General features: G+C 47.7%; 88 protein-coding genes, 1 tRNA gene and 3 pseudogenes. 38 read left to right on the forward strand and 54 right to left on the reverse strand.

The window, feature by feature from the left end; genetic code table 11:
* Nucleotides 1–168 (reverse strand): annotated as a pseudogene (locus tag JI741_RS09150) (transposase); the annotation flags it as partial.
* A 100-nt stretch (nucleotides 169–268) separates the two neighbouring features.
* On the opposite strand from JI741_RS09150, the gene JI741_RS09155 reads away from it, so the two are divergent.
* A complete protein-coding gene (locus tag JI741_RS09155; protein ID WP_202008770.1) occupies nucleotides 269–601 on the forward strand; it encodes a helix-turn-helix domain-containing protein in 333 nt (110 codons plus the stop codon).
* A gap of 63 nt (nucleotides 602–664) precedes the next feature.
* Nucleotides 665–883: a hypothetical protein gene (locus tag JI741_RS09160; protein ID WP_202008771.1), complete on the forward strand. Its 219-nt coding sequence runs from the start codon at nucleotides 665–667 to the stop codon at nucleotides 881–883.
* On the opposite strand, the gene JI741_RS09165 is transcribed toward JI741_RS09160, so the two are convergent.
* The 4 genes from JI741_RS09165 to JI741_RS09180 form a co-directional block, all read right to left on the reverse strand.
* Nucleotides 875–1,279, reverse strand: coding sequence for a hypothetical protein (locus tag JI741_RS09165; protein WP_202008772.1), 405 nt, complete (start codon nucleotides 1,277–1,279; stop codon nucleotides 875–877). The genes JI741_RS09160 and JI741_RS09165 overlap by 9 nt on opposite strands.
* A gap of 8 nt (nucleotides 1,280–1,287) precedes the next feature.
* Entirely contained in the window at nucleotides 1,288–8,253 is a 6,966-nt protein-coding gene (locus JI741_RS09170; RefSeq protein ID WP_202008773.1) for an RHS repeat-associated core domain-containing protein, read from the reverse strand.
* A 130-nt stretch (nucleotides 8,254–8,383) separates the two neighbouring features.
* Nucleotides 8,384–9,565, reverse strand: coding sequence for a DUF6443 domain-containing protein (locus JI741_RS09175; protein ID WP_202008774.1), 1,182 nt, complete (start codon nucleotides 9,563–9,565; stop codon nucleotides 8,384–8,386).
* A gap of 82 nt (nucleotides 9,566–9,647) precedes the next feature.
* Nucleotides 9,648–13,319 (reverse strand): hypothetical protein, encoded by a 3,672-nt coding sequence (locus JI741_RS09180; RefSeq protein WP_202008775.1) that lies wholly within the window; start codon nucleotides 13,317–13,319, stop codon nucleotides 9,648–9,650.
* Nucleotides 13,320–14,171: 852 nt separating this feature from the next.
* Here JI741_RS09180 and JI741_RS09185 point away from each other — a divergent pair.
* On the forward strand, nucleotides 14,172–16,892 hold the full coding sequence (locus tag JI741_RS09185) for a tetratricopeptide repeat protein (RefSeq protein WP_202008776.1): 2,721 nt from the start codon (nucleotides 14,172–14,174) through the stop codon (nucleotides 16,890–16,892).
* A gap of 236 nt (nucleotides 16,893–17,128) precedes the next feature.
* On the forward strand, nucleotides 17,129–17,881 hold the full coding sequence (locus tag JI741_RS09190) for a hypothetical protein (protein WP_202008777.1): 753 nt from the start codon (nucleotides 17,129–17,131) through the stop codon (nucleotides 17,879–17,881).
* A gap of 109 nt (nucleotides 17,882–17,990) precedes the next feature.
* Here the strand turns inward: JI741_RS09190 and JI741_RS09195 are convergent, their stop codons facing one another.
* Complete coding sequence (locus JI741_RS09195) at nucleotides 17,991–18,500, reverse strand: contact-dependent growth inhibition system immunity protein (protein WP_202008778.1); 510 nt, start codon at nucleotides 18,498–18,500, stop codon at nucleotides 17,991–17,993.
* A gap of 474 nt (nucleotides 18,501–18,974) precedes the next feature.
* Between JI741_RS09195 and JI741_RS09200 the strand changes: the two genes are divergently transcribed.
* Together JI741_RS09200 and JI741_RS09205 are read left to right on the forward strand one after the other, a co-directional pair.
* Nucleotides 18,975–19,157: a hypothetical protein gene (locus JI741_RS09200; RefSeq protein ID WP_202008779.1), complete on the forward strand. Its 183-nt coding sequence runs from the start codon at nucleotides 18,975–18,977 to the stop codon at nucleotides 19,155–19,157.
* A complete protein-coding gene (locus tag JI741_RS09205; RefSeq protein WP_202008780.1) occupies nucleotides 19,154–19,669 on the forward strand; it encodes a nucleotidyltransferase in 516 nt (171 codons plus the stop codon). Before JI741_RS09200 ends, JI741_RS09205 begins: the two co-directional genes overlap by 4 nt.
* 289 nt (nucleotides 19,670–19,958) lie before the next feature.
* On the opposite strand, the gene JI741_RS09210 is transcribed toward JI741_RS09205, so the two are convergent.
* From JI741_RS09210 to JI741_RS09230, 5 genes are all read right to left on the reverse strand, one after another.
* A complete protein-coding gene (locus JI741_RS09210; RefSeq protein WP_202008781.1) occupies nucleotides 19,959–20,237 on the reverse strand; it encodes a hypothetical protein in 279 nt (92 codons plus the stop codon).
* Between the two features lie 630 nt (nucleotides 20,238–20,867).
* Nucleotides 20,868–22,691, reverse strand: a complete 1,824-nt coding sequence (locus JI741_RS09215; RefSeq protein ID WP_202008782.1) for a hypothetical protein — start codon at nucleotides 22,689–22,691, stop codon at nucleotides 20,868–20,870.
* A gap of 88 nt (nucleotides 22,692–22,779) precedes the next feature.
* Complete coding sequence (locus JI741_RS09220; protein ID WP_202008783.1) at nucleotides 22,780–23,574, reverse strand: hypothetical protein; 795 nt, start codon at nucleotides 23,572–23,574, stop codon at nucleotides 22,780–22,782.
* A gap of 1,373 nt (nucleotides 23,575–24,947) precedes the next feature.
* Entirely contained in the window at nucleotides 24,948–25,346 is a 399-nt protein-coding gene (locus JI741_RS09225; protein ID WP_202008784.1) for a response regulator, read from the reverse strand.
* On the reverse strand, nucleotides 25,343–27,364 hold the full coding sequence (locus JI741_RS09230) for a PAS domain S-box protein (protein WP_202008785.1): 2,022 nt from the start codon (nucleotides 27,362–27,364) through the stop codon (nucleotides 25,343–25,345). Before JI741_RS09230 ends, JI741_RS09225 begins: the two co-directional genes overlap by 4 nt.
* Before the next feature lie 185 nt (nucleotides 27,365–27,549).
* Here JI741_RS09230 and JI741_RS09235 point away from each other — a divergent pair, with 185 nt between their 5' ends.
* Nucleotides 27,550–28,248, forward strand: a complete 699-nt coding sequence (locus JI741_RS09235; RefSeq protein ID WP_202008786.1) for a PAS domain S-box protein — start codon at nucleotides 27,550–27,552, stop codon at nucleotides 28,246–28,248.
* 829 nt (nucleotides 28,249–29,077) lie between these two features.
* Here the strand turns inward: JI741_RS09235 and JI741_RS09240 are convergent.
* Nucleotides 29,078–29,560 (reverse strand): hypothetical protein, encoded by a 483-nt coding sequence (locus tag JI741_RS09240; protein WP_202008787.1) that lies wholly within the window; start codon nucleotides 29,558–29,560, stop codon nucleotides 29,078–29,080.
* A gap of 258 nt (nucleotides 29,561–29,818) precedes the next feature.
* Here JI741_RS09240 and JI741_RS09245 point away from each other — a divergent pair, with 258 nt between their 5' ends.
* Both JI741_RS09245 and JI741_RS09250 read left to right on the forward strand, forming a co-directional pair.
* Entirely contained in the window at nucleotides 29,819–31,264 is a 1,446-nt protein-coding gene (locus JI741_RS09245; protein ID WP_202008788.1) for a TlpA family protein disulfide reductase, read from the forward strand.
* A gap of 122 nt (nucleotides 31,265–31,386) precedes the next feature.
* Nucleotides 31,387–32,418 (forward strand): annotated as a pseudogene (locus tag JI741_RS09250) (IS481 family transposase).
* 435 nt (nucleotides 32,419–32,853) lie between these two features.
* Here JI741_RS09250 and JI741_RS09255 read toward each other — a convergent pair.
* From JI741_RS09255 to JI741_RS09270, 4 genes and pseudogenes are all read right to left on the reverse strand, one after another.
* A complete protein-coding gene (locus tag JI741_RS09255) occupies nucleotides 32,854–33,249 on the reverse strand; it encodes a hypothetical protein (protein WP_202008789.1) in 396 nt (131 codons plus the stop codon).
* 32 nt (nucleotides 33,250–33,281) lie between these two features.
* Nucleotides 33,282–34,439, reverse strand: a complete 1,158-nt coding sequence (locus tag JI741_RS09260; RefSeq protein WP_236676018.1) for an RHS repeat domain-containing protein — start codon at nucleotides 34,437–34,439, stop codon at nucleotides 33,282–33,284.
* A gap of 402 nt (nucleotides 34,440–34,841) precedes the next feature.
* A pseudogene (locus tag JI741_RS09265) lies at nucleotides 34,842–35,266 on the reverse strand (Ig-like domain-containing protein); the annotation flags it as partial.
* Nucleotides 35,267–35,418: 152 nt separating this feature from the next.
* The gene (locus JI741_RS09270; RefSeq protein ID WP_202008792.1) at nucleotides 35,419–35,910 is read right to left on the reverse strand and encodes a hypothetical protein; all 492 of its coding nucleotides are present in this window, start codon (nucleotides 35,908–35,910) and stop codon (nucleotides 35,419–35,421) included.
* A 503-nt stretch (nucleotides 35,911–36,413) separates the two neighbouring features.
* Here JI741_RS09270 and JI741_RS09275 point away from each other — a divergent pair.
* Nucleotides 36,414–37,253 (forward strand): alpha/beta fold hydrolase, encoded by an 840-nt coding sequence (locus tag JI741_RS09275; protein WP_202008793.1) that lies wholly within the window; start codon nucleotides 36,414–36,416, stop codon nucleotides 37,251–37,253.
* Between the two features lie 18 nt (nucleotides 37,254–37,271).
* Here the strand turns inward: JI741_RS09275 and JI741_RS09280 are convergent, their stop codons facing one another.
* A complete protein-coding gene (locus tag JI741_RS09280) occupies nucleotides 37,272–37,823 on the reverse strand; it encodes a hypothetical protein (protein ID WP_202008794.1) in 552 nt (183 codons plus the stop codon).
* A 208-nt stretch (nucleotides 37,824–38,031) separates the two neighbouring features.
* Here JI741_RS09280 and JI741_RS09285 point away from each other — a divergent pair, with 208 nt between their 5' ends.
* A complete protein-coding gene (locus tag JI741_RS09285; protein WP_202008795.1) occupies nucleotides 38,032–39,168 on the forward strand; it encodes a flavin-containing monooxygenase in 1,137 nt (378 codons plus the stop codon).
* Nucleotides 39,169–39,187: 19 nt separating this feature from the next.
* Here the strand turns inward: JI741_RS09285 and JI741_RS09290 are convergent, their stop codons facing one another.
* Together JI741_RS09290 and JI741_RS09295 are read right to left on the reverse strand one after the other, a co-directional pair.
* Nucleotides 39,188–41,692: an ABC transporter permease gene (locus JI741_RS09290; protein WP_202008796.1), complete on the reverse strand. Its 2,505-nt coding sequence runs from the start codon at nucleotides 41,690–41,692 to the stop codon at nucleotides 39,188–39,190.
* A 157-nt stretch (nucleotides 41,693–41,849) separates the two neighbouring features.
* Entirely contained in the window at nucleotides 41,850–42,074 is a 225-nt protein-coding gene (locus JI741_RS09295) for a DUF6576 domain-containing protein (protein WP_202008797.1), read from the reverse strand.
* A gap of 394 nt (nucleotides 42,075–42,468) precedes the next feature.
* Between JI741_RS09295 and JI741_RS09300 the strand changes: the two genes are divergently transcribed.
* The 4 genes from JI741_RS09300 (at nucleotide 42,469) to JI741_RS09315 (ending at nucleotide 46,771) form a co-directional block, all read left to right on the forward strand.
* A complete protein-coding gene (locus JI741_RS09300) occupies nucleotides 42,469–43,491 on the forward strand; it encodes a DUF4097 family beta strand repeat-containing protein (protein WP_202008798.1) in 1,023 nt (340 codons plus the stop codon).
* 121 nt (nucleotides 43,492–43,612) lie between these two features.
* The gene (locus JI741_RS09305) at nucleotides 43,613–44,431 is read left to right on the forward strand and encodes an alpha/beta fold hydrolase (RefSeq protein WP_202008799.1); all 819 of its coding nucleotides are present in this window, start codon (nucleotides 43,613–43,615) and stop codon (nucleotides 44,429–44,431) included.
* 173 nt (nucleotides 44,432–44,604) lie between these two features.
* A complete protein-coding gene (locus JI741_RS09310; RefSeq protein ID WP_202008800.1) occupies nucleotides 44,605–45,861 on the forward strand; it encodes a hypothetical protein in 1,257 nt (418 codons plus the stop codon).
* A gap of 223 nt (nucleotides 45,862–46,084) precedes the next feature.
* Complete coding sequence (locus JI741_RS09315; protein ID WP_202008801.1) at nucleotides 46,085–46,771, forward strand: PH domain-containing protein; 687 nt, start codon at nucleotides 46,085–46,087, stop codon at nucleotides 46,769–46,771.
* Between the two features lie 38 nt (nucleotides 46,772–46,809).
* On the opposite strand, the gene JI741_RS09320 is transcribed toward JI741_RS09315, so the two are convergent.
* The 4 genes from JI741_RS09320 to JI741_RS09335 form a co-directional block, all read right to left on the reverse strand.
* The gene (locus JI741_RS09320) at nucleotides 46,810–49,389 is read right to left on the reverse strand and encodes a polynucleotide kinase-phosphatase (RefSeq protein WP_202008802.1); all 2,580 of its coding nucleotides are present in this window, start codon (nucleotides 49,387–49,389) and stop codon (nucleotides 46,810–46,812) included.
* A 1-nt stretch (nucleotide 49,390) separates the two neighbouring features.
* Complete coding sequence (locus JI741_RS09325; protein WP_202008803.1) at nucleotides 49,391–50,779, reverse strand: 3' terminal RNA ribose 2'-O-methyltransferase Hen1; 1,389 nt, start codon at nucleotides 50,777–50,779, stop codon at nucleotides 49,391–49,393.
* Nucleotides 50,780–50,858: 79 nt separating this feature from the next.
* Nucleotides 50,859–51,428 carry a hypothetical protein gene (locus JI741_RS09330; RefSeq protein ID WP_202008804.1) on the reverse strand — a complete coding sequence of 190 codons (570 nt, stop codon included), beginning with the start codon at nucleotides 51,426–51,428 and terminating at the stop codon, nucleotides 50,859–50,861.
* A 192-nt stretch (nucleotides 51,429–51,620) separates the two neighbouring features.
* Nucleotides 51,621–51,965, reverse strand: a complete 345-nt coding sequence (locus JI741_RS09335; RefSeq protein ID WP_202008805.1) for a hypothetical protein — start codon at nucleotides 51,963–51,965, stop codon at nucleotides 51,621–51,623.
* Between the two features lie 75 nt (nucleotides 51,966–52,040).
* Here JI741_RS09335 and JI741_RS09340 point away from each other — a divergent pair, with 75 nt between their 5' ends.
* The gene (locus JI741_RS09340; protein WP_202008806.1) at nucleotides 52,041–52,262 is read left to right on the forward strand and encodes a helix-turn-helix domain-containing protein; all 222 of its coding nucleotides are present in this window, start codon (nucleotides 52,041–52,043) and stop codon (nucleotides 52,260–52,262) included.
* A 25-nt stretch (nucleotides 52,263–52,287) separates the two neighbouring features.
* Here the strand turns inward: JI741_RS09340 and JI741_RS09345 are convergent, their stop codons facing one another.
* The 8 genes from JI741_RS09345 to JI741_RS09380 all read right to left on the reverse strand — a co-directional run bounded on the left by JI741_RS09345 (nucleotide 52,288) and on the right by JI741_RS09380 (nucleotide 60,274).
* On the reverse strand, nucleotides 52,288–53,880 hold the full coding sequence (locus JI741_RS09345; protein ID WP_202008807.1) for a PepSY-associated TM helix domain-containing protein: 1,593 nt from the start codon (nucleotides 53,878–53,880) through the stop codon (nucleotides 52,288–52,290).
* A gap of 16 nt (nucleotides 53,881–53,896) precedes the next feature.
* Nucleotides 53,897–54,211, reverse strand: a complete 315-nt coding sequence (locus JI741_RS09350) for a hypothetical protein (RefSeq protein ID WP_202008808.1) — start codon at nucleotides 54,209–54,211, stop codon at nucleotides 53,897–53,899.
* Entirely contained in the window at nucleotides 54,211–54,486 is a 276-nt protein-coding gene (locus JI741_RS09355) for a DUF3325 family protein (RefSeq protein WP_202008809.1), read from the reverse strand. Before JI741_RS09355 ends, JI741_RS09350 begins: the two co-directional genes overlap by 1 nt.
* Nucleotides 54,487–54,497: 11 nt before the next feature.
* Complete coding sequence (locus JI741_RS09360; protein ID WP_236675982.1) at nucleotides 54,498–56,909, reverse strand: TonB-dependent receptor; 2,412 nt, start codon at nucleotides 56,907–56,909, stop codon at nucleotides 54,498–54,500.
* Nucleotides 56,910–57,057: 148 nt separating this feature from the next.
* Nucleotides 57,058–57,642 (reverse strand): hypothetical protein, encoded by a 585-nt coding sequence (locus JI741_RS09365; protein WP_202008810.1) that lies wholly within the window; start codon nucleotides 57,640–57,642, stop codon nucleotides 57,058–57,060.
* Nucleotides 57,643–57,647: 5 nt separating this feature from the next.
* Nucleotides 57,648–58,457, reverse strand: a complete 810-nt coding sequence (locus JI741_RS09370) for a M28 family metallopeptidase (protein ID WP_202008811.1) — start codon at nucleotides 58,455–58,457, stop codon at nucleotides 57,648–57,650.
* Between the two features lie 273 nt (nucleotides 58,458–58,730).
* Nucleotides 58,731–58,955, reverse strand: coding sequence for a hypothetical protein (locus JI741_RS09375; RefSeq protein ID WP_202008812.1), 225 nt, complete (start codon nucleotides 58,953–58,955; stop codon nucleotides 58,731–58,733).
* Between the two features lie 122 nt (nucleotides 58,956–59,077).
* Nucleotides 59,078–60,274: an SGBP N-terminal domain-containing protein gene (locus JI741_RS09380; RefSeq protein ID WP_202008813.1), complete on the reverse strand. Its 1,197-nt coding sequence runs from the start codon at nucleotides 60,272–60,274 to the stop codon at nucleotides 59,078–59,080.
* A gap of 695 nt (nucleotides 60,275–60,969) precedes the next feature.
* On the opposite strand from JI741_RS09380, the gene JI741_RS09385 reads away from it, so the two are divergent.
* From JI741_RS09385 to JI741_RS09400, 4 genes are read left to right on the forward strand one after another with little or no spacing between them, the layout of a single operon-like run.
* A complete protein-coding gene (locus JI741_RS09385; RefSeq protein WP_202008814.1) occupies nucleotides 60,970–65,373 on the forward strand; it encodes an HYR domain-containing protein in 4,404 nt (1,467 codons plus the stop codon).
* A gap of 1 nt (nucleotide 65,374) precedes the next feature.
* Complete coding sequence (locus tag JI741_RS09390; protein ID WP_202008815.1) at nucleotides 65,375–66,310, forward strand: PorP/SprF family type IX secretion system membrane protein; 936 nt, start codon at nucleotides 65,375–65,377, stop codon at nucleotides 66,308–66,310.
* Nucleotides 66,307–67,911, forward strand: a complete 1,605-nt coding sequence (locus JI741_RS09395) for a tetratricopeptide repeat protein (protein ID WP_202008816.1) — start codon at nucleotides 66,307–66,309, stop codon at nucleotides 67,909–67,911. Before JI741_RS09390 ends, JI741_RS09395 begins: the two co-directional genes overlap by 4 nt.
* A 20-nt stretch (nucleotides 67,912–67,931) precedes the next feature.
* Entirely contained in the window at nucleotides 67,932–70,055 is a 2,124-nt protein-coding gene (locus JI741_RS09400) for a sensor histidine kinase (protein ID WP_202008817.1), read from the forward strand.
* A gap of 3 nt (nucleotides 70,056–70,058) precedes the next feature.
* Here JI741_RS09400 and JI741_RS09405 read toward each other — a convergent pair whose 3' ends face one another.
* Nucleotides 70,059–70,706 (reverse strand): response regulator transcription factor, encoded by a 648-nt coding sequence (locus tag JI741_RS09405; protein WP_202008818.1) that lies wholly within the window; start codon nucleotides 70,704–70,706, stop codon nucleotides 70,059–70,061.
* Entirely contained in the window at nucleotides 70,693–72,699 is a 2,007-nt protein-coding gene (locus tag JI741_RS09410; RefSeq protein ID WP_202008819.1) for a tetratricopeptide repeat-containing sensor histidine kinase, read from the reverse strand. Before JI741_RS09410 ends, JI741_RS09405 begins: the two co-directional genes overlap by 14 nt.
* A gap of 196 nt (nucleotides 72,700–72,895) precedes the next feature.
* On the opposite strand from JI741_RS09410, the gene JI741_RS09415 reads away from it, so the two are divergent.
* Entirely contained in the window at nucleotides 72,896–73,378 is a 483-nt protein-coding gene (locus tag JI741_RS09415) for a hypothetical protein (RefSeq protein ID WP_202008820.1), read from the forward strand.
* Nucleotides 73,379–73,461: 83 nt separating this feature from the next.
* On the opposite strand, the gene JI741_RS09420 is transcribed toward JI741_RS09415, so the two are convergent.
* The 5 genes from JI741_RS09420 to JI741_RS09440 all read right to left on the reverse strand — a co-directional run bounded on the left by JI741_RS09420 (nucleotide 73,462) and on the right by JI741_RS09440 (nucleotide 75,670).
* Nucleotides 73,462–73,962 (reverse strand): DinB family protein, encoded by a 501-nt coding sequence (locus tag JI741_RS09420; RefSeq protein WP_202008821.1) that lies wholly within the window; start codon nucleotides 73,960–73,962, stop codon nucleotides 73,462–73,464.
* Nucleotides 73,963–74,075: 113 nt separating this feature from the next.
* Nucleotides 74,076–74,276, reverse strand: coding sequence for a hypothetical protein (locus JI741_RS09425; protein ID WP_202008822.1), 201 nt, complete (start codon nucleotides 74,274–74,276; stop codon nucleotides 74,076–74,078).
* Nucleotides 74,273–74,746 carry a hypothetical protein gene (locus JI741_RS09430; RefSeq protein WP_202008823.1) on the reverse strand — a complete coding sequence of 158 codons (474 nt, stop codon included), beginning with the start codon at nucleotides 74,744–74,746 and terminating at the stop codon, nucleotides 74,273–74,275. Before JI741_RS09430 ends, JI741_RS09425 begins: the two co-directional genes overlap by 4 nt.
* Nucleotides 74,747–74,807: 61 nt before the next feature.
* Nucleotides 74,808–75,095 (reverse strand): winged helix-turn-helix domain-containing protein, encoded by a 288-nt coding sequence (locus tag JI741_RS09435; protein ID WP_202008824.1) that lies wholly within the window; start codon nucleotides 75,093–75,095, stop codon nucleotides 74,808–74,810.
* On the reverse strand, nucleotides 75,092–75,670 hold the full coding sequence (locus JI741_RS09440; RefSeq protein ID WP_202008825.1) for a hypothetical protein: 579 nt from the start codon (nucleotides 75,668–75,670) through the stop codon (nucleotides 75,092–75,094). The genes JI741_RS09435 and JI741_RS09440 overlap by 4 nt, the downstream gene beginning before the upstream one ends.
* Before the next feature lie 255 nt (nucleotides 75,671–75,925).
* On the opposite strand from JI741_RS09440, the gene JI741_RS09445 reads away from it, so the two are divergent.
* Entirely contained in the window at nucleotides 75,926–76,396 is a 471-nt protein-coding gene (locus JI741_RS09445) for a hypothetical protein (RefSeq protein WP_202008826.1), read from the forward strand.
* A gap of 154 nt (nucleotides 76,397–76,550) precedes the next feature.
* Here the strand turns inward: JI741_RS09445 and JI741_RS09450 are convergent, their stop codons facing one another.
* Entirely contained in the window at nucleotides 76,551–79,151 is a 2,601-nt protein-coding gene (locus JI741_RS09450) for an ABC transporter permease (RefSeq protein WP_202008827.1), read from the reverse strand.
* A gap of 59 nt (nucleotides 79,152–79,210) precedes the next feature.
* Complete coding sequence (locus JI741_RS09455) at nucleotides 79,211–79,552, reverse strand: PadR family transcriptional regulator (protein ID WP_202008828.1); 342 nt, start codon at nucleotides 79,550–79,552, stop codon at nucleotides 79,211–79,213.
* Between the two features lie 157 nt (nucleotides 79,553–79,709).
* Between JI741_RS09455 and JI741_RS09460 the strand changes: the two genes are divergently transcribed.
* The gene (locus tag JI741_RS09460; RefSeq protein ID WP_202008829.1) at nucleotides 79,710–80,138 is read left to right on the forward strand and encodes a hypothetical protein; all 429 of its coding nucleotides are present in this window, start codon (nucleotides 79,710–79,712) and stop codon (nucleotides 80,136–80,138) included.
* A gap of 34 nt (nucleotides 80,139–80,172) precedes the next feature.
* Here JI741_RS09460 and JI741_RS09465 read toward each other — a convergent pair whose 3' ends face one another.
* From JI741_RS09465 to JI741_RS09475, 3 genes are all read right to left on the reverse strand, one after another.
* Nucleotides 80,173–81,528 carry a DUF4236 domain-containing protein gene (locus JI741_RS09465; protein WP_202008830.1) on the reverse strand — a complete coding sequence of 452 codons (1,356 nt, stop codon included), beginning with the start codon at nucleotides 81,526–81,528 and terminating at the stop codon, nucleotides 80,173–80,175.
* Between the two features lie 32 nt (nucleotides 81,529–81,560).
* Nucleotides 81,561–81,932 carry a DUF6232 family protein gene (locus tag JI741_RS09470; RefSeq protein WP_202008831.1) on the reverse strand — a complete coding sequence of 124 codons (372 nt, stop codon included), beginning with the start codon at nucleotides 81,930–81,932 and terminating at the stop codon, nucleotides 81,561–81,563.
* A 135-nt stretch (nucleotides 81,933–82,067) separates the two neighbouring features.
* Nucleotides 82,068–82,853: a hypothetical protein gene (locus JI741_RS09475; protein WP_202008832.1), complete on the reverse strand. Its 786-nt coding sequence runs from the start codon at nucleotides 82,851–82,853 to the stop codon at nucleotides 82,068–82,070.
* 151 nt (nucleotides 82,854–83,004) lie between these two features.
* On the opposite strand from JI741_RS09475, the gene JI741_RS09480 reads away from it, so the two are divergent.
* The 7 genes from JI741_RS09480 (at nucleotide 83,005) to JI741_RS09510 (ending at nucleotide 89,311) form a co-directional block, all read left to right on the forward strand.
* Nucleotides 83,005–83,331: a hypothetical protein gene (locus tag JI741_RS09480; RefSeq protein WP_202008833.1), complete on the forward strand. Its 327-nt coding sequence runs from the start codon at nucleotides 83,005–83,007 to the stop codon at nucleotides 83,329–83,331.
* 74 nt (nucleotides 83,332–83,405) lie between these two features.
* A complete protein-coding gene (locus JI741_RS09485) occupies nucleotides 83,406–85,289 on the forward strand; it encodes a tetratricopeptide repeat-containing sensor histidine kinase (protein ID WP_202008834.1) in 1,884 nt (627 codons plus the stop codon).
* Nucleotides 85,290–85,295: 6 nt separating this feature from the next.
* Nucleotides 85,296–86,018, forward strand: a complete 723-nt coding sequence (locus JI741_RS09490; protein WP_202008835.1) for a LytR/AlgR family response regulator transcription factor — start codon at nucleotides 85,296–85,298, stop codon at nucleotides 86,016–86,018.
* Nucleotides 86,019–86,106: 88 nt separating this feature from the next.
* Nucleotides 86,107–87,216, forward strand: coding sequence for a toll/interleukin-1 receptor domain-containing protein (locus JI741_RS09495; RefSeq protein WP_202008836.1), 1,110 nt, complete (start codon nucleotides 86,107–86,109; stop codon nucleotides 87,214–87,216).
* 93 nt (nucleotides 87,217–87,309) lie between these two features.
* Nucleotides 87,310–87,723: a hypothetical protein gene (locus JI741_RS09500; RefSeq protein WP_202008837.1), complete on the forward strand. Its 414-nt coding sequence runs from the start codon at nucleotides 87,310–87,312 to the stop codon at nucleotides 87,721–87,723.
* 430 nt (nucleotides 87,724–88,153) lie between these two features.
* Nucleotides 88,154–88,381 carry a hypothetical protein gene (locus JI741_RS09505; RefSeq protein WP_202008838.1) on the forward strand — a complete coding sequence of 76 codons (228 nt, stop codon included), beginning with the start codon at nucleotides 88,154–88,156 and terminating at the stop codon, nucleotides 88,379–88,381.
* 378 nt (nucleotides 88,382–88,759) lie between these two features.
* The gene (locus JI741_RS09510; protein ID WP_202008839.1) at nucleotides 88,760–89,311 is read left to right on the forward strand and encodes an alpha/beta hydrolase; all 552 of its coding nucleotides are present in this window, start codon (nucleotides 88,760–88,762) and stop codon (nucleotides 89,309–89,311) included.
* A 17-nt stretch (nucleotides 89,312–89,328) separates the two neighbouring features.
* Here the strand turns inward: JI741_RS09510 and JI741_RS09515 are convergent, their stop codons facing one another.
* A complete protein-coding gene (locus JI741_RS09515; protein ID WP_202008840.1) occupies nucleotides 89,329–89,784 on the reverse strand; it encodes a hypothetical protein in 456 nt (151 codons plus the stop codon).
* 46 nt (nucleotides 89,785–89,830) lie between these two features.
* The gene (locus JI741_RS09520; RefSeq protein WP_202008841.1) at nucleotides 89,831–90,325 is read right to left on the reverse strand and encodes an SMI1/KNR4 family protein; all 495 of its coding nucleotides are present in this window, start codon (nucleotides 90,323–90,325) and stop codon (nucleotides 89,831–89,833) included.
* Between the two features lie 195 nt (nucleotides 90,326–90,520).
* Between JI741_RS09520 and JI741_RS09525 the strand changes: the two genes are divergently transcribed.
* Nucleotides 90,521–91,273, forward strand: coding sequence for a DUF2185 domain-containing protein (locus tag JI741_RS09525; RefSeq protein WP_202008842.1), 753 nt, complete (start codon nucleotides 90,521–90,523; stop codon nucleotides 91,271–91,273).
* Nucleotides 91,274–91,441: 168 nt separating this feature from the next.
* A complete protein-coding gene (locus JI741_RS09530; RefSeq protein ID WP_202008843.1) occupies nucleotides 91,442–91,774 on the forward strand; it encodes a DinB family protein in 333 nt (110 codons plus the stop codon).
* Here the strand turns inward: JI741_RS09530 and JI741_RS09535 are convergent.
* Both JI741_RS09535 and JI741_RS09540 read right to left on the reverse strand, forming a co-directional pair.
* The gene (locus JI741_RS09535; RefSeq protein WP_202008844.1) at nucleotides 91,715–92,479 is read right to left on the reverse strand and encodes a tRNA(His) guanylyltransferase Thg1 family protein; all 765 of its coding nucleotides are present in this window, start codon (nucleotides 92,477–92,479) and stop codon (nucleotides 91,715–91,717) included. The two genes, JI741_RS09530 and JI741_RS09535, sit on opposite strands and share 60 nt — an antisense overlap.
* Entirely contained in the window at nucleotides 92,469–92,915 is a 447-nt protein-coding gene (locus JI741_RS09540; protein ID WP_202008845.1) for an AAA family ATPase, read from the reverse strand. Before JI741_RS09540 ends, JI741_RS09535 begins: the two co-directional genes overlap by 11 nt.
* A 445-nt stretch (nucleotides 92,916–93,360) precedes the next feature.
* On the opposite strand from JI741_RS09540, the gene JI741_RS09545 reads away from it, so the two are divergent.
* Nucleotides 93,361–93,434, forward strand: a tRNA-Cys gene (locus tag JI741_RS09545).
* A 47-nt stretch (nucleotides 93,435–93,481) separates the two neighbouring features.
* Here JI741_RS09545 and JI741_RS09550 read toward each other — a convergent pair.
* Nucleotides 93,482–94,282 (reverse strand): hypothetical protein, encoded by an 801-nt coding sequence (locus JI741_RS09550; RefSeq protein WP_202008846.1) that lies wholly within the window; start codon nucleotides 94,280–94,282, stop codon nucleotides 93,482–93,484.
* Between the two features lie 553 nt (nucleotides 94,283–94,835).
* Here JI741_RS09550 and JI741_RS09555 point away from each other — a divergent pair.
* On the forward strand, nucleotides 94,836–96,359 hold the full coding sequence (locus JI741_RS09555; protein WP_202008847.1) for a TROVE domain-containing protein: 1,524 nt from the start codon (nucleotides 94,836–94,838) through the stop codon (nucleotides 96,357–96,359).
* A 682-nt stretch (nucleotides 96,360–97,041) separates the two neighbouring features.
* On the opposite strand, the gene JI741_RS32480 is transcribed toward JI741_RS09555, so the two are convergent.
* A complete protein-coding gene (locus tag JI741_RS32480) occupies nucleotides 97,042–97,890 on the reverse strand; it encodes a hypothetical protein (RefSeq protein WP_236675983.1) in 849 nt (282 codons plus the stop codon).
* Nucleotides 97,891–98,014: 124 nt separating this feature from the next.
* Here JI741_RS32480 and JI741_RS09565 point away from each other — a divergent pair, with 124 nt between their 5' ends.
* The 3 genes from JI741_RS09565 to JI741_RS09575 all read left to right on the forward strand — a co-directional run bounded on the left by JI741_RS09565 (nucleotide 98,015) and on the right by JI741_RS09575 (nucleotide 104,290).
* On the forward strand, nucleotides 98,015–98,734 hold the full coding sequence (locus tag JI741_RS09565; RefSeq protein ID WP_202008848.1) for a hypothetical protein: 720 nt from the start codon (nucleotides 98,015–98,017) through the stop codon (nucleotides 98,732–98,734).
* Nucleotides 98,735–98,790: 56 nt separating this feature from the next.
* Nucleotides 98,791–101,715 (forward strand): DEAD/DEAH box helicase, encoded by a 2,925-nt coding sequence (locus JI741_RS09570; RefSeq protein WP_202008849.1) that lies wholly within the window; start codon nucleotides 98,791–98,793, stop codon nucleotides 101,713–101,715.
* Between the two features lie 154 nt (nucleotides 101,716–101,869).
* Entirely contained in the window at nucleotides 101,870–104,290 is a 2,421-nt protein-coding gene (locus JI741_RS09575; protein ID WP_202008850.1) for an ABC transporter permease, read from the forward strand.
* Nucleotides 104,291–104,370: 80 nt separating this feature from the next.
* Here JI741_RS09575 and JI741_RS09580 read toward each other — a convergent pair whose 3' ends face one another.
* The 4 genes from JI741_RS09580 to JI741_RS09595 form a co-directional block, all read right to left on the reverse strand.
* Nucleotides 104,371–107,067: an ABC transporter permease gene (locus JI741_RS09580; protein ID WP_369411744.1), complete on the reverse strand. Its 2,697-nt coding sequence runs from the start codon at nucleotides 107,065–107,067 to the stop codon at nucleotides 104,371–104,373.
* Nucleotides 107,022–107,360 carry a PadR family transcriptional regulator gene (locus JI741_RS09585; protein WP_202008852.1) on the reverse strand — a complete coding sequence of 113 codons (339 nt, stop codon included), beginning with the start codon at nucleotides 107,358–107,360 and terminating at the stop codon, nucleotides 107,022–107,024. Before JI741_RS09585 ends, JI741_RS09580 begins: the two co-directional genes overlap by 46 nt.
* Nucleotides 107,361–107,481: 121 nt before the next feature.
* Nucleotides 107,482–107,640 (reverse strand): hypothetical protein, encoded by a 159-nt coding sequence (locus JI741_RS09590; protein ID WP_202009967.1) that lies wholly within the window; start codon nucleotides 107,638–107,640, stop codon nucleotides 107,482–107,484.
* Between the two features lie 185 nt (nucleotides 107,641–107,825).
* On the reverse strand, nucleotides 107,826–111,110 hold the full coding sequence (locus tag JI741_RS09595; RefSeq protein ID WP_369411745.1) for a two-component regulator propeller domain-containing protein: 3,285 nt from the start codon (nucleotides 111,108–111,110) through the stop codon (nucleotides 107,826–107,828).
* A gap of 445 nt (nucleotides 111,111–111,555) precedes the next feature.
* Here JI741_RS09595 and JI741_RS09600 point away from each other — a divergent pair, with 445 nt between their 5' ends.
* Nucleotides 111,556–112,080, forward strand: coding sequence for a hypothetical protein (locus JI741_RS09600; protein ID WP_202008854.1), 525 nt, complete (start codon nucleotides 111,556–111,558; stop codon nucleotides 112,078–112,080).
* 57 nt (nucleotides 112,081–112,137) lie between these two features.
* Here JI741_RS09600 and JI741_RS09605 read toward each other — a convergent pair whose 3' ends face one another.
* Nucleotides 112,138–112,389: a GIY-YIG nuclease family protein gene (locus JI741_RS09605; RefSeq protein ID WP_202008855.1), complete on the reverse strand. Its 252-nt coding sequence runs from the start codon at nucleotides 112,387–112,389 to the stop codon at nucleotides 112,138–112,140.
* Nucleotides 112,390–113,302: the final 913 nt, after the last annotated feature.

A 113,302-nucleotide genomic window follows, 5' to 3' on the forward strand; every position in this document is an offset into this window, starting at 1 on the left:
TGATGCGTTTGAGTTGGCTCGCCTCAAGTCCGCCATACTTCGCTTTCCAATTGTAAAGTGTTGCAGTACTGATGCCGTGCTCACGGCAAAGATCCGCGGCGGAGGTTCCTCCATCATACTGTTGAGAATTGACACAATCTGTGTCTCTGTGAATCGACTTTTTTTCATGTTCCCTAAAGTTAAAAATTCCTACTTTTGAATTCTTCGCTTTTTAGGGAAGCTTACGAGTGTACAAAACAGCGTTTTTACCCCTTAAAATTGAAGGATTATGACTTTTGGAGAGAAGTTAGCGTATAGCAGAAAACAGAAAAAGGCTTCCCAGCAGGAGCTTGGCAAGCTCTCCGGCATTTCCGGGGATATTATTGGCAAGTATGAACGCGACGAGATGAAGCCCTCTATTGAGACTGCCAAGAAGCTGGCGGATGCCCTGGCAGTTTCGCTCGACTACCTGGTGGGTGATGCTGAACTTAAAGTGCTCGATAAGAAAACGCTGCAGCGCATTGAGGAGATCGAGAAGCTGCCCGAAGAAGAACGCAAGGTGATTTACAAGGTCATTGATTCGCTCTTGCGCGATACCAAGGCTAACCAGGCTTATTCTTAGAAAAAACTAATCCCTAAATAGAGATCAAACAAGCTATCTCGATGAAGACTCGACACATATCACATGGATGATTATTCAAATCAAATAAATGAACCTTCCGAGGAAGTAAAAAAGGAAGCCCTAAAATATCCCAATGGATATATTTATATTCTAGAAAAAGAGTACCAGGGCAAAGATGACGTTCCTGCAGATAAAATATTAGGGGCTTGGAAGGTAAACGAAACAGGAGTAATTGTCGGCCCTTTCATTCTTAATCCTAACTATAAACACAAACTATCTTAGACTGTCTAGCCAGGCATTGTAGTAATTTCTTTGCTGTTGTACAGTGCCAATTTTATCAAGATCAGCGGGCTCAAATATATCAACCAAATTTTCTTCTAAAGCCTGCTTACCAATAATCAACACGTAGGCATTAGTCCCTTTGCCCATTAGTCTTGACATTCGAGATGGATAAACATCGTACCTTGCCCCATTGCAAAGAATCTTCGTATTATCCTTTTCAAAAATTTCTCTTATTTGAAGTAAGCAAGCAAAATAGTCTTCTCCTACAACAACTCCGCTAAGTTCTGATTGATTGATTGACCACGAAACACTAACTGTTGCACCATCCATTTTCCCAAGCGCAAACATTATGCTTGTTATTGACCCATCTGCCCTTCTTATCTGTATCGTTTTCAAAACAGAATCTATCGTTTAAAGAGATTATTAGGAATGTACGGACCTGTGAATGTGAGGTTGGGGCCTATTTTTCGTGCACCTGCAATTTTTGAAGCTGGGATAGCCAAAGGCACAGCTACCTCTAACTCATTAGGGAAAGGAGCCTTGGCCCCCAAAGCGGCGTTTACATCAACAGACCCCACTGGCGTTCCTATAGTATATACATATCCTCCCTCTCCTGCAAATCGTCTTGCTGTCCTTGGTGATTTTGATGTTGGGATATAACCACTATTTATTGGATTTCCCATTGCATGCTCTAGTAAATCCATATTGGTACCTCTCGCTGTAAATCCGCCTTCAGCAAAAATTTGAGATGGCGGTCGAGTATCGCCTCTAAACACATATGAAATCGGTTTTATTGCTGAGGCTCCTTCCGCAACGTCGTCGACCTTGCTCGCAATCGCGGTTTCGCTAGATTCACCAGCCTCCATAACCATCTGCTCAGCCTCCATTGGAGCGGTTGCCATTTGCGCCATGAACATAAGACCCGTCTCCAGATTCTCCTGGTCACTCGCATCTTTATTACCAGTAAGGTTATTAATATTAGATCCTACTCCTGAAAAAAACGAATACAATCCCTGTACAAATTTATCCAAAAGGGTAGGCTCTTTATTTTGATCGGGATTGGTTTGGTCTTTCGGCCCCATTCCATCGGGATCAATAAATCGTACAGGATTGTCAAAGGCGTAATTATATGGACTAAACCGCCTCATCTTATCTGCTAACGGATCAACAACACCCCAACGACCAATGTCACTCATGTACATCCTGGCGCCGTAGTCATTCCAATTAAGGCCAAGGGCATCTTGCAACTCCTTGCCGTTATATTGATAGCGATTAGGTACTGAGTATTCTCTACGATGTGAGTTGTAAGTAAGCCCAAAGGGATAATAATCATCCTGCTGCACTACGGGGCTTTTGATCTGCTCCACCCTAAAATCATCAAAGAACACCTCAACCTCTTCCCCATCGAAGCTGTCGTTGCTCAAATATACAAAAACATAGCCAGGCTGCTTGATCTCAAATGAAGCCTCGATCTTCTGGTGGCTAACGTTTGTGCCATCCTCTTTTCCCGCATCTGCCACCATCTGAATGGCTCCCCCGTCCAGGAAATGGTCTTCGCGGTCAAAAATAATCCAGTTCAAATAACCTCGAGGTGCCTCGGTCGATTCGTCTCCTTTTTGAACGAGACCGTCATACGGAAACACATAGATACCAAGGCTCCCTTGGGCTCCACCATCAATCACAGGGCTACCTGCGCCACCCTGGGCGATGGCGCTCATCAAATTGGTCAGGGCCGACTGCCAGTTGGAATGACTGGGGTCCACATACTTTGCATACACCTCGGCATGAATCACGTCGCCGGGCATCACGCTGAGCGAGCGGGCCAAACCGGTTCGTTCGTTGGCAAAACCACTGAGGCGGGTTGAATATTTTGTTGTGCTGTTGGGTGTGTGGTTGAACAACTCGCTGTTCACCTTCACCGCTTCGTCCACAAAAAGGAATTTTGACTTTTCTTCAGCTTCTTTTGCCGGTTCCAGGGTTGCTGTTCCTGCGTCCGTTTCTGGTTTGGTGGTGAACGTCAACCTCACGTTGCCCAAATGATCCTTCAAATGATATTGATATTCATTTGTCTCCTCTTTTGTCTTTGCGGGTATGATGCGCCCTTCGCCGTGGTTCACAAATTTCAACGTATCGTTCTCCAGGAACAATGGACCAATATAGTCGCTCCGCTTCGTCATCGCGTTCTGGGCATCAAACACCTGCTGGGTTAGTTTGCGGCCGGTGGCATCGTAGATGTACTTCACATACTCGCCATTGGTTTTGTTCACGCGGGCTGGTAAGTTGAGGTGGTTATAGACTATGCTCTGAACGTCTTTGTTCAGGTCACTCACCATGTTGCCGTTGGGGTCGTAGCTGTAGTCTAACGCGGTGTTGGCGCCGTCCTTAAATCCTTCGGTATTCACCGAAGCATCGCTTACCGACATCAGTTTGTTAGACCGCAGCAAGTCTGCGCCATAGTTATAGGTGAGATTGTCAATTTGTCCATTCTTGCCGGTGCGCTCCAGGCCACGAATGTTCCCGTTCAAATCATAGCTGGTAATGGCCTCTTTAAATGAGGGAACTGCTGCCCACGTCAGGTTTTGTTCAAGATGTTCGGCACTGTTGAGGCGGTTCATCGCGTCGTAGCTATAGCGGTAGGCTCTTTGGGTGGGGTTGTTCAATCCGCCCAGACCCAGGTTATTGCTCCAGCGCGTGGCCGAGATGTTTCCGTTGTAGGCAACATCGTCTATGCTGGTGACGCTTGCCATGGGTTTCTCGTAGCCCAACTCCATTCCGAAAAGGTCTTTCACGTTGTCCTTGTCATCGGCCGAAAGATCGCTTTTGTTGATGCGTGTGAGCCAGCCACGAATGTTGTAGCGGTAGTCTACCGACTGTTTGAATTGGCGGGATGTGTTTGGTGGACCTGCAATAGGGTCGGCAGGATCGGTGTTGTGGAGTTTCTTGGTGATGAGTTGGCCCAACTCATTGTAGTCGTTGGCCACCAACAATATTTCATTTGCATCGCCGCTGGTCTTTTGCCAGGTTTTGGTCAGGCGGCCGGCGTGATCGTAGTCGAGGCGATTAAAGATATCAATCTTCTGTTCTGTGAGCGGCACCGGGAATGAAACGCTCAGTTCACCGATGGTCGATGATTTTGTGTTGAGCACGGCCTGGGCACGATAGCTCTTCGTTGGCAATGTAGCTGAGCGCACGCTAAACCCTCCTGTTTTCGAGTATGTCAACACCAGATGACCGTTCTCCAGGGTGGTTTCAATCCTGAAGACATCATTGACGGCGTAGGTTCCCGACGCAACAGTTTGGCTTCCTTCCACCACATCGAATGTTCCGCCTACTTTTAGATAGAATCCAAAATCCAATTGATTAGGCACTGAAATGGGTGAAGATGATGCCAAACCTGCCGCGCGTGCGGTGGTGGTTTCCAGTGCTTTGAATTGCATCCAGCCTGTGCCCGACAGCACATTCAACGTTCCTGCAGCACCACTCCAGACGTTGCTTGTGGCTGTCTTTGTGATTGTTCCGTTGACCAGAGAAACCGTGGCAGAGTATCCCCACTGTAATGTATTTGCCAATGACTTGTCTGCACCGAATGACGCACGTGCAGTATGGATCGATCCAGACGTCAATGACATGTCGACGATGAGTGGCGTTACAGACGTGCTTGGGAAGAGATGACGTACTTCTCCGTTGACCTTTACGTACACCCGTGTCGCTATCCGCTCTACACGAATCACATCCCCCTTTTTTATGTCTCCCAAAAATCCGGTTTGAGTTCCACTCGCGTAGGCATAGAGTTTTGACAGGGAAGTAGTGTAGGCTGCAAACAGAATCTTGGTATATCCTGCATCTGCATCAACGTCGGTCAGTCCCATCATCACAACCGACGTGCCGTCGTAGACGCTTTCCACCCATCCGTTTTGCGAAGCTGCCAACACCTGGCTCGACGACGCGCCAGCACCCCATGATTGCGTGCCGTTGTAGGTCACTTTGTTGGTTTCGTTATCCAACATGCAGTTGGCCAGGCGGGCCCAGACCACATCATAGCTTTGATGAGCCGTGGTTTGTGTTTTCGTGACTTTCCCGACAAAATCATACTGCGAGGTCGTTCGGGATACTTTTCCTTCATGATCTTCTGCCACAGTCTGAATGACGCGATATTTGTCGTCGTAGTAGCTCACCGAACGCATCCACGATGTGGCATCGTTCAGACTCCTCACGCTGGTGCCGGTTATTTGCCCTTTAACGTTGGCAGATTCTTGAGGACTATAAGCGGACAAGTGATTGGATACAAGATCAAAACGAGGATCGGCATACAAGGTCTTGAACTGATAGTCATCGTAGTAGGTCACGATGAGTGGTGTGACCAATCCAACGGTAGTAACGTCGGCAACATCTGGAAAGGTTCTGTTGGTGTAGCCAAAGTTTGTGGCCGAGCCATCGTAGGTTTCATAGTACTTATCGTAGCTATCTATTTTTGAATTTACAAAGGCCTGCATACTGACAGCGTCGACCACGGTATTGTTTTGACATTTGTAGAGGCCCGTCATCACGGGGCGGTTCAGTATGTCGTATTTCGTGAAGCTCCACTCGTTTGTTGGGCGTTGATTGGCGTCTTGGGTCAACACCAGCCTGTCGCGGTTGTCGTATATCATATAGGTCCACTCCGCTCCCGGTGCCTTTTTGGCAATCATGCGCTTCCGGGCGTCGTAGCGATACTCGAAGGCCCAGTTGTTGCGTATGGTTTGGTCGACTGTTACAATACTTTGTTCGAAGTCGCCTGCCACCGAAGGAACTGCACCGCTCGCCGAATACATCGAAACATCGGCATATAGATCTTTGGCAAGCGTTGTGGTCGTAGACCACTTTTGCAATCCATTTATGTAGTAGTTCATTTTCGTGACACCACCTGCCGTTTCACGGCGTATCTCAAACACATCGCCAGGTTGCACATAGCCGACATATTGCTTTACACTTTTCTCAAATATGGAGATAGCTCCCGTGGGGTAGACAATGTAGAATCCGAATTCCGTGTCGGCACCAGAAACGGCGGTGTTGGTGCTGGCTAATCCTAAAACATAGGAGGCAAACACCGTGGGTGCTACAAACTGTATCGCGCCATTTTTGCCTGCAGCAATTTTGTTGCGCGAAAAAGCACCTGCGTTAGAAGCGTTGGTGGTGCCGGTCTTTTTGATGTCATAATTTTTGTCGCGCACCATGTTAGACAGCGATCCCCATTGTGCCGGGTAGCCTATGGTGTAGGTATGGGTGGCGGTGCGGCCCGAAGCATCTGTAACCGTTGCCACTACCGAAGTGCCTGCCTGCTTTCCGCTCAACACCACTCCTGTTTCGCCCGTAGACCAGCTCACAGCATAGGGAGCCTTGCCACCGGATATGGACATGGTGATGCCCGCATTTTTTCCATTGGCATCGGGTGCTTTGAAAACCGGCGTCATGACCAACGGAGAATCGAATGAGCTATAGATAACCGGGGTCGCGCCCTGATAGATTGAAGCCTCTATGATTTGCTGCTGACTGGCGTTTATGGCTACCGAACGGACGGATACTCCATTGCGGTAGAAATTCAGATAGCCCCCTTCGCGCGCGATGCGATAAACATCACCCACTCGGAGTAGGGCCACGACACCTTGTGGCAGATCTTTTTGATACGCTATGACGCTGCCGCTACCGTTGCATACAAGCCCATTTTCAATACTGCTGCTGGAGCCGTCGATGTCCTGCACAGAAAGGCCGATATCATAATAATCACCAGCGGGTCTACCGATTTCAAATTCAATCCAACCATCCGCGCCAGGCATGAGCATATTCAGACTGCTTGCTCCATACCATGTATTTACAGCGGCATATCTAACCAACGAATTGTCTTCCAGTATGTCCAGTCTACTGCTAACTTGTGTCCAATCAACTTTATAGCCAAGACCGATTTGGGTTGATGCACTTCGCCCCTCCGCATCGGTCACCGTCACGGCATACGTGCCTACAGGTTTGTTTTCTATTTTATTCGTTGTGCCCCCTGCTCCCCAATTGTAAGAATATGGTGGTGTTCCACCGACAGGAGAAAGAAGTATGCTGCCACCGTGCGTCGCGTCTTCTACAGGTGCGATTTTTTTCCGGATCTGAATTTGAGAATCAAATGTCGGAATCACCGTGGGAACAACAGCGCCATCGTGATAGACCGAGACGTCGATCATAAAATCCGCGCCAAATGCTGTATAGGCAACCGTTCGCAACAACATGCCGTTGTGATAGTATTTAATTGACGGTCCCGACTTTTCGATGCGAAAAACATCACCCACCGCAGCACGACCAAAATTACCCGTTCCCGAAACGTTAGCACCTGATTCTAAGATCGTGATGTCCCCGTTCGCGACGTAAATACTATATTCAATGCTTGTGTATGAAGCATCCAGGTTCCTTCTCGACAATCCGATCTCATAGGCCATAGAACTGGTCCAGGCAAACTCGATTGAACCGTCCGTATCGGCCCGAAGCACATTAGTCGAAGCAGCGCCAGCATCCCAGGCATTGTTGCCCGTCTTTGTTAAACGATTAGTTGCATCCACCGCTACACCACCTACCAAATCTGTCCACGATGATTTATAGCCCAGCGTTACGGTCTTTGCGCCTGTCCGACCTGACGCATCCGATACCGTAACCGTGTAGGTACCCGCCACTTTGTTAGTAATGCCGGACGTGGCTTCTCCACTGCTCCACAAATAGGTATAGGGAGGAGTTCCCTGACTAACAGACACCGCAATGCTACCCCCTGTGCCACCATAGCCTACGGGTGTTACCGTATGCGCAATATTCAGCGAAGCATCGAAGCTCGCCTGAACGATAGGCGTCGTTCCGCTATACAGGGAAGCATCTACCATAAAGTTGCTATTATACGTATTGGGCAACGTGAGGTTCCGCAGTTCGGTTGCTCCGCGAAAATACTGAAGCACATTGTTCGTACGAACGATTTTAAAGACATCGTTCACTGCCGCCGTCACCCCTGTGGAAATTGGCGTTCCTGATTCGTAGATAGTAACAACACCACTGCTAACCGCGATTGCATAGTCGATAGTTGTGAAATTGACATCCTTATCCGTTTTCGACAATCCAAACATATAGGCACCCGTGACGCTAGTGATTGTAAATTGAATCGAACCGTCTACGCCAGCTTTCAAAAGGTTAGTCGATGCTGCACCACTGGTCCAACCGTTGGCTCCTACTTTTGTGAGCGACTGGTTGGCGCTCACAGTTATTCCAACAACGTTTGTCCATTGAATCGGGTAGAGCGACTGGGCTTTCAGAAAACCAGAAAGTCCTATGTGTAAAATTGTCAGTAATAGAAATATTCTTTTTTGCATCGACATCAAGTATTAACGGTGTGTTGAATTTCAAAATTGGCCTCAGCTATCAGAGATGGAATCAACATATCTTTGCCATCAAATTAAATTTCATAACAATGAGAAGGGAGTAAGACAAGAAAATATCATGCTAAAGTCCGTTGCGTTCCTTGATTTCTTTAATTGCCTCTGGAGGTAACACGATAATTAGTTTATCAAAGTCATCGTAGATATAGTAGGTTTCTGCGAATAGGATATTATTGGTGCTGACCTCAACACCGTATTGAACTCGCTTAAGCACAGTCTTCCCATCGTTGTCAACGTATTCGACTACTTGATTCCCTTGTTCATCCACTGTTCCATTGGCATACAATTTATTTGATGGATAGTAGTCACCAGTCGTAAGAACGTTAGTATCGGTATTATAAAAAAACTCAAGCACATCATTCTCACCATTCATTTCGTAAAGCTTATGGATCGAGTGATTATGAGTTGGATCAATATTGGGGTACCAGGTTTCGCCAGGTTGTCCTATCCTTTCAGGTCTATTTAATGGACTTGATTCAAAAACGGTTTCAGCATAAGGTCTAGCATCATCGGCCACGTCATCCGTTGCATTGTTATAAAAATTCGCCGAGGTACCAGTATAATTTCCATTTGCATCAATGAGATTAGGTTTATACCAACCCGGTCTTCCTTGCTCCGCCACGGTCACAGGCAAATATTTACGGTACTCTCGGCCATAGCCATCATACACCACAGGCTGAACAACATCATTATATTCTGGAGAGGCCTTCGTTGACACCGTTTGCATAGGCCGCCCCAACCCATCAAAATATTGTATAATTTGGCTCACTGACTCAACGGTTAGAGCACTAACATCGTCAGAATTTGTTACTCCAGGCTTTAAGATTGTATTGGAAATAACATAGCTATAATTATTATATGAGAACGGGGCAGAGACGGCAGTACCCGCTACACCCGCTGCCGTAACGGTCACGGTATATAAACCCGTCTCCACAATAGATACAGTTCTATCAGTGCCAATAACCACATCTCCTTTTTTCCACACATAGGTTGAATATTCGCCCGTTTCCAAAGTAACAGAACCAAAAACACCAGTATTTGTCTTCGTAGTAATCACTGGTGTCGTCGGTACATTTGTAGTGCTAGCTCCCGGACCAGAAAAAAAAGACTCCGACAAAGTCAGCAACAAGAAGTTAACATTCGCACTACAGACCGGTCTGTTCGCAACTATGTTCCGTCCTTGAGCATAGCTAATAATGAAGAGTAAGGAGGTAATTCCAACTCGTAAACAAAATTTATTTTTCATTGTTATATATTTCACCTTTTTCAGCAATCAGTGAAAAGTTTAAGGTCATTATTTCATAACGCTTCTACGCTTTGACGGCTCATCATTTCGATTGCCAATACTTATACTCAAATTCTTTAATGATATTTCGTTTTTCGTCCCGCATCAATTTAAGCCTCATCAGTGAGTCATATTCATAATATGTGACTTTGTTATTCGCATCACTTTGACTTGTCAATCCTATTAACGGATCATACGTATAGGTTGTCATTTGCGCACTCTTAGGAAAAAACCGAATATCGTCATACTGACCGGAACCCAGGTTTATAGAATAACTCCCATTTGTCACAACTACATTTTGCTCTGTCAGAATCCAATCAATTCCTGATTTCATCCAATAGCTGAGAATATAATCACCATTGCTCAGGGAGACTAAATTCTTTGAGTAACTACCTGTAAAGCTGTGGTGGCCAGTCTTAGAATTATCAATTGAGCCGTTTCCATTGCCCTCTTCAAAATTCTCAAGAAAAACATCTCCCACCGACGAATTCGCGATTTCTGCAATAAGGAACTGCTGATCATAGCCCCATTTATATGCAGTGGAATAATTCTGTTCAAGTGACTGCTGCAGCAACCTTCCTTTTTCGTCATAGTTAGTAAACCGGACTCGTGTTGTATACCGAGGGTCCTTTAGAAACTGACCATTTACTATAGTAGAAAAACTAAAGGAATTCATCGGAGACTGAGATTCAATAGCCATCACCTGATTTAACGTTGGGAGGACTTGATTAAAAGTATTTAATAGACCGCCAACATATTTTCGGGTATTTGGCGTCCGTACTGGTATTATTTCTTTGTAAGATTCAACTGGAATTACAATGTGTCTATTTTGTAGGTTTAAAATTCCCATTGCGATACCATCAAGATTTGATTGATCTTGCAATCCAGTGTAATCCTGGGGAAATTTATAATATAGATTATTAGTATCGCCATTGGATGCCGTGACCGACTTAGCTATCATTTGAAAATGGCCGTTGACGACATCATAGGTGTATTTTTCCGAAAAGGTCAACGATTCATTTCCAAGATTATCGTACTGGTAGTGATCTTTCCGATCCAGAGTATTTCGATTTACCGGAATAGCAAAATGATGCGCATTTATCTTAAAATATCGCTCAGAATTATACCCACCTCCAATGGGTGCCGCCAACCCCTGATCAAAAAGCATTTGCCAAACTTTGGTTGAATTGTTCGCTGTGTAAATATATTGATCACGTGAAATGGGGGCCATAACATTGTTGGTCCACTTAAAATATCTCTCCTCCAGTAAATCACCTCTTCCTCTTGTAATTGCTGGAATTGGCGTGATGATAGGATTCACAACATCCAATCCTATTTGATTTGAATAATAAAGCATCGTATTCACATTAATACTGCCTGAATTATTATAATAATATTCAGTCATCCCATTCGGAATATTGTCAGCATCCAGATCTGAAATTTGCACTCTGCCATATCCAAAATAGGGCGCATCTCTTCCGTCTGAAAACTCATAGATAGACTGCCCATACCGGTAACGAAAAGGGTTGTCATAGTAAACCGGAGTTCCACCACTAACAATTGAATAATAATCATGTCCCACCGGCGACACGTAGATCGGTATATCATCGGCAGTTCCATCTAAGTATGTATATTTTCGGTTAGTCGACTTGAGTGTTATAGGGTCAAGCGTACTAATATTGCCAACTCTCAAGCCACCAAGGTAGCGTGTAACCATTTCAAGTGATGAAGTGCTCGACGCCTTTGGCACATAAACTGTCCGACGTATTTCGCAACTGTTGAAAAAATCTACCGTAGTTGGATCAAAAGAGATGTTATAAGAGCTTCCGCCTTGAATGACGATTGACGAATCTTGAACGGCCGTTCCACTTAGTGTGTTTATTCTCTTTAAGAAGTTACCGTCTTTTTTTATAACGATATCTAAAAAGTATGTACCTAAAGGGTATAGATTATTGTCACGATATACCAGACAATAAATCTTCAATTTCTTTCCGTTCCACGCGGTTGCGGCCGTGAAATTTCCATTTGCATCAACGAAACCCGAGCTATTGACTACTGACGAAGCGTCATCCTTAAAAAGACTACTTGTTTCATCGCTATAGTGAATAACGGTTTCTTGCCGCGTATATTGATTATTCGCATAAGAGAAACCAACCTTTACACCAGTGGGGTATTGGATTGAAGTCAAAATATTTGCTTGCGAAAATGCCGGATTCGCATTTCTATTGGCACCGGGCAAAAATTCGGTTGCCTGCGATGGTAACGTGATCGTAGCTGGAGGAACCAATTGCTGATTCTGTGCCCCATTGAAAAAGCCCCAATGATCAACCGCAAGAGAAAGTTTCCCCGGTAAATTAAGTTGTTCATTGTAGGTGAAGATATATTTACTATCGACTTCATTCGACACCAAATTTATCTCACTTGTTCCTTTTAGTTTTAGTCTTTTATTATGATTGTCTGACGTGTAATTAGTTAAGCTATTGACCACGAAATTGATTTCAGGGATGCCAGAGTAATAACCTTGATTTGCTATAAAATAGTCATTATTATCAAGGTTCGTTTTCTTCACAAGTCTATTTTCCTTGTCCCTCACCTCTACAGAAAATAAACGTCTTCCCCCTTGCAGATCAGCACGTTGATCATCATACAAAAACTTAACATAACCCGAAGAGAATTGAATATTATCTATATTAAGCTGATGATACATTGTAAAGTGAGGAGTAACCAACTCAAAGTTTTGCTGGATATTAGGCGAAGAATTTCCAACGCGATACGTTTCGGAAATGCTAGGTAACGGATGAACAAAAGATTGAGTAGAGTATAGATAATTGAAATTAATTTCTCCATATGTAGCAGACCTTATCTTGGTCAGATGCCACGTGCTTAATGAGGATGCCGTCCCTGTGGTTAATGCAGGATCGACGCTATTGCTATATGAAAACTGCCGTTGAGTAAAGTAGTAAATTGTTCCTGACTCATCGGTAACCTTCCAATCAGGATAAGTTCCATTTGGGATAAGTTCTATTTTTAAAGCCCCATCGCCTAAGACAGTAGGCTTAAAATTATTGTCAAAAATAAATTTACAACTTCTATTGCCGAAGTTTAAAACATAGAGATCTGACGCAAAGTCCGGTGCAGTGCCTTCATTACCAACCTCAAAGTAATTGAAGTATTCCTTTGCAGTATTTGCATGTGGCAAATTTAGCCCAGAGAACAAGATGCCTGAGTAGTTACTGGATGTAAATTGATGAGAATCACTTCCCCAGGCATAATACCATTGATCAATACTGGTTATCGGCTGTCGGGAAGTTGAAAGAATCGTAGTCGGAGCGTCCGGCATGTCGACATAAGTATCCGCAAAACCACCTTGAAAATCTGGCCGGCCTCGTGTTATTGCTGTGATCGAACCGCCAGCGCTAAGAGCCCACCCTAGGCCCACTTCACTGGCATCCTCCTTCACCTTGATTCCTCCGGCGTGATACTGAATCGAGATGGGAAATGCTACAGTTCCCTCATTGATAGTATAGATAGGGACCGAAATATTGGGAATACCTGTAAAATTGCTCACCGGTACCTGGCCAAACTTGGTAAGGGCGCTAACATCAGGTGGTGGCGGATTTACAATATTTAGCGATGGGCCCGTCTGGCATTTGGCATCCAACTGACATGCAAGTAATAACGCTAGTGCAAAAAGCCAGCTTAGTTTATTAATCATAGAAAATTCATCAAATAACAATAGACACAAAATGCTCCTCCGTATTTCTATTGCAATAGAAACGATACGGCTTACTCAACATATTAAAATCCAGAAAAGTGTGATAATAGAATATCAATCAGAACTTCACAAATAGCCGCAGCACTAAACTAACACACAATTTTTTACTTGCTCCAATGGATGTAAACTTAAACGTTTTATTTTATATGCAAAACCTACTTTTAAAAAATTTCTTTCGCTGCTTTGGATTCCATCCATTGACGATACTTACTCAATGTATTGGAAAATCCGAAGTGGCTGACCATCTTTTTCCGTTTTGCCCTGACCATCAATTTTTAGATAACGTGACCATCCAATTCCCCCACCATTTGACCAGAAACGAGTCTAGCAATCAAGGGCTTCGAAAGCTAGAGGATATTCAAGCCTTCAGCTAACTTTAGCTGGTCAAGCCGTCCTAAAACAGAGTGGTCAATGGGTGGGGATCTCCACCAGGGCTCCCCTCATCTTTGTATCTAATTTGCGGCCTAACGAATAGCCTTTCCTGATAATTGAAGTCCCATTTTCCTACATGAATTTTGACTTTGCGTGAAGGTGGAGAATCGGTGCACTGAAATTTCCAAGCAGCCCAATGAATTGAAAATCAAAGAATAAAAAATTTGGAACGACTCCCTCTTGGCACTGTTGACTAAATATCCATCAACCATACCGGATGGAAATAGTCTGACCCTTTCGTAGTTCCATAAGTTAATAATTCTCTACCTTCTAATCTCCTCTTGAGAAGCATCAGGATCGAATTGGCTATCTTTAGTTTATCCTCATACTATTTGCTAAATCATTTAAATGACGATTTCTATGGCCGCAAAGGGAAACGAATTTGAACTTCAGGTTTTGCAGTACCTGCGCAGTCTGTTTGGCGAGTTAGAATTTCCAATTATCGAAGCACGCAGGCAGAAAGCCGGCACGCAAAATGGTTTCGATATTAGGATTGGATTTTTAGATCAAAATGGGCGAGAGCGCAAATTCTATTTTGAATGCAAGGAATATAAAACGAGTATTAGCTGGAATGAAATATCCGTAAAACTTCAAGAACTATATGCCTCCAATCATCAAGCAGACGGATATATCGCGTTATCCCCGTACGTCGATTTTTCCAACATCCAAATAAATATTATTGATTCCCTTCAGCGTACACTAAAATGCCCGATTAAATACTGGACGCCAGAAAATAATGTAAAGGAATACTTTTCTCTGAGCGACGACCTTTATTTCAAGCTGTATGGCGAACGTGTTTCTTTGAGTGATATTGACAGAACCCATATCAGGCACAAACTGAGAGCATATGTGTTAAATATTCTAAGAGAAAGAGATGAATTGGTGACTAATTCATCGACTAACAAAATACCCCGGGAACTCACACTCAAAATCCCCAGGATTCACGAGGATGACATCATAGGTAGGACTAGGGAATTGCAGGAGATACATACTCTGTTATTTAGAAATAGACGCACGGTATTAATTAACGGCCTTGGTGGAATAGGAAAAACTACCATAGCACAGGGGTACGTGAGTAAATACTATAACGAGTATGAGCATATCGCTTGGGTCTCACAACTTACGGGGGATATTGTCGATGATTTAATAAATACAGAAGGCCTCTTGAAAAATCTATCGATATTAAAATCGGGCAAAGATATCATGCCACTTTTTTACGAGCTCATGGGTAAACTAAAATCGATCCCTGAAAAGCCAAATTTGTTAATTCTGGACAGCGTGGATGAGACGCTGACGGACTTTAAGGATATTTTGCCTGGGCAGCCTACCTGGCATGTACTTCTTACTTCGAGAGAAACTGTGCCTGGCTTTTTTTCAAGGGAACTTGGCTTTTTAGAACCTAAAGAGGCTGTCGCTTTGTTTCAAAAACATTGCCAGTTGATCAGGGATGAAGCGGAAATTTTGAGCATTCTAGGCGTCGTTGATTACCACACGCTTACAATAGAAATTCTTTCGAAGACGGCCCAATTTCAAAGGACCGATGTTTACGCTTTGAAAAATGCGATAGAGGCTGACCTTCAGGCCAACGTATATATTGATCATAAGGGAGGTAGAATAGATCGCGTTCAATCGTATCTCATCTCTATTTTTAACCTGAGCAAATTAAGTGAAGATGAGTTATGGGTGATGAAGCAATTTGCATGTTTACCTACAAATTTTCATGCTTATAATTTAGTCCATAAACTAATCAGCCCAGGATTTGACCGAAGAACGATGCTGTCGGAAGCACTAAATCGGTTGGCGCAATTGGGATGGATTCTGCACAATAAGGAGGGTGACGCTTATAAAATGCACGTGGTGATAAAAGGCGTTGTCATTAAGAAGTTGTCAATACTATTGCATGACGTTGCTGGGCTGATGACTGTCATTTCTTATAACTTGGAAATACAAGGTTACGAGGATCCTACCGAAAAATTTGTTTGGATCCCTTTCGGTCAATCCATTCTTCGTCCATTTGAGAATGATACCTCCGCAGTAGTTGCGCTGTTACAAAACCGGCTTGCTCTCATTCTGAATGTTCGAGGAAAATTTCCCGAGGCGAAGGAAATATTGGAGAAGGCACGGCATTCAGATGAACAGCGTCACGATCTTGGTGCCGCTGCATTCACATACTCAAATCTTGGATTGGTTTACCAATCGTTGGGGGACTACCGGAATGCGCGAAGGCTTCTGAAGCAAGCTGTAGACGAAAGCGTTAGGCTCTTTGGGGCCGACGATCCGATAACGCTTTCCAGGAGCCAGAATTTAGCAGGTGTCCTTATTGAATCCGGAGATCTTATGCAGGGGCGATCGTTGTTGGAAAATGTTATAAAGTCGAACGAGAAGCGCCTTGGCATCGACCATCCTGACACAACCAATGCATATGCTAGTCTGGGCGCAGTGCTTTATAGTATTGGAGAATACTCCAATGCACAAGCGATGCTAGAGCGAGCTATTCGGCTATTGGAAGATAATTTTGGTCCGGACCATTCAAATTTAGCTCAGGCTTGGTCGCATCTTGCATTGGTGCTTCTGGCTCTCGATAAAAATGCAGAGGCCGTATCTCTTTTTGAAAAAGTCAGCAATGCAGTTGAGAAGAAATTTGGATCTGACCACCCGAAAAATATTACAAGTTGGAGTAATCTTGCTGTTGCTTTAACACAAATCGGCAACTATTCACGCGCACGATTCCTTGTAGAGAATGCCCTAAAATTGGCGCAACAAGTGCTCGGTCCCAATCATCCGGACATCTCTGCAATTTATTTAAGTATTGCTAATGTAATGAAGGCCCAAGGGGACTTTGCGGGAGCACGACCGCTTCTTGAAAAGGCTGTTGAGCTGGATGAATTGAATTTTGGGTTGAATCATTTGAATACTGCGATAAATTATGCCAACCTGGCGATAGTACTCAAAAGGCTTGGAGAATTTGTTACTGCTCGCGAGTTCTCTACAAAAAGCCTTGCAATTATGGAAGCTACGTTGCCGGAAGGCCATCCGTACATTGATAAGGTTCGGAGGACCAACGAATCTCTACACTCCTAGCCGTTCATTTTCCCAGTCGGCACACGAGCACCCATTACGGGCCGGTGATTCTCAACAAAGTGTTGAGTCGAGAATTGGGCCCACCTATATGGCAATCACAACTACCCCTACCGAATTGGCTCCCGTACTATTTCAATATAAGAAAATCGCGTTCCGTTCTACATCTTGTTAACCGAAACAATTCACCCAATGGGTTTTGGAACTATTTTAATACATTTTTCATTGCTGTAACAATTATGCAACTGAAAAACCTGATCACCGATGCCAACCGGGAACTTTATAAACGAGTGACCGAGAATCTTCCTATTCAATTTAAGAAATCAAATAACAATTCTTGGGGATCGAACAAAGAAGAAAAAAGAATCATCATCAGTCACTGTGAAACAAATCATCCTGAGGCTTCTTTTACCCATGAACTGCTTCACATTGACACTCAAATGCAAGGCTACCGTCGACTTAGGTCTGGCCTTTCCCTAAACAGCGCAGTATTGGAACAGTTACCCTTTCTCTGTGAAATGATCGACAACGAATTCCAGCATCACAAGATGTATTCGAAGTTTCTTCAATTAGGATATCCTCCCCACGAATTCTATAACGACGCGGACGCCCAGGCTGATCAATATGTCTCAAATGGAATAGAAGCCAAAGGGCAATCCCTGACTTCCATTACGAGTATCTACTTTACGCTAATTGCACCAGGTGGGTCCATTCCGAGTGAAAGAATAGCTACGTTGAAGAATGAATTCAGGAAGTATGATCAAGGGGCGTTCCGCGAACGCTTCGACGATATTGATAAGATCATCCATGCATGGACGGTTGATTCAACGTATCATGCCGAGCGACATATTATTGATGTGCTCAATGTACTTGGATGCGGAGACACATGGGTTAGTTATTTTCACAATGCAGAGAACTTCCCTCAAGACGGATTTTTTACAACGCGAACATTTACCATTGATGATATCAACAAAGCCTATGCGTCCAAGTGACCAATAATTTCAGCTATTATAAACGTGATGAAAAGGTTAGAAGCTCTTGATAATTCTATTTGAATACTCGCTTTAAGAACCTACAATACAGCATATGTTTTATCCTTTGTTATGCACAGTTGCATACGCACTTACTCCAACCCAATTTTAGCATGTCTCCAAGTTCCACATCCGATACATTACTGTCCACCGATATAGGTTCTTCCTTTGTACCCATAAACCCTCTATTCTTTCCTGTTGGTCCCCCATTAATTGTCGGAGCAAGTCTAATTTTGCCATCTTTTTCACTAATCATCAGATGAAGGGCATTTCTATAATGTTCCTTTCTGTTTTTGAATCCTGCTTTCTTCAAGTAGTCGGTATACTTGCCGTCAATATCTTTTGTCATTTTCAGGTCGTCTCTGCTCTGTCCAAGGTGATGTCTTAGCGTTTGTCCGAGAAGAATTGAGTCCCCATCAGGGTGAAGTATTGTGAGATACGTAGATATGATACCATACGAGTCCTTTATTCGGTCAACCGTTTCAATGACTATTTTGTCAGGATACAACGTGGCACCCGCACCTAACACTTTCGGCTTGTGTTTCTTTTGCCCTAATTTAAATATCTCCAAAATGTTCATATGCAATTGTGCATAACGTTTTGTGCATAAGCAGTGGCGCGAATTCGAAGCGCTTCACTGTCCCACGACACCAAACGTTATTTGAAAAACTAAACTACAAAATTACACTGAACCCCGCCATTGATTATGCACGTTGTTATAGCCTGTGCTTTTTGGAGAGTCCGAAGTGGCTCACCATCTTTTGCCGTTTTGCCCTGACCATCAATTTTTAGATCACGTGACCACCCAATTCCGCCACCATTTGAACCAGAAACGAATCTAGCAATGAGGCGGCTCCAACCACCCTAACCCTAGGCCAAGTTCAAGCCCTCCGGTAACTTTAGCTGGTCACGCCCTCCTGAAACAAAATGTTCAATGGGGTCGAAATCTCGGCAAGGGCCGCAAGATTTCTAAATGGCAGAAAATATTTGAAAAAAGCCCAAAAAAGGCGAAATTTGACCAAACCAAAGTTCGTACGACTTTCGTTGAACGGATATGTATAAGGCCTACGTGTATCACAATTTTGAAGAAAAAGAGGCTCTTGAAAAAGAGCTACTAGCCAAGATACCGGCCAAAAAAAGGAAAGCACTGTCAAAGGCACTAATGGACTTTTTTCACAGGCCTGTCGCAGAGGACAATTCTAATGTCCTCCCTCCATTGAAAAATAATAAAAAATGATCAGTGAAGAAGGCCGTAGACATCTGATTCGAGTTTGCGACGTTCTGAACAAATATGACGTTGACTACCTAATCATCGGTGGCGCTGCGGTAAGCCACTATGGCTTTAGTCGCCCATCGGGTGTCGGCATAACAGGCGGCAATAATATTGATCTTGATTTCTGGTACAATCCAACGAACGAGAACTATCTGAAACTCCTAAGCGCCCTTGACAAACTAGATGTGGAGACGACGTCACTGAGAGAGTTAGTCTTCGATTCTAAGAAAACGTATCTAAAAATAACACTCGACGAGTTTCATTTGGACTTCTTGCCCACAATGCAAGGATTAAAATCATTTAGAGACAGCAAGGCAACGTCAGAGAAAACAAACTATGATGGAGCAGAGGTGAGATTCTTGTCCTATGATGACCTCATTTTAAATAAGAAGGCAATCAATCGAAAAACAGATCAGTCGGATATTGAGGAGCTGGACAAGATTCGAAAGGGTAAAAAGCATAGTCGAGGAATATGATTGAGCCTCTGAGCTATTACATATTATACTCTTTATCCGTTGCTTTTCCCAGCTACGTCACCATGCATGATTTCAAGATGAGTGAGGATTTTGGTTTGTATTGCACCGGGTGGAGAATCGGTACACCGAATATAGCAATGGTTTGCAAATTTATTGAGCCCCACCAATTTGAAAATCCCCAACAATTCCCTTTTGCCCACTCCTACGATGTTGGACTATTGACCGATGGCGAGCAAAGACGCAAGGACAACATCTAGTTATTTAATTTTCCGTTACACTACACGAAACATCATCCCCTACTTTCTTGCTTATCAGCTTTATCAGTATTAACAATTCGTCCATAGTACTTATGCCAGACAATGCCTGCGTTTTTGGGAACTGTTATCTCAATCATGATCATACCTGGAAAGGTCACGCTATCTGTTTCAATCTTTAAGATAGGCACGCTAGCGCCGTCAATGAATAGTCGTTCATCAAGGTTCACATTTCCTTTCACGAGTGTTCCTGTCAGAATATTCCCTATTCCTGAATGATCATGAAATCCGTTAGTCAATTTAATTGTAGCCATTGTCATTCTTTTTTGAAAACCCTACCTGAATCCCACCACTGTCCAGACGTGTCAAAATTGTAACCTGCATTTTTTTGGCCCGTTGCCAGAACCACGTCGCCCCAAGCAGCTTCTCCCAATCTTGATTACTTGTGACCAAAGGCGCAGCAAGGAAAATCAACGCGCCTGAGAGAAGTCTTCCCCATCGTCACTCCGTCAGCGCTATATATTACATTTATTCCAGATTGTCCCAATGAACTAGACACAAGGCCTATAATCAAGTTTTCTCCTTCTTCCTTAGTGAATTGAAAGCCCATTGGTATGAATCTAAATCTTATCCCAGTTGGGATAACTACAGGCCCACTGTTGGAGAATCCGAAGAGACTGACTATCTTTTTCCGTTTTGCCCTGACCATGAATTTTCAGATCACGTGACCACCCAATTCCGCCACCTTTGACCAGAAACAAGTCTAGCAATCAAGTGGTTCGAAACCTAGACGTAGTTCAAGTCCTCAGGTAACTTTAGCTTGGCACGCCATCCTGAAACAAGTAGTCAAAGGGTTCTGGATTCTCACCGACTATCGGGCAGGGAAAATGGGACACATTACGGAAGTTGACTGCTAAGCAAGCAATAGTTTTCATATTAACCCGTCAATGCACCATCGCATTTGCCTGGAGTGCAAGCAAGTCTACCAGGTCCAGGAATGGCCGCCGGCAGTTCGTACACAAAAGTTCTTCCAGCTTGTCTTCGCGAAACGCCAGGTCGTTGAAGTGATGCATGATCAACGGCTGCACAGGGTCGGGCACGTCGATGCCGGTCAGAAATCCGGAGAGTACCGTGCCGAAGCCTACGCTGGGGCCGATGTGCCGGAAGTCGGGCGTGTTTGTTTCCTGCCGGTGACAGCCTGTGCATGTGTTCAGTGAAAAATGATGACGGGCTTCAGGCACCACACCCGGGGCATTCCATCTTCCGTTTTCAACGTTGGCCTTGGCGCCAAGGAATGGCACTTGGGTGTGGGTCATCTGGTCTTCCACCGTTAGGGGAACGCTATGTTTGTCGGCGATTACTTCGGCCTCGTGGGCGTTAATCCACGCTACCAGGTTATTCACATCCGGTGGTGTGTCTACGGCCGAGGCTTCGTTGAACTTCTCACTCGGTTCTTGCGCCGTGGTGGACAATACAAATTGATGCGTGTCAGGATCTAATTTGAACTCGCGCATTTCCCAATGACCCTCGGTGTCAAGCCAAAATTCGTTGGTGCGCACTACTTTCAGAGCGCTGCCATTGGTGCGCGAGGGGTCGGCATTGGCTGTTGCAAACACATCCGTTATTGCTTTCAAGGCGCTATTGTAAGCCGGAGAGCCAAGGGGTTGGTTTTTGAGATCGTACCATCGTTGGGCATAATCTCTCAAATCGACACAGGTACGGATCGGAATGCTGTACTCAAAAATGAGGGTTCCCATGGTGTCGCCATTGGGAGCAACCAACGCGAAGACAAAACGTCCTTCACCACTGTTGAGCTGTCCGTAGCCCATATTGCCCCGCAAGTCGAGCCGGTTCACAATGGCAACAAGCGGCGCCCTGAGTTTATAAGGATCGATTGGCATATTTTGCCAGTTGGAAAGATCCCAGGTAGTCGGATCAGGATGGCTGCTTTCTTCAACAAGATTAATGATCACCTGAACAACGTGCCCCCGCGCAGCAGCCAGATCTGAATTGACCATCATATCGTGCTGGAAGATCAACAACAAGTTTTTCAGCAGCGTCGACGCACTCACGCCTGTAACGGCTTCGTTGGCTACGTTGTTCAGCAGGGTGCCGAACGTCCAGGCTCCCGTGTTTTGCGCTTCCGTGCTGCTCACTACGCCGGCATTAACCACCATCAGCGAATGCTCCGGCGACACATCGAGCAGTGCTCTGCACAAACGGTTGGGTGGGGTAGGAATTCTTCTGCCCTTCCTGAAATCTTCGAGACGGATGTCTTTCAGGAACGACACGTCGCGCTGCACGACTTCGCGGCTGTTGAACCCAACCGCCATTTCTTTTTCCAACAGCCCGCGATTTTTCTCGACGGCAGCAATGTCTTGTTCCAGCGCATCGAGGTCGTCGTGCATGGCGATGGAGAACTTGCCGTCGTCGGCCTTCTCATCCACGCCCTTGCCATCGTCGCGCAGCACGACTTTGCCCGACGCCAGTTCGATGGCGTGATAGCGCGATTTGAGAATACCTTTACCGAAGTCGGCGATCACCAGCAAGTTGTTCACTTTGTCGTCGAGCTTTTGAATGACGATGTTTTTGGCGATTGGCGGATTCATTTCAAAGGCAGGATTCACTTCCTGGTCTTGCGACAAGTCAACACCACGCATGCCCACGTCCGGTCGCACTTCGATCTTTTTGCAGGAGACCGGAACTAAGGTGAGCAACAATAGAAGTGAACCCAGCAAGCTGAGTTTTTGAACGAGAGGGGTTTTCATAAGAGAGGGTTATGATTTAATCTTTGATCAAACGGTATGGTATATATCAAACTATCCGCCAGCTTCGCCTTATCAGGCGCCAACCGGATTAATAATACGAAAACTGATACGTCCCCAGGTTCTGCTGGCTGTTGCCATGCACCTCGTCAATAGTAGCCTGAACAATGCTCACTTTGGTGGGATAACTCAGCACATCATAGGTGTACGTAAACGTAGACGTGATCGTCACAAAGCTGTTGGCCGTATCGGTGCCCTTAAATACTATAGACGTGGGATTGTTCTGATCTCTGCAGATCGTCTCGTAAAATTCTTCATCCGGATACGAGGTAAGTGACAAGTAATACAGGATACCACCTTGAATGTTGAACGGGTTGTTACGATTGTCAAAAACGTTGGTAAGATTATACCCGGCCTGTTCCTTCCACGTCACCACTTTCGTGATGTTGCTGCCTGTGTACGTGTACGAATTTTTGTTTCCGTACGGCTCCGGATACACAAGAATGCCATAGTCGGTGCCGTTGCGTGTCAGTACCTGCCCAGACGCATTGTTCGTATAATCAATGTCGGCAGTCTTGTCCACCACCAGGAAATTCTCATCGGGATAGAACGCCAGGTGCTTGTTGATGATGCCCGATGCGCTGTATGTGAAGAAGCCTTTCTCCACTGACACCGGTGCTTCCATGGCATATGTCTTTGCCTCATAGGACGAAGGCAGGCAGTCGCCACCATAATAAACCTTGAGGCGCGTAACAGTACTGTCACCGCGCGACGCCGCGTCGGCATAGCTCACTTTGACAATACTGTCGATCAGATTGTTCTGGTAAAAGAATCTGAACCGCTCTTTTACAATAAGGGCCGCGTCGGTGTGAGTGATTTGTTTCACCTTTCGCTGGCGTGCGAATGCGGCATCGCATCTCTTGCAAGGAGTGTTGTCTTCGCACCCGGAAAATATAATGGAAGATAACGCCAGGCAGATTATCAAGCTGCCTGAGTGGAGAGGGTTTTTGAAGGCCTTTTTCATTTTTCTACATATTAAATGAATTTATTTTTAATGTATCTTAAGATAACAAGACCCATTCAAAGTAAAAATCCCGGATTGACCTTTTTCCAGTGAGTCAGATTTTACCCAGGTGTCCAAATAGGAACTTCATCGATGTGCGGTTCGCCACCGAAGCCAGTGTACCATCTGCTTTCGAATCTTATTTTTCCGAATAAAGAGAAGTTTTCAATTCTGTTAATAATGACAACAACATTTGAGATGATTTCAGACGATAGAAAAATTCTCTCGAAAGGCAGAGGCGCTTCGTAAACTTTTCTTTCACTTCAGAGAGTAGTTCCGACGTGATCAAATTGACGCATAGAACATTTCCTTTGGATCAGTCGAAAAATAAAAGACCCTCCTTCCAAATAGCCATATTGCTGTATGCACCTTAGTCGAATGTCTTTCCATTCTTCTGACAATAGCTTGAACTAATCTATCAAGTTTTCGCTCCACATCGCCTTTAGGTGACGAAATGGTCCAAGTGACATAACTACTCAATCCCCCGTTCATTATTTCGCAAGATGTCGATGTAAGGAAAATAACTGCAATTAATATCCACGTCCTCATGAGATGTTCATGGTCAAGTAAAACAAAATAAATAACACAATTTTACTGGCTGCGCATTGCATTAGCGACCAAGTCACAACTAACTACCTGGATCTGCGAGTACAATGAGCAGCGGACACACACCGGGAAGTATTGCTACGGAAGGACGCCTTGGGAAACCTTTACCGCCACAAAGGAAATCGCCCTTGCTAAAATGGCTGACCAAAGTTATCAATCAGCATGAATACACTTTTTCATTTTCTCGTGGGCCGTAAACAGCCGCAAGCGGAAAAGAAGTCAAGGGTGGCTTTGGACGTGCGAAGGGTTTTGCGCGGCCACTCGCGAAGCCCTTGACTTATTTGGAGCGGTGGCTACCTTTGCCTAGAAGGAAGGAATGCCTAGCTCAATTGTCAGATCAAGTACTAGCTATCACACATAAACCGGTGTTGTTCAAGCTTCAAATGGTTTAGAGGTTTCTATTTCCCGATACAAAATGTGCTCACTACAGAATGTCAACACGTTAGGTGGCGCGCGGAACGACCACTTTGACAAAATCCTCATCCCTGAATCTTCAATTTCAATCACAAATTCTGCTCTGTTAAAAGAACTGACAAGTTTTTATTTCTATGAAATTATTGTACAGATTGAGGATGCCCACATTATCGGATTTAGGCTGCCTCGCAAATGGCTTTTAGTCCAGCAGGCTCAAAGGGTTTAGTGATAAATCCAGAAACCCATTTGTGGGCAAAGGCTCGATCCTTGTCGGCCTGTGCTACAGAGGAGGTAACAATGTATAACTTTAAGCCATTCAAACGCTGCGACCATTTTTGTTCCACAATTTCAAGAAAACTCCATCCATCCATAATTGGCATTTGTAAATCCAGAAAAATAACATCCGGTAAAAGGTCTGGCATATGCACTGCCTTCATTAACTGTTCTAATGCTTCCCATCCATTTTTAAAATAGGAAATAGACGACACACTTTCCATTTTACCTAAAATTCTCGCCATGAGAAAACGTTGAATGTCATCGTCATCTACTACCCATACTTTTTTTTGATGGATCATACGTGTGCCAATTGAAGTTCATGTGATTTTATATTTTTATCCAACAATCCAAGCGCAAGTAATTGATCATAAAAAAGCTTTTCGCCCAAAACATCGTTTTCGATGACATACCGAACACCAATATATTTTATGGGTTTACGCTCATCATCCAACACTGGTGATATAATGGCATCTACCCAATAATGACTTCCATCTTTTTTTCTGTTCTTCACGATGCCGCGGAAGACCTTTCCTGCCTTAATCGTTTCCCACATCAGCTTAAAGACTTCTTTAGGCATATGTTCATGGCGCACAACTTTATGAGGTTTGCCAATTAATTCTTCGCGACTGTACTGAGATACTTCACAAAATTTATCGTTCACATATAAAATATTACCGTACAAATCTGATTCGGACATAATGGTGCTGGTGTTTAGCGCAGCTACTCGTGCGTCTAGTTCGCGGTTTAGTTTTGCGGTCTCTAACATCTGCCTCTGAATTTCCTCCTGCGTTGCCTGAAGCTCTTCCATGTTTTGCTTGAGCTCTTCTTCCTGAGCGCGTAATTCTTCAATGTATTGCAACTGATTGTTTTCTGCCTTGATTCGCTCGCTGATATCTCGCAATATACCCGTGAAGATTTTCTTACCGCCAATATTGGCCACGTTGACAGCCAATTCAATGGGTAATGAACTTCCTGATTTTCGAACAGCTACCATTTTACAGGTTTGTCCAATGCAGTTTGTGATGGCAATTTCAAAATTATTGACCCTGAATTGATCATGGATATCTTGCTGCGATTGTTTAACAATGGCATTTATATTTTTTCCGATGATTTCATTTTCAGCGTAACCAAACAATTCAATACCGGCACGATTGATCGAGTCGATTTGGCCATCCTCGTTTAGCGTTATGATGGTATCTACAGCCGATTCCAGGATTGCATTAAGTTTGGTATTGTGTATCATTGCCTCCCGTGATTTCCGCTCCACTGCTTCCTGAGTAGCATTAATTTCTTCCAGGTTTTGCCGCAATTCTTCTTCCTGTGCGCGCAATTGTTCTGCTTGCTCACGACTATCGGCCAGTAGTTTTTTTGTTACCTCATTTACTTTTATTCCACTGATTGCCGAGCCTAGAATTTCTCCCACCCTTGACAAGAAATCCATTTCGTGTTTTTTCCAAACTTCAAACGTTGCTACCTCGATAATGCCTTCAATCGTATCGTGATTTTTCAGTGGCACGAGTATAACACACCGGGGAGTGGCTTCTCCCAAGCCGGATGTAATGCTCACATAGTTTTTGGGAACGTCTGTCAGGTAGATAGTATCTCCTTCGATATACGCCTGGCCCACCAAACCTTCACCCGGTGTGATGGTTCGTTCAATAAATTTCCTTCTTCCATAGGCATAACAACCTCTTAATTCGAGGACAATATTTTTTGGATCTTCATCATCGACAATAAAAATTCCGCCTTGGTTAGCACCCATATACTTGACCAGTTCACTGATGAATTGATTTAATACATCATCGATTAGTTTGTTTTGTTGACGAACAATTTCCGAAAAGCGAGCCAGGCCAGTAGCAACCCAGGTCCGTTGCCGTTCTTCTTCGGCTACATGCTGCATTTGTCTTTTCATATGCAACAGCTCGCCCGACAGGTTGTTTTGATTCAGTTCATTTAGCTCAAGTGTCATTCCTGCGTAATCTGTGTCAAATTTTCCTTCGCCAATATCTTTTATGAATCTGGTGGCTTTCTTTAATTCGGACTCAAGATCTTCTAATGCGGTTTCTGTTCTATTTTTTCCGCGATTGAATAAAAAGGAAGAAACAAGATCCTCAACGGTTTGGAATGCCTGAAGTAATTGTTTTTCGTTCTTTATTTTTTGATGAAGGCACAAGGCTACCATACTGACAACAACAATAGCAGAAGAGCTCATTAACCAAGGCGAATTAAAGTTGCCCAATGACTCCGTTGCAAGCAAACACAATACGATAACGGATAGTAGTATTGGTGGTAATGTTTTTTTGATGTGAGTTTTCATAAGGATTTTGTTTTCAACAAAAATGCAGCGACTGGCTGAATAGGAAGTATGACTAAAGTCAGTTTTAGGAAAAATCAGGAAAAGCCTGATAGTAAGGAAGGGGTTCCCTTAGTAAATAAATCCGGCACGACCTGATTGCCTGATCTTAGCCGACGGCTAGTTTTGTGTAGCAAAAAAATAACAAAATGTTGAACGAACATGAAAATCTGGAACATGCGTTATCGGCATCTTCTATTTTATCGCGAACTAATTCAAAGGGGATAATTACAAGCGTTAATGCAAACTTTGTTAAAATAAGTGGCTATTCCGAAACGGAATTAATCGGCAGCAGCCACAATATCGTGAACTCAAACTACCATCCGAAGCAGTTCTGGGTAGACATGTGGAAGACCATTAGTATGGGAATTAGTTGGAGAGGTGAGGTTCGCAACAGGGCGAAGAATGGAAGTTTCTATTGGGTTGATACCTTTATATATCCTTTTATTTCCAAATCAGGAAAGCCTTTGGAATATTTTTCCGTGAGAAATGATATTACAGAAAAGAAAGGATACGAGTCAGATATACTTCAGCAAAATAAATTGCTTGCTGAAATTACATGGAAGCAATCTCATGAAATGAGAAGACCCGTTGCCAGTATCTTGGGTTTGTTGCAACTCATACAGAGTGAATCAAGTTTGTGTAAAAATCAAAAAGAAATTATAGACCGATTAAAATCTTCTGTTGATGAACTGGACCTACAGATAAAATCAATCGTTCGGCAAGCGGAAAAGGGAGAGTTAAAATCGATGAAGAATTATTTCGTAGCGTGTCCTCTATGGAGCAGATCTCATGATCTGTACTCCAAGAATGACGGTGTACTTCTTCAGCAGCGACAGCAGGCGTAGCAAAGCACAAATTGAATTTCTCCTGACCGGAATGAAGGTTAAGGTTTACAAGACGAAGGGACGTCTTGATCGCGTGTCATTTCACATGAAAACTTCATGACGATGGGGGCTGATTCAAACCCCGGAAAGGATTTCCGCCACGCCTCGAAGTGGAAGCCATGAACGCCTATATGCCACCGCTTGCTCGCCTGAACTTTCCCGACCAGGGCCAACGCGAATGGGTGGGGTGTGTTTGTGGGCGCGAAAAAAGAATATCGCTTCATCAAGAATATGAAGGGCATGGCAATCATTATGTTGCGCACGTTTGATAAGCAGCACAAGAGTCCCTATGGCGATGTGCTGAATGTGCAGTTTGGATTTGAGTTTCCTATAAAGAAGAAAGTGAAGAATAATGTTTAGTGCCTGTACAAGCAGTTCAGCGACTGAACATGTCTAAAAAATTTGCTACCTTTATTCCTATTACGAGTTGAACTAACAGTGAAAGGTGGAAATTCGGTGCACCAAGATTTTTGGCGCCTTCGAACAAATTGAAATACAAGAGGTTTGATGAAGCCAAAAACTCCCTCCTCCTCTGCAACAACAAAAACTGAAAAGCCCCGACCAGGTCGGGGTTTTTCGTTTTGTGCCCGCCCCGAATGAAGCGCCTCGCTTCCATGAGGAGCGGGCACAAAACGAAAAATGAGCGCAGCGAACTTTTCAATTTTGTTGTTGACACGCCCCCAAAGGGATCATGTCCTACATAATCCCCCACGAACTAAAATCGACATTCAATAAGACCAGCGTTTTGACAATTCCCGACAAAACACTTCCCGGGCGACAAGTCACATCGCTACTTCCCTGCCAGGCAATTTATAACTCTAACACCATGTATCGCAATCGGCAATACATTGTATTTAAACGCAATGCTGTCGCCTCTGATTGATTTACCAAATTTAAAAATTGACGACTCTGCAATTCTACTCTCATTGATTTCGTACTCGAGTTCGACGGGCGCAATTTTCAATGAAGACATATACGACGGATATCCTGGACCGACGTTGTCAACTAACATGGTGTCAAGGGCATCTGTAACGATCGAAATGTTTTCAAAATGAGGGTTAAACTGTATCGCTTCATTGAAATTGGCTTTGGCAAAATTTCCATTACAATTCCTTTCATCAAATGATTTTGTCGGCACGAAGTACCAATGATCTGGATCCGTAAACAGAATAAATCCTTTCTCCAGTTTGTGCCCAATATTCCTTTTCGACGAACAACTAGTCAATGCTTCAGAAATGACTGCCAACAAAACAATACAGAAAATTCTTTTCATTATTTCTCGCTGTTATCTTCAATCAACGTTTAGATGGAACCAAAATAAAGTCAACGAATTTACATCGACAAATTGCTTATAAACACAACTCTTGAGAATTTACTCAACAGAATTGATCCATTGTCTTATTACTAAGTATGCTTTGCATTCCGAAACGTACAATTTTTTATGACCGCAGAAATGTTTCTTTACTATTGAGAAATCAGCCATTTACAGCGGCTCTCGGTAGCTAATCATACTATAAAAAATAGGAGCCAGATGCATTTAAGAACAATTTTCGTGGTAGTTAGCCTGGCAGTAGCAGCATTGAATGCCTCTGGCCAAAGCTTCGATCTGGACGGAACAACCATGATAAAACTCACCATCAGTCACCCTACCGGAGTTGTCCCAATTTCCTTTTTCACCTGTCATACTTTTCCCGTATTTGATTGTGCCGAAGTCAGGGACACGATTTCTATGGACCAAAAATCCGTAAGCGTAAACGTGCCGGTTCGTAGTTTACAAGAAGGTGATCTTACAGTGGGCGATAAACGCCTTCATCTTTTAATGATTCCAGGTGACACTATAGTCATCAAGTTGACCAATTCGACACGAGACGCTATGGTAGACTATGTGGGAAAAACAAAAGATGTGCAGCTCTACTATCTTTACAAGGCCCGCCAATTCCCAGTTTCTGTTGCGCAACAAATGATGAATGCAAGCGCCAGCACAACGACCCTGGTCGATTTCAAAGCAAAGGCCGATATTTTATATCTTCAGGAGGAGAAATTTTGGAAGTCGGCAAATGATAATACAATAACGATTGAAGGCAAGACCGTGCAGACGAAACAAAGTTTGCCCTCCTGGTTCATCAGATATGAAAATGACGCGATGCGATACAACAATGCCATGAATCGTGTGTATGCCATCGGATATCAGGAATTTATTATGAAAAAGAAGATGGATATCCCAGAAGGATATTTCGATTTCCTTAAATCAATTTCGTTGAGCAACGAGTTAGCTGTGCACGACGGCGCTTATGAAATGTTCCTGCTTCAATATTTTGGCTTTAAGTCTGCTCGTGGCAAGGGCAACTATGGTCATCATAAGGAATTTCAATTGGCCGACGAAGCATTGAGTGAAAGGGTGGCCGGCTTTTATAAGTTATCGTCCATCAGCACATCGTTGGGAGACTCGCCATCTAATGTCATTCAGGACCTGGACAGCATAAAACTCCTAGCAACCTTTCAACACCTGGCAGACTACTTACGCAAAACAGCTGAGGCGAAGGTGTTGGCGTTGAGTGCACACGACAATGCTCCGGACTTCTTCTTAGAAGATGAGATTGACTCTCTTGTATCATTAAGCCAGTATAAAGGCGAAGTTGTTTATCTATCGTTTTGGTTCGCCGGCTGCAAACCTTGCGTTGAAGAATTTCCTTTTGAGAACGACTTAGTGAAAAAATTCGAAGGGAAGCCCGTAAAGATCATTAGCATTTGCACGTACACCAACAAGGCAAAATGGCTAGAGATGATCAAAACCCACAAATTGAGAATGGTGAATCTTTTTGCAAACAAAGCCTGGGGAAACAAAATTAAACAGAGCTACAAGATTGGTTCATATCCACACTACGTCCTGATTGGCAGGAATGGCCACGTCATTCAGAATTTTGCCAAACGTCCAAGAGAGATTTCAAATGAAATCCAAAAAGCCCTGGATCAATAAGGCTACTGGCGCTTTATTTGTAGTAGTTCCGACTTAATCTGACCGTTGGGTTAACTTAGAAGTGCAAACTATCTAAAGTCAAACCCTTTAAACTGTCAGAAAATGAGAACAGAATCTAAGTAATCAAAACGAAATTAGGTCTTATAAATCTGGCTGAACATTTAGGTAATGTCAGCCAGGCATGTCGAATGATGGGTTATTCCCGCGACAGCTTTTACAGAACCAAAGAACTCTATGATACGGGTGGAGAACTGGCTTTGAAGGAAGTCAGTCGAAGAAAGGCTATTCCCGAAAATCGAGTCGAACCAGAAATCGAAGACGCGGTTGTTCAGATCGCTATCGAGCAACCGGCGCTGGGGCAAGTACGTGTTGCTAACGAGCTTAGAAAGCGAGGTGTATTCATTTCTCCGTGCGGAGTTCGTTGTGTATGGCAGCGTCATGATATGGAGACATTTGCCAAGCGTTTAGCTGCACTGGAGGGTAAGGTTGCTCAGGAAGGACTTATCCTCACAGAAGCTCAAATGATTGCCATGGAACGCAAGCGAGAGAAACGCGAAGCCTTCGGGGAGATCGAGACAGAGCATCCAGGTTAACTTAGGCGCTCAGGATACTTATTATGTTGGCAACATTAAAGGCGTTGGCCGAATCTATCAGCAGACCTTCATTGACACTTACACCAAGGTGGCATTTGCCAAGCTCTATGATCGTAAGAATGCTATCACTACAACGGACATGCTCAACGACAAGGTGATGCCATTCTTCGAGGAGCAACAAATTCCTTTATTGCGCATGCTCACAGATCGAGGTACGAAGTATTGTGGCAAGGCCGAGCATCACGAGTATGAACCCTATCTGAGAATCGAAAACGTAGAGCATTCCAAAACAAAAGTTAAGAGTCCGCAAAAGCAATGGAATCTGTGAACGTTTCCACAGGACCATCCAAGATGAATTCTATGCCTTTGCTTTCAGAAGGAAGCTTTACAATTCGTTAGAATCGCTCCAGACAGATCTTGATCAATGGATCAGCGAGTACAATGAGCAACGGACACACACCGGGAAAGTATTGCTATGGAAGAACGCCTTGGGAAACCTTTATCGCCACAAAGGAAATCGTTCTTGCCAAAATGGTTGATCAAAGTTATCAATCAGCATAAGTACACTTTTTTATTTCTTCCTCGTAGGCCGTAAACAGCCGCAAGCGGAAAATAAGTCAAGGGTGGCGTTGGGCGCGCGAAGGATTTTGCGCGGCCACTCGCGAAGCCCTTGACTTATTTGGAGCGGTGGCTACCTTTGTCTAGGAGGAAGGAATGCCTACCTCAACTGTCAGGTCAAGTACTAGCTATTAAAGTTAATTGGCCAAGAATTCTCGCCGCTCACATTTGAACGCTACACCACTTCCAACTAAGATGCAACGCAGACCACCAAAACCCATTCTTGGTGAAAAACAATGCCACACTTGTTCCAATTTTCGATTTTTTAGCAATTCATTTATAACATGATACATGGCTAAGCTATTAGCTTACTTCAAGCCTTTCAATTTGTTTTAGTAGTCACCTTGTTTTCCGTAAGCTCAATCACCTTTGCAGCTTTTATTGTGCCTTTTTTAAAGGCAGTTTTTCAGACCAATAGGTATCGAGATTTATTCTCGGACTTGGTTCGAAGTTTCGCGAAATTATCAGATATTTTTTTGGCTGGTAGTCTGGATTAAATGTTCCGACTTCCTCGTAGCGCAGACCAAAACGCGACCTTCTGTATATTAAGAATTCAACTGTATAACCATCCTTTATCCACGTCGTATCCCTTGGCACTTTGAAAACATGATGCGCAGCCTTATTTGCTTTAAACGCCAACAACAATTTCCCATGCCAATACACTCTGTATCGCTCACCACTCATGTTTCCTTTGAAAATGACAGTCGCCGAATCCAATTGCGCGAAGCAGGGCAAGGAGACAAAAAGCGCAACAGTAATAATTGTCAGCTTCATATATATATATATATATGGTTTAACGTTCAAATCTATCTACCTCTATAAAAATTCCACCTATCAGAAAAAAGCGGCCTCCCCTGATTACGATCCATGAGACCTCCTTTTCCATACCTGTCACCTAAATTACCGTTATGACCCAGTTCATGAGAAGCGACTCGTCCTCCACTTGGATTATCCTCTCCGCCGTATTTGTTTAAATCAACTGGTTTGCCTCGTTCGGAAAGAGGCTTAAACTGGTCAGCATCGGCATCATTCCGATCCATTATTTCACCTAGGTAACTATAACTAAAATCAACATTTATTTTATTGCTACCTTTTTGTGCCTCACCTTCTTGACCAAGTTTGTCACTATCTGAGTTAATCACCATCAAAAATTCCGACGGCTTTACGGCCCTTTCGTCATCAACTACAGTAATTTCCCCGGTGAATTCGACTTTCGTTGAAACAACACGTCCTTTTTTATCAGTTTCAGTTTTGTTCCATGTGTCTTTCATTTCCCTGGCCATCGTTTCCCCAGCTTCTTTTACTTCAGCTTTCGTACCCATCCTTCCCTGATTGTCTCCAGAAGATTTATCAACAATTTTTGCGTTATGAATTGTTACTGTCGTTTCGATTCTAACGGCCCTTCTAAAAGAAATTTGATTTAATTGTCGACCATTTTTATCAAACCTTTTCCTGTCAACATATACCCCATCCGCTGGCACCATTCCATCCGGATCTGAGAATCGCATCGGATTATCAAACGCGTAGCAGTAAGGACTGTACCTGCGCATTATATCCGCCGCAGGATCTATTGACATAAAACGGCCTACCGACGGATTATATTGTCTAGTTTGAAAATCGTAGATATCCAGTTCCAAATCACCTCGTTTTTCTTTACCTCCAAAGAGGTAGTTATTTTCAAGTGTATTGCTTTGCTGATATGAATTTGCCGTCAAACCGAAGGGATAAAAATCCGATGAACTTACCACATTCGATTTTAAATGCTCCACTTTAAAATCGTCAAAAAACACATCAACCGGTGTATCATTTTCATTGCTAAGATAAATATAAGCATAGCCTGGTTCCTTCACCACGATCTGATCTGTTCCGTCAAACGCCAATCTTTCGTGCGGTACATCTGCTCCAGTCTCTTTTGCAATTGTTGAAATTTGGCGTGAGCCAAATCCATTTGGAATTGGGACCATGTCCTTATCGAAAAGAATATAGTTCAAGTAGGCTTTCGGTGGCGCGCTCACCTGCTCGGCATGGTTGGTCGGTATAAACGGATATGTGCCACCACCAATGCTCCCCACATTTCCGCCGTCAATTAACGCTCCTGTAGGAGCCGTGCCCAAAGCCAAATTGCTTACTAAAGCTGCCAGTGCCGGCGTCCAGTTATTGCTATTCGAGTCTATGTATTTAACCCATACCTCGACATTGACTACATCGCCGGGACTAACACTGAGTGAACGTGCCAAACCATAGCGTTCGTTGGGGGTGCCCGCCAGACGTGTGGAATAGGACGTTAAACTGGCGTTTACACTCACCACGGATTGGGCACTGAAATTCCCATCGATGCTCGTGGCCGTTATTGTTACGGCTCCTGTGGTTAGCGCCGTCACCAATCCTTTGCTGTCGACTGTGGCCACTTTGCATCGCTTGTTGTCCACTTAACATTTTGCTCAGAGGCTGTGGTGGGTGTGATGGACTTTGAAAGTTGACCAGTCTGTCCAGCAACAAGCGACAATCGCGAAGGCGAAATGATCAAGCTAGTCGCAGCAACCCAACCTGTTGTTACGTCTTTCACAGTAACTTTGTCAATCCAAACATCGATGTTTACTCCTTTTGCCAAATAAAAAGATAGTACAGAATTTATTTCATCTCGTACGGCGGCATTGGAACTCACAAATTGAAACGGTCCAAAGGTTTGGACGGTGGTTGTCAAACTCACTGTGCTTGTCCAGAAGTCCGTGTTCGACGTTGTGCCGTTGACTGCTGCTGTGAGTGTTCTTGCTGATTGGGCTTTTGCCATGAAACTGATTTCGTAGGTTTTTCCCGTTTCGATTCGGAATGGCAAGGCACTTGACGCTTCAATGTAGTGTTGCCGTTGGATGAGACAAATTGAATTTTTCAGTCTTGTAAAATGAGTTTGACCTTTCCGCGGTGAAAAGGTAAGGGCGATAGCTAACCTCGTGGCGGAGGCGAGAGCACAGAATGATTGCGCTGGAGTAGCGAATACTCTTTTTCAACAAATGAAAGCAAGATACACCAACCTGCGTCGGCCGATACAGACGTCGATTCTACAGAAGAGCAGTTCTTAAATAGTTTTGCGAATAAATCTAAGGTATGCTGCGCGCTTGCTGGTAAGTTATTGGTGAGGTTGGCATACTCGTGAAGTACATTGACCAGTTTCTTCTTTTTATGATCTTTGATGCACACCATAAACAGTGTGTCATTTTCGAGGCGCTGCTTTACAAGATGATAGTATTCGCCCCGGTGTTCAAATTCACCGTCCACCCTTTCGTAATCTTTTTGTTGTAAAGGATAGGGAAGCGAGATAGGCACCGAGATAACCACGAGGTCGTTTGACGAATAGTTGTCTGCATCCAAGCGAACCAGAATGTCTTTCTTCGCCCGTGATTTGGCCACCCAATAAACCAGGTAGTAACCGCCCATGTTAAACAGGAAGATCGAAAGGAAGAATATGGCAAATGCCTTTTTCAGAGGTTCAGGGTTTCTTGGATATAACTAGTTACGAATAATCTACGGAGACGACAAAAAACATCAGGCCGTTTGTTGTCTCTATTGAAATAATTTGAAAATTAAGCCACCAAAATCGTCAAATCCTAAATAGTCTTTCAGATTTGGGCCCGATGATCAACCGCACCCGAAATCTGGCGGTCAGGCGTCTGCAAAACTATGGGCCAATACAAACCGAAATGTGATTGTCTGTCATCTCAGAATTTCCTGGCCATGGAATATCGCAATAGCTACAAAATATTTTTTACTCTTCTACAGCGCAATCCATCGTTGATATACAAGGTCATTAAGATGAAGGCCATCTACCGCATAGTGAGCGTCCAAGTCAAACGAAACCTCCCCTACCGAAGGTTAAGGTATTTAGTTCACGCCGCAGAACTTCAAATACAAATCCCCGTTACACTGAATTTAATCTACCCATGAAAGCAACCCCACAAATCAATTCCATTCCCATTCCGTACAGGGGAAAAACATTCCAAATCGAATACTTCCACCGCACCGGAAACAAAGAGACCGTTCTATTTATACATGGCTTGGGTGGAGCGAAAGAGAATTACTGGGAAGCGTGCAAAGCAGATATATTAAAAGATCATACCCTCATTTGTTTCGACAACCCCGGCACGGGAAACTCAACCTATTTCGACGACCTTCTTTTAAACATTGACGATCTTGTCGAGATAACAAGCCTATTCATCGATGCGCTCGAGATCAATAATTTCATTCTGGTTGGCACAAGCATGGGAGGTTTAACCACCTTGCTTTATCTGCAACGGGGAGGAAGTTCAAAGGCAAAAGCCTACATTAACATAGAGGGGAACCTAATGCCCGAAGACTGCATGTTTTCAAGCCAGGTAGTGAGTCATGACTATGAAAGCTTCCACAACATTGTTTATCCCAGGACAATCGTCGACATGAAGAAAAAAGGCAACACGGGCTACCACATCATTGCCAACAACCTTCAGCTCAACACGAACATACTGTCCTATTACAACTACAGCTTTCAAACCGTTAGCTATTCGGCCAGCGGCGATCTGCTACGGCAATACATAAACCTGGACATGCCCCGGCTATTTATCTACGGTTCGGAAAACAGGAACCTGTCTTATCTACCTGAGCTTCAAGAAAAGGGAATGGCCACGAAGGAAATTTCAGACAGCAATCACTTTGTGTTTTATGATAACCCAAAAGAAATGTACGACGTGATTGGTGAATTTATTCATGCATTGGAGCGTACACTCACCACCAATTCCACACCATAAGTCTTCTGAGATAAAGCTCTATATCAAAAATTTACACAAGGGCTGAAATATTGTCCCTACGCCTTTCTTCAAATTAGCTTCAAACTCTTCCAGATATTTAGCTGATTTTTTGGGGTCGGTTTCAAAGTACAGTCTGTACAACTCAAATTTTGCATCATTAACTAATTCTTTCGCAAACGCCTTTCCTCTCGAATATTCTTGTCTCGCGATCGCATTTACTCCAAGTTTAATAATCCTTTTAAAGCAATATATGGCAATATCAGTTTGACTACTTAACTTTCTTATCTTCCCCATAGTGTATAGTGTCTCTGCATTGTCATCTTCAATACTAAAGGCTCTAATAATATATTTCTCGGCCATTCTCCATTTTCGAAGATTTATTTCCTTGCGCATTTTATTGCTGCCATCTTCAAATAGACTTTCATCCAGATAAGTCTGAGCAATGCATTGAAGCAGATAAAAATTATTCCCATAATCCAACTGCATTATGCGTGCCCTTGCTTTAACCGAATCAAATGCGACTAGCGCTCGATACTTAGCCATCATTAAATCAAACCTGTCCTTTTCCACACTAAACCTTTTTGATTCTTCCTTCTTTTTTTCTGCTTTTGCCTACTTCGCTTTTCTTTGGGCATGCACGCGAAATTTACCAACAATTCCACTTCCGCCCACCTCCATCCCAAATTTCACCCCACCCATACAGCTTTCACCCCAAAATCACCATCCACGCCCAAAACCGAACTTCATCCCGTATTTTAGATCTTCACACATCTGAACTATGCTAAAAGAAACACAAGTCCTCATCATCGGCGCAAGCATCTCCGGGATGGCAAGTGCGGCCTCGCTCAAAAAAAGAGGAATAGCCTATAACATCATCGAGAAGCAACAACACACCGCCCCAACATGGAAGAATCACTATGATCGGTTGCATCTGCACACCAGCAAAAAACTGTCCGGGCTACCCTATAAGTCTTTCGACAAATCGGTTCCACTGTATCCGTCCAGGCAACAGGTTGTCGACTACTTAGCCGACTATCAAAAGGAGTTTGATATCAATCCCGATTTCAACACCGAGGCGCTATCGGTCAAAAAGCACGATCACCATTGGCTCACCGAAACATCGGGCCACACCTACAAATCAAAATATGTTATCGTGGCCACAGGTCCGTTTGGAAAGCCCAAGCCCGTCCAATTCAAAGGAATGGAAACCTTCCCCGGAAAAATCCTACACAGCTATGGCTACAAAACCGGCAAGGACTTTAAAGGCCAGAAAGTATTGGTAGTGGGGTTTGGCAATTCGGCCTGCGAAATTGCCATAGACCTATTCGAACAAGGCGCAACGCCATCCATGTCCGTCCGGTCGGCCGTGAATGTGGTGCCGCGCGACATCTTTGGCATTCCCATTCTGCAACTGGCGTTGCTCATGAACTTCATCCCCGCGAAGCTGGCCGACAAAATGAATGCACCTTTAATCAGGCTATTGGTGGGCGACATCACGGGGCTGGGTCTCAAAAAACTTCCCTATGGTCCGCTTGAGCAAATTGAAAAACACGGATCCGTGCCATTGCTCGACATCGGCACCATTGCACACATCCGAAAGGGCCACATCGCCATACGCAGCAACATCGACCACATCCAGCACAACACCGTTCACTTTCAAGACGGCAGCCACGACAACTTTGATGCTATCGTCGCCGGCATTGGCTACTATAGAGACTATGCAGAAATCATCGAAGTGGATCACACCCGGTTCCTCGATCTGAACGTGAGCGTCGACAAACAAAAACACTTTGGCAAAGACGGCCTATACTTTTGCGGGTTCTGGATTTCTCCCACAGGCCAGATACGTGAGATCGCGCGCGACGCACAAAAAATAGCGCGAGACATCAGTCAGAAAATCACATCCAATCCCTGACAAAGCCATTGCTAAATCCTCACTCACTTCGAAGGGAGCCCACCGGGTTGGCCAGCGCTGTCTTCAAGGCAATGGACACAATCACACCAATAGAAATAAGCAATAGCAAAACAGGAGGCGCAACAAAAATAATCCACTCCATGCCGATGTGAAACGCGAACGTCTGCAGCCACCAATCAGCGCCTAGCCAAATCACAGGCAACGCTAGGCCATACGCCAGCAGCACAATCTTCACCGAGTCGCGCGAAAAAAGAGCGAGAATGGAAATCACGGGGGCGCCAAGCACTTTTCGGATACCGATTTCTTTTATGCGCTGCGAAACCGAAAAAATGCCAAGTCCCAACAGACCCAGGCAAGAGATCAGAATGGCCAGCGCGGTCAGCACAGAGAAGACCTGCTGAAATTGATGTTCCGTTGTATACTGCTGGTTGAAGTAGTCGTCCAGGAAAAAATATTCAAATGCATTGCCGGGAAAGGCCGTGGCATAGTTGGCTTTAATCTTGGCGATGGTAGCCGGAAGGTCTTTTGTGCTCACGCGCAACGAAATGCTCGGCCATTGCTCATACGAACCAAAAACATACACGATCGGATCGTAGGTGTCTTTCAGCGAAGTCTGATGATAATTTTTTGTGACCCCAATAATCTCTCCGGTAAATTCATCCCAAAGCGAAAACCGCACCTGCTGGTGAAGGGCATCTTCAGGATTTTCGAAGCCAAGATTTTTGGCAAGCAGTTCGTTGATAATAATTTTATTCTGTTCAGGTCTAAACGTCCGGTCACGGGGCGCTATGAGCGACGAGGCGTTGGGAAGATTTGGAAACGAGAAGCGATCGTCCTCCGTAAAATTCCGGCCCGCCACCAGCGGAATTTCATAGGTCGGAAAAAACTGATCATCCACGGTCTGGCTGTAGGCCGAAACCCGGTCAAGTAAATCATGACCAAACAACCTGATGGAGTTAACATAAGGCAACGTGCGACCAGGCACGTTCGTAGAGCGCGCCATTCTTATCACCTCGGGCAGTCTGCCCTGCAGGTCCTTGAAGTGCGTAAACCTTCCGGCAAGCGTAGAGTCAACCGCCGAGGGACCTTTCACAATCAGCATCTGTTCCGAACGGTAGCCCAGGTCCTGTTCGTGCATAAAGTCAATCTGCCTCGAAACGGTGATCGTTCCGGCAATCAGCACAATGGAAAGCACATACTGAAATCCCACCAGGCCTCGTCTCAGCCGTATTCCCGCGGCCGATTTGGTAAATTTTCCTTTCAACACAAGCGCGGGCTTGAAAGACGAGAGGAGCAAGGAAGGATAAAGCCCCACCACCACAATGCCCACCAGTAGCGTCGCCACCGGCGCCATCCAAAACGAAACGTTCGATAGTTCATGGGTCGACATCAGAATACTGCCAATGGGTGAACCACTCAGTTGTTCAAAGGCCGGAAGCAGCATCGTCACCAGGCCGGTAGCAAGAAATATCGAAATCCCATTAATCAACAGGGCATCAACAAAAAACTGAGCAATCAGTTGTCCGCGGCTTGCACCCGAAACCTTGCGCATGCCAACTTCCTTGCCGCGCTCAATGGCTTTGGCCGTCGAAAGGTTAATGTAGTTGACCCACGCAATCACCAGAATAAAAATACCCAGCAGGCCCACAAAATAAACGGTGCGCTCACTCCCGTTGCCGGCCATTTCATCTTGCAGGTGCGAGGTCAGGTGAATGGCCTCAATGGGTTGCAGATCAACCACGGTGCCAAAGCCATATTCAAGTTTCTCCTTGGCAAAGAAGGGCTCCAGAAAAGGTTGAAATTTCTTTTCCAGCGCAAGTGGGTCCGTGCCGGGAGCCAGCCTTATGTAGGTAAGAAAATCGGGCCATGCCCACATGTCTGCTCCAAAATTTTTTACGGGATACGAAGCCAGCAAATCGAAATTGAGGTGGGTGTTAGGCGGCAAATCTTTCAACACGCCCGTCAGCGTATAGCCGGTGCCATTCAAGCGCACGGTTTTGCCCAGGGCCGGCGTGTTGCCAAAATATTTCGTCGCGGTCTTTTGGGTCATCACCAGCGAGAAGGGTTCCTTCAGGCAATTGCTTTTGTCGCCTTCCACCAGGGGCAGATCAAAAATGTCGAGCAGCTCGGGGTCAGCAAAAAACAGTTTTGTTTCATCAAAGTTCACGGGCAATGCTCCGGCGGGTTCATAAGCCACCGTGGTGGCCGGCTCAAAAACAGTAGACGCCGAAATTCTGGCAGCCGCTTCAATTTCCGGAAAGCTGCCCTTCAGCGCAGGCGCCAGCGCCGGATGATTTCCTGCACCTGCCCTGTGCACCACACCGTTTTCTTCATAGCTAATCGGCAGCCGATAGGTGCGCTCGCTGTGGGCATGAAACGAATCAAAACTATGTTCCGCCAGCACATAGAGGTAGATCAAAAACACCACCGTCATGCCGGCGGTGAGCCCGGCGATGTTGATGAACGAAAACACCCGGTTGCGTAGCAGATTTCTCCAGGCTACCAGAAAATAAGACCTTAGCATATCAAGATTTGGATTGTTGGTGCTGTTGCCGTATTCCCAATATCTTGCCAGAAAAAAGGTGGTTGATTTGTGAAATTTGGTGGGGTGGTTGGGATGGGGCGTCCGTTAGTGAGCAATGTTGGTCGGGTAGATACATTCGTCCTTTGCTCATTCAACCTCAATGCCCTCCCGACAACTCATCAAGCCGTCGCCGCTCTTGTTCACTTAAACTATCCATGCCGTTCGCGGCAATCTTGTCAAGCAGGCCGTCCAACTCTTTTTGTTTCTTAACGCGCTCCGCGTTGTAGCGCTCATCCTTGGTTTCATAAGACCCGGAACTAAAATACGTTCTGTACACATACACGCCAATGCCGGCAAGGGCGAGCATAAAAAGCAGATTCATACAATAACAATTTTAGTAAAGCTCTGTAGTAGTTTTTTTATGTAGTGTCTCAATTGGGCGACATTCTTCCAAAGCCCTTCATCCAAATAAAAATACTCAACCTCTTTTTAACTGCCAATCACCCATTCATATTAAATCGCACAGCCCATGCAACCTTTCGCACCCCACAGAAGTCTTCTGGATTGTAGCTCCTTCTCCAGGGCTGCCGGGCCCTAACAGCACGTCATTTCAAAACGCTGTCCGGATTCGCTCAACGCAATGTGGAATATGGACATCTCCGGAGAAACCCGGCCTGCACAGGATCGTTCAGGGCCGTTTTGAAGCGTGGCATATAGATTGGGTTAGTGCACACTGGATCGAAATCAACTAACAACACCTTACCCCCATAAACAACATGAAAAAAATACTTTTCCTTTTTGTCGCGCTCGCCGTTAGCCTGGCCGGCCTGGCGCAAAATAGTCCCTACCTAACAAAGTCGCTGGCAAACGAAAGCGTGAGCGAAGTCTATGCGCGCACATCGGGTGGCGGCATAACCGTTTCGGGAGTCAGTGTCAGCCAAACCCGTGTCGAGGTCTATGTTCAGGGAAACAACAACCTTGACCTTTCAAAAGACGAAATCAAAACAAAGCTCGAAGAAGACTACAACCTCAACGTGTCGGTGTCGGGCAACAAAGTAACGGCCGTTGCCGAACCCAAACATCAAAACATGAATTGGAAAAAGGGCCTCAGCATTTCTTTCAAAATCTATGTGCCTCAAAATGTATCCACCGACCTCAGCACCAGCGGTGGTGGCATCGACCTCACCAACCTGTCGGGCACACACAATTTTTCAACCAGCGGCGGCGGCCTCGACCTCACAAAACTCACGGGCACAGTGCGCGGCAAAACGTCGGGTGGTGGCATCAACCTGGCCGACTCGGGTGGTGAAATTTCACTCTCCACCAGCGGCGGCGGCATCGAGGTCAGCAATAGCAGCGGTCAGATCCGCCTCAACACATCGGGCGGCGGCATCACCCTCAACCGACTCGACGGCACCATCGACGCTTCTACCAGTGGCGGCCCCGTGCGTGGCGACAACATCAAAGGCCAACTCACAGCCCACACGTCGGGAGGAGGCGTAACGTTGCGCGAACTGTCGTGCAGCGTAGATGCTTCAACCAGCGGCGGCAACATGGAAGTGGAGATTAGTCAACTCGGCAAGTTTGTCACCGTTTCCAACTCGGGCGGCAACATCAACTTATCATTGCCCGCCAACCACGGCCTCGACCTGAAGCTGCGCGGCAACAAAATCAAAACAAACAACCTCAGCAACTTCAGCGGCGAAATGGACGACGACAACGTGAACGGAAAACTCAACGGCGGCGGCATCCCCGTCAACGTCCGCAGCAGTGGCCACGTAACCGTAGCCATCCGATAAACCACCAGCACGTTATTTTGAGTGTGAAGATTAAGACAAGATTAAACCACCAAACCGACATTTCTTTTCAAGGTGTCGCTTTGGTGGGTTAATAATGTCTAGGTTTGTGCAAACAACAACCATGCACAAACTCATTCCATTTCTGGCAAGCCTGCTCTTCCTCCTCTCCTGCAATAGCAACGACGACTCAAAAGTTTCCTTTACCGAAAGTTTTGTCCAGTTAAGCACACATAAAATCACTACCTATTCCGTTGCGGCAAACAGCAACTATCTCGTTGTTTTCGAATCGGGCCTTGGCAACGATCACACCGTGTGGCAAACCAAAAACGTAGCCGAAGCCATCAGTGCCAAAATGGATGTGGTGGTCTACGACCGGGCAGGCTATGGCACCTCCACCATCGACAACACGCCACGCGACATCAACAGACTCAGAATCGAACTCGAAGCAGTCGTAAGCAAATATGCCAACGGCCGAAAAGTAATATTGGTTGGTCATTCTTTGGGAGGCATGATCATACGCGACTTTGCCGTCAAAAATCCCGACCTCGTTGCAGCCCTGCTGTTTGTCGACCCTTCGCACGAATACTACCTTCATCCCACACAAGCAGAAGAAGACGCGCTCTACAACTCAATTAACAGCAGCGCGGGTCCGGATTTTGGCGGAACAAGAGAAGCCCGGGAACTCATGGAAGACAGTCAATACACAGCCACCCTGCCCAACCTGCCAAACATTCCGGTAGTAGTGCTCACCAGCATGCAACCCGATCCCACCCACACCACGGCCGACAAACAAAATCTGTACGATGCCCACGAGCTGCTAAAAAGCGGCGTCACCGACTTCACACACATCGCCACCACCAACGCAGGCCATTTCATAATGGTAGACGAACCTGCCCTCGTGATCGACAACTTCAATTTGCTGGTTCTCAAATTGCAATAGAACTGTTGCAAACACTCAACCTCATCTCCTACACACCGCGCTCGTGCAACGGTACGCTGGGCGTCGCCAGATTAACAAATTGTTAAGCCACCTACACTGGCGCGTTTTTTGAATAATTTGGACAAAAGATTCACCTCACTTCGTCTAGCCTTACCTTGAAAACCACACCTGTTATGCGCAAGAAATTATCCCCACACAATCTCTATCGTCTGTTCACCTTTCTTATCATAAGCGCATGCCTTTCTGCCTGCTCCGAACCCGACAACAACTTCGATAGATTGCTCACGCTCGATCCACAGGTCATTCCCTACGTCGCACAAAACCATTGGGTCTACGCTACCGATGTTGACGGCAACATTCTGGATGTGAAGAAAACAAACGGCCGCGAACAACTCACCCTCACCTCGGCAAGGCCTGTAGGCAAATTCAACCTCACCATTGTCAGCAGCAGTGTTCACACAGATGGAATAACATACATTAATATAGAGACCTACGCCGATGTAGACAAAGGCTCAACATTCGCACCAATAGCTGGACTCGGTTTCTCCTGGAGTGACTCAAGTTCGGTAGACGTTAAACTCAACGGCTACGATGGACTGCCATTGGCAGTTTGGGCTGCCAACCGCAAGATCTGCTCCGTAAGGAAGCAAACCATCGTCGGCGGCACGTTCAACGCCAACCTTATCATGCGCGGCTCGCCTTCCGATCTATTGCTCATCAGCTATCGCAACGGAATTCCTGTTTACGCAAAGATGCCGGGTGCCAAAAACGGCGACCAGATTGAACTTGACATGAACAACAACTTCACACCCTTCGAACATCAGCGCAAACTGGACTTCGAGGGATACGCCAACTACGGATCCATTGCAGGTGCCTACCTCGACAACGATGGAAAACTCGCCTCTTTATTTCTCAATTTCATCGACACTCACCGCCTGGGAGACCAAGCGGCAATGGAACAACCACGGATTGGTTACATAGACGGTTTTGACACCTACATGTTGAACGTCACAAACGCCCAACCCTCGGGTTATGTAAGCTATCTCAAGCAAGGCGACATCGCCGCTTCATTTGAGTCGTTCACCATGCCAACGTTCTCGTTTAAAGTCCTCAACACCAACCTCCCCGCATTCGCCTACCAATTCTCCGAAGATTTCACATACTACACCGCCAACTTCAAATACGAAACCAACACGCTTTCCATGCACTGGAAAATCTCTGCACCCCAAGGCAGACAAATAACGCTCGGCGACATTCCTGCCGAAATCGCGGCAGTCCATCCCCGGATCCGCCCCATATCTTTTGAGTATCACGACTGCACACTAACGAAAGTGATCAGTGGCGACTCGTACCAGGAAAGCATTCTTCGCCTCCAACGCGACCTGTCGCGTGACATTGAATTGTACACGTTCTTGCCGCTCAATAATTGAGGGATGCAATCACCACACACAATTGAGTAAGTCAGGCGGGATCCACGATTAAGCATGGCAGTTGAATCCGTTCAGCTTCTCCAGTTCAATTTTGTACTTCCTCAGAAAAACCTACGCATGTAAACTCGTTCATGCAATCAACCTTTGTCTACGGGGGTCGCATGCACTTCGCGTGGTACAATGTCAAAAAATATGAGATAACTTTCGGACCAGTATTGAATCGATGAAACAAAAAATATCACTCTACGGCCTACCCCTACTGATGATTGGCGCAGCCACATGGGGATTTACAAGCAACGTGTTGCCTCCGCTGGTGTGCGGTTTTATCGTGCTCTTCGCTATTTTTGCGTTCATACAAGAGTATCGAGACCAAAAGAGCGATCAGGAATTTGCTAATATTTCGGCGCTTGACTTGCCGGTCCGCGAATCCCTCACACTGAAACCTGACAGGGAAATCATCATTTTGAAGGGTTGGATGCTTCCATCGTTTGCTGTAGCCCTTGGCATATTCTTAAACTATCCGCTGAATCTTAACGACATCAACATTATTGGAGCCATTTGTTTTGTGATAGGCCCCTATCTCCTCTACCATCTCGCTTTCGTTCAAGACAAAGTTTACTACACGCTAGACTCGCTCGGCGTTCACATCACAAGGCCACTACTGTTCTCGGCCCCCGTCACAAAAGTAATTCCCTATGGATCCATAACGGCCGTTTTGTTCACACAGTCGTTCTTTGAAGCACGCAAAAACATTGGAACAATTTGCATCGCCCACGAACACTCCGACACCGATGATGAATACTACGCCTGCAAGCTGGTCGGTGTGGCCAAGTATAAAGAGATTGCCAAACTAATTTTGGATCGTGCCAATCATGTGGCGACTAAACAGGCCGATCCATTGCAACAGTGATCAACGACTCAACCGCCATCCGGCAATGGATGCGCACACTACAACCTCGGATCCACCTCCTCACTCTCCAACGCCAACACACCAAACACACATTCATGCACTCGTCTCAGAGGCTCCTTCATCACAAAACGCTCCAAGCCTTCCACGCCTAATGCAAACTCACGCAAAGCAAGCGAACGCTTTCCGGAGAGACTTCTGTTTCTTAACCTGTCGAGGTTTTCAGACGCTGTGTATTCAGGTCCGTAAATAATCCGGAGATATTCTCTACCCCTGCATTTAACAGCCGGCTGAACAAGGCCTTTCTTCCCAGCGGCCACAAAATCATAAGGCTTAATAACCATGCCTTCGCCACCTTGTTCCGTAAGCGCCGTCCACCAGGCAACAGCATCGTTCACTTCCACCTCATTGTTAACGTCCACTATCCTGTGGTTGGTCATCAGGAATAACCCCGGGTCAGCGTCGCAGATCGACTTGATGGTGTCCATGTGCCACACGTGGTTTTTGTCAACGTGCACCGATCCTTCTGTGGCCAGAATGTGAAAAGGTGCCAGCGTCAAATCATCAGCGCTGGTCACAGGCCAGCAGTAGTGCTGATAGGCCTTTGTATAGTCGGCCACCATCTCCTGTTTTGCACTAAATCTTTGAAGCAAGTGCGCCATGCCCTCGATATTCCGTTTTGCTGTTTCGTCCAGCACCGACACCACATCGTCAAGCGCGATCTTTGCAGCCGTGCCTACGGATGCATACTGATCTTTCAACAAGGCCTGAGCCTTCACCGACCAGGGCATGAGTTCAGCATCCATACAAACCCAACCGGTATTCAGAGTTTCCCAAAAGCCCGATTGTGTGAGAGCCTCATGCACGCTGGCTATGAATTGTTTTTTAAGAGCGGTATCGTTAAAGAAATTTCGACCGGTGCGGGTGTAGCATACGCCTAAACCTTCACCGTCAATTCCAAAACGTGTGCGAATCGTTTCCTCATCTTTTCCAATAACAATCACGGCCCTCGACCCCATGTGTTTTTCTTCACAAACAACCTTCTCTATCCCCTGGCTGCGGAAATAGTTGAAGGCCTCGGCTGGATGTTCGAGATATCCTTCTGCCTTGCTCGTCTCGGAGGGCGACATGGTGGGGGGAAGATAGACAAGCCATTTCGGATTCAAAGCAAAACGACTCATCACCTCCAGGGCTGCTATTGAGTTTTCTTCCTTGATGGTGACGCTGTTCCTTAGTCTGGTGGTCACAATTCGTTTGCCCGTCACATCGTCAATGTCGAGCAAGTCGTCGTGTTCGTGCTGATGGGTTAACCCATTTTGTTGCGTCTCAAAATCAATCGGTCTCGCAGGGATCTGATAAACCGCTTTGGCTTTAACAGAAACGAGCTCCTCTTCGGGATATCGCAAGGCTGTTAACTTGCCGCCAAACACACAGCCCGTGTCGATGTCAATCGTCCTGTTCAGCCATTGTGCTTCGGGCACAGGTGTGTGGCCATACACAACCTTGGCTTTTCCGCGATATTCCAGCGCCCAGTTGTAGCGCACCGGCAAACCAAACTCGTCGATCTCGCCGGTGGTTTCGCCATACATACAAAACGATCGCACAGCGCCACTTCCCCTTCCCTGCATCTCTTCTCTCAACCCCGCGTGTGCCACAACCAGCTTGCCGTTGTCGAACACATAGTGACTCACCAGTCCGTGCAAAAAGTCCTTCAGCTCATTTTTAAATTGCTCGCTTTCACCACTAAGTTGCTCAACCGTTTTTTCCAAGCCGTGATTGACCAGCACGTTTTTTCCGTTCAGGTATCTCAGCAACTTTGCGTCGTGATTGCCGGGCACGCAAAAGGCCACACCCGACTTCACCATGCTCATCACCAACTTCAAAACGCCGGGCGAGTCGGGGCCTCTGTCAACCAGATCGCCAACAAACACGGCCCTCCTTCCTTTTGGATGCGTCACTTCAAATCGCAGGTTGCCCTCCGCTTCAGTCCTCACCACATAGCCTAACGTGCCGAGCAATTCGAACAGTTCTATAAAACACCCGTGCACATCGCCGATGATGTCGAGCGGACCAGTCACTTCTTTTTTGTCGTTGTAAAGTTTCTCTCTTTCGATCTTTTCGATGCTTTCTATTTCCTCAACAGAGCGCAACACGTGAATATGCCTAAACCCCTCGTCTTTTAACTTTCTGATAGAACGTTTCAACTGAGCGCGTTGCTGGGAGATCACATGGCTTCCAAAATCCCTGTCGGAGCGTTTTTTGTTTCTGTCTTCGCATATGCGTTCGGGCACATCCAGCACAATCGCCACCGGAATGCAATGAAACTGTCGGGCCAGTTCAGTCAGCGATGCTCTCGATTCCGACTGCACGTTTGTGGCGTCGATCACCGTCAGCAATCCACTCTTCAATCTCTTCGATGCAATGAAGTGCAGTAAATCGAACGCATCGCCGGTAGCCGCCTGATTATTTTCATCGTCCGACACCATGGCGCGACAACGATCAGACGATACGACCTCGGTGTCTTTGAAGTGCTTTCTGGCAAATGTAGATTTTCCGGAGCCACTGATTCCGATCAGTGCAACAAGAGAAAGCTCCGGTATGTTAAGTTCGTTGTTCTTCATTTCAAATCAATTTAAAAACTGCCATTTGCGATGGTCCACCCACGCCCTCCACAACATCGCCAAGAGGCTTTGTCTGCACCTCATATCTATTGCGGTCGCACACACCATTTGCCCAGGCTTCGAATTCGTGGCGCGTCCATTCAAACCGGTGATCGGTGTGTCGCATGTCGCCAGCTTTCAGGGTCTCAAACAGCGCGTTGTATTCGCGGTTTGGCGTTGTGACTACAACCGTTTTGGGGCGGGCAAATTCAAACACAACACGCTCAAACGTTTTGAGGCGATTCAGATCCAAATGCTCGATCACTTCCACAACGGCGGCGGCGTCAAACCCATCAAATCGCCTGTCGCGATAGGTTAGCGCACCTTGCATCAACGAGATGCGCTCTTTCTGCATGGGCGCCAGGTCATAGAAGTTGATGCGCTGCATCGCCTTTTCAAGTGTTCGATGCGAAACATCGGTTCCAACAATGCGAACAAATTGCTTTTCTTTCAAAAGCATCTTCAGCAGTTTGCCTTCGCCACAGCCGAGGTCGATAACCGTTTTGGCTCCCGATGCCATCAATTCACCCAGAACTGCCTTGAGTCTTTTCGTGTGGAGCTTTTCCTTTTCAACATCAACCTCGTCATTTTCTTCATTCGTCGGTGCGTCATCGCCTTCAACAAGTCTACTCAAGGCATTTCGTGTCAGACCGGCAATGTTTCGCAGATAACGTTTTGTGATTTGCTCTTTTTCAGGGTGATCGCCCAACCAACCCTGGCCCTTTTCAAGCAACTTTTCAACTTCGTGTTGGCTAACCCAATAATGCTTCTCGTTGTCGAGCACGGGTATCAAGACATACAGATGCGAGAGCAGGTCTTTCAGCTTCGTTGTGGCTTTCAGTTGCACCGTAAAATATTTGCTTTGCCCCCATTCAGAAAACTGAGCATCCAACGTGTGGCCCTGAACAGTCACTGCATATCCCAACGGCTCAAACAATTTCCGTATCAACAACTCCCCACCCTTTGGCGCCGACACTACCGAAATGTTCACCTCAAAGGGCATCAGCACATCTACTAGCTCTGGTCTGTTTGCACATTTGCCATTCATGGCCGTCGAAAAAGCTTTCGACAGCGCTACACTCATAAAAGAAGATGCAACATAAGGTCTGTCGTTCACGTATTGCCCCAGCGAAAATGATTCGGAGCCGCGGTCGCCTCCGTTTCGCACCAGGCCAATAGCATCAATGTCGAGCAGAATCGCCGCCGTGCATCTATCTTCCTGCGCCTGCGGATAGAACACATGGGCGTGTCCGTGCGACAATTCAATAGACTGCAGTTTGTCAGGATGCTTGTGGAGCAAAAAACCTAAGTCTGTTGCGGGTGAGTGGGTTGTAGTGATTGTTAGTAACATATCTCAAAAATAAAAGAAGCGCGCATGTCCTGAACGCATCACTAAAAAAAAAGGGTTAATCAGTTTCTTTCACAAGCTATCATCTCCAAAATTTCCACCACTGCTTCGGAACCGGTTCCGTTTGGAGCGTCTCTTCTTTTGGCTTATGCCTGTCAAAATCAGAAAGTTTAAAATTGGGTGTTGCATCCTCCGCCCTTTTTATATCGCGCAAAAGACTGGCCGCATCGTCTTTCAAATTTTGGATAACTGATTTTAGATCAAGGCCATTATAGCCAATATTATCAATATCATGCTTGTAGTAACCCATGTGTAATAGAAATTCGCATTTATCATCGTTCAAGCCCAGGCTATAAAAATCATCGAGAATGCGGTCGCGTGTTTCGCGCTCGTCCACAAGGTCCTGGAGATTGGCTTTCACTTTCCAAAGGAGAAATTCATCCTCGTCAAAATATTTCAGAAGCGCTTTTTTGAATTCATATCTTGCCCTGCGTTGGTTGTAGTTAAACGAAAACAAATCCAAAATAAGGGCTTCTCCCATCCGTTCTGATAGTTCTACAGATCCATAAAGCCAATGCTCGAACACTTTAATGGGAAGTTGTTCCTCAATAACCTTGAAAATATTCTGCTTAAGTTCTTCGGGTAGAGTCATCTTGAAAATAGATTACGATACAAATATCAACATCAACTGCGCAGTCTTTTTGCGTAGCGTGTCAATTCCACCGTTTTAGCCGCAAGAAAATATCAAAACAGTCGGGCAAAAGTGCGCATTTGTAACAAAAGGAAGCCTTCGATTTGATGAAGTGGAGGAGGTGCTATCTTCATTAAGTCTAGAAAATACGTTCTATGGCCGCCTTTCCGCCTTCATTTTTTTCTTTGCCTCAACTAATTCATAATACGCCCTTAGCGTCTGCTTCATCACTGCGTCGTTATCAGCTTCAATCTTTTTGCCTCTTCTTTCAAGTATTTCGGAATAGATGGCAAACTCATCATCCGAGAGGTCATCCAAACCGAGTTCCTTTAATATTAGAGAGTCCAGATGAGGCAGGAAGTAGCAATCGTCAAAGTCAACTTTGTGCAACGCGTGGAAGAGTTTGCGACTTTTTAGCTCCTCCCTGATAAGAAATAGGGTTGATTGAGTGTCCTCCGACAGCCTTACTAATGGATACCTAAGATTTTTGGATGGCATAAATACATGGTTTATATACCAATATACCCATTTTGGACATATGTCCAAAGTGGTTGTATGGTCATATTTGTTTGAATGGCCAAACGCAAATCAAAAACTGAAAAGCCTGTCTACAATAGGATCAAAGAAGTTTTGGAAGATCTTAACAAGTCTCAAACTTGGTTAGCCGAACAGCTTGACGTAGACTTTCAAACCGTTACCCGGTATGCCAATAACCACCGTCAGCCAACAATTGAGAAACTATTTAAGATAGCAGCTATTCTGAAAATCAATCCTCGTGAGCTTTTGAATAGCTAAACTTTTCAAGGCATAGCCACTGGCGTCACCCAACGCTCACTTCTACCATTTCAACAACGGCCTTCGTGCGTTTCTTTTTTATCTGCCACAGCGCCAGGAAGCTGAACAGCGAAAGCGTAATCCAAAGAAAATCCACTACAAAAAAATCAATCCTTCCATCAAACACGCACAACCAAAACCAGTTGCCCGTAACAACACCATTCACCACCGGAACAAACAATCCCAGCACTGCACCACTCCACAACGTCACACTGTTGGTTCTGGCATTATTGCGCCACCCGCTGCACACCACAGCAAGCACAAGCCACACAATAAAATACACGGAATACAGCAGGGTTTGTCGCTCTGCATCAAACTCACTCGGAACGAGCTTCGTCACAATAAACGACAGCGCCGTTACCGGATACATCGCCAAACAAATGCTGAGGAAAATGTGGCCGACCATGCGGTTAAATTTCTTTTGCTTTTCGGGAATGCTTTTTTTGTTGCGAGCCTCCAGCCACACCAGGATGCCGGTAATCACCACAAAGCACGACAGCAACCCAAGCCAGAAACTGACATAGCGCAACCCTGTGCCCGCATAGTCGCCATAGTGAAGGCTGTATAACAAATGTTTCACCTTCTCCACATACGAGGCCCCTTCGTGCGGGTCGCGGCGATGCACAATTTGGTTGCTGGCCACGTTCAGGATCAGTTCGCCCTGGCTGGTCAGCTGCACGTTGTTGGCCAGGTGGCCTTCGGCCAGCACATGCATGCCTTCGTCGCCATAGTTGTGCACAATAATTTCGGCAACATGATAGTCGTTCCACTCGTGGTGCGCGCGATCCATGAAGGCGTTGATGTGGACCGGAGCTGCCAGCGGCTTGTGTTTGAATTCGAATTGCTGGTGGTTGTAGCCAAGGTCGTCATAGACCTTAGCATCGTCGCCGTTGTAGAGCACAAGGGCATTGGGAATGAGCAACAAAATGTTGATCATAAAAAACGCACCCGTCACGGCATAGATGGCCTGAAACGGCAGGCCTATAGTGCCCAGCACGGTGTGGGCGTCGGTCCAAACGGTTTTCAGTTTTTCGCGTGGGCGGAAAAGATAAAAGTTGGTCACAATCTTTTTCCAATGCACCAGCACGCCCGTGAGCACGGCAAAAAACAAAAACAGCGCTGTGAAGCCCGAAAGAAAATATCCGGTCGGGTAAGGCACCTGCGCAAAGAAGTGAAGACGGTAGAGGAACTCGCCCAGCGTATAGGAGTTTTCGTACGAATAGGTTTTAAACGTCTCGGAGTCGAGGTAAAGAAAGTCGCCTTCGCGCCCTTGCTTGTTCAGCAGGGTGTCTTTGGAGGGCGTGAGGTAGACCGACACGCGGCGCTCGTCGTTGGGTCGGGTAATGGTGATGTCGCGACCGTAGAGGTTATATTCTTTGTGAAGGGTGTCGAGAGCCTGGTCCAGGTCGAGGTCAATGGAGGTGCGCACGTTCACCACATCGCCGCGTTCCCAGTTAATAATCTCGTTGCGAAAAAATGCGAAAGAGCCGGCGAAAAAAATAACGTAAACCAGCACACTGATCACGATGCCGCTCACGGTGTGCAGGTCGAAAAAAATATTATACGATCGTTTCTCCATCGCCTGTGTTGAAATGTTAGTGGTGAACCACCATGAACCCGGGGTTGTATGTTTTGCCGAGATAGATCACCACGGCACACAGCGCGGTGAGTAAAATATAAAGGCCCCACACCTTCCAGCCGTTGCGCGCCAGAAACGCCAGCACCATCAACACCGCCCAGAGAATGAAAGCCGTGAACGTAGCGGTGATGATAACGTTCACATGGTTGAGCCACGACGCCAACGCCAGGTGCACCGCCATAGACAGCATGTAGCCACCCAGAATGGCCGCCGTAATTTTGGCAAAGCGCTGGCTGCGCGATGCGGTGAGGTGTTTTGGATTGGCCGGCATTAGTGCGCGCGGGGATTAAGCGGACAAAGAAGAACCATCGTGCTGCCCACCACCATCAACACCACCACAGCTTCCATAATGCCCGCACCCAACCCATCGCGCATAGCAAAGAGCGCAAACGATGCGAGCAAAAAGGCAACGCCACACACTTTGGCAAGTGTGCGGCGTGCTTGAAACCAGCGGCTGATGGCGTCGCTCCAGACCCGCGCGCGTTGAGAACTGTTATACAACAGATAGAATCCCAACACCTGCAGTCCTATATACAGAACGATCATCGCCTGAAAATTTAAAATTTATACACCAGGCTAAGCGTTGCATTGCGCGGCTTTTGTGGATTGATGGTTGAATAGCCGGTGTAGTAATACTTGTTTGTTATGTTGTTCAGGTTGAAGCCGATGCGATACTTGCTGGCGTTGAAAAACACCGAGGCATTGCCCACCACATACTCGGGCAAATAGAATGTGCCTGTCACCTGGCTGTCGAGAATGGCGAGCTGGCTCGAATAGTTTCCACCAATACCAAAACCAAGACCTTCGAGGCTGCCGGCCGTGAGCGTGTAGGTAGCCCACAGGTTCACCTGATTTGCCGGACCGGAATAGATCGGACGACGTCCGGTTTCCAGCCAGATGTTTGCTTCGTCACCTCTCACCACTTTGCTGTCGTTGTGCGAGAAACCGGCCAGCAGGGCCAAACCTTTCACGGGGCTGGCGTTCACATCAAACTCAAAACCTTTGCTGCGCACTTGTCCGCCTTGCAGCGAAGGTGTTGTTGCCGTGCCGCCCGTCACCACGTTGTCGAGCGTAATGTCGTAGTAGCTGATGGTACCATTGAGGCGCTCGGCCAACAGGCTCATCTTCACACCCGCTTCCCATTGGTTGGCATGTTCGGGCTTGAAGGTTTGCGTGATGCTCGGACCTTGACCATAGGTGCGCGAAGCCACGTTTTTGAAACCGTTGAGGTAGTTGGCAAACACCGAAAGGCGGTCGGGCAACACCTGGTAGATCAAACCAAACTTTGGCGACAAAGCCGTTTGTGTCTGGTCGTCTTCTTCTGTCAGGATGTCGCCTTCGTTGTCGAAGTAGTCAACGCGCAACGATGCCTGTGCCAGCAACTGCGGTGTGATGTTGATAACATCCGAGAAATAGGCGCTGTATTGACCATCGCGCGTATTGTTGGCGCTGGGCGTTGTGGTCGACAAAAGTTTGTCGATCGATGAGCGGGTCAGGTAAGTAGGCGCCATTTCGTCGCCAGTGTAGGGATAGATGTAGTTCACATCACCTTGCGCATTCACGTTGTGCACCCACGACCAGCCCGAACCGTTGTCAACCAGGTTGCGACCATAATAGTCTAACCCCACCACCAGGCGGTTGCGCATGTTGCCGATCTTGAAATCGCCGATAAAATTTTGCTGAATGTCGGTCACCAGTGTTTGCGCCTGCATGTTGGTGATCCACAGGGCAAATTCGCGTTTCCCGTTTTCGGTGTCGTAGAGATACGAATAGTAGCCGGTCGATTTTGCCGAACCGCGCGAGATCACGGTCTGTGATGTCCACTGATCGGAAATTTTGTAGGTAGCAATAGCCTGCAGGTTGTAGCGCGGGTTCTTCATCGACAAGTCGTTGCTGGTGAGCGACAGCTTGCGGTTGTAGTTCAGGTCGTCGAGGTTTTTATATTGCAGCGGTGTGTCGCGACCCAGGAACAACATGGCCTGGTTTGTTTTTTCTTCCTGCATAAATTCCGTCACAAACGTGAACGACAACTTTTCGCTTGCCTTATAGGTAAGGGTTGGTGCAATGAAGAACGAATTGCGGAAGCCCGCATCCTGAAAACTATTTTCGGTTTGATAGGCCGTGTTCACACGCAGCAACACGTTGTCGTTGCCAAGCGGCGTGTTGATGTCGGCCGTGATGCGGTTCAGACCAAAGCTGCCGGCGATGTAGCCAACGGAGCCACCAAAACCATGATAAGGCTTTTTTGTAACGGTGTTGATCAAACCACCATACGACACGAGACTGCTGCCAAACAATGTTCCCGAGGGGCCTTTCACCACTTCAATGCGTTCGATGTTCGAAGGATCGAGGCTGCCGTTTGTGAGACCGGGCAAGCCGTTAACAACCGTAGCTTGTGCTTCGAACCCGCGCAGGGCATAGTAGGACGCACCGTCGCCACCGCGACCAGTCGACTCCCAAAGTTTCTGAACACCGGGCACGTTGCGCAGCGCATCGTCAAAATTGGTAACAGCCTGTTGAATCAGGATGTTGTTTGGCACTGAATTGTAGACCTGTGAATTCTCCAGATTTTTGAGTGGCATCTTCGACACATAGGGGCTCTCTGCCGAAAGTCTTCCTTCCGACACCACCACTTCCTGCAGTTCCGACGCGTCTTCGCTCAGCACAAAATCAGCAACGGTTGTTTCGCCCGCGCGAACTTCAACAGTTTGTTTTTGTGTTTCGAGGCCGATAAACGAAGCCACCAGCGTGTAGCTTCCGGGAGCAACGCGGTTGATGGTATACTTGCCATCGGCCCCGGCCGTAGAGCCCTTTGCGCCATTGCCTTCAATGCGAACGCTCACAAACTCTGCGGCTGTTCCGTCCGATGTCTTCACTGTGCCACGCACCGCCCCTGTTGTGGCCGTCTGCTGCGCACTTGCCGTGAGGGCAACGCAGAGCAAAAGGCACCACATGTATAGATATTTCATAATAGTAGTTGGATTTTTGAATTGAACCGCAAAAGTACCAGCAACCCCTGGCTACGTCAATCACCTCACAGAGCGTTTCGGCCTACCCTGTAGAGGGTAGGTGGTATCATGATTTTAGGGGAGGAGATCGGGAGGGCTGGGCCGTTTATTAGGCTCCTTTCTGTTCAGCCACCACAAATTTTGTACAGTCGTTCTTGAATTCGTCATTATGATCAATCAATATGGCTGCCCCTGACCGGCCAATTTGTTTCCTTACCAGATTGAAAGCCTCTTGGCCGCCCATAGGATCACTTCCCATTAAATCGAAAACAATTTTGTCTGTCCAGGAGAAGACAGACAGTAAGGACAGCATCTTTCGTGTTCCACCGGGCAATGTTGAAATGCACGTGTCCGGCCTTAGCCGTTCCGCTTCATAGATTTGTTGTGCAAGGTCACTGGTTGGGTTTGCCGATTTTTTTATATAACGCCCCACCGTGAGTGGATAAAAGAATCTTGTCCAACCTTCTTCGATGATGTGATTTGCAAATTTCAATTTCGCCTGAACGGCCACGGCGTCGTGCTCTTCCGTTCCTGTGAAAAAATCCACCAGCCGAAAAAGTTGTCGGGAAAAATGAAACCCGCTAGGTAGTTGAATCACCACGATAGTGCCTCTTTCCAAGGTAAACGGCGGGATGTAAAGATTGTCTATTTGTATCCCATTCGAAACAAGAACGCTCTCTGAATTAATATCCATCAGACTTACACGTAGAGCGCTTGGGCACAACCCACCAACGTTTTCCAAACGGTCGTGGCGGACATCTCGATAGCTTTTTCGCTGAGGCGGTCGTAGGTGTCGGTTGGTTTGTGATAATGTTCAAAGATGGGTGCGCCCGAAAGAATTTCCGTCAACGTGTCGCCGCTAACATCAAACGCCAGGGCTTTATAGTAGTGTTCGGCCACTTTTTTGTCCTGTTCCGAAATGCAGGTGATCGTGAAAACATCTTCCAGTCCGGCTTTTCGAAAGGGAACGTGATCGGCCATGTTGGTCACAATCTGGTCGAAGCGGGCTGTGGCAATGTCGTCGCGCTGCGCCACGGCTTCAAAAGTCTCGAGTAACTTGCCGACTCGTGTGTTGGTCACAGGCCACAGCGCAAACTGATCGCCCTTGCCCACCAACTCCATGTTCAGCACGCCAAGCAGATCGGCCACACCGTGGGTCTTCACGTAGGCGCCCGACCCTTTCAGCCCGGTTTCTTCCTCATCAAAGAAAAACACACGCAACGGCCACTCCGCCTCCGGGCGACGGATGTGCCGTTCAATGATGGCCAGGCATACAGCAATAGCGGAACCGTTGTCATTGGCCCCTGCCGTGTCAACCACCCTGTCGAAATGAGACGCGATGGCCAATCGTTTTGTTCCCTTCCCCAGGTCAACAATGAGGTTGGTTCCCGTCGCATACGTCTCTTTGCGATAGGGCACATCCAACGATTCGAGGCGATCGATAATGATGTCGAGCCTTTCGTAGTTCATTTTGTTGTCGAGCGATTTGATCAGGTCGAGGTGCGTCATGGAATTTCTGGATTTGATGTCTACAGTCTTACCGGAATGACTTGGGATGGCTTCATTTTTTTATGACCATCACAATGTGGCGAGAATACGGAACTAATCCATGTGTGATCGATTGAAAATTCTCACATTTTTTCAACAGTTCCATTCACCTAAAAAACGTCACAACCACGCAACGCCTGTTAAGACAAAGCAATTTTGTCTATTATATACATGCTGAAAAGAGAACTTAAGTAAAAAAGCCGGAGAATGTCCGGCTTTCTTGTTCGCACGCATTTACAGGGCTTTCCATTTTGATTTCCTGAAGCGTTTCCAATTTTTCTGACAATTGTCAATCTTGGCGTTGGAAGTTTCGCATCCGTGGGGGAAACAATATGAGCATCCCCGTTCGTCACCATATGCGATTCGGGCAACCCGAACATTCGAAATCTTGATCGGCAGATCAACAAGTCCGAATTCATTTACACCAAATGCATCGCGCATCTGTTTTTGTTTTTTCATAAAGAGCTTGATTAGGATTAACCTAATGCAATGCTCCTTTGAGGGTGGGTTTGAGGTTTTTCATCGTTGTTTATAAAAGTATCAATTGATTTTAGCGTCTGCAAATTTCATCATCCAACCTCCTAATCCTCCAGCGTAGTCTGAATAACCAACGTCTGCACTCCAAAAATTCCTTCCACGCGATCATCAACCGGCCAGTAAGAAATTATTCTTGTATCAAAACTGAAGGTGGGCTCGAACACCGCCGTGGTCGAAAACAACCCTGCAATAGGTGAGCGTTTCACCCTAACATTTATTTCTCCCTTCTCTCCCGGAAGAACACCCACAGTGCCGCCGTTGGGGTTGTGTATGGACGTGGTCACAATGTTTGCATCGCCAGGGTAGTTGGGAATGGGATAAATTTTGTCTTTGTATTGCACCGGCGACATGCCCGTGATGGGATGATTGCCCCGGTTTGTCCACGTGGCAATGGCGAAGAAATTCTCTACGGCTATGCCATCGCCCGTTTTCACGTTGGCCGTGGTGATGGGCGAATCAAAACGGATAGGGTCCTTAATGTCTACAATCACATTGTAGTTCTTCGACTTTGTGCCCAGCGAGTTTTCGGCTTGCAGATAGAAGTGTTTGGGATAGCTAAAGTCGATGCTGGTGCCATTTGCAGGATACAAATCGAAACCGCTTCCGGTGGTGTAGAAAAGTTTTGCGGCATCATAGGTCACCGTCGGCGTCAGTTTGCTGAAGTCTGTTCCTTCGGGCACAATCACATAGATGGCGTTTTCAGAATAATTGTCATACTCCATTATTTTCACCGCGTCTATGGTGGCATCAAGGCCGGGGTTCTTACTTTTTTCGAATGCAAAGCCCGTCACTTTTGCGTTCACAAAAAACGGAGCGCCGCCATAAACAACATTCACATCATAGTGAACGACCTTTGTGGGTGAATTCGTAGCCGAAATAGTGTAGCGCACAGCGCCCTTCGAAAAATCCTTTTGCTCGCCCACAAAGGGAGAGACATTATATTTATTGTTGTCGAGATCTGCCTTCTTCAGGCTTAACATCAGGCTGGTTTGCGAACGGGGAATGGTGATTTCAATCTTTCCGGCTTTTGTTTCCACACCGTTCACCACCTCAGGATGCACGATGCTGATGTCGAGGTAAACCACCTCATTTAATGGAAAATCCTTGAGTCTTGCTTCTTCCCAAAAAACATCTGGCGCATTTTCCACGGGATCGTCAGAACTGCAACGGCTGGCCAACACGACAATGCTGGCAAACACACCATACAAAAGAGCAACTTTGAGAGAGGATAATACATTCATGGTATGCTTTATTGAAGATTGTTTCGTTACGGCTTTAAACTTAACCACTTTTATTTAAGCAGCATTACGTAAAACCGAGATCGTTGTTGTAAGAATTCAGGGATAAGTTTTTTTTACTCGCATCGTAGTGTATCCACCGGGTTGGATTTGAATGCCCGCAGCGTCTGCGAAAGGATAGTTCCCACGCCCAACACTACTAACATAATCATCGCATTCACCACACTGTCAAACACCCCGACCTCGATCTGATACTAATTGCTTTGCAAAAATGCTCTGTCAAAAAACAAAATATGTAACGGAATGGCCATGACAGCGCCAACAAACATCAAACCCAAATATGCCTTCGAGCAACACGAGCTGAATTGTGGAAGCCATCGCCTTGCACACGCCGAGTTCCTTTGCGCGGGGTTTCGGCTTAAACTGGGTTGTGGCCTGATATGTCCTTATTTTGAGAAGAAGTACAAAACCACCCCAGAACAACGCTGGACTAGGTTGGGCCGGGCCGCGCCATACCCGAATTGACGCCTTAGCGGGTTTGCCGATACCACAAAAATCGCTACCTTAAACCTTTAATTATTTTTTAACATACACCCTAGTTTCGTCCAACGTGAAGACGATTTTTTTGCTGGGGAATTTGAGTACCAGATACGTGAGAAATGGGTGTTGCCTTTCGCGCAGATACCAGATACATGCATATGCCAACGCTTGACTTTGTGGTAAGGCAAAAAGCCTTTGTCCTGGGGATGTTCCTGATGCTGCTAAGCGCGGGCTATGCCTATGGCCAGAGTTGCAGCTGTCCGCCCATCGCCACGTGTGGCTGCAACGTGGGACTCACAAAACTGAAAGTTCAATTCAACGGCCTGCTCGGACTAACGGTGGATGTGCGCGACGCCGGCGGCAACCTATTCACCGGTCTTGTGTTGCTTCCCGGCAGCACGTTTGAAGTGGAAAGCTCGGCAGGAACCGGTCAGCCCTTTGTTGGCGACCTGGTGACCATCCGAACCACCTTGCTGGTGGTGGCACAAATCAACACGTCGTGCACCACGCCCGTCACCATCGGCACAACGTTTGGAAGCTTCACGGTGATTGACGGCGAAAGCGTAGGAGCAAAACCCATTTGCTGCGACGTAATGGAAACCACACCGCCCGTCATTTCGGGTTGCCCGGCAAACATCAATGTTCCGGCAAATGCAACGAGCTGTGGCGCGATCGTGAATTGGACAGCACCGACCGTGAACGACAATTGCGCCATCGCCAGCTTCAGCAGCAATCACAATCCCGGCGCATTCTTCCCGGTTGGCATCACACCCGTGACCTATACGGCAACCGACAACTATGGAAATGTTGCGACCTGCTCTTTCACGGTAACCGTAACCGACAATGCTATCCCCGTCTTCACGGGCTGCCCGGCCAACATGATTGTGCCCGTCGACGCTGCCACCTGCACCGCCGTGGCAACCTGGGTGGAGCCGACCGTTTCCGACAATTGCAACGCCACACCCTTCGTCGCACGATCGAACAGCCCCGGCGAAACGTTTGCGCTTGGTGTGCACACCATCACCTATGCTGCCGACGACACCAACGGAAATATTGGAATATGCTCGTTCACCGTAACGGTGGTTGATAACACAAAGCCTGTGTTTGCCGGATGTCCATCAGACATCATCGTGCCCGTAACTCCGACCACCTGCAACGCCGTGGTGAACTGGGTTGAGCCGACCGCATCCGACCACTGCGACGCAACACCCACCCTTTCAAAATCAAATAGCCCCGGCGAAACCTTCACGGCCGGTGTGCACACCATCAACTATTTTGCAGTCGACGACAGTGGCAACCAGCAAACCTGCTCGTTCACCATCACGGTGGTCGACGACACCAAACCTGTTTTTGCAGGGTGCCCTTCAAACATGATCGTGCCCGTGAACCCGGCCACCTGTGATGTGGTGGTGAATTGGGTTGAGCCAACTGCGTCAGACAACTGCGATACCACACCCACCCTTTCAAAATCAAATAGCCCCGGCGAAGCCTTTGCCCTTGGCGTGCACACTGTCAACTATTTTGCCGACGACGACAGTGGCAACCGCGAAACCTGCTCATTCACCATCACCGTGATAGACAACACCGCGCCTGTGTTCGCGGCGTGTCCCGGCAACATGATCGTGTCTGTCAATCCGCTCACGTGCGATGCCGTGGTGAACTGGATCGAGCCCACCGCCTCCGACAACTGCGACACAACGCCCACCGTGCTGAAGTCCAACAGTCCGGGCCAAACCTTTACGCTCGGCGTCCACACCGTCAACTACTTTGCTGACGATGACAGTGGCAACCGCGGAACCTGTTCGTTCACCATTACGGTGATCGATGACACCCAGCCCACGTTCACGGGCTGCCCCGCCAACATCGTCGTATCTGCCGATCCCGTAACGTGCAACGCCGTGGTGAACTGGATATCCCCGACAGCAACCGACAACTGCGATGCAACACCAACGCTTAGCAGCACGCACAACCCTGGCGCAACATTCGCACCGGGAGTCTATACCGTGAGCTATTTTGCCGACGACGACAGCGGAAACCGGGGAACTTGTTCGTTCACGGTGACGGTGACAGACGACACCGATCCCGTGTTTGCAAATTGTCCAACCAACCTCGTTGTGCCGGTCAACGCCGCCACCTGCGATGCCGTGGTGAATTGGGTCGAGCCCACCGCCACCGACAACTGCGACGCCACACCCACCATCACGCGATCGAACAGTCCGGGAGAAACATTCGGTCTTGGCAGCCACACCATCACCTACTTTGCCGACGACGACAGTGGCAACCGTGCCACATGCTCATTCACCATAACCATAATCGACACCACCAAGCCCGTGTTCAACAGTTGCCCTGCCAACATCATTGCATCAGTGAATCCGACAACGTGCAATGCTGTGGTGAACTGGACACTGCCAACAGCCGCCGACAAGTGCGACACATCGCCAACCGTCACCAGCATGAACAGTCCGGGCGAAACCTTCGCGCTGGGCATGCACACCATCACCTATGTGGCCACCGACGCCAGCGGCAACCAGGAAAGCTGTTCGTTCACCATCACCGTGATAGACGACACCAACCCCGTGTTCGCGGGTTGCCCAGCCAACATCATTGTGCCCGTGGATGCTGCCACATGCACGGCCGTGGCAACATGGATCGAACCCACAGCAACAGACAACTGCGACACCACGCCTACACTCACACGTTCCAACAACCCCGGCGCAACGTTCGCACTGGGCGCACACACCATCACCTATACCGCCGAAGATGACAGCGGAAACAAAAGCACGTGCTCATTCACCGTAACCGTGATTGACAACACCAGTCCCGTGCTGGCAAACTGCCCTTCCGATTTCACGGTGTCGGTGAACCCGGCCACCTGCAACGCCATTGTGAACTGGACCGCACCAACAGCAACCGACAACTGCGACACCACCCCCACCATCACCAGCTCCAACAACCCAGGCGCCACGCTGGCATTGGGCTCGCACACTATAACGTATTCTGTTGAAGACGACAGCGGAAACAAAAACACATGCTCATTCATCGTGACCGTGATCGACGACACAGCGCCCACGCTCACCGGCTGTCCTGCAAACATTATGGTTTCTTCAGACCTGGCCTTGTGCGGCACGACGGTGACCTGGACACCGCCCACCGTGAGCGATAACTGCACAACGACAACAACCCTAACAAGCAACTTCAATTCCGGAGACTTCTTTCCTCTCGGCACAACCACAGTAACCTATAAGGCGCAAGACGGAGCAGGCAACTTTGCCGCAGAATGTTCCTTCACCGTGACCGTGACCGACAACACGCTGCCCTCCATTGCCGGTTGTCCTTCTGATATTTCTATTACAGCCGATGCAGCTTGTGTGGCCATTGCCACCTGGACCGAGCCCACCACCAGCGACAATTGCGGCGCCACGCTTACAAGCGATCATGCGGCCGGAGAAGTTTTTGCATTGGGGACAACAACAGTGACCTACACCGCCAAAGACAACGCGGGCAATATGGCCACATGCTCGTTCGATGTAATTGTTAAAGACGATACCGATCCCGTGTTTGCAAACTGCCCCGCCAACATTGTTGCTTCGGCCGACCCCACGGCATGCGGTGTGAACGTGAGCTGGAGCAAACCCACAGTCTCCGACAATTGCGCGAACACAATCACGGCTACATCCACACACAACCCCGGCGATTTCTTTGCCGTGGGCACAGCCACCACGGTGACCTACTCGGCAACAGACGGCGCAGGCAACACGGCCACATGCTCATTCACCGTCACCGTAGGCGATGCGGTGACGCCCGTCTTTCAAAATTGCCCCACCAACATTTCAATTCCTTCGGACGCATCGTGTGGCGCCATCGCCAACTGGGCTGCGCCGATTGCTACAGACAATTGTGGCATCGCCAGCGTGAGCAGTTCGCACCAACCGGGCGAGCGATTTGAAATCGGCATCACAGCTGTGGAGTATATAGCCACCGATGTTCACGGCAATGTTTCATTCTGTCGCTTCACGGTGACGGTGAGAAATGAAGACACGCCGTTTGTTACGGGCTGTCCACAGGATGTGCTTGCAAGAGCAGGCGAGTCGGGCGAAACGGAAGTGACGTGGACACCGCCCACAGCCTCCACCCGTTGTGGCGATCTTACGTTTGTGGGTTCGCATCAGCCGGGCGATGTGTTTGCCGTGGGCACAACCAAAGTGAACTATGTTGCCACCAACGACGTGGGCAACAGCGTGACGTGTTCGTTCAACGTTGTTGTCAGGTATAAAGACCTGGCATTCGACGTTACCAAAGTTGTGACGCCCGACGGCGACGGCATCAACGACGAATGGATTGTTAGCAACATCGAAAATTTTAATCGCAACAAAGTGATGATCACAGACCGCTGGGGCAGTGTGATCTTCCAGGCGTCGGGCTACAACAACAGTAACGTGGTGTGGAAGGGCGTGAATGGCGATGGCGCCCAGGTGCCCACGGGAACGTATTATTATTTTATTGAAGTGCATTTCCTGGAACAGCAGCTGAAGAAAAGTGGATTCATCGAATTGGTACGATAGCATGAAAACGAAATCACCATATCGTTTCATAAGACTACTCATGCTCGCAGGCATGCTCGTCGTGTTTGCACCGCAGGCCATGGCGCAGCAAAAAGTGCAGTTCAGTCAATACATGTTCAACACGCTCGTCATCAATCCAGCCTATGCGGGTGCCGACGAGGCTCTCAGCCTCACGCTCATCCATAGAAGTCAATGGAACGGGCTTGAAGGCGCACCCACCACCCAAACACTTTCGGGCCACACACTCTTCAAGAAAAAACATTTTGGCGTGGGCGCTACCATTGTGAACGACAAAATCGGTGTTCATCGAAACCTGAGCATACTCAGTGACTATGCCTATCACCTCCAGGTGGGCAAAACATCATTCCTGTCGATGGGGTTGCAGGCGGGCATTCACAACACGCGAGCCGACTATGCCTCGCTGATGGGCGGCGTCACCAACGACCCGAAACTCAACAGCGCCAGCATATCGCAAACGTTCTTCGACTTTGGGGCGGGCGTTTATTTCCGGAGTTCCCGGCTTCACGTGGGACTGTCGGCACCGGAGTTGGTGCCCGAACGGATTTCATTCAACGACACGGTGAGCGTGCGCCTGAGCCGCACAAATTTTTTCCTGTTTGCAAAATACAGGATAACACAAAACGAAAACATAGACTATGAGCCGTCGCTCCTCTTGAAATACATGCCCGGTCTTCCGCTGTCGTTCGACGTGAACATTAACATGATCTACCGCAAGGTGCTCACGCTGGGGTTGTCGTATCGCAAAAGTGAATCGGTCGACTTTCTTTTCAAGGGGCAAGTTACCCCACAGTTTCAAATCGGCTATGCCTACGACCACGTTATCGGCGACGTGGCCCGCATCAGCAATGGATCGCACGAAATTATGGTGCAGTATCTTTTCAAGTATGTTGAAACAAAAGTGTCGTCGCCCCGATGAGCCTGCGCATCACATCCCTCACCCTGCTGCTGACGGTCGTGCTCTCGACAACCGCGGGGAAGATGGCGCTTGCCCAGCAAACCATTTTCGGTCTCTTCCGAAACGACGTGAGCCTTGGCGACAAGTACTATAAGGAAAAGAATTTTCAAGGCGCCCTGAAGCTCTACCTCAGCGCAGCACGAAAAGACAGCGACATTCAACTGCGCGTGGCGCGATGCTATTATGCGTTGAAAGAATACGACAAGGCTGTGTACTACTACAACAACTATCTGAAAGTGAAACGCTCGCTGCCCTGGAGCGACACGTTCTTCTATGCCGAGGTGCAGGCCGCAAGCGGCAACTACAAAACGGCCATTGACTATTATCAGAAACATCTGATCAACAAGCCCGACGACGAACTGGTTATCCGCAAAGTGTGGCGCCTCAGCAACATTCAATATCTCTACGAAGATTCCATTCACTATGCGGTGCGTCCCATTTCGGTGAACACCGAATATGGAGAGCTGTGTGCCGTGTATTTCAAAAACGAAATCGTGTTCATGTCAAACCGGAAGGAACCTGAGCTGGTAGAAACCGTGAACGCCGCCATCAACGCACCGTTCTACAAGATCTATTCTTCGCGCGTGCTGGCGGGCCAGAGTGCCAACGGCGGACATCAGTATAGCAAGGCCTCGCAATTCAGCAAAGAGTTTGTGTCGCGCTTCAACGCCGGGCCCGTCATTTTTTACGATCACGACCAGAAGATGGCGTTTGTGTCTACCGCGCACGAAGCGGGCAACGGAGGAAAGCGGAGCCTTCAATTATACTTTGCCGAATGGAAGGAGGGCGAATGGAAAGTAACGGAACCCTTCCCCTACAACAGCCGCTATCACTCCATCAGCGATCCCGCCATTAGCGACGATGGCAAGCTCTTGTTTTTTTCTTCCGACATGGGCGGCGGGTTCGGAGGCCGCGATCTCTACCGATCAACACTTGAAGACGGCAAATGGACACAGCCCGTAAACCTCGGCGAAACAGTGAACACACCCTACGACGAATCGTTCCCCTTCCTCCATCAAAACCGTACGCTCTATTTTTCGAGCAACGGGCACGCTGGTTTAGGAGGGCTCGACATATTTCAATCCGCCATCAAAACCGACGGCTATAGCGAACCCCAAAACGCGGGCTACCCCATCAACACCAGCTTCGACGACTTTGGCATGGTGGTGGATTCGCTCGACATGCACGGCTACTTTTCGTCGAACCGAAAAAGTGGTGGCTACAACGACGACATCTATGAATTCGACATGGACCTGCAAAGCTACCCCGTCACCATCGAAGGCGTTGTTAAAATCAAGGAGCACGCCTGGAGCGATTCGTCGTCGGTAACGGCCATGCCGCACGTGCGCATATATTTGGTAGACAACCTGCGCAATACGGTGGTCCACCAAAGCGTTGCCAACAGCAAGGGCGCATTCTCGCTGGTGGTTCCTTACTACAGCGAATATGTGATCCGCGTGGTAGACGACAACAACAAGGAAAACGTTGTTGTGCTTGAAATACCCAAACACCAGAAACAATTGGGTACACATGAAATTGTATTTGTAAAAGACACCTTCTAGTCATGACAATCCGGTGCATTATGAAGCGACCTCTGAAACACAAAACGAACCATCACAACGCCAATCGTCCGGCAAAGAACTTTCGCCGCTGCGCAACATTGCTCGCGGTGCTGCTGCTTTCCGTCACAGCATCAACAGCACAACTGCGGCAATTGGTGCAGGTGAAAACATTCGACGAAAAACTTCAGCCACTAAAGAATGTTGAAGTATCTATCAACAACAAAGAATTTATCTCCACCGGCAACAAAGGCGTGGTGTTTACCGAGCTAACGGAAAGCGACCTGCCGGTGAAAACCATAAAAATCAAAAACGAACAGTTTGAAGCGTCGGCCTGGAACTATAGCAAGAGCATCCTGGAGATTGTGATACGCAAGAAAAACTACCAGGTGGCCATCGTCACGTTTAAAGATCAGAACAACGTTCCGCTGGGCAATCTTCCGGTAACGTTCAAAGGAAAAAAAACAACGCAGGTTTCCACCAATGCCGAGGGCAAGATCGAAATTCCGCTGGCGCTCGACGAGAAACTAAATTCAGCAGATCAGTTCACCGCCAAGGGCTATGATGTTATCAGCTTTCAGGGCGGCGACAAAGAAGGCGTGGTCACGGCAACCCTCGTAAAACCCGTGGTCACACCCACAACAGATCCCGTTGTTGCATCCACTGCTACCAAACCCACAACCCCTCAGAATGCTGTCACCAGCAAAGACTATTTCAAAGACTTCGACATCTCGAAGCTGGACTCCATTCAATCGCTGACGGTTTTCTATGCCATTTTTAAAAATCTTTCCATAAAAACCATGGATGCCGAAACCAAGGCACGGCTCGACGCCAAGTTCAAACAACTGGTGGCCCAATTGCAGGATTCGGTTCGCATGGACAGAGACGCATTCGTCGGCCGGATCTCTGACTCGTCGTTTGTGAGCGAAGACATCAAAAACCTTTTGAAACAAGCCACCATCGAAAACCAAAGTCTGAAAACACAGCGAACTGATTTTGATGAACGAATCCGAATCATCGACCGCAAACTTTCAAAAGGCATCATGAACCTTGACGAAAACACAAGGGCCATGCTCTTCTCGGATCTGATGGCTTTGGAACAACTGTTGAATGAAAACGAAAGCCGCTTCTATAAAAACCTGAGCGACTATCGGCAAATCATCAATGGTCTGAAAGAAAAGTATTTCGATTTCCGGAAGCTCGAAACCAAACTCTCCGAAAGTGAGGCCCGCCGTTTGGAAGAACAGCGCACATTCCGCCGGCAACTCATCGGCATCTCTGTGGTGGTGGTGGCCTTTGCCATCCTCATTGTGTTGCTCATCACCTTCAGCACGCGCTTGCGCAAACAAAAGAAAGAGCTGATCGTGGCCAACGCCGAAGTGAAACGCATCAACGAAAACCTCGAACTCATCGTGCAGGACCGCACGCGTTCGCTGGCCGAATCGAACCGCGAGCTCGACACATTCCTCTATCGCGCCTCTCACGATTTGCGTTCACCCGTGTGTTCCATCATCGGCCTGTGCAACATCGCCATCCACCTTTCTAACGGCGAACCAAAAGAATTGGTAGAGCGCGTGGTCAACACCACAGAGGGCATGGACAAGCTGCTGAAAAAACTCAGCATCATCAGTGAGATCAATCAGCCCACGGGCTATTCCTCCATCACACTAACCGACATTGTTGAAGACGTTCAATACAAATTCAGAAACCTGATTGCCGAAAAGCATGTACAGTTTCTGGTGGACTGCCCGGCCGACATCGTTTTTCAATCCTATCCGAACCTGATTGAGGTGGTGATTACCAACCTCGTTGAAAACGCACTCATCTTCAGCCTCATGCGCGACGGCCAGCAGGCACGCGTAGAATTTAAAGCCGCTGTGAAAGACGACCAACTGGAATTCATGGTGCGCGACAACGGCATCGGGCTGGACGATATGATCAGGCCGCGTCTGTTCGACATGTTCTTTAAAGGTCATCCCGACTCAAAGGGCAACGGGCTGGGTCTTTACATTGTTCAAAAATCTGTGCAGGCACTGGAAGGCAGCATCGTGGTGAAATCGGAACGCGATGTGTTTACGGAATTCGTGGTTCGTCTTCCGCTGAAGACTGTGCCGGTAAGCGAAAAATGGAAAGCAGAGGTGGCTTAGTGGCTACAACAACCGAAGCTCCGTAGCGATCTTAATCAGGCCCACAACATTTTTTGCCCCAAACTTCTGCATCAGGTTTCTACGATGGGTTTCTATGGTGAAGGGACTCACCATGAGCTCTTCAGAAATTTCGGTGCTCGTTTTTTCATCGGCAATCATACGCAACACTTGCTTCTCGCGCTTGGTGAGCGGCGGGATCGGCTTAAGCTGGTTGGCCGACGGCTTTGCTATGATTTGTTTGATCTGATCGCTAAAGGAAATTTGTCCCTGCAACGCCTCGGTGATGCACTGAATGATCTCAGCTGCCGTGGCGTTCTTTAACAAGTATCCACTCGCCCCCTGCGAAAGCAATTGCAGCACAAGACTTCGGTCGCTGTGGTTGCTGAATCCGAGCACCACCGTGCCGGGCGACAATCGTTTTATTTCCGCACACAGCTCCACACCGTTGGCATCGGGCAGCGTGATGTCGAGCAGCACCACATCAAGGGTTTGCTTGTTGCTGGCCAGGTATCGCAAAAATCCGGCGCCGGTGTGGTGCTCCACTATTTCCTGAACCGGCAAATCGCGGCTCAATATTTTTCGAAGGCCTTCAATAACGATCGGGTGATCCTCAACAATGGCGATAACGATGGGGCGACTATGCGGTGACATCGAACTCTATATTAATGGTGGTGCCTTCTTCTGCCGACGAGGCTATCTCTATTTTTCCGTTCAGGTATTCCACGCGCTTCCGCACGTTGGTCAACCCAATGCCGTTTCCCTGTGGCATGTCGCGCACGTCGAATCCTTTTCCGTTGTCTTCCAACGTAATAAAAAACATGTTCTCGTTTTGACTGCATTGCACCAAAATCTCCGACGCCTCTGCATGACGCAACGCATTTGTCAACAATTCCTGCACGATGCGATACACATTCACCTGCGTGTCTTGCGGAATGGTGGTGTTTATTCCAAACGCCTGAAACTCCACCGGTGTGGTGTCGGAACTCACGGAGTCACACATGTCTTTCAGCGCAGGTTCAAGACCAAGTTGCAGCAATGCCTCGGGCATCATGTTGCGCGCAATACGCCGCAGCTCGTTTGATGACACATCCAGCTGATCGATCACCCTCAACAGATCGTGATCGATGGCCGAGTTGATGCTGACAAGTTGCGACAAACTTATTTTCACACCAGCCAGCCGGCTGCCCAAACCGTCGTGAAGGTCTATGGCCAGTCGCTTGCGTTCCTTTTCTTCGCCCTGCATCAAGGCCCTCGTCACTTGAATCTGTTGCTTTTGTTCGGCCTCCTTTAGTTGTTGCTGATAGTGCATTTCCTTTTGCGCCGACAGCTTTTTGCTGTTTCGATAGAGCACAAAGGCAAACACGAACGTTACCGACAGAAACAAACTAAACGCGCCCAGCAGACCGTTGGCAAGTTTTGTGTTGCGCGACTCCAGCTCCGTTTTTTCCTTCTCGGCATGAAGCACGGCAATTTTTTTCTGACTCTCTGCGTCTTTGTATTTCTTCTCCAGCTCCACAATGTCGTTCTGAAATTCGCTTGCATACAAACTGTCGCTCAGGTCAATATATTTCTCTGCCCAGCGAAACGCCTCACGGGTGTCGCCCAGGTTAGCGTAGGTTGTGTACATCTCCTGGTAATAGATGCGTTTGTCGGTGGTGAACACCAGCGGGCTCTTCAGCAAATCGCTGAGCACGGCCGCGGCCTTGCGATAGTCTTTTTGGTGCGACAGGGTTTTATATTTCACAAACAGAAGCCTGTTCAACGAACGCTCTGCACCCAACGCTTTGGCCATGGCAATGCCGGCGTCAAAACTTCGGTTGGCCAGTGCATAATTTCCCCGCTTGTCGAAGTAGGACCCTTCGGCAAAATAGTAGATCAGATACAGGTTGGAAGTTGGATGCGGTTCCAGAAAATGAGCTGCTTTGTCGAGGTCGATTTTTGCCGAGTCATATTCCTGGAGAAACAAATAGTTTTCGCCGGCAATGATGTAGGTCTCCACCCGCTCCACAACATTCACGGGATTGTCCGTTGGTGCCTTCTCGAGGGCAGCGATGGATTGTTTCAGATAAGAAGCCGCCTTCTCGCGTTGGTTGGCGTTCATAAAAACAATGGCGATAGACTTGTGTGTCTTTGCCAGCACCATGGCGTCGCCGGAGCGCAGCGCAAAAGTTGCAGCTTTGTTTGTGAACGCATCCATGGCCTCCGCTTCGCTGCCTTTAATTTGCTGAAGGGTGCCAAGGCTGTTCCACAACATCGCCCGCAGCTTGTCGGCCTCGGGTTGCGAAAAAGGTGTCAACAAAGAATCTGCGCGACGCAAGTCCTTTTCAAGGGCCACCATGTCGTTGGCTTTGTATTCGATCATGGTTTTATAATACGCGGTAGCGGCATTCAGAAAAGCCGAACCCTTGCCTAGTTCTGTCGCCTGTAGCAGATATTTTTGAGCCTGGCCCACGGCATTGGCGCGTTTGTAGTGAAGCGCAATTTTCAGATAGCCATAGGCACGCGCGCTATCGCTGGCGGACTCAGCTTCTTTTTTCAAGCGCTGCACATAAGTAGAGTCTTCGCCCAGCGAATAGATTACCTGGGCCGTGGCACAAACACTCAGCATCACCCCCAGCATGGCCACACACAGTTTACGCATCATAGAGTAGAGAAGTCGAATCAACAAAGACCCGGTGATAAGAAGCAAAATTTTACGCATAAAACTAAAAACACCAGGACAAAACTCAGGCATCCGCTCAGAATCTAATGGAAAACCAGTAGAAAAAAACCATCGGTTCACGTTATTGACGGCCGTTTTGAGGGGGGATACTTTTGCATACAAACTAAAAATAATCCCTATGAAACGTGCAGCATCGATAGTCTTCCTCAGTCTTTTGTCTACGCTATTTTTCACATGCAGCAGCAACAACGATGACCCTACGCCAATAGCCGACGCAACCCTTGGCACCTTTGCCGGCAACATCCAGGTGTCGGACGATCCGCACACAAAAGTGGGCTATGTCTACAACGCAAAAGTGACCGTGATACGCTCCGGTTCCACCGGCACCGTGAAGATTGTGGGCGATGCAGGATTTAGCCGCGAATACACCGGCACACTCACCACGCAAGTAGCCGGCATGTACGACATCGCCATCAGCAAACAAACCAAGCCCCAGGAAAAAGTAGCCGGCGAACACGTTCTGATCATGAACAATAAACTCACCATCACCCTCGACGTTGCCAACGACGCCGTGACCGTGCGCGAAAATCCCACTGCCACACAAACCATCCAGATCACCGGCAAGTTGCAGATGATTGGAACGGACATGTTGCTGGAGTAGCACCGCGTATCGTCACAATTTCCAGAAACAAAAAAAGAGGTTGCAGCGTGCTGCAACCTCTTCTCTTATACCGCTTTTTTTGATCATGCATGACGATCCCAGAATGGCGGCGGCTCAATGCCGAGGCCGCGCAGGTAAACATAGCCCTGGCCGCGGTGGTGAATTTCGTTGTCGAAGAAATACATGATCAGCCAATATACTTTGCCTTCCCACTGGCCAAAGGCTTTATCGGTTTCCTGAAAACGTTCGGGTGTGATTTGCGGCCAATAGGAGTTGATCTGCTCCGTCACACTGTCCCACAAATCGAGCAATTCCTTTTTGGTGGTGGCTTTAAATTTTTTCTCCGACTCGGCATACGGAATCCATTCGCCCGTCGCCAGGCCTTTCACGCCCTCGCCGCCCATGCCAATCATCTCCAACACCAACGCCGAAAACGGACGCATGCCGCCAATGGAATAGGTAAACAGTTTATCGTCCGGAAACACTTCAATCAACCGGCGGGTGAGGCCGCGATGACCTTGCCAGTGGGCCAGAAAAGTTTCAGGTGACATGAAGGTTGCTTGTGTTTTTTCGGTGGTTCCCATGGGTATTTGAGTTTTTGTTTTAATTATAGAACAAAGAAACTTCCCCGGGGTGACAGCCCTATGTCAGCATGAAAAATAAAATCGAGATTCTTTTCATATTTCTTTCAGTTCCGTCATTTTCTAAAGAGCCGCTTGGCCCAATGCCCCTTCCACAGCCACAAACCCGACAACACAATCACCGGCAAAAACACCCACCGCACCATCCACGTGGCCTGTTCTATTTCGGCCACCGGGCCATACACATAGCCAACAATGGGAATGCTGAGCACAAGGTGCACCCAGCGAATGACGATTCGTTCCGTTGCCGCTTTCATTGGCTCACCACACGAGTCGACGATCTTGAAATGGCCACCATCAGCAGCACCACGCTGGCCAAGCCCATCATGGGGCGATGCCACGACAGGGCTATCCACCGCGACGTTTGTCGCGCAAATTCCTGCACGTCGGCAATGTCTTCAAAAGCGAAGAGCTGTTTTGCGAAGAAGATGCTCACGATAGAAATGTAGAGATACGAAATCGAAACCATGAGCACCAGCCGCTTCCGGTTCGGATCTTTCCAGTTGAAAATCAGCGACAGAATCAATGTGATCAAAATCAGGGCATGCAGGGGAATCCAGAATCGCGTGGGCTGGCCCTGATTGCTGTTGATAACATTGTGAAGCGCATCGGGCGAGCTCAGCATGGCCGGGATGGCAAACATGTGTTCATAGAGACCTGTGCCGTTTCCAATGGCAAGAAACAACGCACAGGCAATCAACAAGGGTGTTGCAAGTTTTGCTTTCATAGTTATTCTGTTTTTTGTTTGATGTTTTGGTTTGTGTCGCAAACCAAATGGTTAAAAAAATTTAGAGATGCAAATAATCCTTTATAGCCTCCACATAGTTCTCGAACGCCTTGCGCCCTTTGGGAGTGAGTTTACAAAGCGTTTGGGGGTAGTTGCCTTTCACGGTCTTTTCGATATCAACATATCCTTCGTCGTTGAGGCGTTTCAGTTGATGGCTCATGTTGCCCTGTGTGGTTTTGGTCACTTCCATCAGGTAGCTAAAATCTGCCTGCTTCAGTTTCACCAGCACCGACACAATGGCCAAACGCACCGGCGTGTTCAGCACCGGGTCAAGTTCGTGAAATGTCATAGCCGGGGTTTAGCATGTTTAAGCAGATAGCCCGGCACCAGATAGCCCGCCACAATGGCGATGCCATGCACCAGCGCTTTGTCCACATCGGGCACCAGGGCGCACACCACCGAGGCCAGCAGAAAAATGGCGCCGCCAACCTGCACGGGCCTGAAGCGCATCACCAGCCCCGTGGCCAACGTGCCAATGCCCGCAACGATGAGGGTATACGTGAACGGCGGTATGTTTTGAAAAACGCTGACCAGCACCACACACACAAACCCAATGCCCAGCACAAGCCAAAGCTTCTTGATGAAATAGTTGAGGTAGGTTTCGGGCACCGTGCGCTGCATGCGTTTATAATAGAACAGGGTGGTGACCACACCGATGACGCCCGCTGCCGGAAGGGGATAGAAAAAATGATCGGCGCCGCTAACAACTTCCACAGCATAGCGCAACAGACTGGCACCGGCAATGAGCCATCCCCAAAGCATGAACACAAAACTGTGGTGATTGATGTTGTCCGTGGTTTTGTTGATCACGTCGCGGATGAGCGCCAGGCTGTCCTGCGGGGTTAGTGTTTGTTCCTGTTCCATGGTTTCACAGCATTTAGTTTGAATATACGGATTAAAATAAACTTAGTTTGCCCCACAAACCAAATTATCAAAAAAAGGCCTTTGTCGAGGCAAAAATGAATTATCAGACCCGTTTTTTTATGTTTTTGGCAGGAAAGCAAATGCAGGCGCGCACGCGTTCCACTGTATGGGTCGGCAATCGGGTGTAGAATATTTTGAATCTTTATGGAATTTTTAAAATTCCGCATCCTAGGGACTGTACAACATCAAATTGTTATGAAAGCAAAACTTGTTTCCTTGTTCCTGATTGTCGCCAGCGTTCACGCCACCGCCCAGCTCAACGACGATTTTACGATGCCAAAAATCTGGGCCAACGATTTCACGATCGTGCTTTCGTTTGGTGGCAGCATGGATGGCAGCAGCACGTTGCTCACCTTCACACACGACACCTGCACCTATGTGAAGAAGATTGGCATGAAGGCCCCGAAAACAACAAAACACTTACTTCTGGAAGCCGACCGCACAGTGATCCTGAAAAAACTGGAAGAACTAAAGGTCGCCAACATCCATTCTGAGATGAGCATCGCTCCGGTTAACGACGGCTGGTCGACCTCGATGTGTTTTGGCTCACACTGCGTGAGCGGAGGAACGTCGACAGAAATGAGTGCGCACGACAAAGATGTGTATGCCGAGGCCTTTAACTTTTTGGAACTATTTGCCATACAAAAGGGCCGACAAAAAAAATAGCGCAGGATGCCTCTATCACTTCGGTTCAAAAATTCGGGTGTTCTGGTCGTAGATCAACTGTCACCCGTTGCTCGACTTTTCAAAAATCAACACCAGGTAGTTGTTCGTCGTCGACGCAATGGTTCCAGCAGAATCTTTTGTGGTGTAGGATTCGCTATTCCACTTTCAACCCATCCACGGGGCTCGCCTTCAAAACCTTTCTAACCTGCGACGACACCACCGCCACCAACACCCCCACCAAAAGCAACATCGCCAACAAAATGGCCGACAGCGAAATTGGCATCGGGTCGGGATACATGGAAGCGAACAGGGCCTTGATAAGCACATAGCTCACCGGCGCACCCAAAGCCAGCGACACCACCGTGAGCACTACATACTGCTTGCCCACACTGGCCGCAACGTTTCTGGCATTCGCGCCCAGCACCTTGCGAATGCTGAACTCGCGCGTGCGGCCCGACACGTTGAGGGTGACCAATCCATACAACCCCAGGGCTACCAACAAAATGGCAATGCCCGCCACCGGGCGACCAAAGCGCGCCTGAATATCAACACTGTCGAAGTACCACGTGAACAACTCTTCCTGACGGCCGCCGTCAAAAGGTGTTTCAGGAAAAAGCGCAGTCCAGTGGGCTTTTAGTGTGGCATAGGTTTCTTGCTCGGCACCGGGCTTTGCGCGCAGTGTGAGGTAGCGATATTGATCTTCGGTGGCCATGGTGAAAACCGTGGGAACCACGGGCTCATAGAAACTATCGGCATGAAAGTCTTTCACCACGCCAATCACTTCATAGCGCGCGCCGTCCATCTCAAACACCTGGCCCACGGCATTGGCCACGGCCATATTTTTTGCAAAGAGCTGGTTCACCACGATGCGCTGATGGTCGCCTTGCTGGTGATCATTAAACACGCGGCCTGCCACACGCTCAATGCCCATCGTTTCAAAATAGGATGCGTCTACCGAAAGCCGCTGCACTTCATATTGTTTGCCCGGTGCTATTGCCACAGCGCTGGCCATATCTTTGCCCAAATGATGACGCGAGGCCGACACCGACAACACGTTGGGATCTTGCAACAGCTTTGCTTCCAGCTTGCCAAACGCCGCGGCGTCGGGCACCGACACATAGAGCGCGTCGCGTTGATTGTAGCCCCAGCTCAACGCCGCCTGGTAGCCGATGTTCTGCGTGAACGTGATCGCCCCCACAATGAACACACAGGCCAGCACCAATTGAAAACTGAGAAATAGTTTGGTGAGTGGATTTTTCTTTCCAAACTGCACCGACCCTTTAAAGATGGTGGCCGCTTCGAAACGACTGATGTAAAACGCAGGATACAATCCCGATGCCACGCCCGTCACCAACAACACGGCCAGCAAAAACAACCACAGGTTTCCATTCACCAAACTCACGTCAACCTGGCGATGCGTGACGCCCGTGAACCACGGCGCAAAAACAAACACACCCAACACCAACCCCACCAGCATGGCAAAAAATGTGATCACGATATTTTCCGACAGAAATTGCACCACCACCCGAAGCCGGTTGGCACCAATCACCTTGCGCACACCAATTTCTTTAAGTCTCCGCGCCGCTGACACAATGGCGATGTTGATGTAGTTGAAACACGCCAACCCCAGCATGAACACACCAATGATCGACAGCGCCACAAACGAGGTCACCGGTGCGTCAACGGAAATGTCGTCGCGAATGTCGGCCGATTGCTCATGCAAATCCGCCAGCGGCACAAAGGCAAACCTTGCAATGGGCCGGTCTTTGAGGGCTTCGTTTTGCAGGCGCTTATATTTTTCCATGCCGTGCGCAATGGTGGCCACTTGTGCGCGATCGCTCACCTGTACAAACGTGGCATTCACAAATGCCTTCCAGTCGCTGGCGTTGTAGGTGGAATCTGCTACGCGCATATTCTGGTCGTTGATCAGAAAGTCGAAGCCAATGGCGTGCGCCCGTGGAAACTTTTGTGCTACGCCCGTCACCATAAAAGCCTTGCTGTTGGTTTCATCAAACTTCACGAGGATGTCCTGCCCAAGAGGATTTTCGTCACCAAAATATTTGATGGCCATTTCCTCGCTGAGAATAATGCTGTTCACATCGGCCAGCGAGCCGGCCGTGCCCCACTTGAGCGGGAAGGTGAACATATTTAGAAACTGCGCATTGGTGTAGCGCACGCGTTCGTGAAAAGTGTTCGCGCCGTGTTTCACTACCACGCCGCCGTCTTGCACGGTGCACATGTTGCGGACGTTGGCAAAGTCGGCCTTCATCATTTCGCCCAACGGCCGGGGTGTGCGCCCATACTGATGCGTGGCCCCGTCGATGTCGCCAAAGAATGTGACGAGATACACGTCGTCTTTGTTGACGTGAAACCGATCGATGCTGCGGTCATATTCCACCACAGCAAACACCACCAGGCAAATGCCGATGGCCACCGACAACCCAAACACATTGATGAACGACGTGAGCGGGTTGCGTCCCAAACTTCTGAACGATGTCTTAAAGTAGTTTCTGAACATAGCATACTGATTTAGCGGTGGTAGTATCCTGAAATGTTTCAACAACACGGGCCTCAAAAGTCCCAGCATGTCGAGCGCATAGACACGCTTCGCCCGGCGAGCACCGATGCTTTCTATATTATCCTGGAAGATCTCTTCCATGTCGCCTTCAATTTCTTCGAGGTATTCTTTTTTCAAAAAGAACCGGAGAAACCGAAGCACCCATCCTGGCGGAGCAATTTCATTTTGTGGCATCATAGATCTTGCACCTGTTCGCGCCCGCGCGCCGCTCTATTATATATATAGTATATGCGTAATTAATAGTCCAACCTCATCTCGCCCGACAATCTTGGAATGGCATCCCACAGTCCCGCCCGCACATCGCGCATTTCGGCCAGCACCTTGTGGGCATAGGCCGTGGTGGCATAGATGCGCTTGCGTTTGCCCCCGCGCTTGGCCGTGGCCTCGCCAAACTCCGACACCAAAAAGCCCTTCTCTTCCATGCGCTTCAACGCCGACTGAATGGAACCCACACTCAATTTTTCTTTGAGCCTTGTCTCAAGTTCGCGCTTGATCTCCACCCCATAGGCCTCTTGCTGCAACGCGGCCACGGCGAGCAAAACCAGCTCTTCAAATTCGCCCAGTTTCGTTATTTTCATAGGATAACATGATATTGTACGTGATTGCAGTAAATATAGTTTAAATATTATTCGTGATTGCAGGTTTTATTGAAATAAAAAATGCTGTCGATTGAATTTTCTATTAGAATATAAAATATAAAGAAGTTTGGGCCACCAAACTACATCGCCATTGTCCATGCCGAAACTTGTCACGCTCCTGTTATTAACCATTGCCGTTTGTTCACTGAAAGCCCAGACCTTAACGCGCGATAGCGTTTTGGGCAGCTGGATTTGCCGCCAGGTGACAAGCCACGAATTGGATCCCTCTATCCCAAATTCGCCTGCGATGATGGATATGGCCGAAAAGACATTCCTGAACTCTACGTTCACATTTGACAGCCAGCGCTTTCTTTTTCACACGGCCAACAAGAACGCGCCTATGGCCATGGCTGAAATGATGAAGGCATTCAACAATCAGAAATGGTCTCTGGACAAAAAAGAAAACCTCATTCACATCGGTGATCCACGTGAAAACATAGCCCGCTTTCTTGTGAAGCGAAAGGGACGTTTACTTTTTGTTATTATTGATGAAACTCCGCTGCTGCTGATGTTTGAGAAAATATGATGCGCAGGGTATGTATTCTCAGCATCGCTGAACTTCACATTCTAGCCTGAAACTCTCCAACAACTTTTAAGAACGCAACAAAATCATTCATTCCACCCGGTTTAGAAGTGGTGATGACTTCTTGCATGCCACTGTCGGATTCAAAATGATACTCTGAATAAAGACATATTGGAATGCGGCGATTGTTGGAAAAACGACGGTCAGGACCACCGCTTTTGTTTATATACTTCCAGGTATGATCAACAATTTGCGCGTCAGCCGGAACAGTATCCTCTTCAATGAACCGGACATTCTTGATCGAGACATTTATGTTTTTATAAAAAATTCCCGCAAACTCTTTACCCCGCTTTAAAATTATTCGCTCCGGGAAAAAATACAATTCCGTATTTCTCAACCCTATGAATGGCACGGCAACGTTGGTCTTCAAATACACTGATGGCAATTTATGTGCAGCAATCATTTTGACCGCTTCACGCGACACAAGAAGGGATGCCCCACCATGATACTTTCTATCGTCCACCCCCCTCGCATGAAGTTGCTGCCAGATTTTTTTCGACTGCAAAAACTCATTAAAATATTCCAGAAATTTCTTGTGAAGGCTATTCACTTCATTGTCCAGTGCGTAGACCAGCTCCAACGTCTTCCTCCGTCTATCAACTCTTTTCAGATATACACACCATGCCAGCGAGAGCACGATTAGCAGAAAAAACAGCCAACCATACACCGGCTCAAGTTGGAATCGATTTGCCGTTTCGCGATACAAGAGCACTTCTTCGCGCCTGCCAAGGTCACCACGGACAAATCCAGTCTCGCCGATTTTCCCCAGATACACTTCAACCCATTCTAATGTATCTCGCCGAACGTTAAATTTCTCCTGTTCCCTTGCATTTCGTATCACGTCGCTCTCTTTCGAAGGCGCGCTCCTGATGTGGATGTTTGCCTTCGTGATCGTGAATTCAGTTTTGTACCGTTCATTCGTTTTCACCACCACGAGTCCGCGCAAGCCAACAAATAGAACCAGGGCAATCGTCGGCCAGATACCCAATATCTTCAAGTAAGAAACCTTGTTCTCCTTTGATTCCAGCTCTTTAACAAACGCCTGCGAATCTACATCAGTAACGTCGTCCAGATCGGCCGACGTGATTGTGTGTAGCCGACCATCAGAAACTTCATTTCCAGGATAGATCGGCTGCGGTTTGATGGGCGACGGTGTGTTTGAATCTATTCGCTGTGTGTAATAAATGCCCTTGGCACCTAAGGTCACATACGTGCCCCGCGAACTCATTCTGACCCGTGCTCCTTTCACACCAAACGACAACCCCAAACCAGACTTTGAAAAGCTTAGCCGAAACGGACCGGCAGTCATTGATTTTCTAAAAGACCATCCCATGAGCAAGCATTTATTTTGGCATCGACATTCGCTTAGCCGCGATGAACAATCGCGTCGTTCACGGCATTCACAATCTGCAGAATGTAGTTTCGGTCTTTGGAAATGTAGCCGTCGGCCTCACCCGAGTTGCTGTTGATTCTCACTGAATAGCTATCCTTCAGCAGAAATAATAAAACCAAACCCACAAGGGCCATCACAATACCGGCCACGCGCGTGCTTTCGCCAATGATGAGCAGCAGGCCGGCGATCAGTAGAAAAAGTTGCAACCCTTTGCTTCGTTTGATGCGGTAGAGGCACACCGACGAAATGTTGTTCATAGCATACGTCTTGGCCTGCGTAACAAATCGGGATTGTGTGATGGTGACGTTGGCATCCTGAAAAAATACCGTTTCCTTGTTTTCCATGCGCGTTTAGATTTGATGAATCAATCACCAAATAATGCACGGCACGTCATATTCATGACAAAATTTTCCCAACGGCCCAATTGTGTTTCCGGTTTAGGGGATTGTGTTTTCTGAATAAAGCTGCTTTGCTTATGCTCAACGTTGATTTCCCAGGTCGTCAAGACTGAGATTCAAAATTCCCGCCACGCGAATGCCCAGATTGTTTTCGCTACGATGTTCAAAATATTCCGCTACCCTCCGGTCTTCAAGGGAAGATGATTCTTTTAGAACATTAAGGTCGAACGCTTCATGTGTCAGCTTTTCATTTTCATCGTGCCTCACCAACACAACCCGGCCACCAATGGGATCAAAAAGCGACGACACACCAGAAAAAATTCCCTGCAGAACTTTGGGACGGATGCCCGCACCAACTTTATAGACATGATGTATCATTTTGCCGTTCGCCGCATGCATCAACACAAAAAGGCATCCGTTCGAAAGTTTCACTTCACCCTCAAACACAGCGACAGGCCCCAGAAGCTTTAGCCAAATTTTCTGGCCGTCTCCATAGATGCTTACGGGCGACCTTAAGATCACACTCTGCTCGCTGTTTCGTCGCACATAGCTATAGTACTCACCAACGCACGAAGCCAACACCTCGTCTAAAGGACTATCCAAACTTTGACAGAAGTCTTGAAATCCTCGAAAGCCAAGGTACTCTGATAAAGTATTGAGCTTTTTCGGCTGAAGGTTCATTTCTGCTGATTTGGATCCCTTCAGCTTCTCCTTGTCCCGAAACAAATTCTCGTAGAGATAACGCTGCGCAATACCGTTGCCTATCGTCTCGCTCATTTCTGCGAAGCCGGGATAGTCCTGGCTACATCCTGTCTTCTGAGATAAGCTGTTCAGAAGTTGTTCGATATGGCTGGCTTTAACTTTCATAGAATCGGTTTAGAAGTCTTGTAAAAAAAGCGAAAACAAATGAAGAATTCGCGAAATCAAATACACGGTGTCAACACAAAAGCGCCTTCCACATCCGCCACCTTTGTTGTGTTCTTGAACAACTGATCAGTTAACATCTGTTGGAGAGCGTTTGCAAACCTTGCCTGATTGGGGAGCAAGCTTGCGAACTCCCGCCTACAGACCCCAACCAAGAGCAGCCAAAAGTCGCTACCCGCTGGCCAAAGACCATGCGGACTCAAATTTTTCTGAAGCACGCTTCAGGTGGGATTTCCATGCCTTTGCGCAGCCATGGCAGCGATCATCATTCACATTTCAAAATTTAAAAAACATGAAAAATCTGAAATATGCCTTCTTGATTGTGCTCGCTATTCTTGCTGCGAGTTGTACGGAAGAGGAAATCGGTCCGCTCCATGAAGACGACCCTATTGCCATTCCGCCACCTCCCAAACCCAAGTAGGTGAGAGATTTAAAAACGGTGAGGTGCCAAAACACTTCACCGTTTTTGCTATATTCGCTAAAGTCTATGAATAAATGAAGCCCTTTCTCTGGCTTATCGTTGTGGTAAATCTCCCATTCGCCGGCATGGGACAGTCAAAAACAGATAGCTTAAAGACCTTGTTGAAAATAGCCCGCAATCAAAACAACAAAACAGAAACTGCATTTTACCTCTCACACATCGGATGGCAATTTTTGGAAAAGGGAAAACTTGACAGTTCCCTCTACTACTACAGTCAATCGCTTGCCACAAAATCTTCCAAATCAGAAGTAGCCGCTTCGGCATTGGAATGTATCGGTGTGATTTATGGATCAAAAAATTATCCAGATAGCAGCATTAAATACTACAACAAGGCAATTGGTCTTTATACCGAACTCGGCGACACCACACGAGGCATCGTCATCCAAAACAATCTTGCTATTATCTACCGGGACCTTGGACTCTATGAAAAGGCGTTGGAAATTGCTTTTGAGGGATTAGCTACTCTGGAACATAAAAATCCAGACCGCCTACTCGCTTCATTCTACAACACCGTGGCTTCGATCTACCTGAAAACTGATGACTATCAGAACACGCTACTCTACTACGAGAAGGCATTGCAGGTACGCAAAACAATTGGCTACACAAAAGGCATCGGGCAATCTTACAACAATATCGGCGAGTTGTACATCACGCAAAGACTTTACGACAGCGCCCTCACAAATCTGACCACCGCGCTTGACGTGAAACGAGGCGGCGGCGATAACAATTCACTGGCGGTGACCCTTGCCAACCTTGGTAAGGTGTTTCTAGAACTGAACAATCCCAAAAAAGCCAAGCCTTATCTCGTAGAAGCCTTGAGCATCAAAAGAAGCTCCGGCGAACGCGCCGGCATAGTCACCACATTAAACAGCCTTGGCAAACTGAACCTTCTTCAAAAGAATTATTCACAAGCCGAACTATACCTGGATGAAGCAGAACAACTGGCGCGCGTGTCTGGCGCACCCGATCTGCTCCGCGAAAATCTCGCGCTGAAGGTGGCCACTTACAAGGCCACCAACCGTTTTCATGAAAGTCTTCTCACCGCCGAGGAACTTTCAATTTTGAAAGACAGCCTCCTGAACAAAGACAAAATGGAAAGTTTGCTCTCCATGCAAACCCGCTACGAAACCGAAAAGAAAGAACAGCACATCCAGCTTCTGCAACAGGAAAAAGCAATGCAACAAACAGCGCTCCAGGGAAAGCAAATCTGGATTCGATCGCTTGCCATCATCTGCATTCTCATTGCGCTGCTGGCGTCCGCACTCTTCTACAACTACCGGCTTAGCCAACGCAACAAGCAGCGCGTAGAGACTTTATTGAAAGAACTGCATCACCGGGTGAAAAACAATCTCCAGATTCTCTCCAGTGTTTTGACGTTGCAATCACAAAGACTCACCGACGCCGCGGCCCTTCAGGCTGTGAAGAGCAGCGAAGGCCGTGTGAACGCCATGGCCCTCATCCACAAAAAGCTTTACACCGGCGAACAGTCGCTTGACATTAACCTGAAAGAATACATTACCGAGCTCATTCAATACCTGATACAATCCTATGGCTACGCCCAGAAAGAATTGAAACTCACCCTTGACGTGGCCGAAATAAAACTTGATGTAGACAAAGCCATCCCCATAGGCCTGATCATTAACGAACTGGTGACAAATGCTTTCAAATACGCCTACAACAACCAAGCCTCACCGGAGCTGAATGTGAACCTAACCCTGTCGAACAAACAAAATCTGATGCTGGAAATAAGCGACAACGGACAAGGCATGCCCAAGAACAGACCATCCGATCAGTCTTTTGGGTTGAAGATGGTAGACATACTCCTTCAGGAACTTCGGGGCAAACTGAACATTGAATCAAAAAAAGGAACTGGTTACTTTTTTCAAATACCGATATAGACAACTGTGGAAGACATCCGAGTATTGATCGTTGAAGACAACTTATTGGTCGCCGAAGGCATCGCCGCCCTTCTAAGAAAGCATGCTTTGCTAGTGGCTGGCATTTGTGCCTCGGGCGAAAATGCCATTGATCAGGTGTCTACGGCGAAACCAGACCTTGTCCTGATGGACGTGGCTCTTGCCGGGAAGCTTGACGGGATTGCAACAGCCCAGCGTATTCTTTCTCAAAACTCAATTCCCATCATCTACCTGAGCGATCATATCGATCAGGCTACTGTTGACCGGGCGAAAGAAACCTTGCCTGCCAATTACTTATCGAAACCTTTTCAGGAACCGGATCTGCTCCGCGCAATCGACATTGCCATTCACAATGCCAATGCAAACACGATTAAGAAAGAGAAAAAACTATCGCCAAAGCATTTTTTTCTTCGCACAAACAGCCAGCAATTCGTAAAGCTGGCCTATGACGACATCCTATACATTGAAGCTGACCGAGCCTACTCCACTGTGGTCACAACACATCACAAATACAAACTTGCCGTAAGTCTCAACCATGTGCATGACCAAATTGATCATGCGGATTTTCTCCGTGTGCACCGATCGTATGTCGTGAACGTGAATCGAATCACGGCCTTAGATGGGAATGTTATCAAGCTGAATGAGCATCAGGTGCAAATGAATCCTGACGCGAGGGCGTTGCTCATGAAACACATGAAATTTATTCAGTAGACTCCGGAAAGATCTGACAGGGCTCCGGAAAAAAATTGGAAAGCATAGGCGCCGAATACATAAACTTCATATACTAAACACCCGGGGTATGGCTTCTCCTTCCTATCAGTATGATGTCTTTGTTTCACATGCTGTAGAAGACAAAATTTCTATCGCCAACGAACTGGCTGATCGTCTTCAAAAGACCGGGCTAAAAGTCTGGTACTCCGGAAATGAACTCATCATCGGAAAGAGCATTGAAGAAACGATCAACAAAGGCCTGGCCCAATCACGTTTTGGGATTGTCATTCTAAGCCCCACCTATTTAAGCAAAGACTGGACAATACGGGAATTCTATTGGCTCATAAACCAAAACAAAAACACAATTCTTCCGATACTTCACAACATCACCCTGAAAGAGATTGTGGACAAATATCCATTCATGGCGGATGTTTATTGCATTCATTCCGACAAGGGCATGGACTATGTTGTGGATGCCATAACGACACGGATCAAAGGCGACACGCCTGAGCCAAAAAAACGAAAACTCTCACATTATCTTGGCGTCGGAATGGTTGCCTTAGCTTTGTCTGGCACCTATCCAATATACAAACAGTTTCAACCCGCGCGATCGTCGGCCACACCGATAGAAACAGCAATTCAAAACAGAATCGCCGATTTCGAAAAGTCAGTTGTAAAAACTAGCGTGGATGAGTTGACAATGGCCGGCGCCACACCCAGCTCAACAGGAAAGATCGACACCCTCTTCACAAGCTATGTGAACCTGAAAGCACACTTTCGGAACGAATACGAATTTTTCAATGGCTTCACCAGAGTGAGATTCAAAAAAAACGTTGGCCCGGCACTCCGTATTGAAATCGATTCGTTGGTCCCGATTACCCACTACAAATTTAACTCGCCAAAGGTCTACTTGCTCGATGCACCAAAGGGGTCGGCATCGCGAGAGGTTAAATATGCTTTTATTTGCCCCGACGCCGTCACGTATTCGCAGAAGCAAGTTCGCTATCCCGACGAAAACACATGCCTGGTCACCGTGGCCTACGATCACTACATTCGCTACATCGAAGTGAAACTCACGTTTGCCAGCAACAAGGAAGGAACAAAAAAACACCAGATGGCGATATTGGGCTTCTTGCCAGAAGAAGAGTATGTGTTTCACAAAACGGGCGACGAATGGAAACTTGCGGAAATAAAATAAAGCCGAACGGAAAGCAAATCATCTAGTCCGGAAAATCAACCCTATAAGTATCTGCAGGGGCCGTAGATTCATTCCGAAATGAATCCGTTCGCTATGAAAACCGTTGCACGTCCACAGTCAACACAGAAGACCTTCTGGATTGTCTGCCTGTTATTCTCTCTCACGATCCAATTTAATGCACGCGCACAGTCCAACCAGGATGTTGTCTACATCACACGTACCGGCGAAAAATATCATCGCGAAGCGTGCCAGTATCTCAAACGCAGCAGCTTTGAAATAGAGCGAACCGACGCCATAGAGCGTGGCTATTCTCCTTGTAGCGTTTGCCGCCCTGGCGGAGCAGAAAATTCACGCGCACGACAAAACAATACGCCTGCATCCGACGAACAAAGCGAAACCACCCGCACACAACACACCGCGCAACAGTGTTCCGGAACTACGAAAGCTGGGGCGCGCTGCAAACGCTCCACAACAAATGCCAATGGAAGATGCTACCAACATCAATAATCGAAATACCATGATGACACGAACACTTTTTAGCGTATTGATCCTTTATTTAATGATGGCGTGCGGCAGTGCCTCTGAAAATGTCTGTCCGGATGCCAGTTGTGCCAACTATGCTACTCGCCCCGAAGCGCAAGCCGCGTATGATAATGATCCGGATTGTCTGAAGGGATTGCTCAGCAATGACAAGGTATGCCCCAACCTCCCTCAAACATCAACAGTGCCAACACCAATACCACCAACGGGAGGCAGCTCGTGCCCGACCACCGCCAACTGTGGGTGTTCCGGCAAGAACAAATCGCAATGCTCAGGTCCCTGCTGCAAGTGGGTCGTAGGCGCGGGATGTCAATGCCTTTAGGGACGATTCAATTGCGCATTCCTCGGCTTGCAAATATTCAAGCCGACAAATGAACAAAATTCCAACTAACATACCATGGAAGATCCACAAAGAGCCATCGTTATTCTCCTGATCGCATTGGCTGTTCTTATTCTCCTTTTTCTAGCCTTGCGGGCCATCATGCTATGGTACTGGAAAATAAACAAGATCGTTGAAATCCAACAAAAGCAATTGAATGTGCTAGCCGATATTGCCCGAAGTTTGAGACCGAAAAAGGAAGTTATTTCGCCAAGCACACCGACTCCAAAAATCAACCAAAAATAAACATGGCCCGATACTACGTGAACATCATCAAGCAAAGCAATGGAGACCGTGAGGTGCACAAACTCACGTGCCCATACTTCCCTTCAAAAAATAATTATCTCGGCGAGTTCCCCACGTGTCAAGAGGCTGTGACAGAAGCTAAAAAATATTACGATCAAGTTAACGGATGTTACTATTGCACAACCGAATGTCATTCGGGCTAAGGCAAATGTTGCGTATCTCTATGATAATATTAGTACGTGCTATCATTGTTGGTTCGACCAGCCATAAAAATCCTTTCTAATAAATTTTTTCTTAAACGGGGTTAGCAATCGTAAACAGGTAAAACATCCAGCGGCCTTTCGGGGTTATTTCCTAGACACAAAGAACGACACGTCTGTGGCCATCACGAAAACAATTTTCTTCACCCATAGCGCCGGAAGTCAAAACGGTCCTGGACAGGGCAGCTTCGATCTGGTGCAATACCTGCGAAAACAATTAGGCGAGCACGTCGTCATCCACTACCCTATCGTTGAACATCCAGACGAACCAAGCTACCAACACTGGCACAACATGCTCGCGAAAGAGTTTACAAAATTACCCTCACCTGTCATTCTTATGGGCCATTCACTAGGAAGCTCGGTGCTATTAAAATATTTATCGGAGAATGAAATTCCTGTCACGATCTCGGCCATGTTTTTGGTGGCCACACCGCATTGGGGGAAGAACCTCGCTGAGTTTATGCTGAAAAAGGAATTTGAAAAGAGCTTGCCCATCACCTCACCGATCCATTTCTATCAGAGCAAAAACGATCCGGTGGTTCCCTTCCGTCATGTAGACTTTTACAGAGAAGCGTTGCCACACGCCATCGTTCGCGAACTTACTTCGGACGACCACACTTTTGCGGAAGGTATTCCGCAGTTGGTTTCGGATGTTCGTGATCTTTTGTAGCGCTTCACGGGAGTTGATTATTTTTTAGATGTATCCTTATTTGAGTTTCCTATGACATCGTCCAGCCAAAACTGAGACCCCAGAAAATTATCCTTCGAAAACATTTTCTGCATTGTTACCCGATCGAAATAGGTACATCCGGAACAAACCCAAACTATTCTTTGGGAATTCTTGGCTTTTGAAATCAGATTACTTTGTGCCTCGGTTAGTTCAAATTTCGTCAACTGCACCAGTCTCTCCAGCGCAATAACGGCTAGGCACCTCTCGGCAGGATTTTCAGCATCCAGGAGAGACGCTATCGCTTCGTAGTTTCGACCGTTCAGTAATGTTGTCACTTTCACTACGGCTTTTGTGGGTTCACCAACTTTATAGCAACCAAAACCCACCATTCTGCTTTCGTTTCTGTTTCTTTGCTGTGAATAGCCGAAATTGACAACACACACCAGAAAAATTATAATCATGAATATCTTCATCTCCACTTTATACTAGATGCCGATCGGAAAGTTACATACTATCCAACTACGTTCGTGTCTTGTCAAGAAAATCCGAAAGCGAATCTGCCAGCTTCTCCATACCTTCTCTTTCGATCACTTCGCCATCGTCGCTCACATCGTGATAGATTTGAAAAACCGGGGGATTGTCGCTCCCGTCGTTCTTAATAAAAAATGGATTGCCGCCTCCGGATGGGTCGATGCCGAAACAAAAATAGCCGAGAGGTTTCATGGCCAAGCCCGGGTAGCACTCCACAGTCTCGCTAAAAATCTCGGCCGGTCTCGCCCATTGCACCTGAATGCATCCATCATAGTCTTCGTCGGGAGCGTGTAATGGAAAATTAAACTCAGCATTCACCAAGGGATAGGTGGCTAATAATTCCAAAAACCAAAAAGGGAGGATGCCGTCAAGTCTTTCGTTTAGCGCCTTCAATGTCTCCCGATCAACTGTTTCACCTTCGGCCGTCGTACCTTTTGCGCGCTCAACAAAACCATCCAGCGATTTCTTTAATTGTGAATTCATTCCTGTAAGTTAAGCCGTTTCAATTCCGGGGTTCTAAAAATGGCCGAACGCCGCTATGGACCAGCTACCGGAAAGATAATAGTAAACAGGATTACTTTAGCCGCCATATTAATTCTTGCTCTCCAAAGCCCAAAGTCGTAGCTTGTCCTCAACGCCAACGTTACTTACACCAAACGTGGCGTTGTTCCCATATTTATGGCCCCATCAACCTCCAACAAGCCTTTCGAAGACTTTCCTGAAATTGGCGGCCTCATGGTTTCCAAAATCATTGCCGACAACAAACGCGTGGCCATGTTTATGTATCGCGAAAAACCTTCGGACGAGATGGACAGCGGGTGGCGAATTTTTTCCGGCTACGAAACGCAGGAATACACCGACAACCCGGACAACACGGCCATTTACGGAGCACAAACCATTCTTGAAATCGACCCCTCCATTGCCGACCTGCTGCTGAACCCGGTGGGGTCTGTGTTTGAACGCGAAGACGAAAACTCGGAATGGTATGAGGTGGACGATTTTGAAATGGATGGCGACTACCTCACGAGAATAAAAATAAGCGATCATTGGTCTATCGAAATCAACAATCTTTTCACCCAACACCTGGAGCCTGAAGGCGATCTTGTTTTTGTGATGAAAAACAAAACAGTGCGCGTCGCGATCTGGAACTACAAAAACCAGACGCGGCAAGAGGTCTACCAGCTTCAGAAAACACTACTAGCCGACCGCGCCGACGACGACGCCCCCATTCTTGAAACATTCGAACTGAGCGACGACAACGCCGCCCGCATAGGCTTCATCATTGAAGAATCGGACGAAGAGAAAACCTATAAGGTGCTCTATGGCTTTTCGGTCGTGGACGAGCAGGTATTGCAAGGCGCATTCTATTTCGACCATGACCGCGACAAAGACTGGGCGTTGAATACGTGGCGCAACATTGTGTGGGAATGAGGGTCTGTTCAACTTATGACAGCCCCGACATACCCGCAACCCTCCCCCATCTTCTTCAGCACACGTTTTCGTTTCCCTGTGCGCTTGAATATATTATTTTCTCACGCGTCATCTTGATTTAGGATGGTGCCATGCATTGTCTTCGACATAGACCTTAACCACCAACCTATGGCCGACCTCAATGCCTTGCTACAATCCGTCGCCGTTGCCCGTCAACAATTTGTTGCCGCGGCGTCGGGCCTCACCTATGCACAATCACAATTCAAACCGTCGCCCGACACGTGGTCGGTAGTAGACAATGTGAAGCACATGGTGTGGGCCGAGATGGGTGGCATCAACGGCATGTGGAAAACACCCGATGGCGTCAAAGCCAACCGGCTTCGTGTTTATTTTCTGCAGAGGAAAGGAATAAGCTTTCATGCCGTGGCTATCATTGCAAAATTAAGCATCCTCTTCGAGCAGGCTTCTCACCAACAGGTCATAGTTTGCCCCAACGGGTAACATCGTGTCTGTTACCAGTCTGGTGCGCGAAACAACGCACGGTATATTTTTGAGGCTGTCTGTCGACACCTTGTCAAAGCGTTCGTAATAAAAACCGATGCCGCGTTTTTGCCATGCGGGCAATGTGTTGAAGTTGATGCCCAGCTGAAACAGCAGTTCGTTTTTTTCGGCGGTCGAGCGGCCCTTCAGGGCTTCGGTTGCTTCGTTCACGGATGCGCCGGTGTCTCTCATTTTCCAATAGCACCATGCACTCAACGCATTGCGATGAGCGTCTTCACTGCGCCACCGAAAGTAGTCCACCACCAGATCGGACGAGGGCAATGGAATGATGCGACAATCAAACACTCCAAGACTGCCCATAGCCAACGTGAACCGTGCACTGGCTTCGCCCGACAAAATAGAGATGAGCTTTCGCGTCTTTCGTCCAAAGCTGTCGTCGAGCCTGTGAAAGAGCAGTGATATTTCGTCGCTTTGTGTGAAGCCGTAAACGACTCTAAAGCCACAGTCCATGGTGTGCTTCACGGTGTCTATCATGGCATCGCGAAAGCGCTCGTCGAATGGGCGCTCAAGTGCCAGTTGTTCTTTGGTGAGTTTTGTGAAGCCGCGGCCGTCCAGGCGGGCTATCATATAGAGTCCGGGCAGCACGGTTTGATCCATGTTTGTTTCATAGACGCGCATCTTCTTGTCGAGTGTATCAAACTTCATTGTTCCAGGGGTTGATGGTAAAGGTGTTGTCTGTTAATGTTACATAATAGAGTTCGTCAAATCCCTCAGCGAACGCGGGCAGCTCAAGTTCTTTGTGTTTCGCGATCACACCCACGGGGTCGATTTTTTCTTTTCCTTCGCGCCGTGCATTTCGTTCAAGACAATCGGCAAGCCTTGATTCAAAATAATAGCCCTTCACGGCAAAGCCATTGGTCTTCGCGTCGGTTATGTGCGCGGCACGTTCGGCTGCTGAAACGTTGGTGTTGTCGAGCACCATGCGTTGTTGCATGGCGAAGCACAGAGCCATGAGTTGCCGTTGTTTGTTGCGTGTATTCAAAAGATCAAGACTCACGCGCACGTGTGTGTTGAAAAGTCTCGCTTTGCAAAAGGTGCTCTTGCCGCTTGCGGGGATGCCCATTATCATAATCAATTCCATAGCTATCAGCGTTTAAAAACAAAAAGGCCCGGCATTTTTTTGCCGGGCCCTTCGCTAACACGTTTGTGATGTATTCACACGTGCCAACGGCATCGCCCGGCTAGAGCATGATGTTTCCAGGCACAACCTGTGAAACTTTTTGCAGCGCGATGACGTATTGTGTTTATCATGAAACAAAAGTAATCTTTTTCGAAGAATCTTTGTGATGATTCAGAAATTGTTGTTTTACTTTGTGTCAACAGAAACGAAATGAATTTCATCTCCAACATATCATTACTTCACGGACAAACATGTTGTCAGCATACAGCGCATGTGTGTCCGGATGAATTGTTATGATGTGAACGTTATAAATCCATAACAAAAAGCCCTGGCTCATGTGTCAGGGCTTTTTGTTTATCTATCGGTTTCGTAACAGAAACAGAATGGAAGAATATTGTTAAAACATGTCGGCGTACCCAAGTGGCTTAAGGGGCCTCTCTGCAAAAGAGGTATTCATCGGTTCGAATCCGATCGTCGACTCATCGTTGCTGGCGAATCGCCAACGACTGTTGCGTCAAACCCATAACTTAGCAAAGGGCAATCACCTTTGCCGCACCCGCATGCTTCACCTGTTCAACCACACCATTTGCCTGCACAACACCGAAGCAAATGCCAAGCGACAACATGAGGCTATAACCTTCATCGGGCGGCACCAGACTTTCGTGCAATGCCAGCGTTGTTTCAGCTGATCCCGATTGCGCAGGATTCCATTCCGTCACCGCATGCTGCGGCGCAAAGCTGTTGACATATCCTGCCTGTGGTGCGTAGCGGCCCAGGTCTTCGTTGAACGCAAAGTCGGGCACAACGGCCAGCACCGCCTGGATGCGGAACATGGGATAGTTTTTGGGCGGCGAGAAATTAATGCCCGGAAGCAACGCCGGAACCATGATGTGAGCCGTGCGCATTTCACGCGACAATGCCACATTCGTTGTGGTGCGCAATATACTGTCGAACGGTGCACGCCTGTTTAACGAGAACCCTTCGAGAAGGCGCACGTTTTTTGAAAGGGTTATTGTTCTTCTTCCCAGGTCGCTCACCAAATCGTTTTTCTGAACAACCTTGAGCATGGCGTTGATTGGACCACTAATGTTGAAGTCGGCCAACGCCTTTTGTGCACCGAGTGCCCGCCGCACGCGCGCCCCCATAGCCGAACATCCTCCAAACTCGGCCATGTAGCGACGCGGTGTGGCAAATGCCGGCGATGTTCTGATTTGATCCTTGCTTGCGCCGCCTCTGGCGCGCAAAATAATTTTGTCGCTACCTCTCATGCGATAGGCCGAGACGTTGCCAAGCCTGCCGGTAAATTGAATGTCTTCCAGGTGTGCCATAATGGAACTTGTTTTAAAGATTACATGCAAACGATCCGATTGAGGGTCGGAAAAAAAATAGCGAGGAGGGCAACTTTGCTATTGATTAAAAATAGTGATTGCCTTGAATTAAGTCAATATTAATCCAGCGATAATCCACACCTTAATAATACTGGGTTATCAGTGAGTCATCAGTGGGTTATCTCTGGATTATCTCTTGGTCATCTACACGTTGCGGACGTATATTTTATGCTGACAGACGATCTGTATGATCGGTTAATGAAAAAAGCTTTACGCTTATCGGCATTCCAGCAACGCTTTTGGTATCTTCAACAACTCAACCTACCGGATCACTTATGCGCCGTTACCTTTTCATACTTTATCTGGTGACCACCGCCGCCCTATGCGCTGCACAGCAACAGATTCTGCTTGTGGGCACGCATCATCAATCGCCAAGCGACCCCTTTCCCGCAAGGAAATAATATTTCACATTTTTTTAAAAATTACTTCTACTGCGCAAAAAGACTGCGCAGTGGTCGCGAACCTTTGTATCATCAATTTAAAAACAAAGGATATGCGATTCAATGTATTCACCAAACAGGCAGGCGTTAAGAACCACGAAGATGCACAGGCATTTGCCATGGACGCACGCATGGAACTTTACAGCACCCTGGTGACCACGGCGCTGAGCAACAGGTTCTATGAATCGGCCGACGAGCGCATCGATCGTATCCGAACATTGATTGCCAAAAACGATCCGGTCTTTGTGGCCCGGCTGGCCATCTATGCGCGCACAAAAATGAACTTGCGCAGCGTGCCTTTGGTGCTGGCCGTTGAGTTGGCCAAAATCCATTCGGGAAATGCGGCCGTGCGCAAAACGGTGAGCGGCGTGGTGAAACGTGCCGACGAAATCACCGAGTTGCTGGCCTACTATCAGGTGGCCAACAAACGCAAAGGCACAAAAAAACTGAACAAGCTGTCGAAGCAAATTCAGCATGGACTTGCGGTGGCATTCAATTCGTTCGACGAATATCAATTTGCAAAATATGACCGCGCGGCCGACATCACGTTGCGCGACGCGTTGTTTCTGGTGCACCCCAAAGCGGTGAGCGACCAACAACAGTTGGTGTTCAACAAAATCGCGAAGCAAACGTTGCAAGTGCCCTATACCTGGGAAACCGAGTTGTCGGCCTTGGGCCAGCAAAAATTTGCCAGCACGTTTGCCAAAGCCGCCGCCTTCCGCGCCAAGTGGGAAGAACTGATTGCCAGCAACAAGCTTGGCTACATGGCCTTGCTGCGAAACTTGCGCAACATGCTGGAAGCCGAAATCTCCACAGACGCCGTGGCGCACGTGTGCGCGCAACTGGCCGATCCTGTGGCGGTGGCCAAGTCGAAGCAGTTGCCTTTCCGTTTTTTGGCGGCGTGGCGCGAAGTGAAGGTGTTGGAGTTTGGTGCTGTGCCCTTGGTGCTTGATGCGCTTGAGAAAGCGGTGACGCATAGCGCGCAAAACATCCGTGGCTTTGACGCCCACACATCGGTGATGATTGCCTGTGATGTGTCGGGCTCCATGCAGAAGTCGGTATCCGACAAAAGCAAGGTGATGAACTACGACATCGGTTTGATGTTGGCCATGTTGTTGCAGTCGCGCTGCCAACATGTGCAAACGGGGATGTTTGGTGACACGTGGAAAATCATCAACGTGTCGCGCAGCAACATTCTGGCCAACGTGCAGGAATTTTATTCGCGCGAAGGTGAGGTGGGTTATGCTACCAATGGCTACCTGGTGTTGAAGGATCTTTTGGAACGGAAGCAGGTAGTGGATAAAGTAATGATGTTCACGGACTGTCAGTTGTGGAACTCGGATGTTGGCGATGGTGCGCAAATAAGCATGACGGCTTTGTGGAAGCAATATAAGGCCATGGTGCCGCAAGCGAGGCTCTACTTGTTTGACCTGGCCGGGTATGGCAAGACGCCGATCAGCATTCGTGAAAACGGCGTGTATTTGATTGCCGGATGGTCGGATAAGATTTTTGATGTGTTGGCTGCGGTTGAAGACGGAAAGAATGCGTTGTCTGAAATTGAGAACGTTGTGTTTTGAGGAAATGCTCTCCTTCGGTTTTTTGAAGGAGGGCATTTTTGAAAGGCCTTGGCTCCATGAATGACTTGGATGAATGCTTATAATATTGACTTGTAAAAAGTACTTAAAAGAAACATACTGATGTCGTAGAGGCGAGATTCTTCGATGCCTTTGAGGGGAGGAATCACATACTTTGGGTTTGCCTGGAGAAAGTGGTCCGGGTTCAACTCCCGGCTTATCATGCCCCGGTGCTCGGCTCGATTTTACTCGGTGTGTTTTTTTTTGAAACATTGTGAAGAATGCCGTCATGTGGAAATTCTTCGTAGGGCGGGTAAAATCCGCGCAAGGTCCACGCAAACTTTGCTTCTTCACAAAATAGTGGTGCCGTACAGGCGGGGTTCTTCGCATTGAAAACAAAGACCTGCCTGGCTGATTGCCCATTATTATGGATAACAAACCGGTGCCGTAGGATAGCGTTTCTTCGTAACTAGAGGGTTGCAGGTTCGAATCCTGCTCCGCCAAAGGGTGGGTAGCTCAACGGTTAGAGCATCTATGAGTGCTTTCCGATTTTTGCCTGGTTTTATTTTTTCTATTGACAACATTTTTTCACCAGACCTCCTCATGGTGCTTGGTGTTAAATAAATAAGCCACGTGCCATGGGTGCACGGGGCCTATTTTGTTTTTGTTCAATTCAATATTACACCTACCCTGGCAGCTTCTCTTTCACACCTTCCACCATTTGCACAAATTTTTGCAACTGCGGGCTGCCGGAGTTTTTTAGTTCGTCGAGCACCACGGCAGAGATGAGGCGGGGCCAGAAGAAGGAGGAGTTTACGTCGCCGGTTTTTTCTTCGATGCTTTGGAGTTTTTCGCCAAGCACTTTGCGGATGGGTTCGGGCACGGCCGGGTCTTGTGATGCAACTTTCAGTTTGCCCAGGCCTTGCTTCACGCGGCCGCCGTGCAGGTCGGCTGCGGCGTCGGTGAGGGTGTAGGGCCAGTGAATACCGGTTTGGTTAGCGAAGCCGGCCCAATAGAATTTTGACTGATCAAAATCTTTTTCATAGGCATTGAGAATGCCCATCAGCATATAAAACATTGTGGCTTCATATTGCACGTTAGACGACGCGCTTCGCTGCACCTGCAGGTTTGCGGCTTGCGACTCTTCGCGGGCCAGCGAATCCCACCCTTGTTCATACATGGCGATGGAGCGCAGGGAGCGCGCCAGAAATTTCACGTCGTTGTCGGCGCTCTCTTCGGCGATGTCGGCTTCGGCAAAGGCGGCGGTGGGTTTGGCCGAGATGGTCCAGAAATATCCGAGGAGCAAGTGTGCATATTCGGCGTCGATGGGGCCGATGGAATCAGGCGCCTGGCTGTTATACAAGGTCACGGCCGGACCCACGGCAGCGCGCGAAGCCACTTTATAGGTGGTGAATGTGAATCCGGAGTGGAGCTCTTCATACTGTTCGCGTTCCGTTTTTTTTCCGGAGCACGACATGGCACATACAACAACGAGGGCTAAAAGAATTTTAGTCAAGAAAACAGTGAGGTTCATGGGGAGTTTTATGGCGTTCTGAAATTTGTGGGCTCAAAGATGATGTGTTATGCCATGATTTACAAATTCCGCCTCCCGGAAACCGGTATGCCTGGGCACAGGGTTGGCGACTTTGGAAATTTGTGTGCCCAACAATCCGAACTATCTTCCCAACTTCGCGTTTAACCTCGTCAATGCTTCTGTGCCTCTTGCCGAACGAAGCGCTTCACTGACAAACACATCCATGCACGACTTTAGCTCCAAAGAACTGTATCTCGCCAACGGCGGAAACAAAATCTATATATATAAGGACGGTTTTGGCGATGTGTATAGTGCAACACCCGAAGAAGAGGCGGAGTGGGCCAAGGAGGTTGTTGCCCGGGCGCTGGGTCGCCTCGACACAGAAACCAACAGCACCGGCCTCACGTTTGCCATCAACGATTTGCTCTTTCATAACTATAAAGGCCTGGAGAGCCTGTTGATTGAGAAAATGAACACAACAACCCCCGTGCGCCAGATCATCTTTGCCACAGCGTTGTGGAAGTCGTTTCACAACGTGCAGAGCTTTGACATTGTGTACAACAATTTTCAGGAGCATCGCCACGAGTGTCTCGACGAGGCCTTTCACGGTCTCATTGAATTTAAGAAAAGCCATCCTGCCCACAAATTCATCCTGTGGTGTTTGACGGGCACCGACAGTCTTCTTCAAACCAAAGCGCACACCACGGTGTCGATGTGGGCCTACACGGGCTTGCCTCAACTTCGCTCCAACAAATTGCTGGAAAGACTGACCCCCGAAAATACCGATCCAGCAGTTTTTGCCGAAGCAATAGAAGAATTAAAAACCATCCTGACAAAGGCCTAAACGTTTCGCCACGGCAACGCAATGTGATTTTTAGATCGTAAGTTGCGCCCTTAACCATGCCGTATCCAACATTCGAAAATGCGCTGCCCGACGACGCTCCCGGAGGTTCGGGCAAATCGGGGAAGGAGTCGTCTTATAAGGTGGCGACGCCCTTGCTTCCGGCAGTTGCTGGCAGGGCCACACGCGTGGTGGTGATTGGCCGACATAAATACTACAGTCTTTTCTCCGTGCAGCTGGTGGAGTTTCCGCTCAGCACAGACGGCGCGCTGAAGAGCGGTATGCAGGTGCTGAAACCCATGGACCTGGTGTGGAGCAACAGCCACCCCGACGAGCTGAAGTTCTATTTGGCCGTAATCAAATTCCAGTCGCTCTACGAAAAGTCGGCGCGCGATGTGGAGAGCCTGAAGGCGCTGGTGAAAAATCCTGTGGGCTATGCCTTCTATGCGCACGACCACAACGTTTCCGAAAAGGTGAGTCACCGCTCCGTGTCTCCCATCAAAATAAGCCTAAGCGAAATAAAAATTGTGGTGGTGGTGAATCGCGAACACACGCACTACACGATCGACTGCGAGTTGTCTGTCAATGGGGCGCGTCATCCGCTTCCACGGGTCGACATTCAATACGACTACTTTGTGGTTTCCGAAAATCGGTGGCACCTTTGCGACAATGTGCATGCGCTTAATGTGCTGTCCTATTTCAAAGAGTGTGGCGATTCGCTCACGTTGTCGTATGACGCGTTCAAAACATTTCAACACGATGTGCTGGCCAAAATGGAATTGCACACCACCATCGAATATCCCTACCTGAACAAAACGGTTGCTGGCACGGGCACCGTGGAAGATGTTGATGATCTGGAGAAGATTATTTATTTGATGGATCAGGACACACACGTGTCCATCAACCCTGTGATTAGGTATGGCAACACGGAAATTCCTGTTCTTTCTAAAAAACAACTCTACACCGAAGACACGGAGGGCAACCGCATCAAAGTGGAACGGAACGAGCATGCTGAAGATGAGTTTATTGCTTTGCTGCTGAAGCAGCATCCGGACTTTATGGAACAGCTTGACGATCCTTTACTTTATTTCTACGTCAACAAAAAATCATTTCTCGACGCCGACTGGTTTTTGCCGGCGTTTGAAGATTGGCGCAAACACAACATCACCATCCTCGGTTTCAATACGCTGAAGGGCAACACGCTCAACCCAAACAAAGCCACCATCAACATTATTGTGAACAGCGGCATCAACTGGTTCAACACCAAGATCTCGGTGGCGTTTGGGAAAACGAAGGCGTCGTTGCGCGAGATTCAGCGGGCTGTGAAACGCAAGAGCAAGTTTGTGCAGCTTGACGATGGCACACAAGGCATCATTCCGGCGGAATGGATTCAGAAATTCAGCAGCTATTTCGAGGCCGGCGAAATTCTGGATGAGCAAACGCTGCAAACCAGCAAGATGAACTATTCGCACCTGTCGCAGCTCTACACCGAAGCAGAGCTCGACGACGAAGTGCGTGCCGAAATTCAGAACTACAAAGCCGCGCTTGGCAACGTGGCCACGCTCAAACCCATTCACGTTCCGGAGAAGTTAACGGCACAGTTGCGGCCCTATCAGCTCACCGGCCTGAACTGGCTCAACATTCTGGACGAGATGCGTTTCGGCGGCTGTCTTGCAGACGACATGGGGCTTGGAAAATCTATACAGATCATTGCCTTCATGCTGATGTTGCGCGAGAAGCGCGCCCCTGAAACACATCTGCTTGTGGCTCCCACCACGTTGCTTTATAGTTGGCTGGATGAGTTTAGAAAGTTTGCACCGTCGCTGAGCATACACGTTCATCACGGGGGAAGTCGTGCCAAGCAGACTACGCGTTTTGATTCGTTTGATGTTATTCTGACGTCCTACGGAACGTTGGTGTCGGACATTAATTTTCTGCGGAAGTATGCGTTCGGGTATGCCATTCTCGACGAGTCGCAAAACATCAAGAATCCATCGTCGCAGCGCTACAAGGCTGCGCGGCTTTTGCATTCGCGCAATCGCATCATTTTGTCGGGCACGCCGGTCGAAAACAATACGTTCGATTTGTATGCGCAATTTTCGTTTGCATGTCCCGGACTGCTGGGCAATCGCCGGAACTTTCGCGACTTGTATGCCACGTCTATCGACAAGTTCAAAAACAAACGTAGCCTGCTGACGCTGCAATCTAAAATCACACCCTTCATGCTGCGGCGCACCAAGCAGGAAGTGGCGAAGGACCTGCCCAAGAAAACGGAGATGGTTTTGTATTGCGAAATGAGCGAACCTCAACGCGCCGTGTATGCCACCTACGAAAAAGAGCTTCGCGACTTTATTGAGTCGCGCAACGAAGACGACCTGGCCAAAAGCACCATCCACATTCTGAAAGGGCTCACACAACTGCGCCAGATCTGCAACTCGCCCTCGCTGGTGGCCGACGACGCGTTTGCCGAAGATCACTCCACCAAAATTGATGTGCTGCTGGAGCGTATACAGATGTTGTCGCGCCATCACAAAATTCTGGTGTTCTCGCAATTTGTGTCGATGCTCGAACTGATAAAGTCGCGTCTCGACGTGCACCAGATTCCACATGCCATGCTCACGGGCAAAACGCGAAACCGCGACCGTGTGATCGACACGTTTCAAAACGACGCGTCGCTTCGTGTGTTTCTGATCAGCCTGAAAACCGGCGGCACCGGTCTGAACCTCACCGCCGCCGACTACGTGTTCATTGTTGACCCGTGGTGGAATCCGGCTGTGGAGAACCAGGCCATCGACCGTGTGTATCGCATCGGCCAGCAAAACAATGTGGTGGCCGTGCGCCTCATCTGCAAAGACACCGTTGAAGAAAAGATGATGGTGCTGCAGGAATCCAAAACAAAACTGTCGGCCGACCTGATCGACACCGACAAGAACATTTTTTCGATGCTGCACCGAAACGACTTTCTGGCGTTGACAGATCGCTGACGCTTCTCCTGAAATTCTACTACAATCATCAACAAGACTGCGCCGATCACGCACCTACCGCCGATCACGCACCTACCGATCTCAAAAATATTTTCCGTTCCGTTGCAACATTTTCCAGGCCACGCGTGTCTCACGGGGCAAACGCATCCTATCCATGTTCCGTAACTACCTCAAAACCGCCTTTCGCAGCGTCATGAAACGACGCTTCTTTTCTTTCATCAACATCTTTGGACTGGCAGTGGCCATGGCATTGTCGATGGCCATCATCATGCTGGTGGCCGATCAACTGATGTATGACCGGCACAACACACAGCGCGAACGGGTTTATCGCATCAACAGCATTCCCATTGGGCATCATGGTGAACAACACACCGAAACGGCCACGTCGGCTCTGCCCCTGAAACAGGAGCTGAAAGACAACTATGCCGGCATTGAAAAAGCTGCACGACTGGTGCGTGGCTTTGGCAACATGTGGATCGAAATCGCGCAGAATGTGAACATCCCGGTGGCGGGCTATTATGCCGACCCGGAAGTGTTCGACGTGTTTGAATATCAGTTGGAATATGGCGACACGAGAACCGCACTCGTCGAGCCCTACACCGTGGTGCTTACAAAGAAGGCCGCGCGCAAATTATTTAAACAGGAAAATCCGGTTGGTGAAACGTTCAAGGTGGGCGAAGAAGGTCCCTACAAAGTGACGGGTGTGCTGATGGAAACGCAAAACAAGTCGCACCTCGCCTTCGATGCCCTCGCCAGCATGGCCACGGTGAAGAGCCTTGAAGCCGAAGGCAAGCGCCATAAAAATCTTGACAACTGGTATAACTTCACACAGGGCTGGCTCTATGTGGTGCTGGATAAAAATCAAAGTCCTGAAGCTCTTCAACTGGCGCTTGACAAGATCCAGAAAAAATATTTCACCACACTTCCCAAACCCGACACACAATTAAAGGTGAAGTATGCCATACAAAACCTGATGAACATCACGCCCGGGCCCATGGTAGAAAATCCCATCGGGCCGTTTCTTCCTTGGGTGTTCATTTATTTCTTTGCTGGTCTTGCCGGAGTAGTAATGCTCACGTCGTGTTTTAACTTCACTAATTTGTCGATCGCGCTTTCGCTCACCCGTGCCCGTGAAATTGGCATCCGCAAAGTGACCGGTGCACAGCGGTGGCAAGTGTTTCTGCAATTCATTTCCGAGTCGGTGCTGTTGTCGATGTTCGCGTTTGTGGCAGCCATTCTGATTTTGTTTTTGCTGAAGCCGTTGATGCTGCAGTTGAGCTTTGCACGCATGATGATGTGGAGCCTGGAAATGAACTACGCGGTGTTCGGGGTGTTTGTGCTGTTCGCATTGGGCGTTGGTTTGTTGGCAGGCATTTTCCCCGCGGTGGTGCTCAGTGGGTTTCAACCGGTGAAAGTTTTGAAAGGCATCGGCACCATGAAGCTCTTCTCGCACATTGGTTTACGAAAAACCCTGCTGGTGGCACAGTTCACCTTCTCACTCATTTTCATTCTGACGGTGGTTGTGGTGTTTAACCAGCTCAAATTGTTTCTGAAGGCCGACCACGGATTTAGTATGGATCAGAAAATTGTGGTGGGCTTGAGCAACGCGTCGCCCACGACCTTGAAAACGGAGCTGCTCAAATACAGCAACATCGAAAGTGTGTCGGCCGTGTCGCACGTGCCCGCGGGTGGCAGCAGCTACAGTTCGGGTTATAAAAAATCGATGGACGAAAAAGACTGGACGGAGGTCTACTACTATTCAACAGACGAAGACTACATCGGCAACATGAATCTGCAACTGGTGGCCGGCAACTATTTCAAAGCCGAAAGCGGTGAGGCCAACAAAGATTTTATTGTGCTAAACGAAAATGCCGTGCAGGCTTTTCACTTCAACTCGGCGAATGAAGCGATTGGCCAGCAAATTATTTTTCAGGACGACTCCACGCGCAAGCAGATCATTGGTGTAGTGAAAGACTACAATCACCAAATGTTGCTCGACAAAATTCAACCGATGGCCCTCATTGCAAACCCGAAAGAATACACGCTGCTGCAAGTGAAATACAGCGGCACGTTTCAAAATGCCGGGCAGAGCATCGAGAAAGCCTGGATGGCCACAACGCCGGCACTGAAAGTTGACTACAAAGATTTCGATGGCGAGGTGCACAAAATCTACGACATCCTATTCGGCGATCTATTCAGCATCCTCAGCGTGATCGCCTTCCTGGCCATTACCATATCGTGTCTTGGCTTGTTGGGCATGGCCACCTATGCCACCGAAACGCGCACAAAAGAAATCTCCATCCGCAAAGTGCTGGGCAGCAGTAACGGCGAATTGATTTATCTTTTGTCGAAAGGTTTTGGATCGATGCTGTTGATCGCCATTGTGGTGGCTGTGCCGGCTGTGTGGTTCATCAACAATTTGTGGCTTGAGCAACTGGCCTATCACGTGTCGGTGAATGCCGTGACCATCGGCATCGGCATTGCAACGTTGATTGTTTTCGGAGTAGCCACCATTGGCTCGCAGGCCTGGCGTGCCACGTATGTGAATCCCGCGCAGAATTTGAAAGGTGAATGAGCGTCGATATGTTCACAAACACAAAGAGACTGCTTTGATGGCAGTCTCTTTTGTTTATGTCGTTCCTAAAAACATGGCCATCACTCCGACCTCAACCGGTTTGCCGGGTTTGTCATTGCCGCGCGAATGGCATGGTAGCTCACAGTGCTCATGGCAATGAGAACCGAAAGCACTCCGGCGATGGCAAACACATCCCACGAAAGTGGAGTTTTATAAGTATAGTCCTTCAACCACTGCTGCGCCATGAACCACGAAAGCGGGGCAGCGATAACGAACGATATCAGCACAAGCCCCACCACGTTTTGAGTGAGCAGGCGGAAGATGTTTTTCATAGACGCTCCCATCACCAGGCGTATGCTGATTTCTTTGCCCCGCTGTTCCACCATGAACGCCGACAACGCGAACAGTCCCAGACACGCCACCACAATGGCCAGGGCTGCAAAGCATGTGAAAATTTTTCCGGTGCGGTCCACATCGGCATACATGCGGGCATAGCGTTCGTCCATGAATGCGTAGCGAAAGGGTTGATGGGGCATAAAGCGCTGCCACACTTTGTTGAGCGCCGGAATAACGCTGGCCATGGCCGATGACTTCACCTTCACCGAAGCAAACGCCCCGCCCCTTTCCAACACAAAACAAAGCGACCTGATTTGTCCCTTCATGGATTCGAAATTAAAATCTTCCACAACACCGATCACTTCATATACCTGGCCTTTTGTGATGCGGTGGCCGATGGGTTGAGGAAGTCCAAGATCTTTGGCCATCGCCTGGTTGATGATGATGGCCGTGGCATCGGAAGCTCTCGTGTCGAAGTCGCGACCCATGGTGATGTTCATGCCCAGGGTTTTGATATAGTCTTCGTCTACCGACCACTCCTGTGCGTAGACCGCCACATCTTCTTTTGATCTTCCTTCTTTCCAGAAGGCGGTCTGGCCGCGGTTTGTGCCACTCACCGGCAGGTAGCTGCTGATGGTGACATGCTCCACATCGGCCAGTTGCAACACTTCGCTCTTGAAGGTTTCGCGTTGTTCGCCGAGTGTGTTGGTGCCTTGCACAATAACCACTTGCTCCTTATCAAATCCGATTTTGCTGTTCAGTATGAACTGCATTTGTTTGTTGATCACAAACGTGCCCACGATGAGCACGATGGATGTGGTGAACTGAAACACCACCAGCGCGCCACGCAACGATGAGCTTCTGCTTCCTTTGCTGAGGCTGCCCTTCAGCACATCAACAGGTTTGAATCCGGAAAGATAGAAGGCGGGATAGAGTCCGGCGATGATGCCCACCACGAGGGCGGCCATCAACAACATGGGCAAGAACCAGAGCGTTGTCCAGGGCAGTGCCAGTTGTTTGCCGGCCAGTGCATTAAAGAACGGCAAAGCCAGCGTCACCATGCCCACGCCCAAGGCGAACGACACAAGGCTGTAGACAACCGACTCGGTCAGAAACTGGCGAACCAGGTAGCCGCGCACAGAGCCCACCACTTTTCGCAGCCCCACTTCCTTTGCACGGTTTGCCGACTTGGCCGTTGACAGATTCACAAAGTTGATGCAGGCCAGCAATAAAATGAAAACGGCAATGCCGCTGAACAACCACACGTAGCGAATGTCGCCATGGTGAAGTTCGTCCGACACTCCTGCCGTGTTGATATAGATGTCACGCACAGGCTGCAGTCCAAAGAAATGATTCTTCTTTATGTCGGCGGCCGATTGATCGCCGTTGTTTTGCAGATAGGGCAACAGGTGATCGTCGCGCAGCGATTGAAGCTTTAGGGTGAGTGCGGCCGGGTCGGCATCGGGCCGCAGTTTCACATAGGTGTCGTAATTGAAGCAACACCAGCTGGTTTGTTCGCCAGGCCAGAACTCTGCGTTGGTGAGCGTGATGAAAAAATCATAGTGGAGATGCGTATGTGCAGCAAAATCTTCCATCACTCCGCCAATGGTGTAGGGGCGCGCGTTGTCGTCGTTGAGGATCACGGTCTTGCCCATGGCCTCTTCGTTTGGAAAATATTTTTCGGCTATCCGTTTCGATATCACAATGGAGTTTGGCTTGGCCAGCGCGTTGATGTTTCCTTCCACAAACGGTATCTCAAGAATGCTCAGCAACTCATTGTCGGCATAGGCAAATCCTTCTTCATACGTATTCTCCACGCGGTCTTCGCGCCGGAACAAATTGCTGCCGGCCTGATGCCACTTCTGCGGCACCAACCGGCCAACCTTCTCCACTTCGGGATAGTCTGTTTTAAAAATCTGTGCTACCACCGGCGATGTTGACGTCCACCGTTCGGCCTGTGCACCACGATAGTCGTTGTAGAAACGATAGATGTGATTGCCATCCGCATAACGTTTGTCGTAGCTCAGTTCGTTGCGCACATACAGGAATATGATCATGCAGGTGGCCAGCCCCAGGGCCAGGCCGCCAACGGTGATGCCGGTATACATCTTTTGGCGGGACATGGTTCGCCAGGTGATCTTGAAATAGTTTTTATACATGGCTAAAGTATGATGAGATGTCGACTCTGATCTTCGCCGGATGGCAAAGGGTTGCAGAAAGAAGAGTACGTTGCAGATGAATAACAAGTCGGCTTTTCGTTTGCCAAGCCTGGCCCTGCGCCGGTCATAAAGTTCCAGCATGTCGCCCAGGGCTGCATCGGCCAGGTGATCGTTGCAGAACCATTGAAAAAAACGAATGGCCCACGTCGGTGGATTTTGTTGATGCGGTTTGTGCGTCATGCCTGCGTGACCTCCCACACTATTTTTGGAATCTCTTTCCACATCTCGTTTCGCATCTCGCGCGATTCGCTCAGCACTTTTTTGCCGGCTTCTGTGAGTATGTAAAGCCGCTTGTCTCTTCCGCCACGCACGGCGGTGGCGCCGCCCATGCGCGACTTCAGGTAGCCTTTGTCTTCGAGGCGAAGCAAGGCTTTGTGAACGGAGCTCATCATGATGTTGCGGCCGGTTTTCTTTTCCAGCTCGTCTACAATGGCCAGGCCGTAGGCATCGTCGAACAAGATTCCGACGGTGAGCAAGACCAGTTCTTCGAATTCTCCCAGGTAGGTACCTTTCATTTGTTTCACCTTTGCCTATAAAGACGGTCGCGGCGATAAAAAGGTTGCATGGATGTGTTCAGGCCTTGAAAATCCTTATGGATTGTGGCTTTTCATTGGGCCAAACCGCAAGACGAGCCTTTTAATAAAGGAGCCAAAGCAGAAGCAGGAAAATGGCCAGCAGAAAAGCCACCCACTTCAGGCCCCGGGCTTTTGGCGGGAACTCATAGCTGCAGATCGGGCAGGTTTTGCTGTTGGCATCGACCTCCATGGCACACGAGGGGCATTCGATTTTCTTCATTTTATAAAGATAAAAATTTGCCGGCACAGGTTTGGGATGGGCTGCGCTCGGTGGTGGAAAGCACACGCATGGGACTGGCCAATTTGCAAAAACGATTTCAAACTGCTGGGAAACTACACGATGAACAGCACGCCGGAGGAGCGTTCTTTAGCGCGGAGCTGCCGTTGATTTAGGCGGTATATACCTTATCGTTTAAAAAAAATCCTAAACGTGGTTCCTTTATCAATTTCACTTTCCACTTCCACACGACCGCCCAAAGAAACCACCTGATTTTTCACGAGGTATAGCCCCATGCCTTTGCCCTCCACGTGGTTGTGAAAGCGGCTGTAGAGTGTGAATATTTTTTCTTTGTGCAAGCCCAGGTCAATGCCCAGACCATTGTCGCGAACGGTCAGGCAAATGTGTTTTTCAACAACCTCCGATTTAATGCGGACAACGGGGCACCTGTGTGGATAACGATACCGGATGGCGTTCCCCACCAGGTTAATAAGAATGCTGTCGAGGTAAGGTTTGACAGTATGGATGAACGGGGCACCTGAAAAATCCTCCTGAATCACCGCTCCCGTTTCGTGTATCTCTTTTTCCAGGTTCACTCGTACCAACCGCATCTCCTCCTCCAGGCTGATGTTGGTGAGGGTGGAAGTGTTATCTTTTCTCAAGACCAAAATGGTGATCAGATCTTTCACCACGGTGTCGAGTTCGCGCGTTGCAAAAACCAGTTTGCCCACAATGTCATTTTGTTCTGCCGGGTCGGGTTTCACCATCTCCAAAACATTTCCCAATCCCAGGATGCGGGCAACAGGAGCCCTGAGGTTGTGAGCCGAGATGAATGCAAATTGTTCGAGCTGTTGATTATACTCCACCAGATCCTTTGTTCTTTCTTTCACCTCTTCTTCCAGCGTTTCGTTGCGCAGTTTGATTTCGTCATTTTGTTTTTCAATGATTTGCCTCGCCTTTTGAAGTTCGCCGTTCTGCGATGCCAGCTCTTCCTGCTGAACAGACAGATCGTTGTTCTGCTTTTGAATTTCCTCCTCGCGGCTAACGAGTTCTTCGTTTGTGTTTTGAAGTTCTTCGGTTCGCTTTGCCACCAGGCCCTCCAGCTTCCTGTTTTGCCGTTCAATGGCTTTCACCCTCATTTTGTAGTAGCCCCTGGCCATGCCCACAACGAAAAGCACGGCCATTGTTCTGAACCACCATGTCTTCCAAAGGGGCGGCAGAATGTGGATGACCAGCGTTGTTCCTGATTCGTTCCACAGGCCATCGTTGTTGCAGGCTTTAACCCTGAAGGTATACGTTCCCACATCCAGGTTGGTGAACGTGACCGAGCGATGGTTGCCTACATAGTTCCAATCCTCATCAAAGCCCTCCAGCATGTAGGCATACTGGTTCTTGCGGGTGGCGGTGAAATTTAACGCCACATAGTCGATGGCAAAAAAGATGTATTGCGGTGGAAGGGAAATTTCGCGCACCTCGCTGATCTGTTGTTTTAAGATGCCGTCTTCACCGCCAACTTTAACCGATTGGTTGAAGAGTTTCAGGTCTGTTATAAAAACAGGAGGAACATGAGGGTTGTCTTTTATGCTATCGGGGTAGAAAAAATTAACCCCTTTGCCTCCAAAAAAAAGCTGTCCCTCTTTGCTTCTGAAACAGGCATTGGGCCTGAACTCTTTGCTCAGCAAGCCATCGTTGACGTCGAAGTTTTTAAATGTCTCATCCACGGGATTAAACTTCGAGATACCCTGCGTGGTGCTCAGCCAGAGGTTGCCCCAATCGTCTTCCAAAATTCCGTTCACGATGTTGTTTGGCAATCCGTTCCCTACCGTGTAGCGCTTCACAAATTTTTTCGCTACCAGCAGGTGCAGGCCGTTGCTTGTGCCAACCCAAATTTTTCCTTTCCGGTCTTCCAGAATACAATTCACCAATCCACCCACCTTAATGGAATCCATGTTGCGCCCGGTGTTGAACCTCACTATTTTTTTATCGTTCGCCTGATATTCCGTTAGCTCTTCAATGGTGCCGATCCAGACATTCCCTTTGCGATCTTCGTAGACGGTGCGAATGAAGTTGTTGAATTCGAATTCGTTTTGCGTGTGCCTTTCAAACTGGCCGGTCTTTTCATCGGTCAAAATATTTAGTCCCTGGTATGTGCCCACCAGCAAGTGCCCAGTTTGAGTTTGTTCATTTATAGAAAACACATTTGGATTGGAGAGGCTGTTGGGATTTTTTTCATCGGGCAGATAGTTCATGAAATAATCATGCTCTTCAACATACCGACTCAGACCTCCACCCCAGGTACCCGCCCACAGTTGATGCCGGCTGTCTTCAAAAATCGACAGCACCGGATCGCCACCCAGGCTGTTTTTTTGGGATGTATGTTTGTAGTAGCGGAGCTGCCGTCCATCTCTCACGGCCATTCCACCTTCGGTGCCAATCCAAAACCGGTTTTTAGAATCCTGCCAAATGGCATTCACCACATCGTTTTCCAGGGGCACATCGAGCTCCGAAAATTTTTCTTTCAACCTGTCAATGACGCACAATCCTTTTGAATAGGTGCCGACCCAAATTCTTCCCTGCCGGTCTTTATAGATAGACCAGATGGAATTGTCGACCACAGAGGTGGGATCGTTTTTGTTGAACAAAAAATTGGTGAACTCGCCGTCTTTTGTATCCAAGCGACTGAGCCCGCCATTTTCAGTACCAATCCAAAGGTCATCGCCGTCTTCACAAAGATTCAGAATGTTGTTGACCAGGAACGACGTTTTGTTGTCAGTGGATTTTGTTGTGAAGTTTGTAAAGATTTTTTTTCGCGGATCAAATTTGCTCAGCCCTTCTGCCGTGGCAATCCAGATGTTGCCCCGGGCGTCGTGAATGGCTTTGTGAAAAAGATTGCTCACAATGCTGTTTGGATTTTTTTCGTCGTGGAAGTAGCGCTCAAGACTGTTGTTGCGCATGTTCCACTTAAAAAAACCGGTGTTGTTGGCGCCCATCCAGAATTCATCTTCAGACGCCTGCCAAAGAAACGCTATGGGGTTTGTGGATGGAAAGAGATCGAAGTGTTCCCAGTGATTGTTTGCACGATTCAGCCTGGACACAAAAGCCTGCTTCGATTTTACGCCAACAACCCAGATGTTTTTGTTTCGGTCTTCCAGGATCTGCGGAATGTCGCAGTCGAATGAGTAGGCCGCAATTCTGGTGAAATTATCCTGAGAATTGTTATAGGTGTGCAACCCGCCGTTGAGCGTGCTCACCCAAAGCGCGCCCTGGCTATCTTCATAGATATTGGATATGCCGTTCTTCAGCAGGCTGGTGGTGTCGTCGGGATGGTTACGATATATCTTAAAGTCATAGCCATCAAAGCGGTTCAATCCATCTTCGGTGCCCACCCACAGAAAACCTTTCGAATCCTGGAGAACGCAATTGACTTTGGAATTGGAGAGCTCAGAACTTGCCTCTATTCTTGAAAATTTCACTTTCTTAACACTGGGTTGAGCAAGTGCCACCTCACAAAAAAGGATTGCAAGCGAGAACACCAGAAAATGAAAGTGTTGAAGACTCATACATTATCGTCTCTCCGAAAGACGGATCATTCCTTTTGAATCAAGAATTCACAATCATGCAGGTATTCTGAATATAGAAACACTCCGTCTCCAGGCTTGAAGGCGCCATTGATGTTTCCGGGTTCCTTTTGACAGGGCAATTCCAGGCGGGCTCCTTTTGCCTGGATGTGTTGTGTTGGAGGAAAAATTTTCCTCTATACTAAGATAGCAGAATTTCGGACTTGGCCGCGCATTGGTGGGCGAAAACTGTAGAACGCGGGGCCTGTTTTTTAATGCGTCATGCTGGTGAATCATACAACACAGCACACATGCGTGCCGCAGTTGATTTTTATCTAACGTGGTCTTAAATTACCAGGGCATGATGGACTGGATATTTGATCACATCACTGGCAAACTTTTGTGGGCTAGCTTATTTGTTTTGGGAGGAACCTCCGTCGTAATTACACGATTCGTAATTTCCCGAATTGAAAAAAACACAGCTCTAAAAGCCATAGAAAAAATCAAGACAAGGCCATCATATGCAAAAGAAATAGCAGACTCACTTGATATACCCTATGGACAGAAACCCAACTTCAGTCTAAATCATTTTGAGATTTTAAAAAGTTATATACGCGATCGTGCACAAATCGGCGAATACAAAATTATATATACAACAGAGGTGACACCTTCCGACCTTCTTGTTTTTACCCGCATTTCCTTCGTCGACTTTGATGTAAACGTCATGGGGCAGGCTTCAGACGTGAAGAAAGATGTGTACGTAACTTTTTTAGTCCGCTATGACCATGAAGATCAGCAATTCCTGGTACAGTCAAATCTTCACTACACGTCAACAGAGAAGTTTCACAGAGACAGATTCACCACTGCGATATTCACAGGCATTTAATCCGGTATTCATTAGAGATGGAGGTTTTGACGCCCGTAGACCTGACGGACGCGACCTTTACTGTTGCAGAATCTCTCTTCGAATAAACATCCTTCCTCGTGCAGTTTTCAACTCCCGCTCCCGCTTCATCGCTTCTCCCTTCGTTTCAAATGCCTCTGAGAATACCAACCTCCACGGACGAAATTTCATGGTCCATCCCTTTGTGGCAAGTTCGTTGTGTGACTTTAGTCTGGCCTCAAGATCGGACGTGAAGCCAATGTAGATTTTGTTCAGCTTTGCCGAATGAAGAACGTAAACATGGAATGGCATAAGATTGCTAGGTATTTTTTGATGCCAGCCTCATAACGGTATACCTAAGGTACAAAAATAGTGTGTCTCATTTCCTTTGACCTCCCTTACAGTTTCGATAGAAGTTTGATCTGAGCTCCGGGCGAGCTATGAAATGCCTTTTGCTGCTTCCATTGCAATTTTTTAGTGTCCTAAAAAAGAACATGAGGATTTTTTTCATTCAAGCGCCAAGCTGACATAAAATACCAATTGTGACGTCCACTTATAAAAATCAAAATCCACTCCATCAAAATCATGATTAAAAGGTGGCAGCTAGCCTCGATCTTCGTTATGATCTCCCTAAGCCTTAAAGCTCCGCAACTGGTAGTAAAGTTGTTCGAGATAATATTCCCCCGCTACTTTTACTGGGGCCGAGCGACCAACTACTACACTCACGATATATTTTTTAGAATGAGAAAGGAAGTCTCTTAATCTTCTTTCTCCCTTGAACCTGCGTCTACCACCTGGCGGATACGAACTCAACACTTAGGGTCATTTTCTTAAAAACAGAAAAGACGATCTTTTGGATCGCCTCTCTTCTAGTAGCGGGAACAGGACTCGAACCTGTGTTCGCCAACTGGCGGATATGAGCCCAACGAAAGTATTAAAAAAGAAAAGGCGATCTTTCGGATCGCCTCTCTTCTAGTAGCGGGGACTGGACTCGAATCTGTGTCCGCCAACTGGCGGATATGAGCCCAACGAAAGTATTAAAAAAGAAAAGGCGATTTTTCGGATCGCCTCTCTTCTAGTAGCGGGGACAGGACTCGAACCTGTGTCCGCCAACTGGCGGATATGAGCCCAACGAAAGTATTAAAAAAGAAAAGGCGATTTTTCGGATCGCCTCTCTTCTAGTAGCGGGGACAGGACTCGAACCTGTGTCCGCCAACTGGCGGAT

The organism is Chryseolinea lacunae (assembly GCF_016735595.1).
GTDB lineage: Bacteria > Bacteroidota > Bacteroidia > Cytophagales > Cyclobacteriaceae > Chryseolinea > Chryseolinea lacunae.

What these genes read in the sequence shown, in the direction of transcription:
- JI741_RS09155 (WP_202008770.1), top strand. Translation starts at nt 269, where the DNA reads ATGACTTTTGGAGAGAAGTTAGCGTATAGCAGAAAACAGAAAAAGGCT.
- JI741_RS09160 (WP_202008771.1), top strand. Translation starts at nt 665, where the DNA reads ATGGATGATTATTCAAATCAAATAAATGAACCTTCCGAGGAAGTAAAA.
- JI741_RS09170 (WP_202008773.1), bottom strand. Translation starts at nt 8,253, where the DNA reads ATGCAAAAAAGAATATTTCTATTACTGACAATTTTACACATAGGACTT.
- JI741_RS09175 (WP_202008774.1), bottom strand. Translation starts at nt 9,565, where the DNA reads ATGAAAAATAAATTTTGTTTACGAGTTGGAATTACCTCCTTACTCTTC.
- JI741_RS09180 (WP_202008775.1), bottom strand. Translation starts at nt 13,319, where the DNA reads ATGATTAATAAACTAAGCTGGCTTTTTGCACTAGCGTTATTACTTGCA.
- JI741_RS09185 (WP_202008776.1), top strand. Translation starts at nt 14,172, where the DNA reads ATGGCCGCAAAGGGAAACGAATTTGAACTTCAGGTTTTGCAGTACCTG.
- JI741_RS09190 (WP_202008777.1), top strand. Translation starts at nt 17,129, where the DNA reads ATGCAACTGAAAAACCTGATCACCGATGCCAACCGGGAACTTTATAAA.
- JI741_RS09195 (WP_202008778.1), bottom strand. Translation starts at nt 18,500, where the DNA reads ATGAACATTTTGGAGATATTTAAATTAGGGCAAAAGAAACACAAGCCG.
- JI741_RS09200 (WP_202008779.1), top strand. Translation starts at nt 18,975, where the DNA reads ATGTATAAGGCCTACGTGTATCACAATTTTGAAGAAAAAGAGGCTCTT.
- JI741_RS09205 (WP_202008780.1), top strand. Translation starts at nt 19,154, where the DNA reads ATGATCAGTGAAGAAGGCCGTAGACATCTGATTCGAGTTTGCGACGTT.
- JI741_RS09210 (WP_202008781.1), bottom strand. Translation starts at nt 20,237, where the DNA reads ATGGCTACAATTAAATTGACTAACGGATTTCATGATCATTCAGGAATA.
- JI741_RS09215 (WP_202008782.1), bottom strand. Translation starts at nt 22,691, where the DNA reads ATGAAAACCCCTCTCGTTCAAAAACTCAGCTTGCTGGGTTCACTTCTA.
- JI741_RS09225 (WP_202008784.1), bottom strand. Translation starts at nt 25,346, where the DNA reads ATGATCCATCAAAAAAAAGTATGGGTAGTAGATGACGATGACATTCAA.
- JI741_RS09230 (WP_202008785.1), bottom strand. Translation starts at nt 27,364, where the DNA reads ATGAAAACTCACATCAAAAAAACATTACCACCAATACTACTATCCGTT.
- JI741_RS09235 (WP_202008786.1), top strand. Translation starts at nt 27,550, where the DNA reads ATGTTGAACGAACATGAAAATCTGGAACATGCGTTATCGGCATCTTCT.
- JI741_RS09240 (WP_202008787.1), bottom strand. Translation starts at nt 29,560, where the DNA reads ATGAAAAGAATTTTCTGTATTGTTTTGTTGGCAGTCATTTCTGAAGCA.
- JI741_RS09245 (WP_202008788.1), top strand. Translation starts at nt 29,819, where the DNA reads ATGCATTTAAGAACAATTTTCGTGGTAGTTAGCCTGGCAGTAGCAGCA.
- JI741_RS09255 (WP_202008789.1), bottom strand. Translation starts at nt 33,249, where the DNA reads ATGAAGCTGACAATTATTACTGTTGCGCTTTTTGTCTCCTTGCCCTGC.
- JI741_RS09260 (WP_236676018.1), bottom strand. Translation starts at nt 34,439, where the DNA reads ATGGTCCCAATTCCAAATGGATTTGGCTCACGCCAAATTTCAACAATT.
- JI741_RS09270 (WP_202008792.1), bottom strand. Translation starts at nt 35,910, where the DNA reads ATGGGCGGTTACTACCTGGTTTATTGGGTGGCCAAATCACGGGCGAAG.
- JI741_RS09275 (WP_202008793.1), top strand. Translation starts at nt 36,414, where the DNA reads ATGAAAGCAACCCCACAAATCAATTCCATTCCCATTCCGTACAGGGGA.
- JI741_RS09285 (WP_202008795.1), top strand. Translation starts at nt 38,032, where the DNA reads ATGCTAAAAGAAACACAAGTCCTCATCATCGGCGCAAGCATCTCCGGG.
- JI741_RS09290 (WP_202008796.1), bottom strand. Translation starts at nt 41,692, where the DNA reads ATGCTAAGGTCTTATTTTCTGGTAGCCTGGAGAAATCTGCTACGCAAC.
- JI741_RS09295 (WP_202008797.1), bottom strand. Translation starts at nt 42,074, where the DNA reads ATGAATCTGCTTTTTATGCTCGCCCTTGCCGGCATTGGCGTGTATGTG.
- JI741_RS09300 (WP_202008798.1), top strand. Translation starts at nt 42,469, where the DNA reads ATGAAAAAAATACTTTTCCTTTTTGTCGCGCTCGCCGTTAGCCTGGCC.
- JI741_RS09305 (WP_202008799.1), top strand. Translation starts at nt 43,613, where the DNA reads ATGCACAAACTCATTCCATTTCTGGCAAGCCTGCTCTTCCTCCTCTCC.
- JI741_RS09310 (WP_202008800.1), top strand. Translation starts at nt 44,605, where the DNA reads ATGCGCAAGAAATTATCCCCACACAATCTCTATCGTCTGTTCACCTTT.
- JI741_RS09315 (WP_202008801.1), top strand. Translation starts at nt 46,085, where the DNA reads ATGAAACAAAAAATATCACTCTACGGCCTACCCCTACTGATGATTGGC.
- JI741_RS09320 (WP_202008802.1), bottom strand. Translation starts at nt 49,389, where the DNA reads ATGAAGAACAACGAACTTAACATACCGGAGCTTTCTCTTGTTGCACTG.
- JI741_RS09325 (WP_202008803.1), bottom strand. Translation starts at nt 50,779, where the DNA reads ATGTTACTAACAATCACTACAACCCACTCACCCGCAACAGACTTAGGT.
- JI741_RS09330 (WP_202008804.1), bottom strand. Translation starts at nt 51,428, where the DNA reads ATGACTCTACCCGAAGAACTTAAGCAGAATATTTTCAAGGTTATTGAG.
- JI741_RS09335 (WP_202008805.1), bottom strand. Translation starts at nt 51,965, where the DNA reads ATGCCATCCAAAAATCTTAGGTATCCATTAGTAAGGCTGTCGGAGGAC.
- JI741_RS09340 (WP_202008806.1), top strand. Translation starts at nt 52,041, where the DNA reads ATGGCCAAACGCAAATCAAAAACTGAAAAGCCTGTCTACAATAGGATC.
- JI741_RS09345 (WP_202008807.1), bottom strand. Translation starts at nt 53,880, where the DNA reads ATGGAGAAACGATCGTATAATATTTTTTTCGACCTGCACACCGTGAGC.
- JI741_RS09350 (WP_202008808.1), bottom strand. Translation starts at nt 54,211, where the DNA reads ATGCCGGCCAATCCAAAACACCTCACCGCATCGCGCAGCCAGCGCTTT.
- JI741_RS09355 (WP_202008809.1), bottom strand. Translation starts at nt 54,486, where the DNA reads ATGATCGTTCTGTATATAGGACTGCAGGTGTTGGGATTCTATCTGTTG.
- JI741_RS09360 (WP_236675982.1), bottom strand. Translation starts at nt 56,909, where the DNA reads ATGAAATATCTATACATGTGGTGCCTTTTGCTCTGCGTTGCCCTCACG.
- JI741_RS09365 (WP_202008810.1), bottom strand. Translation starts at nt 57,642, where the DNA reads ATGGATATTAATTCAGAGAGCGTTCTTGTTTCGAATGGGATACAAATA.
- JI741_RS09370 (WP_202008811.1), bottom strand. Translation starts at nt 58,457, where the DNA reads ATGACGCACCTCGACCTGATCAAATCGCTCGACAACAAAATGAACTAC.
- JI741_RS09375 (WP_202008812.1), bottom strand. Translation starts at nt 58,955, where the DNA reads ATGAAAAAACAAAAACAGATGCGCGATGCATTTGGTGTAAATGAATTC.
- JI741_RS09380 (WP_202008813.1), bottom strand. Translation starts at nt 60,274, where the DNA reads ATGAATGTATTATCCTCTCTCAAAGTTGCTCTTTTGTATGGTGTGTTT.
- JI741_RS09385 (WP_202008814.1), top strand. Translation starts at nt 60,970, where the DNA reads ATGCCAACGCTTGACTTTGTGGTAAGGCAAAAAGCCTTTGTCCTGGGG.
- JI741_RS09390 (WP_202008815.1), top strand. Translation starts at nt 65,375, where the DNA reads ATGAAAACGAAATCACCATATCGTTTCATAAGACTACTCATGCTCGCA.
- JI741_RS09395 (WP_202008816.1), top strand. Translation starts at nt 66,307, where the DNA reads ATGAGCCTGCGCATCACATCCCTCACCCTGCTGCTGACGGTCGTGCTC.
- JI741_RS09400 (WP_202008817.1), top strand. Translation starts at nt 67,932, where the DNA reads ATGAAGCGACCTCTGAAACACAAAACGAACCATCACAACGCCAATCGT.
- JI741_RS09405 (WP_202008818.1), bottom strand. Translation starts at nt 70,706, where the DNA reads ATGTCACCGCATAGTCGCCCCATCGTTATCGCCATTGTTGAGGATCAC.
- JI741_RS09410 (WP_202008819.1), bottom strand. Translation starts at nt 72,699, where the DNA reads ATGATGCGTAAACTGTGTGTGGCCATGCTGGGGGTGATGCTGAGTGTT.
- JI741_RS09415 (WP_202008820.1), top strand. Translation starts at nt 72,896, where the DNA reads ATGAAACGTGCAGCATCGATAGTCTTCCTCAGTCTTTTGTCTACGCTA.
- JI741_RS09420 (WP_202008821.1), bottom strand. Translation starts at nt 73,962, where the DNA reads ATGGGAACCACCGAAAAAACACAAGCAACCTTCATGTCACCTGAAACT.
- JI741_RS09425 (WP_202008822.1), bottom strand. Translation starts at nt 74,276, where the DNA reads ATGAAAGCGGCAACGGAACGAATCGTCATTCGCTGGGTGCACCTTGTG.
- JI741_RS09430 (WP_202008823.1), bottom strand. Translation starts at nt 74,746, where the DNA reads ATGAAAGCAAAACTTGCAACACCCTTGTTGATTGCCTGTGCGTTGTTT.
- JI741_RS09435 (WP_202008824.1), bottom strand. Translation starts at nt 75,095, where the DNA reads ATGACATTTCACGAACTTGACCCGGTGCTGAACACGCCGGTGCGTTTG.
- JI741_RS09440 (WP_202008825.1), bottom strand. Translation starts at nt 75,670, where the DNA reads ATGGAACAGGAACAAACACTAACCCCGCAGGACAGCCTGGCGCTCATC.
- JI741_RS09445 (WP_202008826.1), top strand. Translation starts at nt 75,926, where the DNA reads ATGAAAGCAAAACTTGTTTCCTTGTTCCTGATTGTCGCCAGCGTTCAC.
- JI741_RS09450 (WP_202008827.1), bottom strand. Translation starts at nt 79,151, where the DNA reads ATGATGCCACAAAATGAAATTGCTCCGCCAGGATGGGTGCTTCGGTTT.
- JI741_RS09455 (WP_202008828.1), bottom strand. Translation starts at nt 79,552, where the DNA reads ATGAAAATAACGAAACTGGGCGAATTTGAAGAGCTGGTTTTGCTCGCC.
- JI741_RS09460 (WP_202008829.1), top strand. Translation starts at nt 79,710, where the DNA reads ATGCCGAAACTTGTCACGCTCCTGTTATTAACCATTGCCGTTTGTTCA.
- JI741_RS09465 (WP_202008830.1), bottom strand. Translation starts at nt 81,528, where the DNA reads ATGGGATGGTCTTTTAGAAAATCAATGACTGCCGGTCCGTTTCGGCTA.
- JI741_RS09470 (WP_202008831.1), bottom strand. Translation starts at nt 81,932, where the DNA reads ATGGAAAACAAGGAAACGGTATTTTTTCAGGATGCCAACGTCACCATC.
- JI741_RS09475 (WP_202008832.1), bottom strand. Translation starts at nt 82,853, where the DNA reads ATGAAAGTTAAAGCCAGCCATATCGAACAACTTCTGAACAGCTTATCT.
- JI741_RS09485 (WP_202008834.1), top strand. Translation starts at nt 83,406, where the DNA reads ATGAAGCCCTTTCTCTGGCTTATCGTTGTGGTAAATCTCCCATTCGCC.
- JI741_RS09495 (WP_202008836.1), top strand. Translation starts at nt 86,107, where the DNA reads ATGGCTTCTCCTTCCTATCAGTATGATGTCTTTGTTTCACATGCTGTA.
- JI741_RS09500 (WP_202008837.1), top strand. Translation starts at nt 87,310, where the DNA reads ATGAAAACCGTTGCACGTCCACAGTCAACACAGAAGACCTTCTGGATT.
- JI741_RS09505 (WP_202008838.1), top strand. Translation starts at nt 88,154, where the DNA reads ATGGAAGATCCACAAAGAGCCATCGTTATTCTCCTGATCGCATTGGCT.
- JI741_RS09515 (WP_202008840.1), bottom strand. Translation starts at nt 89,784, where the DNA reads ATGAAGATATTCATGATTATAATTTTTCTGGTGTGTGTTGTCAATTTC.
- JI741_RS09520 (WP_202008841.1), bottom strand. Translation starts at nt 90,325, where the DNA reads ATGAATTCACAATTAAAGAAATCGCTGGATGGTTTTGTTGAGCGCGCA.
- JI741_RS09525 (WP_202008842.1), top strand. Translation starts at nt 90,521, where the DNA reads ATGGCCCCATCAACCTCCAACAAGCCTTTCGAAGACTTTCCTGAAATT.
- JI741_RS09530 (WP_202008843.1), top strand. Translation starts at nt 91,442, where the DNA reads ATGGCCGACCTCAATGCCTTGCTACAATCCGTCGCCGTTGCCCGTCAA.
- JI741_RS09535 (WP_202008844.1), bottom strand. Translation starts at nt 92,479, where the DNA reads ATGAAGTTTGATACACTCGACAAGAAGATGCGCGTCTATGAAACAAAC.
- JI741_RS09540 (WP_202008845.1), bottom strand. Translation starts at nt 92,915, where the DNA reads ATGGAATTGATTATGATAATGGGCATCCCCGCAAGCGGCAAGAGCACC.
- JI741_RS09550 (WP_202008846.1), bottom strand. Translation starts at nt 94,282, where the DNA reads ATGGCACACCTGGAAGACATTCAATTTACCGGCAGGCTTGGCAACGTC.
- JI741_RS09555 (WP_202008847.1), top strand. Translation starts at nt 94,836, where the DNA reads ATGCGATTCAATGTATTCACCAAACAGGCAGGCGTTAAGAACCACGAA.
- JI741_RS32480 (WP_236675983.1), bottom strand. Translation starts at nt 97,890, where the DNA reads ATGAACCTCACTGTTTTCTTGACTAAAATTCTTTTAGCCCTCGTTGTT.
- JI741_RS09570 (WP_202008849.1), top strand. Translation starts at nt 98,791, where the DNA reads ATGCCGTATCCAACATTCGAAAATGCGCTGCCCGACGACGCTCCCGGA.
- JI741_RS09575 (WP_202008850.1), top strand. Translation starts at nt 101,870, where the DNA reads ATGTTCCGTAACTACCTCAAAACCGCCTTTCGCAGCGTCATGAAACGA.
- JI741_RS09585 (WP_202008852.1), bottom strand. Translation starts at nt 107,360, where the DNA reads ATGAAAGGTACCTACCTGGGAGAATTCGAAGAACTGGTCTTGCTCACC.
- JI741_RS09590 (WP_202009967.1), bottom strand. Translation starts at nt 107,640, where the DNA reads ATGAAGAAAATCGAATGCCCCTCGTGTGCCATGGAGGTCGATGCCAAC.
- JI741_RS09600 (WP_202008854.1), top strand. Translation starts at nt 111,556, where the DNA reads ATGATGGACTGGATATTTGATCACATCACTGGCAAACTTTTGTGGGCT.
- JI741_RS09605 (WP_202008855.1), bottom strand. Translation starts at nt 112,389, where the DNA reads ATGCCATTCCATGTTTACGTTCTTCATTCGGCAAAGCTGAACAAAATC.